A 115343-nucleotide genomic window follows, 5' to 3' on the forward strand; every position below is an offset into this window, starting at 1 on the left:
GCCGGTAGAAGGCATGACCCGGGTGGAGCAGCTGATGATGGAGTTCATCCGGTTCGGGCTAGACCATCCGTATCAGTATGAGATTATGTTCATGATCCGTGACGAAGAGCTGCTGGCGTATTGCCGGGCAGAACAGGGCCGATGTTTCGAGTTATTTGCTAGTATTGTCCGCCGCCATATGAAGGAAGAGGGATATGTGTCCGAGGATTGGCAGAGTGTGCCACTGACCTTGTTCCTGTCCGCTCACGGCTTTATTTCTTATTATATTCAGGATAAGGTGCATTTTGAGGATGTGAAGCAAGCGGCGATTACCCATGTCAAGGTATTAAGCCGCAGCCTGTAGGAAGCCGTTTTTTTATTGCTTTGCACTTTAGAGCGTTGCATTGGTATAACATTGCCTGGTGAAAGTGTTATAGAAGCTATAAATAATATAGAGAGCAGCCCCGCCGGTAACGCCGGGGCTGCTCTTCTTATATTTTGGGGTATTTTAGCCTTCCACGATTTTGAGATAATACTGGCGGTGCCTGGGGCCGTCGAATTCACAGAAATAGATCCCCTGCCAGCGGCCCAGCAGGACTGCACCTTCATGGATGATGAGGGTCTGCGAGGGACCGGCCGTAATCGACTTCAGGTGGCTGGCGGTATTGCCTTCAGCATGGCGGTATTTGGGATGCTCCCACGGAAAAACCTCGTCAAGCCGCATGATCACATCATGCTTCACATCAGGATCGGCATTCTCATTGATCGCGATTCCGGCTGTCGTGTGTGGACAGTAGACGGTGATGATACCGTTTTGCACTCCGCTTTTCTTCACATAGGCTTGGACTTCCCGCGTAATATCGCGTAATTCATCCCGTTTGCTGGTGCTAATCTCCATCGTATGCAGCTTCATGAAATCCTCTCCTTATTGGACCAAAGTGTTTGTTACTTATACTTTTACCCAAACGCTATAAAAGTAATTGACGGATTCAGGCAGTGTTTGGTAAAGTAATGATAACTTAAAACCAAGTATATTAATAGGAATAATCAAACCTTAAAGGCAAGTATGCCGACCGGACATCCGGAGGTGGGGGGCTTATCCATTGAATTCACTGATCAGGCACAAGGGCTGGACTTGGGGGTTTCGCACAACGATTCTACTGTACTTCGTAGTGCTGATTGTATTACCCATACTCGGCGTCTATTACAATTCATTCTCGCTGGGCCTTAGAAGCTTCACCGAGAGCATACTTGATCCGATTGCCTGGAAGTCGGTCCTGTTAACGCTCAAGCTGGCTGTCATTGCTGCATTTATTAATGTGGTGCTTGGAACGATGACCGCCTGGGTGCTTATCCGCTACAAATTCCCGGGAAGGGCGCTGCTGAACAGTCTGGTGGATCTCCCGTTTGCGCTGCCGACTGCGGTTGGAGGACTCATGATTCTGCTGCTGCTCGGGCCGGGAAGCCTGATTGGGGGCCTTGCGGAGTCGCTGGGCTTCGAGATTGTGTTCCATCAGCCGGCGATTGTGATTGCGATGGTGTTCGTCACGTTCCCCTTCGTAATCCGGGCGGTGCAGCCGCTGCTGGAGGAGCTGGATGCTTCTGAAGAAGAGGCGGCGTATACGATGGGGGCGCGGCCTGTCCGGGTGTTCCTGCAGGTTATCCTTCCTTCGATGCTGCCCGGTATGATTAGCGGCGGGATGCTGGCCTTCTCGCGGGCGCTGGCCGAATTCGGTGCAGTAGTTCTGGTAGCTGGCAATATTCCGGGGCGTACGCTGGTGTCGTCGGTGTTCATCTTCGGAGAGGTAGAGAGCGACAATCCGGTGGGGGCCGCTGCGGTGTCGATTCTTCTGCTGACCTTATCCTTCGCGATTCTCTGGCTGATCAGCCTGGTGCAGATGCGGGGGAGAAGAGCATGAGAAGAGTGTGGATCGGACTGACTTATCTTGTCTTTATCCTGCTGATTGCCGCCCCCTTAGGCAAAATGATTACAGGCGCCTTCAGCCAGGGCTGGAGCGGCTTCTGGAATGCGCTGACCCGGCCTGAAGCGCTGCATGCGCTGATGATGACCGGACTTGTTGTGATCGTAGTGACGCTGCTGAACACGCTGTTCGGCATTATGATGGCCTTGTATCTGGTTCGGGCGAACTGGCTGGGGCGGCGTCTGCGCGGCCTGCTGAACAGCATTGTGGATCTGCCTTATGCGGTCTCGCCGGTCATCGGCGGTCTGATGATCGTGCTGCTGCTGGGGCCGGACAGTGCGCTTGGGGGATTGTTTGAACAGATTGGCGTCAAAATTGTCTATGCGCTGCCGGGAATGGTCATTGCCACCCTGTTCGTGACCTTCCCGCTGATGGTGCGCGAGGTAATGCCGGTGCTGCAGGAGATCGGCTCCCAGCAGGAAGAGGCGGCGTCCACACTTGGCGCCTATGGCTGGACCACCTTCTGGAAGGTGACCTGGCCGTCTATCCGCTGGGCCGTCATCTACGGGGTGATTCTGACCGTTGCCCGCTCGCTGGGTGAATTCGGTGCGGTGCTTGTCGTATCCGGCAACATTATGAACCGGACCCAGACGGCTACCACGCTGGTGTATCAGGATGTTGAGAATTTCAATGTTACGGCTGCAGGCGGCATAGCGCTGGTGCTGGCCGCATTCTCCGCAGGACTGCTGCTGCTTATGGAATGGAGCAAGAGAAGAAAGGGAGGGCACTAATTATGCATGTAGAGGTCCGGGGACTCGATAAGCATTTTGGAGATTTCCATGCCGTGAAGGACGTTCATTTCGGAATTACCAAAGGCCATCTGATCGGGCTGCTCGGCCCGAGCGGCGGCGGCAAAACCTCCATTCTGCGCATGCTGGCGGGCCTGGAGACGCCGGACAGCGGGGAGATTATTTTTCATGGCCAGGCGGTGAACCATCTTCCGCCGCAGGAGCGCGGGATCGGCTTCGTGTTCCAGAACTATGCGCTGTTCAAGCACATGACAGTGTTCGAGAACATCGCCTTCGGGCTGAAGGTGAAGAAGGCGAACAAGGCGTTCATCCGTGACCGCGTCGCCGAGCTGGTCGAGCTGACCGGGCTGAAGGGCTTCGAGAAGCGCTATCCGCATCAGCTCTCGGGCGGACAGCGCCAGCGGGTGGCCTTCGCCCGGGCGCTGGCTCCGGAGCCGCAGCTGCTGCTGCTGGATGAGCCGTTCGCGGCGATTGATGCGAAGATCCGTCAGGAGCTGCGTTCCTGGCTGAGGGAGCTGATCGAACGGGTTGGCATTACCTCGATCTTCGTCACCCATGACCAGGATGAGGCGATTGAAGTGGCGGATGAGATCATGATTATCAATCAAGGCCGTCTGGAGCAGAAGGGGACACCTTGGGATATTTACAAGGAGCCGAAGACGCCGTTCGTGGCGACCTTTATTGGTGAGTCTACGCTGATTGAGAGTGCCTCCGAGCTGAAGGGCTTCAAGGGAGCGGGCGGCGGCAAGCCGACGAAGGCGCTGATCCGGCCTGAGTATATCGAGGTAGGCCAGTTGCATGAATTCAAAATGGCTTCGGCGACGGAGCGGGGCATCGTGAAGCATCTGCATTTCCGCGGCAGCGAATGGCTGGTGGAGGTGGAAGTGAACGGGCATAAGCTGGTCACCTACCGTTCGCTGGAGAAGGAGACCCTGACGCCGGGACAGGAAATCTCAGTGCTCGTGCACCGCGCTTACCTGTTCAATGAAGAGCGGAGCTGGATTCAGGAGAATGGGCTGAAGGAAGACCCGATGCCGGTATTTATCTAAAAATAACAGGTAGGATGTGTCGCCGCTATGAGGCTTATCAGAGGGAGCAGACAACTGCACACATGGCTGGCCGTCCTGATGCTGACGGTATTCACGCTGACCGCCGCCGGCTGCACGGATGAGCGGGCAGACTCAGCCGCCCCTGCGGCGCAGAAGGGGGACCTGACCCTGGTCATTGGCGCTTACAGCGTAGCCAAGGATGCCATGGGCGAGATTCTGCCATTATTCGCGGAGAAATGGCGGGCGGAGACTGGTCAGACCCTCGTCTTCCAGCAGTCGTATGAGGCCTCCGGCACCCAGGCGCGGGCGATCGCGGGCGGCTTCGAGGCCGATGTGACCCTGCTGGCGATGGAGGGAGATGTGGAGAAGCTGGTCAAGGCCGGGCTGGTCGGGAAGGACTGGAAGCAGCACGGCGAGGCCGGAATGGTTACACGGTCGGTCGTGGCGCTGGGCACCCGGGAGGGCAATCCGAAGGGGATTCATGATTTCGCCGATCTGGCGAAGCCTGGCGTGAAGGTGCTCTATCCTAATCCGAAGACCTCCGGCGGAGCCCAGTGGGACATTAATGCCATCTACGGGGCCGGTCTGAAGCGGTCCGAGGAGCAGGAGGGGAAGAAGGACCCTGCGGCAGCTAAGGCTTTTCTGGAGAGCATCCATGCTAATATCGAATCTCTGGACAAAAGCGGGCGCGCCTCCATGGCCGCCTTCGAGTACGGGGTGGGCGATGTCATCGTTACGTATGAGAACGAGCTGCTGGCGCGGATTGCCCAGGGCGTGAAGTACGAGGTGGTCATCCCCCGGGATACCATTCTCATTGAGAATCCGGCGGCGGTGGTGGACAAATATGCGGATGAGCATGGCACCCGGGCGGCAGCGGAGGCGCTGGTGGATTATCTGACGACGCCTGAGGCGCAGGAGATTTTCGCCAAATTCGGCTTCCGTCCGGTGAACCAGCAGGTCTATGCGGAGCATAAGGACCGGTATCCGGTGCCTGCGGGATTGTTCGATATCGGCTACCTTGGCGGCTGGGAGGAGGTCCGGACGACGCTCTATGCCAAGCGCGGCATCTGGTATCAGGTGCTGGCCGGAATCTGAGCGGGATTTGCGTCAAAACAGGAGAGCTGTTCTGCGGCCGGGTGGGGCTGGAGGGCGGCTCTTTATTCTTGTGCGGCCTTAGGATGCAATGGTGCGGCTGCTGTACTATAATATACGGGTTGAACGATTCTGGCCAAGTGGAAACGGCTATGTCGTCCTTTTAAGGACGGCACCCGTTTCAGCGAGAAATATAAGGATAAGTTATCGTGTGGAACATATAAATTCTTATATTTAAAATAGACGGTGCTTGGAGGGCAGGCTTATGGATACATTAGTGTTTCTGGGGACGGGGGATGCCATGGGTGTACCCCGTGTGTACTGTGACTGTGAGACCTGTACGGAAGCGAGAACGACCGGGCGCAATAACCGCCTGCGTTCCTCGGTGCTGATCGATAACGGCAGCGGATTCCTGGCGGTTGACTGCGGGCCGGACTGGCGGCGGCAGATGGAGCTGCTGGGGCTGCGTAAGATGCAGCGTCTGCTGGTCACCCATGCCCACTTCGACCATATCGGCGGGCTGCCGGAATGGGCCGACAGCTGCCGCTGGATGGGCTTCCGGGGCGAGCTGTATGCTCCGGCGGAGGTCATCCCGGTCATTCAGCGGCAATACCCGTGGCTGACCGGACATATCGACATGATTCCCTGCGATGACGGGGTCACACTGGACGGCTGGCAGATTACAACGTGGCGGGTGAACCACGGCAAAAACGGGTATTCCTATGCCTACCGGCTGGATAAGGAGGACTATGCCTGGGTGTATTGCCCGGACTCGATCTCGCTGACGCCGGAGGAGCTTAAGCCGATGCACGGGGCGGACCTGCTGGTGCTGGGGACCAGCTTTTATTACGAAGCCGCTGAACTGTCCACCCGCTCTGTGTACGATATGACCGAAGCCGCCGACGTCCTGGAGACCGTCCAGCCGCACCGGGCCATCTACACGCATATGTCGCATGATGTAAATCTGGCGAAGGATTATATTCTGCCGGAGAAGGTTACGCTTGCCGTTACCGGCATGAAGGTTCCACTGTGCCGGGAGGAATCCTGAACAGGGGACGGGCAGCATCAGGGACAACAAACAGGAGCTTTCTGAAGAGTCAGGTTGTACTGACTTTTTGGAAAGCTCCTTCTCGTTGTTTAGGTAATTATGAATTTCTTTTGTTGGGATGGGCTCCATGCTTCACAGCCAGTAACAGTTATAGAGAAATCCTGCAAGAAGTACAACAATTCTGTCCCGTAGAAGCGGTCTATGCTGAAATCCTGCACAAACTGCAACAAAACACAGGCTAACTTGCTCTCCGCGCCGGAATTTGTGCAATTAATGCAACAATGTACTTGCATCCAGTCATAGATGTGGAGGAATCCTGCAAAAAGTGCAACAATTCTCTCTACAAGCGACCGGTGAGAGAAGACATTCTCTTTAATGATTCGCAGAGTGACTTTGTTGCTGAATGTATGTGAAAAACAGTATACATTGAGTTCGCAAGCACGCATCCGGCCTGAATGTATGTGAAAAACAGCATACGTTGTGCTCGCAAGCAGGCATCCGGCCTGAATGCATGTGGAAAACAGTATACATTGTGCTCGCAAGCAGGCACCCGGCCTGAATGTATGTGAAAAACAGCATACGTTGTGTTAGCGCAAATTCGCTTATCGCAGCGAGTTGCCCACAAAATAATCACCCCGCTCGATTTCAGCCAGCAGACCGCGCTCCTGCGGGTTCCAGCCGTAACGTTCACGGGTCAACGCTGAAGACACAGGATTGTCGGTTGCAGCAAACGGGCCCAGCCAGCCGAAATATTTGCCCGCTTCTCCGTGAACGATCTGCTTAGAGGGAATGTTCGCCTGCCGGGCAATCGCTTCCGCAATCTGCCTGAAAGGTATTCCTTCTTCCCCGACCGCATGAAGCCGCGAACCTGAAGGGGCCTGCTCTACGGCCAGCCTGAACAGACGCGCTGCGTCCAGCCGGTGCACGGCAGGCCAACGATTGGTGCCTTGCCCGATATAGGCGGCGGCTCCCTTGGACCTTGCGGCCCGGATCAGGCTGGGCAACAGGCCGCCCCGGTCACCTGTGCCGTATACGATCGGCGGCAGGCGCACCAGCGATGCCCGGACGCCGGAACCGGCAAGCGCGAGCACAGCCTTCTCCGACGCCACGCGTCCTCCTCCGATGGACGAGGCGTCTCCCGCATCCTCCTCAGTCGCCAGCCTTCCGGGAGTGAGCGTCATGGTGGGGATCGCAATTACAAGCGCACCAGACCGCTCTGACAGCCCGGCTCCCAAAGCCTGAATGGCGCGGCAATCCGTGCCGACCGCCGCCGCCATGAAACGGGCCGCCGCCCGGGCCGGACTTCCGCCCAGCATAATCCGCAGTTTCGCTGGCAAGCCGGCATGGGAAAACTTATGATAAAAAGCTGTATGCACAACAGCATCGGCCCCTGCCGCTTCCCGGCGTAAAAGCTCCGTATTCTCAATAGAGCCGCGAACGGCTCTCGTTCCGTTAGCTTCCAGCCGCCCCGCCGCTTCCTTCGAGCGTACCAGCCCGGAGACTTGGTGTCCGCCCTCAAGCAGTTCCCGAACCACTGCCGACCCGATAAAGCCGCTTGCTCCTGTTACAAAAATCCGCATTCCGGTGTCCTCCTCAAGAAATCAAGCCTTTATTCAGCAGCTTGTTCCGGCAATCATTTCCGATTCGCCAGCCTGCGGCTTCGGATACGATTCAGTATAGACGGATCGCTGCCGGAACGTTTGACCGTTCCGCTTGATTTTTTGCCCGATTCAACGGAAAAACACCCGTATTCCCACTGCTGTTATTTCCATTTGGCAATATCACGGCTTGGCGGATTGCCGAAAAACCGGCTGTAATCCCGACTGAACTGTGAGTCGCTAATATACCCGACCAGGCGGCAGGCCGTGGTGATATCCCGCCCGCCGGACAGCATCAGCCGCCGCGCCTCCTGAAGCCGGAGCGCCTTCTGATACTGCAGCGGACTCATTGAGGTCACCGCCTTGAAATATTCGCGGAACGAGGATTCACTGAGATGAACCATGGCGGCCAGCTCGGCAATAGTCAGTGATTCCGCGAAGTGGCTCCGCAGCCAATCGATCGCTTTGGCGACGCGCTGGACATCCGACCCGGCCAGCACGGTCTCGGCTACATATACGCCGATTGGACTGCGCAGCAGCCGGACAAAAATTTCATCCATCGCAAGCGAGGCCAGCAGGCCGTTATCTCCGGGCTCGTCCAGGCAGGCCACCAGCCGGGCCACCGCGCCGATTAAGGCAGGCTCGCCTTCGAGTACATAGCTTGCGCTGCGCTGGCCGGTTTTTGGCAGACCGTTCGGATAGATCTTCGGGATCAGCGCAGCGATTTTGTGCGGATCGAGATAGACGCCTACTCCAAGGAAAGGCTCTGAGGTGCTCGCTTGAATCGTTTGCATGCTGATCGGCACTGCTACGGGCGCAACCAGGATACGTGAGCCGCTGTATTCGGAGGTCTGTCCGCCGATCTTGAGGATTTTGGTCCCCTGCGCGGCAATGCCTACGGTTGGCCACTGCATGGTATGCATGTAATCGGACGGCTCCGTTCTGGAGTAGCGGTTGAAATACAATCCTGGTATCGCTGTCTCGGCTGTCCCGTCGCGTGTAACATGAGCCTCAATCAGCCGGGCCAGCCGGAGCGTTTCCAGCCGTGTCTGCTCTTCTGCTAATACCTCCACATGTGTTTTGGCCATGACCATTCATTCATCCTCTCTCCATCAGCCATCCATGCTTTGTGCAAGTATACAATATTCAGATTGACGAAGCATAAGAATTCAGCTATCCGCAGTGTCTTATGAAGCTACAGCGTTCATTTCCATCAGGAATCCTTCCAAATTTTTCAGCCCCGAGACTGATTCCGAAATCAGCCCCCCGCCGCTGGGTCCCTTGCCTGGGGTCTAGTAAACTAATGGCATTGGAGCCGAAGAGAGTGGGCCCACGACGGGCTTACCTTCCAGTTTTATGAATATGCTGCGTATATTTCTTTATTTTCAAAATTAGGAGGTGGCCCTATACTATAACGATATTAGAATAATGGAGGTCAATGGATATGAGTGAACAATTGGTTCCGATTCTGCTGGATATCCCGGAGAGCTTTGAAACGGAGCGGCTGCTTGTCCGTGCTTTGCGGCCTGGAGATGGTAAGGAAATGAATGAAGCCATCCGTGAGAGTCTGAACGAGCTGAAGCCGTGGATGCCCTTTGCCCGGAGTATGCCGACTGTGGAGGAAACTGAGCAATACGTCCGTGAATCGCAAGTAGCCTATCTGAAACGTACCACCTTGAATATGGAGATTTTCCGCAAGGAGGATGGCAAATTTGTGGGCAACATAGGCCTGCACCATGTGGATTGGGATTGCCGACGGTTTGAGATGGGCTACTGGATCAGAAGCTCCTGCTCGGGCAATGGATACATGACGGAGGCGGTGAACGGGCTAACGGATTTTGCCATCCAAGTGCTTGAAGCCAACCGGATAGAAATCCGCTGCAGTGCACTTAACGGGAGAAGTGCCGCAGTTGCTGAGCGCGCAGGCTATACACTCGATGGCATTCTACGCAAAAGTACCCGTGAGACGGACGGGGAACTCCATGACAGCAAGGTATATGCGAAGGTGCGGGGGGCCGAATTCTAAAGAGGAGCTGATGATGTGAAGAAGCAAAGCGCTTTTGCCAGATTACGTACATATATGCTTAGGCATAAGCTGATCTATACTGTATTGCTGCTGACGACATTGATTAATATTGCGAGCGATCTTATGATGGCCTGGTACCTGGCCCGGATTACCGATGCGGCTGTCCGGCTGGATGTGGAAGTGTTCCGCGAGCTGGCCTGGTTCGGCGTAATCTTCCTGACGGTTGCGGGGATCAATAACTTCGTGCTGGCCTACTTCAAGACGAATATTTCAGCCAAAATCAGAAATGAGCTGCGCCAGGATATGATGAGGCATACGCTGGCGCTGCCGCAGTCTTATTTCGACCGCAATCATTCCGGTGACCTGCTGTCCCGGTTCACGAACGATAACCAGTCGGTGGGCGATGCCTGCGGACATGTCATTCTGGACCTGCTGCGCAATCCGCTGCTGGCGCTGGCCTCCTTCATCTACCTGGTCTATATCAATTGGCTGCTGGCGCTGATCTGCCTGTCGATGGGACCGCTGCTGTTCCTGACCGGGAAAATCTTCGGCAACGCGATGCGCCGCAACAGCGTGCGGGTGCAGGAGAGCATGAGCAAGGCGACGGCTTTTCTGAACGATGTGCTGGGCAGCAGCATGGTATTCAAAGCGTTCTCTATTGAGCGCAGACTCCAAAAGCAATATGTGGGCTACAGCGAGGACATTGCGTCCGGTGAGAAGAAGAAGGCCGGAATTGAAGGGGCTACCGGCGCAATATCCTCTACCTTGGGAGCGTTCACCTTCCTGCTGGCGCTGGTGATTGCCGGATGGTTCGTAGCGAACGGGAAGCTTGAGGTCGGGGCGATGATTGCCTTCATTCAATTGATGAACTACCTGGTTGGACCGTTCTCGTCGCTGCCGGGTCTGGTGGCTTCGATGCAGCAGTCACTGGGCGCGGCGGAGCGGATCTTCGAGGTGATGGATGCTCCGGTGGAGGTGGAGAAGCTGCCGGAGGCTCAACTGAAGCAGCCGGAGTTCACGCAGCTTTCACTCACCGGGCTGTCCTTCAGCTACCCGGACAGTGACAAGCAAAGTCTGAACGAGATTAGTCTGGAGCTACCGCGCGGCAAGCAGATGGCTGTGGTCGGACCAAGCGGCGGCGGGAAATCGACCCTGTTCAAGCTGCTGCTGGGCTACTATAGGCCGGCTGCCGGGGAGATCACCATCAATGGCCGTCCGACCAGCGGGATGCCGCTTGCCGAGCTGCGAAGCTACTTCTCCTATGTGCCTCAGGAATCCGGCCTGTATTCCGGGAGCATCCGCGATAATATTGAGAGCGGCAGGCCGGGAGCATCGGAGGAAGAGATTATTGAGGCACTTCGGCAGGCGAACGCTTATGAGTTCGTAATGGAGCTGCCGGAAGGCCTGGACGCGGAGATCGGCGAGCATGGCTCCAGACTGTCCGGGGGACAGCGGCAGCGCCTGTCCATCGCCCGGGCCATGCTCAAGGATGCGCCGATCCTGCTGCTGGATGAAGCTACGGCGGCGCTGGATAATGAGTCGGAGCGGATGGTCCAGCAGGCAATCCGCAAGCTGATGAAGGACAAAACCACACTCGTCATCGCCCACCGTCTCTCGACCATCCAGAATGCCGATGTCATTCTAGTGATGGAGAACGGAGAGATTGCCGAGCGGGGCAGACATGAGGAGCTGCTGGCCTCGGGCGGGCGTTATGCCGAGCTGTACAACTCCCAGCTGGAGGAAGAGGCTGCGGAGGATGTGGTCTTGAGCCTGGCCTGATATCACCATAAAATCATAGAATGACCACCCGGGAAGGCTAGTTGTCTTCCTGGTGCAAACACGGGTCTCCGGCATTCGGAGGTCCGTGTTTGGCGTTGACGCAACATTCGCAGAATGTACACAAAAAGCATGGATTAGGCTGTTTCGCACCGTCATGGAACCTTCGGGCTCTGCATAATTTAGAGTAATTCATTAAGCACAAGCGGAATCATTGGGCAGATGATCAGGGATGGAGGATACATCAGAATGGAAGCGTTGCTGGACCAATTAGTTGAACGCAATGAGCTGGATCAGGAGGAGCTGGTCTGCCTGCTGCAGCAGCTGAAGACCGGAAGCAGGGACCGGTTATTCCATCTGGCCGTTCAGACCCGGAAGCTGCATTATAGTGAAACCGTTTACTTACGCGGCTTAATCGAATTCTCCAGCTTCTGCAGGCAGGATTGTCTCTATTGCGGCCTGCGCAGATCGAACACTGAGGCAGAGCGTTACCGGCTGACCGAGGCGGAGATTATGGAGTGTGCGGAAGAGGGCTACCGCCTCGGGTACCGTTCGTTTGTGCTGCAGAGCGGAGAGGATGCCTACTACACCGAGGCCAGGCTGATCCGCATCGTCACCGGCATCAGGCGCCGTTGCCCCGGAGCGGCAATTACCTTATCTGTCGGGGAACGGAGCGAGGGCTTCTACAGGGCGCTGTTCGAAGCGGGGGCGGACCGCTATCTGCTCCGGCATGAGACCGCTTCGCGTCCGCTGTACCAGTCCCTGCACCCCGGGATGTCCTATGATAACCGGATGGAGTGCCTCCGGGTGCTCAAGAGCATCGGCTATCAGGTGGGAACGGGCTTCATGGTCGGCCTTCCCGGGCAGACGCTCTCCCATCTGGCGGAGGACCTGCTGCTGCTGAAGAAGCTGCAGCCCCACATGATCGGCATCGGTCCGTTCATTCCCCATAGCAGAACTCCGCTCGGGGAGATGCAGGGAGGAACAGTGGATGACACGCTTGTGATGCTTGCCCTGGCGAGGCTGCTCGTGCCCGATGCGCTGATGCCGGCCACGACCGCCATGGGGACGCTTGATCCGCTCGGGCGGGAGAAGGCGCTGCAGGCAGGCTGCAATGTGGTGATGCCGATTCTGTCTCCGCTGCGGGTGCGCAGGAAATACGCGCTGTACGAGAACAAGATCTGTATGGGGGATGAGGCCGCCCTGTGCAGAGACTGTATTGAAATGCGGATTGCGGCTTCGGGTTACAGGATTGAACTCAGCAGAGGGGATCATTGCAGCTATAAGGAAAGACCCCGGAAGTATCAGAGCTGAGGGGCTTGCTATGCCTTAATTAGTGAATTAATTCACGTAATGCACATTAAGGAGGAGATTTCATGTCAACACTCCCGCATAAGAATGCGCTGGGCTTCTATGAAATCCGGCTGGAATCCATCGGCGGTCTGGGGGCCAACCTGGCCGGCAAAATGCTGGCCGAGACCGGCGCGCTGGAGCTGGGCTTCAACGCTGCCAACTTCTCGTCGTACGGCTCGGAGAAAAAAGGAACCCCGATCAAGACCTTCGTCCGCTTCTGCGACCCCGAGGTGGAGATTCGGGATCATAGCCCGATTGAGGAGCCCCATCTGGTGGCGGTCTTTCATGAGGCCCTGTACGGGACGGTTAATGTCGTCAGCGGCCTGCAGCCGGATGGCGTGGTTCTGGTCAATACCCCGCGGGATTTCGATGAGGTCCGGGCCGACCTGAAGCTGGAATACGGAACGATTGCCGTGGTAGACGCCATGGGTATTGCCGTTGAGGAGCAGACGAAGGTGAACACCTCCATGCTCGGCGCGATGTTCCGCATCTGTGACTTCCTGGACCCCGAGGCGATGCGCAAGGTGATCCGCCGAACGTTCGAGAAGAAATATCCGCATCTGGTGGAGCCGAATATCCGCACCTTCGACCGGGGATACAATGAGGTCAAGTTCAAGACCTATGAGGTGCCGGAGGGCACAGTGACCTCCCCCTTCAAGCGCGCGCAATCCCTGCTCGGCTATGAGACCCAGACCCCCGGCGGCGTCATTCTGGCTCAGGGCAACAGTGTGCTGAAGGACTTAAGCGGCTCGCGCTCCGGCGTTCTGCCTGTGCTGGATCTGGATTCCTGTATCAGCTGTGCGGCCTGCGACAATGTGTGCCCGGATAACTGCTTCGTCTGGGAGGAAGGCGAGGATAAGCGCGGCCGGCCGGTGCAGACCCTGCTCGGTATCGATTACCACTACTGCAAGGGCTGCCTGAAATGTATCGAGGTCTGCCCGACCGAGGCCCTGACCAGCATCCGCGAGGAGCTCGGGTTCGCCGAGGAGCACCGCGTTCCCCAGGTATTCAAGTGATTAGACAAGGAGGCGATAACAATGGCTGTCAGTGAAAATACAGAAACACAGGCTGTGCCTGCCGAGCAGGTCACCTGCTTCGAATCCGGGAATGAAATGGCGGCAACGGCGGCGGCGCAGATTAACTATCATATTATGGGCTATTTTCCGATTACCCCTTCAACGGAGGTGGCCCAGTATCTCGATCAGATGAAGGCCCGCGGCCAGCATGACATTGAGCTGATTGCCGCAGACGGTGAGCATGGCTCGGCAGGCATCTGCTACGGGGCGGCGATGGCCGGTGCGCGTGTCATTAACGCTACCAGCTCCCAGGGCTTCCTCTACATGCTGGAGCAGCTCCCGACCCAGTCCGGGACCCGCTTCCCGATGGTGCTGAACCTCGTCACCCGCGCGGTCAGCGGACCGCTCGATATCCGCGGCGATCACTCGGATCTCTACTACGGTCTTAATGCAGGCTGGGTCATTCTGACGGCCAGCACGCCGCAGGCGGTGTATGACATGAACATTATGGCGCTGCGGATTGCCGAGCATGCTGAGGTGCGCCTGCCTGTCATTGTCGCCTATGACGGCTTCTTCACCTCCCACCAGAAGCGCAAGGTTCAATACTTCAAGGACAATGAAGTGGTGCAGAGCTTTGTTGGCCCCAACCCGAACCATGAGTATCCGAACGTCTCTGACCCGTCCCGGCCGGTGACTATCGGGGCGCATATGGGCGGAGATGATCTGCTCAATAATCACTACCAGCTGTCGCTGGCGCTGGAGAAGGCCGGCGAGGTCTATGCTGAAGTGGCTGCCGAATATGCCGCTTTGTCCGGCCGCGAGCATCAGGTGCTTGACCTGTACCGGATGGACGATGCCGAGGTCGCCGTATTCCTGCTGAACTCCGCCGGAGAATCGGCCAAGGATACTGTGGATGCCCTGCGGAATAGAGGCATCAAGGCCGGTCTGGTCCGTCCGAACCTGATCCGGCCGTTCCCGGCAGAGCAGCTGCGCCAGGCACTTAAGCAGGTTAAGGCGCTGCTGGTTGGGGAACGGGCAGATTCCTACGGCGCCCAGGGCGGCAATCTGACCCATGAGATCCGTTCTGCACTCCAGGTTGATCCGGATAATCATACAGTGATACTCTCCCGCATCTTCGGTCTGGGCGGCAAGGATTTCTATGCAGATGATGCCGCGGCCTTCTTCGAGCTGGCGATCGACGCAGCCAGTAAAGGGTATGCCGAGAAGCCGTTCGATTATCATGGCTATTACCCCGGAGACCCGAAGCATGCGCTGGCTCCGGTCCGTGAACCGCTGCACGGTGATGATTACCGAAGCGGCCTGATTGAGGTGACTCCGGGCGAGGACGGACGGCTGAAGGTGAAGCTTCCCCCGCTGCGGCAGCTGACTGCCAAGCCGCACCGGCTGGCCCCCGGCCATGGCGCGTGTCCCGGCTGCGGCGCATTGTCAGCGCTGGAGCTGTTCTTCAAGGGCATCGAGGGCGATATGGTCGTCCTGTTCCAGACGGGCTGCGCGTACGTGGTAACGGCCAGCTATCCGTATTCCTCCCATAACCAGACCTTCGTGCACAACCTGTTCCAGAACGGTGCAGCGACGCTTGCGGGTATGGTGGATGCCTTCTATGAGCTGAAGCGGCGCGGCGAGATCCAGATCAGCGATGATATCACCTTCATCATGGTCTCCGGGGACGGCGGCATGGATATCGGGATGGGCGCAACCGTAGGGGCGGCCCTGCGCAATCATAAGATGATTATTCTCGAATACGACAATGAGGGCTACATGAATACCGGCTCCCAGCTCTCCTACTCCACACCGGTGGGTCACATCACCAGCACCTCGGGTCTAGGGAAGACGCAGAAGGGAAAGAAGGGCCACCACAAGGATACAGCGCAGATTCTGGCCGCCTGCAACATCCCGTATGTCTTCACTGCCGCAGAGTCGAACCCCCAGGATATGATTCAAAAAGCCGCCAAGGCCCAGTGGTACGCCAACCATGCCGGTACAGCCTACGGCAAGCTGCTCTGCGCCTGCCCGCTCAACTGGAAGACACCTGACCATAGCGGCCATGACCTGGTTAAGGCAGCGGTGGATTCCTGCTTCTTCCCGCTGTATGAGATTGAGCAGGGGGTTACCAATATTACCTACAACCCTGAGCTGAAGAACAAGCGTATCCCGGCCGCAGACTGGCTGAAGGGCATGGGCAAAACGAAGCATCTGCTGAAGGATGAGGAACTGCTGCATAGCTTTGAAGCCGAAATTGAACGCCGCTGGAGCAGGCTGAAGCTGAAGCATGAGAGCGATTTACTCTAATTGAAAACCATTCTCAATATAGTATATCGGGAATCCGGCAAAAGATGATGGATTTCTGGCGGCTTTGCACAACTTTTTAGCAGGAGCGGAGGGGGTAGGGTTATGGAAACACACCAAGCAGGCAGCTGCGGCAGCACCGCTGAGGCGGATGAGAAGCTGATGAAGGTACAGTCGGCGATATCGCAGTTCCGGATGGTTAAGGGGGCGCTGATTCCTGTCCTGCATGAGATTCAGGATATCTACGGGTATTTGCCGGAGCCGGTACTGGAGGTGGTCTCGGCGGAGCTGGGGCTGACGATGAGCGAAATCTACGGGGTGGCCTCGTTCTATCATTTTTTCTCGCTGACCCCCAAGGGGGAGCATGTGGTCCATCTGTGTATGGGGACGGCTTGCTATATCAAGGGTGCCCAGGGCATCCTTGACCGTCTCAGCACAGAGCTTCATGTGCCTGTCCAGGGCACTACGGAGGACAACAAATTCACGCTGGAGGCGACACGCTGCCTGGGGGCCTGCGGCCTTGCGCCGGTGATGACGATTGGCGAGAAGGTCCATGGACGGCTTGTGCCGGGCAATATTCCCAAGATTCTGAAGGAGTACAAGTGATGATTCTGCGCCCCGTGCGCAGCAGACAGGAGGGATGAATATGAAGCTCTTAACGGATCTTGAGGCGATCAAGACGCTGACGCAAGCCCGGCTGGATAACCGGAAGGTCACAGGCGCCTTGCCGGAGGCCATCACATTCAGGTCCGTGATGGTGTGCGGAGGGACGGGATGCACCTCGTCGGACTCCAGCCAGATCATAGATAAGCTGAACCAGGAAATCGCCGCCCGCGGCATTCAGGTGCAGGTGGAGGTTGTACGTACCGGCTGCTTCGGGCTGTGCGAGCTGGGGCCGGTCGTCATTGTCTACCCGGAGGGCATCTTCTACAGCCGGGTGGAGGTGCAGGATATTCCGAAGCTGGTGGAGGCGCATCTGCTCCAGGGCAAGCCTTATGAGAAGAAAATCTACGAAAAGACCCGGCAGGACAACGGGCATATTCTCAATTTTGAGGAAACGGAATTCTACAAGAAGCAGGTGCGGATTGCCCTGCACAACTGCGGAGTCATTGACCCCGAGAATATCGATGAGTATATCGGCAGCGATGGCTACCAGGCGCTCGGCAAGGTGCTGAAGACGATGAGCCGCCAGGAGGTCATTGAGACGGTGAAGCAGTCCGGGCTGCGGGGACGCGGCGGCGGCGGCTTCAATACAGGCTTGAAGTGGGAGTTCGCCGCAAAACAGGATAAGGCGCAGAAATACGTGATCTGCAATGCGGATGAAGGGGACCCGGGGGCGTTCATGGACCGTTCCATCCTTGAAGGCAACCCCCATTCAGTCATTGAGGCGATGGCGATTGCCGGGTATGCCATCGGCGCAGACCAAGGCTTCATCTATGTCCGTGCGGAATATCCCATCGCTGTCCAGCGGTTTATGAAAGCGCTTGAACAGGCCCGTGAATACGGTCTGCTGGGCAGTGATATTCTGGGCACAGGCTTCAGCTTCAGCATTGAGGTACGGCTGGGTGCCGGAGCCTTCGTCTGCGGGGAAGAGACGGCGCTGATCCATTCGATTGAAGGCCACCGGGGGATGCCCACGCCTAAGCCGCCTTTTCCGGCGGTGGAGGGGCTGTGGGGGCAGCCGACGATCATCAACAATGTGGAGACGCTGGCGAATGTGGCCCAGATTATTATGCATGGAGCGGCCTGGTATGCAGGCTTCGGAACGGAGAAGTCGAAGGGCACGAAGGTGTTCGCGCTCGGCGGCAAGGTGGTGAATACCGGCCTGGTCGAGGTGCCGATGGGCATCACGCTGCGTGAGGTCATCTTCGAGATAGGCGGCGGCATTCCCGGCGGCAAGAAGTTCAAGGCGGTACAGACCGGCGGGCCTTCCGGCGGCTGTCTGACCGAGGAGCATCTGGACTGCACGATTGACTTCGATACCCTGACCAGCCTGGGGTCCATGATGGGCTCGGGCGGGATGATCGTCATGGATGAAGACACCTGTATGGTCGATGTGGCCCGGTTCTATCTTGATTTCACCCGCGATGAGTCCTGCGGGAAATGCACCCTCTGCCGCATAGGCACGAAGCGCCTGCTGGAGCTGCTGGATAAGATCACGGAGGGCAAAGGCACAATGGAGGATCTGGAGAAGTTGGAGAGCCTCTCCAACCAGATTAGGAATGCTTCCCTGTGTGCGCTGGGCCAGACCGCACCGAATCCGGTATTGTCCACGCTGAAGTATTTTCGCGAAGAATATCTGGCCCATGTTGTGGACCATAAATGTCCGGCCGGCGTGTGCAAGTCGCTGATTGCCTACCAGATTGATGAGGAGCTGTGCCGGGGCTGCAGCCTCTGCGCCAAGAAGTGCCCGGTCGATGCGATCACAGGCGAGCTGAAGGAGCCGTTCGTGATCGACACGGCGGTCTGCATCAAGTGCGGGGTCTGTTTCGATGTATGCAAGTTCAAAGCGGTAGCGATAGTCTGACGGAGAGGAGGGGATACACTTGGATACGATAAAAATTACGATTGACGGCATAGAGACCGAGGTCATCAAAGGGATGACGGTGCTTGAAGCTGCGCGCCAGCAAGGCGTGGAGATCCCGTCGCTGTGTTATCTGAAGGGACTGAACCACTCGTCCAGCTGCCGGGTCTGTGTCGTGGAGGTGGGGCCGAGGCTGATTGCCTCCTGTACGCTGATCGCGGAGGAAGGCATGAAGATTCTGACGAACACCCGCAAGGTGCGCGAGGCCCGCAGAGCCTCGGTGGAGCTGCTGCTGTCCGACCATAACCAGGAATGCCTCAGCTGCTCGCGCAGCGGCGGCTGTGAGCTGCAGACCGTCTCCAGCACGCTGAATATCCGCAAGGTGAGCTACACCGGCGAGAAATCGAGCCAGGAGAAGGATTATACCTCTCCCGCAGTCGTCCGGGATGCCTCCAAATGCATTCTCTGCGGCCGCTGTGTCGGGGCCTGCGGTACGATGCAGACAGTCGGGGCCATCGGCTTCGCGAAGCGCGGCTTCGATACCGTCATCTCCACCGCGTTCGGCCGTCCGCTGGCCGAGTCAACGTGCATCGATTGCGGCCAGTGCATCATGGCCTGTCCGGTAGGGGCGCTCAGCGAGCATGAGAACATCGACGATGTATGGCGGGAACTGTCAGACCCCGGCAGATATGTGGTGGTCCAGGCCGCACCGGCGGTGCGGGTAGCGCTGGGCGAGGCCTTCGGCCTGCCGCCGGGCAACCGGGTGACCGGCAGAATGGTCGCCGCCCTCCGCAGGCTGGGCTTCGATAAGGTGTTCGATACGAACTTCGGCGCGGATCTGACCATTATGGAGGAGGGGACCGAGCTGCTCTCCCGCCTCGGCAGCGGGGAGAATCTGCCGCTGATGACCTCCTGCTGCCCGGGCTGGGTGAAATTCATGGAGAATAATTTCCCGGACCGCCTGAATCATCTGTCCACCTGCAAGTCGCCGCATGAGATGGAGGGGGCGATGGTGAAATCTTTTTTTGCCAAGCAGGCAGGGGTGGACCCGAAGAGTATCACCGTTGTCTCGATCATGCCTTGCACGGCTAAGAAGTTCGAGGGCCAGCGGGAAGAGCTGGGCAGCGGCGGCTTGCAGGATGTGGACTGGGTGCTCACCACCCGCGAGCTGGCGGCGATGATCAAGGAGGCCGGGATCGACTTCCTGAACCTGCCCGATGAAGACTTCGATAATCCGATCGGCCGGGGCTCAGGGGCCGGCGTGATCTTCGGGGCCAGCGGCGGGGTGGCTGAAGCGGCCCTGCGCACGGTGTTTGAGATCACCTCCGGCAAGGAGCTGGAGACGGTTGAATATACAGCAGTCCGGGGCATGGACGGCCTGAAGGAGAATGTGATTGACCTGCCGGACGGCCGGAAGATCCGCACAGCAGTGGTGCATGGGCTGGGCAATGCCCGCAAGCTGATGGAGGCGATGGAGCGCGGGGAACACAGCTACGATTTCATCGAGGTTATGGCCTGTCCCGGAGGCTGTATCGCCGGCGGCGGCCAGCCGATTCTGGATGCGGTTACCGCTGCACGTACCGATATCCGGGCTGAGCGGGCCAAGGCGATCTACTCGGAGGATGAAGCGCAGACGGTGCGCAAATCGCATAAGAATCCTTACATCCAGGCGCTCTACGAGGAATTCCTGGGTGAGCCGAACAGCCATCTGGCCCATGAACTGCTGCATACGCATTATATTGCGCGGAGGTGAGAGGAATGCGTAACGGCTGGGAAGCAGCGGAGTTCATTGATGATGAGGAAATCAGAATCAGTCTGGAAGAAGCGCAGGCGAAGGCCGGCGATCAGGCTTATGTGCAGTCCATTCTGGAGAAGGCGCGGACGTGCAAGGGGCTGACTCACCGCGAAGCGGCGGTGCTGCTGGAGGTGACGGACCCGGAGGTGCTGGGGGACATCAACCGTTCGGCCAAGGTCATTAAGGAGAAAATCTACGGCAACCGCATCGTTCTATTTGCTCCTTTATATATAAGCAACTACTGCGTCAACAATTGCGACTACTGCGGATACAAGCACAGCAACAGCGATTTTCTGCGCCGGAAGCTGAGCCTTGCCGAGCTGGCGGATGAAGTCCGCGTGCTTCAGGAGCTGGGGCATAAGCGGCTGGTGCTGGAGGCGGGGGAAGATCCCGTGAACTGTAACATTGATTATGTGGTAGAGGCCATCCGTACCATCTACTCCGTCAAAGTGGATAACGGCAGCATCCGCCGGGTGAACATCAACATTGCCGCCACCACTGTAGAAGATTACACCCGGCTGAAGGATGCGGAGATCGGAACGTATATTCTGTTCCAGGAGACCTATCACAGACCAACCTATGCGCGGCTGCATCCCCAAGGCCCGAAGAGCGACTATGACTGGCATACAACCGCAATGGACCGCGCGCAGCTTGGAGGCATTGATGATGTCGGGATAGGTGTGCTATACGGCCTATATGACCATAAGTACGATACCGTGGCTATGCTGATGCACGCGGAGCATCTGGAGGAGCGGTTCGGCGTCGGGCCGCATACGGTCTCTGTCCCCAGGCTGCGTGAGGCGGAGAATGTCAATCTGGAGGTCTACCCGCATCTGGTGAATGACGATGATTTCAAAAAGCTGGTTGCGGTGCTGCGCCTGGCCGTTCCTTATGCCGGAATGATTCTCTCCACCCGTGAGGAGCCGTCCTTCCGGGACGAGGTGATCACGCTGGGAATCTCGCAGGTGAGCGCAGGCTCCTGTACCGGAGTCGGCGGTTATATGGAGAGCAGACAGGGGGCTGAAGGGTGCCCCGGCGAGAAGCCGCAGTTCGAGGTCAGCGACCACCGTTCCCCCGAGGAGATTATCCGCGGACTGTGCCGTGACGGTTATGTTCCGAGCTATTGCACGGCCTGCTACCGGGAAGGACGGACGGGAGACCGGTTCATGCGGCTGGCCAAATCCGGGCAGATCCATAACATCTGCCAGCCCAACTCGCTGCTGACCTTCAAGGAATACCTGCTGGATTATGCGGATGAGGAGACGAGGGCGCTAGGCGAAGAGATTATCCGCAAGGGGCTGGAGGACATTCCGAAGGAGGCGGCGCGGCGGGCGGCGGTAGACCGGCTCCGGCGCATTGAGAACGGTGAACGGGATCTGTACTTCTAAAAATCGCAAGCCAAGGAGAGAGATGTTATGCAATTCACCCCACAATCCAACAAGATGCATATTGCCGTGTTCGGGAGACGGAATTCGGGGAAGTCCAGCCTGGTCAACGCGCTCACCGGCAAGTCCTCCCTGCTGGTCAGTGATGAGCCGGGAACCACAATCGAGCCGATCTACCAGTATCTCACGCTGAAAAACTTAAGCACCTCCATCATCGTCGATACCGCCGGGATTGATGATCCAGATCTGTTCCGCGTCCAGAAGACGCGGGAGGTGATGGACCTGACCGATCTCGGGATTATGATCTTCTCCGATGAGGAGGGGGATTATAAGCTGGAGAAGGAATGGGTGCGGGAGATGGAATCACGCAATATCCCCGTCATCGGGGTAATCGCCAAGACCGACGACCATTATACCGACATTGATTCCCTGAAAATGGCGCTGACCATTCCGTTCGTGAAGCTCAGCGTGAAGCGGAACACCAATCTGGGCAGCCTGCGCTTCGCGATGGGCGAATATGCCCCTGCCGAATTCGAGCGGAGCAGCATTATAGGCGATCTGGTCAACCAGGGCGACCTGGTGGTGCTGGTGCTGCCGGAGCTGATCCCTGCACCCAAATACCGGCTCGTAGCCTCGCAGCAGCAGATTCTCCGCGACCTGCTGGATCATCACGCGATGGCCGTCTCGGTGACGGAGGAGGAGCTGCCGGTGCTGCTCGCCGGTCTGAAACGGCAGCCGAATCTGGTGATTACGGATTCCCAGGTGTACGACAGAGTGAACGAGACGATCCCGGCGGAGGTGCCGTTAACGACCTTTGCCATTCTGATGGCCCGGTTCAAGGGCGATCTGAATACCTTCGTGGCCGGAGCCGGCATGATCTCCACCCTGAAGCCCGGAGACAAGGTGCTGCTGTCCGAGGCCTGCATTCATCATCAACATAACGGGGAGATTGACCGGATGCTGGTGAAGGCGAAGCTGGAGGAGAGCGCCGGCGGCAGGCTGGAGATTACGACCAGTGTAGGACCGGAGTTCCCCGAAGACATCTCAGCCTATAAGCTGATCGTCCACTGCGGCGGCTGTATTTTCAACCGGAAGCAGCTGATGCTGCGGCTGCAGCGCTCGGGTGTGCAGAATGTGCCGATTACGAACTACGGCATCGCTTTTGCCTACTTCCGCGGGATTCTGCCCCGGGTGCTGGAAGTTCTCGAAGTGAAGGCGTAAGGACGGGAGACTGATGATGGAGAATCGGCAATCCGTCCGGATGGAGCAGGATGCCCTGGGAGCCCGGGAGATTCCGAAGGCTGCTTATTACGGGATTCACACTGCGCGGGCGATGGAGAATTTCGCAGTCAGCGGCAGAACGGTCAACCCCCGCTTGCTTCAGGGCATCGTAACGGTAAAAAAAGCGGCAGCGCTGACCCATCTGAAGCTGAACACCTATCCGGGGGCGGTTGCCCAGGCGGTTGTGCAGGCCTGCGATGAGATTCTGGAAGGCGCTTACCGTGAGGAGTTCACGGTAGATGCCTTCCAGGGCGGAGCCGGGACGTCCACGAATATGAATGTGAACGAGGTGATTGCCAGCCGCGCGGCTGAGCTGCTCGGCGGTGAGCGGGGAGATTACTCCTTGGTCCATCCGCTGGACCATGTGAACTGCGGCCAGTCCACCAATGATGTCTATCCCACGGCGCTGAGAATCGCCGCGATCGGGCAGGTCCGGGCGCTGAGCAAGGCTTGCGCGGTCTTGCAGGAGGCGCTCCAGGAGAAGGAGGCGGAATTCGCCGATGTGCTGAAGCTGGGGCGGACGGAGCTGATGGATGCCCTGCCGATGATGGCCGGGCAGGGCTTCGGCGCTTATGCCAAGGCGGTGGCCCGCGACCGCTGGCGTCTGTACAAGGTGGAGGAGCGGCTGAGGGAAATGAACATCGGCGGCACAGCGATTGGCACCGGACTTAACGCACCGGTGAAGTATTCCTTCCTGATCACCGAGGTGCTGCAGGAGCTGACCGGCTACGGGCTGGCCCGCAGCGAATATCCGATGGACCCTACGCAGAATATGGACGTATTCGTGGAGGTCTCCGGGCTGCTGAAGGCGGCGGCGGTGAATCTCCTGAAGATCTCGGGAGACCTGCGGCTGCTGGCCAGCGGCCCGGCCGGGGGCTTCGGAGAGCTGGAGCTTCCGGCGGTACAGGCAGGCTCATCCATTATGCCGGGCAAGGTCAATCCGGTCATCGCCGAGCTGGCCGGGCTGGTGGCGATGCGCGTCATTGCGAATGATACAGCGGTGACGCTGGCGGCTGCGGGCGGACAGCTGGAGCTGAACGCCTTCATGCCGCTGATCGCCGATGCGCTGCTGGAATCGCTGGAGATGCTGACAAATGCGGTAACGCTGTTTGCCGAGCGATGCGTCCAGGGGATTGTCATCTGCGCGGATCGCTGCCGGGAGCATGTGCTGAATTCCCAAGTGCTGGCCGCCGCGCTGATTCATCACCTCGGTTACGAGACCAGCGCGGAGATTGCCAAGCAGGCCAGCCGGGAGGGCAAAACCGTACAGCAGGTGGTGCTTGAAGCGAAGCTGCTTCCTGCGGAGGAGCTGGAGCGAATCCTGAATCCGTATCAGGTGACGAGGCCGGGTGTGCCCGGACAAGGAGCCGCTATTCAGCGGGAGAAGGAGGGAAGGCTGTGAGCATGAATCAGACGCCGCGTTCTGGCCGCCTGCATATCGCCATCTTCGGCCGGAGCAACGCAGGCAAATCCAGCCTGATTAACGCGATCACGAAGCAGGAGGCTGCTGTGGTCTCCCCGGTGAAGGGCACAACAACAGATCCGGTGTACAAGGCAATGGAGCTGCTGCCGCTTGGACCGGTTGTATTCATTGACACCGCCGGGCTGGATGAGGCGGGGGAGCTGGGCGAGCTGCGTAAACAGCGGACGCTTGCGGTGCTGCATTCCGCCGACATCGCCCTGATTGTCGTCGATGCGCTCAGCGATGTGCTGCCGCTGGACCTTGAGGTCGCCGGGATGATCCGGGACAAGGGGATTCCGGCGATCGGGATATTGAATAAGACAGATTTGGTTGCTGAAGGTGAAGCAGGCGATTCGTCGAGGGCCGGGGAGCTTGCGGCGCTGGCCCGCAGGACGGGGCAGGAGCTGGGCGGCTTGAAGGTGCTGCCCGTCTCGGCACTGAAGAGGCAGGGCATCCCTGCGCTGATGCAGGCTCTGAGCGCTGCGCTGCCGGAGGAAGAGGAGAAGTTCCGCATTGTCGGGGATCTGGTCTCGCCCGGCGACCTGGTAGTGCTGGTCGTTCCTGTGGACCAGGCTGCGCCCAAGGGTAGGCTGATTCTCCCGCAGCAGCAGACGATCCGCGATCTGCTGGAGAGTGATGCGATTGCGGTCGTGACCAAGGAATACGAGCTGAAGGAGACGCTGGAGAGCCTCGGGAAGCAGCCGCGGCTGGTGGTGACGGATTCCCAGGTGTTCCTGAAGGCCGCGGCCGATACGCCGCGGGAGATTCCGCTGACCTCGTTCTCCATCCTGTTTGCCCGGCAGAAGGGCCGGCTGGAAGAGCTGGTGCGCGGCGCGCGCGCGATTGACCGGCTGCAGGACGGGGATAAGGTGCTAATCGCCGAGGCCTGTACCCACCACCGCCAGGGCGATGATATCGGCACGGTCAAACTTCCCCGATGGATACGCCAGGCCACCGGCAAGCAGCTCGAATTCGTCTACGCCAGCGGCATCAATTTCCCGGAGCCGCTGGAGGACTTCGCGCTGATCGTTCACTGCGGGAGCTGTATGCTCAGCCGCAGACAGATGCTTCGCCGCATGGATGAGGCGCGGGCGGCCGGGGTGCCTATCGTCAATTACGGCGTGGCGATTGCTTATGTGCAGGGCATTCTGGAGCGGGCTATATCCCCGTTTCCGCTGGCACGCATGGCCTGGGAGGAACACAGGCCTTAACAGGGCAGGGAACATAAAGGGTGCCTGACCGCCGGATGTGGTCGAAAAACCGACCACATTTAGCGCGGCGGAGGTAAGCAGGCCGGATGTGATCGAAAAACCGACCACATTTGGCGCGGCGGAGGTAAGCAGGCCGGATGTGATCGAAAAACCGACCACATTTGGCGCGGCGGAGGTAAGCAGGCCGGATGTGGTCGAAAAACCGACCACATTTGGCGCGGCGGAGGAGCGAGGGCGGGATGTGGTCGAAAAACCGACCACATTTGGCTCGGCGGAGGAGCGAGGGCGGGATGTGGTCGAAAAACCGACCACATTTAGCGCGGCGGAGGTAAGCAGGCCGGATGTGATCGAAAAACCGACCACATTTGGCGTGGCGGAGGAGCGAGGGCCGGATGTGGTCGAAAAACCGACCACATTTGGCGCGGCGGAGGAGCGAGGGCGGGATGTGGTCGAAAAACCGACCACATTTGGCTCGGCGGAGGTACGCAGGCCGGATGTGATCAAAAAATTGACCACATCCGGTTCTGCCAGTACAGAGCGGCAGCAAGCAGCAGAGGAAGGCTGAGCTTATTCAGCCGTCTTCAGAATGAATTTGTCGATGGCGTACTTCACGCCGTCCTCATTGTTGCTGAGGGTAACGAAATCAGCGATTTCCTTCAAGGCAGGGATGGCGTTCGCCATAGCCACGCCCAGACCGGCGGCTTCGAGCATCTCGTGGTCATTCCAGGAATCGCCCACTGCAATGGTCTCGGACAGCTCGCAGCCGAAGTGCTTGGCGAGGAATTCCAGGGCCAGGCCCTTGGTGCCCTCACGGTGCATGATCTCCAGGAAATGCGGCTTGGACTTCGTGATGTGAACGGCATCGCCCAGCAGCTCGCGGAGAATCGGGGACAGCTCGTCGAGGAAGGCCGGATCGTCGATGATCAGCATTTTGGGTGTTTTTTGCGGGACAAGCTTCTCTTCCCAATTGGGTTCAATGAAATACTTCGTTCCATTCAGGGTGGCGTAATCGATCAGCTTCTGGTTCTCTTCACGGGCGTACAGCTTGTCGTCGATGTAGGTCTGCAGGTGCAGGTTATGCTCCACGCAGTACTCGAACAGCTTGCGCACCGCATCCTGCGGCACATAACGCTCATAGAGCACCGCTTCATCGAGCAGGTTCTTCACCAGCGCCCCCTGATAGGTGATGATCGGCACATTCAGTCCGGTCTGGCGGGCAATGGCCTGGGCGGAGGCGTAAGCGCGTCCGGTGGCGAGGGTAACCACAACGCCTGCGGCTACCGCCTGCTCCAGCGCGGTCTGGGTGGCGGGAGTCACTTCCTTCTCGTCATTAATCAGCGTGTCGTCAATATCGATGGCAATCAGTTTGTACATTCGGGTTCTCTCCTAAGTAGGTTGTAGTCCGGCTCTCCGCCAGCGGAGGCGCGGCTGTCTGTCTGAAGCAATTGGCACAAGGGATGCTGAGGCGTACAGATTACCGGGTCAAAATCAGCTCTCCGCCCCCGCCGCCTCCGGCGCAGGGCTTAGCTCTGCGAGCAGCATGGCAGCCAGGATGCAGCCGCAGCCCAGCACGGCGGACAGGCCGAGAGTCTCTCCGCCGAAGAGCAGGCCGGTGGCAGCGGCGAATACCGGCTCCATGGCATAGATAATCGCCACCCGGGACGGGGTGGTGTACTTCTGGCAGGCCGTCTGAATCCAGAAGGCAAAAGCGCTGGTCGGGCCGATGGAGATCAGCATCGCGGTAAGCACCTCCGGCTGGCGGAGCAGCTCCCCGCTATGCAGCAACGGGCCGCTGCCGTCCACCAGCAGGGAGGCGGCGATGCTGAGCAGGCCGACGAAGCCGAGCTGCAGCGCCGCCAGCGGCAGGGCGGGATAACGCGGCGCGTATATGCCGGTATACACAATCTGCAGGGCGAAGGCGACGGCGCAGAGCAGAATCAGGCCATCGCCCTTATTCAGGGAGAGCGCCGAGCCGGTAAAGGTCAGCAGGTACAGCCCTGCCGCTGCAAGTCCGGCGCTCAGCCAGGTATACCGGGAGATGGCATGCTTAAGCAGCGCCAGTGACAGAAAGGGCACCAGCACTACCGACAATCCGGTAATGAATCCGGTATTCGAGGTGGTGGTATACAGCAGTCCCATCGTCTGGAAGCCGTAGCCGAGGAACAGCAGGAGTCCCAGCAGCAGCGCATGAACCACCATACGCCCGCTCAGCTTCCGCCATTCCCGGCGGTAAAACACAGCGGTAATCAGGGCCAGCAGCACAGCCGCGCCTGTAAACCGGATGCTGTTGAAGGCAAGCGGGGGCAACACCCGGACTGCGGACTGCACCATCAGGAACGTGCATCCCCACATCATCGCCACCAGCAGCAGACTAAGATCGGCGATCCGGGAGCGGTTCACGGAAGTGTCATCCTTTCTGACCGTTGAGTTGTCCAAATTGTATCCTAAATCGGTAGGTACGACAAGCCGGAACTGTGCTGTTTATATAAGGAAGCAAGCGGACTGAGCCCGGCCGGTGATTATGTTCTGGACAAAAAAGGAAAGCCTTGGTATACTTCGGTAACCGTACACCTGTTCCTATTTGTGGCATCCAGAATCATTATACTCTCATATGAAGGAGCGGATTCACCATGATGGGCAAGTCCCATTTAGTTATCAGTACCGGGGTCACCCTGTCCGCGATGAGTCTGCTGGGCCTGCAGATCACCATTCCGGCCGTGGCTGTAGCTGTGGTCAGCTCGCTGCTGCCCGACATCGATGAGCCGAATTCCATGCTGGTGCGCAAGGCTGTGCCCGAGTTCCTGCTGCGTATCCTCCAGGTATCGCTGATCGGAGCGGCCATCTATCTCTATTTCGCCGGGATTGCGGAGCCGCCGTGGAATATCGCACTGGCGCTGCTGGTCGGCAGCGTATCCTTCCTGCCCAGCCGCAGGCTGCGGCATCTGGTGATGCTGCTGATTGCGCTGGCGCTGTTTGCCTTCGCGGATGCCTATGATCCGTGGAACTACATAGCTGCCTGCGTGCTGGTGGTGGCCTCGGTGGTCCCGCACCGGGGGATCACACATACGCTCTACGCGGTAGCCGGATGGGGAGCGCTGCTGTACTTCGTCTCCCCCGGCATGGAGGACGGCGGCAGCCTCTGGATTGCCGGGAGTCTGTCTTATGGCCTGCATCTACTGGCCGATTCCCTGACCCAGCGGGGCATCACTCCGCTGCCTCCAATCCCCCTCAAGCTGCGCCTGAAGCTGATGAGCACCGGCACGAAGAAGGGCAGCGCGGTGGAGAAGGTCTGCGTGATGCTTACGCTGGCGCTGGCCGTGTATGTGTTTGTGCTTGTCTAACAGAAAGCCCCCGCCAACGCTGCGCAGGATGCAGAGTGGCGGGGGTCTTTTGGCAGCGGATCAGTCAGTTATTCTTCAAGCAAGCTATATCACAAGAAACTATTCCTCAAGAAACACAAGTCCGATGAAATCCTCCGGCTCGATCCGGCCGAAGTAATGCTTCAGATCGAGATCAGCCAGCGCCTGGCGCACCTCCACCTGCTCATAACGCTTGCCGCGCAGTGCGTCCTCGACATCCGCCACATCGCCGACGCCGAAGAAGTCCCCGTAGATTTTGATCTCCCGGATGACCGAATCTTCAATATCCATGCGGATATCCACGAGGCCAGCCGGGAATTTGCGGGTGTGCTTCACGTTACTTTTTGGCGAGAGTCCGTAGTTCCAGTCCCAATTCTGATAATGCTCCTTGGAAATCTCGTTAATCCGCACCCAGTCGTCCATCGTCAGCTTGTACTGCGGAACCTCGGAGGGCTCCATGCCGAAGATCGAACGCAGCAGCCCCTCGCGGAATTGCTCAATCGTCATATCCGGATTGCCCAGCAGCTCCTTGATATTGGCGACCCGGCTGCGGACCGACTTGGTGCTCTTCGACTTGAATTTCTCGGGATTCACGTTCAGGGAAGCCTGCACATCATCCAGATTCAGATCGAACATCAGGGTGCCGTGGCTGAACATGCGTCCGCGTGTGGAGAATTGGGCGTTGCCGGAGATTTTTTGCTCCCCGACCTGAAGGTCATTGCGTCCGCTCAGCTCGGCGTTCACGCCCATGGCCTGCAGATAGTCGATGACCGGCTGGGTGAATTTCAGGAAGTTATGGAAGGACTGGCCGTCATCCTTGGTAATGAAGCTGAAGTTGAGGTTCCCGAGATCATGATACACCGCACCGCCGCCGGACAGCCGCCGCACGACCTGAATGTTATGCTCCTTCACATACTCCTGGTTGATCTCCTCAATCGTATTCTGGTGCTTGCCGATAATGATCGACGGGCTGTTGATATAGAAGAGCAGGTAGCTCTCGTCCATCGGGAGGTTTTTGAGCGCAAATTCCTCAATGGCCAGATTGATTGATGCGTCTGTAATACCGGTGTTATCAATAAAAAGCATCCGTAATTCCTCCGTTAACCATAGTAAACTGCTGTACTTATTCTAAACCAAAAGAGAGATTTCTACAAAGTGAATGGGAGTGGCGGGGGGAGGAGCTAAAGCAAGCATAAGGGGGGCGGGGGAGGGAGTAGAGTGGATGGGGGAAGGGCTATGGAGGGAGTGGATAGGTTGACGGGTGAGAGTGGCAGAGGAGGTGCGTACAGCAGCTGGAATTAGCGACATTAACAGTTAATTGTATTCCGTGCAGTTAAAAAACCGGGAACCGCCCGGCAGCGCAGGATAAGTGTATTTTGTACAACTGGATGTGTGGTGGATGGCTGATTTTCGCAAAAAGGCGGTTTTTAGCTGCAATAATGCAATTAAAACATCTGAATGGTTCGTTTCGGTCACTTTAGTTGTACAAAGTGCAGGTAGGGTTACGCGCGGGGCTGTGCTGCAGGAGGTGAGTGATAATCTTGAAGATTAGTAGTCTCCGGCGGGTGCATAGGCGATATAGCATTGACGGATTTCCGGAAATCGGCCAATAATTGGGAGAATGGCGATAGCGCAATGGATTGCTGATGCGGGACTTATATAGATGTGAATGACCGGATGGAGCATGGATCGACGATGAATAGCGTGGACAGGGAGGATGTATGATGGGGAGATATGGACACGGAGGATATATAGGATGGGGAATATATAGAACGGGGAAAGATGGACATGGAGGCTACACATATGCTTGAAAAATATGGACATGGCGGTGATCTGCTGACCGCAGCCGAATTATACGGGGACAGCGGCGGCGGATTCCTGGATTTCAGCGCCAACATTAATCCGCTGGGGCCTCCGCCGGGCGTGCTGGAACTGCTGCGGGATGCGGGCTCAGCGGTCACCGCGTACCCCGATCCGGGCCACCGCAGACTGAAGGCGCTGCTGGCGGAGGACCTGGGCGTTGGCATGGAGTGGATTACCGTGGCGAACGGGGCGGCCGAGTCGATGGCACTGCTGCTGCTGGCGGTTGCGCCGCGCCGGGTAGGCATCGTCGAGCCGTGTTTCTCTGAGTACCGCCAGCTCGCGGAGCAGTTCGGCGCGGAGGTCTTGTCTGTTCAGGGGACAGCCAAGGAGGACTACCGGGCGTCCGTGGACGCTATCTCCGGCCTGCTGGAGCAGGTTGATCTGCTGTTCCTCGGCCAGCCGAATAACCCTAACGGCGTCCAGTATCCGCTGGACGCGCTGCGGCAGCTCGCGCAGCAGGCGGAGGCCTGCGGGACGGTGCTGGCGGTGGATGAAGCGTTCATCGACTTCATCCCGGAGGCGGACCGGCAATCCCTGCTGCCGGAGCTGGGGGCTTACCGTCATACGGTGCTGGTGCGCTCGATGACGAAGTTCTTTGCCATTCCGGGGCTGCGGCTGGGCTTCACTGCCGCGCATCCGGCGCTTGCCGCGGCTATGACCGGCAAGCAGGTGACCTGGAGCGTGAACGGCCTGGCGCTGCTGGCCGGGGAAGCTTGCCTGCGCAGCGGCGACGGCTACGGGCAGGAGACGCGCGCGCTGATCGCAGCCGAGCGGCAGCGGCTGCGCCAGGGTCTGCTTGAGCTCGGCTGCGCGGTGCCGCCGGGCGAAGCGAACTTCCTGCTGTTGAGGCTGCCCGCTCCGTGGAGCGCGTCCGATATGCAGCAGCGGCTGGGTGCGGGCGGGATTCTCGTCCGCAGCTGTGCGATGTACCCCGGCCTGACAGCGGGGCACATCCGGGTTGCGGTCAAAGGCCGCGCGGACAATGACCGGCTGCTGCGGCAGATGGGAGAGCTGCTGCGGGCGGGATTGTGAGCAAGAACGGCGGCAGTGCAGGCTGCGAGCGCGCGAAGAGGTGCTAATTGGAGCAAACGGAGAGGAGCGAAGGCTGTGAAGGAAGTACAGGAAGCGAAGGAAGTGCAGGTAAAGCTGCCCTTTAAGGCCGAAGGCGGGGAGAAGACGTTCCGCAGTAAGATGTGGCCCGGGCTGGTGCTGGAATGGCGGGAGGAACACCTCCTGCTGGAGTTGCCGTCCGAATCGGACAGTATATCAAGCGCGGTATATGGCGGAGGAGCGGGCCGGCTGAAGCGGGCAGTGAATCAGTTCGTCAGCCGGGATTATGAATGCAGCAATCCGGTACAGGATATGCAGAATAAGCTGCTGGAATGGGGCTACCCGCTGGAGGGCTGCGCCGGGCTGATGACGGCCGTTCCGCTGGAGCACGCGGCTGTCGCGGAGGCGGATATAGGCTCAGCAGGAATTGTCTGCTGCGTGACGGCGGCTGCGGGCAATGCTGCGCGGGCCGGGTCGGAGCGCAGCGTGCTGGCGGCTTACCGGCCGGGCACGATTAACATCATGCTCGGCATCGACGGCTGGCTGTCCCAGTCGGCCATGGTCAATGCTGTAATGACAGCAACGGAAGCGAAGGCGGCAGCGCTGGCCGATCTTGGCGTCACGGATGCCGAGAATGGCCTGATTGCTACCGGAACCACTACAGATGCCATTGTGCTGGCGGTCAGCGGAAGCCGACGCTATGCTGCCGAGCATGTATATGCCGGAACCGCAACCGATCTGGGTGGAGCGGTCGGGAGACTGGTGTACAGCGCGGTGACAGAAAGCCTGCGCTCGGTAATGGCAGCAAAATCCGTGAGCAGGGCGCAAGAGGAAGCATTGCAGGCTACGCACAGAGTACACGCTGAAGCCTCACAGACTACACCATCTGCGCTGCCCCGTGACGCTGAGAACGGCGGCCGGAAATGACGGATATGGACGGCTATGCAGAGCAGCAGGGTGAACCAAGTTGAAGCTCGCTATCATCCTGTTAGCCGCGTATATTGTGGACCGGATTGTCGGCGATCCGCGCAGCCTGCCTCATCCGGTTATTTATATGGGGAAGGCGATTACTGCGGTTGAGCGGCTGATCCGCCGCTTTGCCGGAACCCCCCGCGCGCTGAAGCGGGCGGGAATTCTCCTCCCGCTATTGGTCGCTGGCGGTGCATGGACGCTGACCGCCTTGCTTGTCATGCTGCTCGCCCGACTGTCTCCCTGGCTGGCCGGGATTGCCGAAGTCTGGCTGATCTCGACCACCATCGCCGCCAAAGGCCTGAAGGATGCAGGCATAGCGGTATACGCCGAGCTGCGTAAGGGAGATATTCCTGGGGCCCGCCGGGCGCTGGGGATGATCGTCGGCCGGGATACGGCACACCTGAACAGCCCGGAGATTGTGCGCGGAACGGTCGAGACGGTCGCAGAGAATATCGTCGATGCGATCATCTCGCCGCTGTTCTTCGCCCTGCTGGGCGGAGCGCCGCTGGCCATGGCCTATCGTGCGGTGAACACGCTGGATTCCATGGTTGGCTACAAGAATGATAAATACCGCGATCTCGGCTGGGCTTCCGCCCGGCTGGATGATGCCGCCAACTACATACCGGCGCGGATGACCGCGCTGCTCTTAACCTTATGTGCTGCGCTTCTGCGGCTGGACTGGCGCAGATGCTGGCGCACTGTGCGCCGGGATGCCCGTTTGCATCCCAGCCCGAACAGCGGCTACCCGGAATCGGCAGTGGCCGGCGCACTCGGCATCCGGCTGGGCGGGGAGAATGTATACCATGGAGTCGCCTCCTTCCGCGCGTACATGGGTGATCCGCTGCGGACGATGGAGCCGGAGGATATTATCGTGACCTCGCGGATGATGATGTGGTCCTCTGCTATTTTTGTCTGCATCTGTGCAGCGGCTGCCTTGCTGTGGCAAGGGATCGGGGGCTGAGCGGAATGGGGAATACTGGCACACAGTCACCTCAGACCCAGCCTGCGCAGCCGGAACTAGAGCTGGTGCTAGTCCGGCACGGCTACACGCAGTGGAATCAGGAACGGCGTTATCTGGGCAGTACGGATATGCCGCTTGTGGCAGGGGAGGCGGAGCGGCTGAAGGGATTGCAAGCACAGCCGCCGCTTGGCGGGGAATTTCAGCGCGTCTATTGCAGTGATCTGCGCAGATGCCGGGAGACCCTGGCGGCCTTGGTTCCGCACCTGGAACCGCAGGCAGTCTATGATCTCAGGCTGCGGGAGATGGACTTCGGGGCATGGGAAGGCTGCACCTATGAGCAATTGAAGGAGAATCCGCTTTACCGGAGCTGGATTGACAGCCCGGAGGCGGCAACACCACCGGGAGGGGAGGCGTGGGGAGACTTCGCAGCCCGGGTGGACCTTTTCTGGGCACAGCTTCAGCTGGAGGCGGAGGCTCCCGCAGTAACCGGTATATTACTGGTAACCCACGGCGGTGTAATACGTCAGCTGCTGGCGCGGATTATCGAAGGGCTGACCTTCTATACCGCAGCGTCACCGGCCCCAGGCGAGGTTATGGTCCTGCATTTGCGGAAGGATGAAGGAAGCTGGCGGGTGGCAGAGAAGGAATGCTGACGGGTGACTGTTGGCGCAATCGCTGACGGGTGATGATTTCGCTAACGAATAGGCTATGGCTAAAGCAAATACTGATGATTACGCGGACGATAACGCAAATGCTGATGCTTACCCTGACGAATACGCTAATGAACACGCGAACCTTAACTCAAATGCTATTGTAACGTGCAAACTCTGGTGTGTGATTGCACTTTGTACATCAGATTGGTCTAAAAAACGCGCGAAAACCCATTCTGCTGTATTTCCTGCAATAGAATTTCATCAACTGGCCCCATAACGTGCGAAATCCAAATTTCTAATGTACATAATGCAACAGAACGCAAAAAGAGGCCAATCTAAGCTAATCTGAATGTACAAAATACAATAGAACACCCTGTGATCGTCTGAATGGTGTCTAGAGTCAACTCGTATAATCACATCATGTGGGTGTCCCGCCGCAGCCGTCATTTAGGTCCCGCGCGGATACTCGTGGCAACACATCAGCACTCCAGTCCCATGCGGGAGCTCGCGAAATTATATCCGGTAAGTCTGGTCCCGGCAGTATTGGCAGCCTCTCATCAGACATTCCAATCCCAACAGGCGGGGATGCGCACCAGCACTACAGGCGGCTCATTCCCCACCCTCATCTCCCTCAGAACCACACCCGGCAGAAAATCCCGGGGCTGTGGTTCTTTTTTTACGGCGGCGTCTGTGCCATGATAGCTATGGAGGCGATCACAGGATGTTCAAGGATTTCAAGCTCATTGCCGGACGTCCGGTCTATATCCAGGTGAAGGATTACATGAAGCATCTCATCATCAAAAGCGCGCTCCAGGGTGGCCAGAAGCTTCCCTCGACACGCGAGCTCAGCAGCCTGCTGAAGGTCAGCCGCAACTCGGTGATCTCAGCCTATGAAGGGCTTGAGGATGACGGCTTCGCCTACACGGTACAGGGCCAGGGCAGCTATGTCTCCCCCGGTGCCGCAGCCCGCAGCGGCGAGGAAGCCGCGCCATGGACGATAGACTGGAAGGAACGGCTCAGCGGGCAGGCGCTGCTTGCGGAGGAGCTGGACATTATGAAGCGGGGCATCCGTGCGGAGAAGGGAACGATTTCTTTTACCAGTATCGCCCCGGATGAGCGTCTCTTCGAGCTGGATCAGGTCCGCCGGGCGTTCATGGAACGGATGGCTGTAGAGGGCAACGTTCTGCTGAACTATGGATATGCAAAGGGCTATAAGCCATTAATAGACTATCTCAAACAATATATGGAGCATAAAGGCGTCGATCTGCGCGGTAAAGATCTGCTGATCACGAACGGGTTCACGGAGGGCTTCGACCTGGTGCTGTCGGCTCTCGGCAAGCGGCACGGCGCGGTCCTCTGCGAGAATCCGACGCATCATACGGCGATTAAGAATCTGAAGCTGCACGGCTTCGGGATTCACGGCATCACAATGGAACGGGACGGCATCCACCTGGGCGAGCTGGAGCAGGCGCTGAAGGAGCGGGAATATGACTGTGCGTATCTCGTCCCTTCCTACCACAATCCCACCGGCATCGTCATGTCCCCCGAGAAAAGACACAGCCTCATGAAGCTGATGCAGCACTATGGCGTGCCGGTCATTGAGGACGGGTTCAACGAGGAGCTGCGCTATTCAGGCGCTCATGTGGCACCGCTGATTGCGGCGGGGGGGAGCGGGAATAGTGTGGTGTATCTCGGGAGCTTTTCCAAGGTGCTGTTCCCGGGACTGCGGGTCGGCTGGGTGCTGGCGGATCAGGAGCTGATCTATTATCTGGAGAGCGTCAAGCGGGCGCGGACGATTCATACCTCAACGCTTGACCAGTCGGTGCTGTACCAATATCTGCTGGGCGGCAATCTGGAGAAGTATCTCAAAAAAGCCAGGCTGGAGTACAAACGCAAATACGAGCTGACCCTGGCCTGCTGCAAGGAGCATATTCCTTATGCCGCATTGTCGGGAGACGGCGGGCTGCATCTGTTCGTTACGTTCGTGGAAGGCTTCAATACAAGGGAGCTGCTGGCGGCTTGTCATGGGCAGGGGGTTATTTTTACGGCGGGAGATATCTTCTTCACTAATGGTGCGGGGCAGAACACGCTGCGGCTGGGCTTCTCCAGGGTGGCGGATGAGGATATCGTCAAGGGCATTGCAATTATCGGCAAGACAGCACGGACATTAATGGGAGAATGAGGTGCGGATATGTTAAAAGTAGGTGTGATTATGGGCGGGGTATCGTCCGAATATGAGGTGTCGCTGAAGACCGGCAGTGAGATGCTGAAGGCGCTTGATCCGGCAAAATATACAGGAATCCCGGTCCCTATCACCTCGCGGAAGGAGCTGCTGGAGGGAGCCGCAGGCCTGGACTTCGCGCTGCTCGCCCTGCATGGGGCCTATGGTGAGGATGGCACGGTGCAAGGCACCCTGGAGACGCTGGGTATTCCGTATTCAGGGAGCGGGGTGCTCGCCAGCAGTCTGTGCATGGATAAGGCGCTGTCCAAGACGGTCATCCGCAGCCGCGGAATCGCCACCCCCGACTGGGTGTGCTGGGACCGTATCGGGGAGTATAATCCGGAGGCCGTGGCACGGTTGGGATATCCGGTGATGGTAAAACCGAACAGCGGCGGATCCAGCATCGGGATGAGCAAGGTGAGAGGGCCGGAGGAGCTGCGGGCGGCGGTGGAGCGGGCTTTTGCCAGTGCGGATGGAGGCGCAGTGCTGATTGAGTCCTATACGTCCGGGCAGGAGATCACCTGCTCCATCCTGGAGGGCGAGCTGCTGCCGGTTATCGGGATTCAGTCGCTGGGCGCAGACTGGTTCGATTACACCGCCAAATATGAGCAGGGCGGGGCAGAGGAGCGGATTATCCGGCTGCCGGAGCCAGTGGAGGCCCGGGTGCGGGCGGCGGCGCTGACCTGTTACCGGGCGTTCAAATGCGCCGTCTATGCAAGGGTGGATATGCTGCTGAAGGACGGGATTCCGGTTGTGCTGGAGGTTAACACGCTGCCCGGCATGACGGCCACCAGCCTGCTGCCGCAGAGTGCCCTGGCGGCTGGGATTTCTTTTGACCAATTGCTGGATAGGATTATTACCGGGTCGATGCAGGAGCGCGGACGGATGGACGGGGCAGAAGTGCAGGTACAGCAGTTCGATTATGTAGAGCAGGGGGGCGGCAGGTGATGAGCAATATGAATTCCGGGCGGCTGCCCTACGGCAGCTCCTGGCAGGAAGACGCAGTGACTCCGCGTTTACGGGAGATTCCGCCTTCGGGTATACGAGCTTTTTTTGATCTGGCTGCGGGTAACAATGAGATTATATCACTTGGCGTCGGGGAGCCGGACTTCGCTACGCCTAAGCAGGTAAGGGCCGCCTGCATCCGTGCGCTGGACCGCGGGGAGACGGGGTATACCTCGAACAGGGGTCTGCCGGAGCTGCGGGAGGAGATTGCCGGCTATCTGGAAAAGGGCTTCAGCCTAAGTTATGACCCTGCGGACGAAATATTGGTTACGATGGGCAGCAGTGAAGCGGTGGACTTAGCGCTGCGGGCCTTCATTGCTCCGGGTGACGAGGTGCTGATTCCTGATCCGGGGTATGTCGCCTATGCGCCGATTGCCCATCTGAACGGCGGGACGCTGGCACCGGTGGAGACGAAGGCGGAAGAAGGCTTTAAGCTGACCGCTGAAGCGCTGCGCCGGGCGATCACGCCGCGCTCCAAGCTGCTGATTGTGAATTTTCCAAGTAATCCAACCGGGGCGGTGATGACGTATGAGGATTGGCTGCCGGTGGCTGAGGTGGTGAAGGAGCATGGTCTGATTGTTATTTCCGATGAGATCTATGCCGAGCTGACCTATGACAGGAAGCATGTCAGCATCGCCTCGTTGCCCGGGATGATGGAGCGGACGGTGGTGATTAGCGGGTTCTCGAAGGCTTTTGCGATGACGGGCTGGCGGGTGGGTTATGCCTGCGGCAACCGCGGCCTGCTCTCGGCCATGCTGAAGATTCATCAGTATACCGCCATGTGTGCGCCGCTGCCGGGGCAGATTGCTGCGGTTGAAGCGCTGCGCAGTGCACTGCCGGATAAGGACCATATGAAGGAATGCTTCCGGGAACGCCGGACCCTGTTCGTGGAGGGGCTGCGGGCGGCCGGACTGCCGTGCCATATGCCGCATGGAGCGTTCTACGCCTTCGCTTCGATCAGCCGTACCGGCATGGGATCAGAGGAGTTCGCTCTCAGACTGCTGAAGGAGGCGGGCGTGGCCGTGGTTCCGGGCCATGTGTTCGGAGCTGGCGGGGAAGGCTATATCCGCTGCTCTTATGCGGCCTCTACAGCGAAGCTGACCGAAGCGCTGGAGCGGCTGGACAGCTTCATGAAGGTGAAAAATCTAATTGTAAGTTGATTTCATATCCCCTATAATCCTAGCAGGAAGAAATAGGGAGATTATAGCAGCATTCCGGCCTTAGCCGGATCAGGAAGCCCCCTTCTTCGTGAAGGGGGTTTTTGGGCTGGATTAATCAGCAGACACAGATGTAATCATGCAGCGGAAGACCGCTTCCGCACTATCTAATAGGAGGCATTATTAATGATCTCAGCCATTCAAGAAGTAACCGGACAGATTGCTCCGCCTGACGAAAAAGCCACACTGCGCGCCGTACTCCGCCTGAATAGTCTGACCAAGCCCCCAGGCAGCCTGGGGCGGCTGGAGGCGCTGGCTGTCCGGCTCGCCGGAATCTCCAAGGTGGAGCAGCCCTGTTACGGCAAGCGTACCGTCGTGGTGATGGCTGCGGACCATGGGGTCTGCTGCGAGGGGGTCAGCGCTTTTCCGCAGGAGGTTACGATGCAGATGGCGTATAACTTCCTGAACGGCGGCGCGGCAGTGAACGTGCTGGCCCGCCAGGGCGGGGCAGACGTCCAGTTCGTGGATATCGGCATCCAGGGCGACATCAGTCACCCGCAGCTGATGAACCGCAAGGTACGCCGGGGCACGGATAACATGGCGGTTGGTCCGGCCATGAGCCGCGAGGAGGCCATGCAAGCAATCCTGATCGGGATAGAGACGGCCCGCGAAGCGGTGGAGAACGGAACGGAGCTCCTGATCACCGGCGAGATGGGCATCGGGAACACTACGGCAAGTGCTGCCGTGTTATGTGCGCTAGAAGGAATCCCGGCAGAGGCGGCAGTCGGGCGGGGGACCGGGATTGGCGATGAACAGCTGCTCCGCAAAATCTCGGTGGTTGAACGTGCGGTTCAAGTAAATGCCCCCGATCCCGCAGACCCGATTGATGTGCTGGCCAAGGTTGGCGGGCTGGAGATTGCCGGTCTGGCCGGCCTGATTCTCGGAGCGGCCTCGCTGCGGGTTCCGGTCATTCTGGACGGCTTCATCTCCGGGGCAGCGGCCTTAATTGCGAAGGCCATGGCCCCGGAATCAACTGCGTATATGATTGCCTCACATGTATCCGGCGAGCAGGGCCACAAGCTGATGCTGGACCGCCTTGGTCTGGAGGCGCTGCTTGATATGGGCCTGCGTCTGGGTGAGGGGACAGGCGGCGCGCTGTGCCTGCATTTCATAGACGCGGTCTGCCGGATCATGCGGGAGATGGCGACCTTCGAGAGTGCAGGCGTCTCGGGAGCGGAGAGCGTATGAGCATTCTTGTAACCGGCGGTGCACGCAGCGGCAAAAGCGGCTTCGCCGAGCGCCTGACCGCGAAGCTGGCCCCGGCACAGCAGGCTGTCTATGTGGCGACCGGACAAGCCTTCGATGAGGAGATGAAGGCGCGGATTGCTCTGCACCGCCAGCAGCGCGAGGCGGGAAGCTTCCGCTGGGAGACGCTGGAGGAGCCGCTGGAGCTGGCGGCGCTGCTGGAGCGGCTCTCCGGCAGCGGGAAGCCTGTGCTGGTGGACTGCCTGACGCTCTGGCTGTCGAACCGGCTGCTGGCGGTGGAAGACCGTAGTGACAGACAGCAACGGGTAGAGGCTGAAATTGCTGTGCTGGAGCGAAGTGTTGAGGGCTTCGAGGGAATTCTTATTCTTGTGACCAATGAAGTCGGCGATAGCATTGTGCCGGAATATGCCTTGGGCCGGCTGTACCGCGATCTGGCCGGACGGATGAATGCGCGGCTCGCGGCCCGGTGCGGGCAGGTCTTTCTGGTGACGGCCGGGATACCGGTGGAGCTGAAGAGCCGGGAGTATCTGCTGTGAGCGCGCGGAGGGAAGCCGCTGCCGCTTTTCAGTTCTTGTCCCGGTTTCCGGTGCGGGCCAGCACCGACTTCTCCCCGGAGCTGATGCGGGCCAGCGTGGTCTATTATCCGCTGGTCGGCGCGGCCATCGGCCTGTGCGCCGCACTCGGTGCAGCAGCGGCGGCGTGGCTGCTGCCGCCTTGGCCTGCGGCTGTGATCACCCTTATCCTGTGGGTGGGGCTGACCGGCGGGCTGCATCTGGACGGCTGGATGGACAGCGCCGATGCGCTGCTCAGCTACCGATCCAGGGAGCGGATGCTGGAGATTATGAAGGACAGCCGGGTCGGCGCTATGGGAGTGCTGGCCTGCGTGCTGCTCCTGCTGCTGAAGGCCGCGCTGCTGGCGGCATTGATTGAAGGCGGCAGCTACAGCCTGCTGCCGCTGCTCCTGTTGCCGCCGGTCTGGGGCCGCTGGTACATGGTGCGGGCCATGGCCCGCTATCCGCTGGCCCGCGGCAGCGAGGGCTTGGCAGCCGTCTTCGGCGGGCTGCCTGCCCGGCAGGAGCAGCGCGCGCTGCTATGCGCCGCGCTGCTGACGCTGGCCGCAGCCGCAGCGCCTCTGGCGCTCGGCGCGGGCAGCGGGGTCTGGCCGCAGCTGGCCGCAGCGGCCATCCTGGCACCGCTGGCGGCGGCTGCCTGCGGCACGCTCGCCGCGCGGCGGACCCTGAGCCGGCTCGGCGGGCTCACCGGCGACGTCTACGGCGCGCTGGGCGAGCTGCTCGAGACGGTGGTGCTGCTGGTGCTGGTGCTCATCCAGCACAACCTGCCTTAGCGGGCCACGCGGAAATTCGATAACGTGAGATAACCCGGCCCAATGTATGCGAAAAACCGAACACAATTCGGTAGCGTGAGGTGATCCGGCCTGATGTATGCGAAAAACCGAACACAATTCGGTAGCGTGAGGCGATCCGGCCAAATGTATGCGGAAAACCGAATACAATTCGGTAGCGTGAGGTAATCCGGCCCAATGTATGCCAAAAACCGAATACAATTCGGTAGCGTGAGGTGATCCGGCCCAATGTATACGAAAAACCGAACACATTCGGTAGCGCGAAGGTAATCCGGCCAAATGTATGCGGAAAACCGAACACATTCGGTAGCGCGAAGGTAATCCGGCCCAATGTATGCGGAAAACTGAATACAATTCGGTAGCGCGAAGGTGATCCGGCCAAATGTATGCGGAAAACTGAACACAATAGCAGGTGGATTCGTTTAACTGATCCAATTAGATTTAGACCTGCCGCTGTACCAACGGTTCTCGGTGCGCCGGCCTGCGCTTGTGCGCCGCTTCACCCGGCATATGATCCGGCTGCGCCTACCCTACGCCTATACGCCGTACCACCAAGCGCTCAATACCTGACCGCCACTGTGCACCCTACAGCTATACGCCGCACCGCACGGGGACCAACATCTGCGCCGCCGCCAAGCGCCGGCAGCAGCAAGAAAGCGAGGAGGATCAACATGAAAGATACATATGCAGACCAAGCTGCCGCCGGGCCAGCAGCGAGCCGGGGCGCGGTGCTCATGATTCAGGGCACCGCCTCCGATGTCGGTAAGAGCCTGGTCACTGCTGCCATCGGGCGGATTATGACCCGGGACGGCTACCGCACCGCGCCGTTCAAATCGCAGAATATGGCGCTGAATTCCTATGTGACGGCGGACGGTCTGGAGATTGGCCGCGCCCAGGGGATGCAGGCGGAGGCCTTCGGCATTACCGCGACCAGTGACATGAATCCGATTCTGCTGAAGCCCTCCGGCGAGATGAGCGCGCAGATTGTGGTGCACGGAGTGCCTCATGCCGCGCTCAGCGCGAGGGAGTACCGGGAGAAGTTCCTCCCGGAGGCCAAAGCCACTGTCATGGATGCCCTGGAGCGCCTGCGGGAGACATACGATATCGTGCTGATGGAAGGCGCAGGCAGCCCGGCGGAGATCAACCTCAAGAGCCGGGATATCGTCAATATGAATCTGGCAGGCTGGGCTGATGCCCCGGTGCTGCTGGTGGCTGACATTGACCGGGGCGGCGTCTTCGCCTTCATTGTCGGGACGCTGGAGCTGCTGGAGCCGCACGAGCGTGCCCGGGTCAAGGGCTTCATTATCAATAAATTCCGCGGGGATGTCTCCCTGCTCCAGCCCGGACTGGATTGGCTGGAGGAGCGGACAGGCATTCCTGTGCTGGGAGTACTGCCGTTCCTGCCGCAGCTGCGGATTGAGGCGGAGGACTCGGTGGTTCTGGAGCGGACATCAGGCAAGCAGCGCGAGGGGGCAGAGGAGGTAATAGATATCGCGGTGATCCGCTATCCCCGGATATCCAACTTCACCGACTTCGATCCGCTGGAGGATGAACCGGATACAACGGTGCGTTATGTGCAGTCCGCAGACGAGCTGGGAACCCCGGATGTGATCCTGCTGCCGGGCACGAAGAACACAGCGGCAGACCTTCGTTATCTGCGGGAGCAGGGAATCCCTCAGGCGATAGAACAGGCGCTGGGCCTGGGCACACAGCAGCTGGCCGGCATCTGCGGCGGATATCAGATGCTGGGGGGCAGGCTGCTGGACCCCCATGCCGTCGAGAGTGCCGAGCCGGGGGAGACCGAAGGTCTCGGGTATCTGCCGCTGTCCACGTCGTTCCTCCAGCAGAAGACAACCGTCCGGGTCAGCGGCGGGCTGGCAGCAGACCATCCGCTGCGGCTAAACACAGCAGCTCCCGGAGCACCGGAGGAGCTGCCTGTCACCGGCTACGAGATTCATATGGGAACAACCATGAATCACGACCCCTCTTCCGTCCGCAGCCTGTTCACTCTAACCGGACCGGACGGGCAGGCGGTGCCGGAGGGCTGGGGAACACCGGACGGCCGTGTCTGGGGCAGCTACCTGCACGGGCTGTTCCATAATGATGAGCTGCGCCGGAGCTGGCTGGACGGGCTGCGCATAGCCAAAGGACTGGCCCCGCTGACCGCCACCTTCTCAGCGGCTGCTCTGCGGGAGCAGGAATTCGACCGGCTGGCGGATGCTGTGCAGGCACATCTGGATATGGCTGCGGTCTACAGGATCTTGGGCCTGCCTGCGGGAGGGGAATAGATGGTATCCGCAGTGCTGTTGTTCATTGCCGCCGGGCTGGCCGAGATCGGCGGCGGTTACCTCGTCTGGCTCTGGCTGCGGGAATCGCGCCCGTTATGGTACGGACTGGCAGGCTCCATCATTCTGATTGCCTACGGGGTGATCCCGACACTGCAGAAGTTCCCTTCCTTCGGCCGGGTGTACGCCGCGTACGGCGGGGTGTTCATCGTGCTCGCCGTGCTGTGGGGCTGGCTGGTGGACCGGAAGACACCGGACTTATATGACTGGATCGGGGCCGGTATCTGCGTGATCGGGGTATCCGTCATTCTATGGGCGCCAAGGCACTAATCAAGCCCGCCTCATACCAAAAAGCAGTTCCATAAGGCCGCATATGCGCGTCCCCAGGAACTGCTTTTTTATATTGCTGCTCTATCAAACGTTAAATCTTAAACTGCTCAACCGCCTGCTGCAGCTTCACGGCCTGCTGGTAGAGATGCTCGACGGTCCGGGCATGGCCTTCCAGCTCCTCGTGCTGGCGGGCGGAGTTGCCGGCCAGGGTGTCGGCGTTCTGCCGGGACTTGGCTGTAATCTGTGCAGTCTCCTCAACAGATGCGCTGACCTCCTCGGTGCCTGCCGAGATCTGCTGGGTGGCGGCCGATACGGACTGGATGCTGTTATTGATGCTCTGGATGAGGATCAGCAGGTGATTGAAGGCATTGCCCGCCTCGACCACCTTGTTCAGCCCGGAGGACACCTCTGCGTTGACATGGTTCATCTCGGACACGGAACGGTTCATATCCTCCTGCAGGCTGAGCAGGAATTCACGGATCTGCTCGTTGGATTCCTTGGATTGCTCAGACAGCTTGCGGACCTCTCCGGCCACGACAGCGAAGCCCCGGCCATGCTCCCCGGCGCGGGCGGCTTCAATGGAAGCGTTGAGCGACAGCATCTGAATCTGCTTTGTAATTTCGGTGATGCCCTGCACGACCTCGCCAATCATCAGCGAGCGTTCATTCATCAGCCGGAATTGCTCCAGCGACTGCTCAGAGGCCTGTCCCACCTGGCGCATCTGCTCCACTGCCGTCTGGGCAATCTCATTGCCGCTCTGGGCTTCTGAAGAAGCTTCGTTGATCTGCTCGGTAACCTCCCCGGCAGCGGAGGCGATATGCTGGATACCCATATTAATCTCATCCATGGCCCGCGAATTGTCCATTGCACTGCTGGCGATCATGGCGCTGCCCTTGCCGATCTCCTCGACTGAGGCTGTGGAATGCTCAGCCATCGTATTCAGAACCTGAACGCGCGCCTTGAGATCATTGGAATCCGCGACGACGGTGCCGGAGGTGTCCAGCACATGCCCGATCATCTCCTTCAGCCGTTCGCTCATGATCCGGAAGCTCTCCGAGAGCTGGCCGACTTCGTCACTGCCTTTGATCGTAAGCGCTTCGGTGAAGTCCCCTTCGGCCAGCTTGTTGCTGTAGGCAGCCAGCTTACTGATCGGGCGGGTAATTCTGCGGCTCATGAAGCCTGCGGCAGTAACTCCTACCACCAGGGCAAGAAGGGTAATTCCGGCACTGGTCCACAGAATGCTGCTCATCTTGTCTTTGATGAAGTCCATATCTGCGCTTGCGGCTACAATCATGGTCGTTCCGGGAACTCCGACATAGGCAGTCTTATGTATACCATGGCTATCTTCATAGAGGTCACTAAGTCCGGCTTTGCCCTTGGCAGCCTGTTCCATAGCGGGGGTTACTTTGATAGCTTCATCCGGCTTCAGCTTGGCGCCATGGTCCGCGATCAGGACAGTGGCCTTCCCATCCTGCAGATTGATGAGGAAGATAGTATCCACATCCAGATTCTTACGCTTGTCCTCGAAATAGAATTCGACATTGGTCCGGGCCTGTTCATTCTTGTTCAGCGTCTGCTGCGCATTGGTGGCATTCAGGTTCTTATATGTATCCTGGGCAGCGGCGGTCAGAGACTTATCGATCTGCGGCATCACATAGCTGTTAATGATTCCAATCGATATCGTGTAGAAGCTGATACTTAACGTTAGGGAAGTGAGCAGCAATACGGCAAACAGCAATAGCGTAAACTTGCGGCTTATTGATTTTTTGAGGCCAAACACGGCGATCTCTCCTTTTTCCGTACATCTTGGGGGGGACAATAGTAATTGATAACTATTCTATAGAATTAACCTCCGGTTGAATAGTGAAAATTTGCTATATCCCGCACAATTTTCAGAAAAAAATGAATATTTAACGGGACGATCACCATTTTGCCAAAAAGAATGAACTAAAAGGCGCTTTGTGCAAATTTGAAATTTTCATAGCATGTTAGCTTTAGATGTGATAGAGTAGTAATGTTTTGTTTCCGTAAGCTGCAAGCCGCGGTTCGTAACCATCCCGCGTAACCAAAACTAGGAGGAATTAAAAAGCATTATGTTTAACCTGTTGTGGGGTATTTTATTTGTTGTTGTTAATTTCGGGTTTTTTCTGCTCTGCTACCGGTTATTCGGCAAAAAAGGGCTCTACGCCTGGGTAGGTATGGCCACTGTGGTCGCTAATATCCAGGTCGCCAAGACGATTGCGATGCCGTTCGATATTGTCATGACGCTGGGGAATACGATGTATGTCACCCTGTATATGACCAGTGACCTGCTGAACGAGCGATATGGCCGCAAAGAAGCGCGAAGCGCCGTGTGGTTCGGCTTCTTCACCCTGCTGATGACGACCGTCATTATGCAGATGGTGCTTGTGTTTGAGCCGCAGGAGACGGATATTGCCCAATCCTCGCTGCAGACGATCTTCGGCCTGATGCCGCGGCTGGCGCTGGGCAGCCTGAGTGCTTATTTTATCAGCCAGTTCCTGGATGTACGGCTCTACTCGTGGATACGGAAGTACTACGGGAGCTCGCGGCAGCTATGGATCCGCTCGAACGGCAGCACGATGGTCAGCTCTTTTGTTGATACGCTGATCTTCTGTACCATTGCCTTCGCGGGGACGTATGATCTGAGGGTCTGGACCGAGATTCTGCTGACCACCTATGTATCGAAGTTCCTGCTCACAGCAGCAGGCACACCGGTGCTGTACATTGGCCGTTCCTTCAAGTTTGCCGAAGAGGAACAGACATCATCACCGCAAGAGCCTGGAAACCGTATTGCCTGATACAAAAATAAACCCCCAGCCCTCCCGGAGATCCGGTGGAGCTGGGGGTTTCTTGTGCTCTGCTACAGGCTCAGCACGGTCCATTCCTTGGGGAAGCTGGTCAGGGTCTGCGGACCTTCGGCGGTCACCAGCACATCATCCTCAATGCGCACCCCGCCCAGATTCGGCACATAGATTCCCGGCTCTACGGTGAACACATTGCCGTTCTCGATCACATCGGTGTTCAGTCCGTGCAATGAAGGATACTCATGGGTATCCATGCCCAGCCCGTGTCCGACACGGTGCATGAAGTATTCCCCGTAGCCGGCGGCTTCAATGACAGCGCGCGCCGCCTGATCCACCGAACCGAAGGTTGCTCCGGCCACGGAGGCAGCAATCCCTGCTTCGTTGGCGGCCAGCACGGTATTGTAGATGTCCCGCAGCTTGCTGTCCACTTCGCCTACGGCAAAGGTGCGGGTAATGTCGGAGGCGTAGCCCCCGGTGTATACCCCCAGATCGAACATGAGCAGATCGCCCGGCTGAATCTGACGTTCGCCCGGAACGCCATGCGGCAGCGCAGTCTTCGGACCGGACAGGACCATGGTGTCGAAGGAAGGGCCGGATGCGCCAACCTTCTTCATCAGATATTCCAGCTCGGCCACCAGCTCAATCTCACTGATCCCGGCCTTGACATGCGCCAGGCCGCGGCGGAGCACCTCCTCTACCTGCTCGGCGGCCTGCTTCATAATGGCCACTTCCTCCGGTGTCTTGACCGCACGCATCGCCCGGAGCAGATGGCCGATATCCGTGTAAGAGCCCGCGCCCACAGCTTCGGCCAGCTGCTCATACCGGCTGACGGAGAAGTGCTCCTTCTCGATGCCGAAGCTGCCAAGGCCAGTGTTACCGAGGCGTGACTTCAGCAGCGCGTACGGGTTGTCCGTATCGCTGTGTGTCAGGATCGTCTGCACCGAGGAGGCGGCATGGGCCGCTTCGGCATCCAGCGCAGGTACGATCAGCACCGGCTCTTCGCCGCGGATCAGCAGCAGGCCCAGGAAGCGTTCATGCGGGTTGCTGGCGAAGCCCGTCAGGTAGTATACATGCTTGGGATCAGTGACGAGCAGGGCATCCAGGCATTCGCCTGCCATGTCCTGCTCCAGTTTTTGCAGAGCCAGATTCATTTCGAGTGTTCCCCTTTCGTCTACACGCTTTAACAGCAATGCTCCCATTATAATTCATTAATATGGATGCTGCACCTCCCGTTATCACTGCAGCCTCAGTCGTTTGAGGAAGAGAAGCACAGGGTAATAGTTGCCACAATCAGGATCTTCATTAATAATTTTAACGAATACCTGAAGGAGGTTAGGAACATGGCTATAACCAAAATTAGGCTGCATTCCCGTACCTGTCTGCTGCGTGTAACACTGGTCCTGCTGCTGACGCTGCTGTCCGCCTGCACTTCTGCTGCGAAGGAGGATAAGCTGCAGGAGAACGGGGCAGAGGGCAGTCCGCCGGTTAACGCTCAGCCTGACGAAGCTCCGGGTGTATCGCCGGGTTTTCCCTATACTGCTGAGACTTTAGCCAGCGGACTGGAGGTTCCCTGGGAGATGGCGTTTGCACCGGACGGCCGGATTTTTATTACCGAGCGTTCCGGCAGCCTGCGTGTCATAGAGAACGGGAAGCTGCGCGATGCTCCGCTGCTGAAGCTCTCTGATCCTTTTGTCAGCAAGGGAGAAGGCGGGCTCTTGGGCCTCGCGCTGGATGCTGATTTTGGGCAGAACGGACGGGCTTATGTCTATCACACTTACCGCACCGAAGAGGGCGAAACGGCGAACCGGGTGCTGCAGATTCAGATTGGAAGCGCGTCAGCAGAGATCAGCCGGGTACTGCTGGATCATATACCAGGGGACACCAATCATAACGGCGGACGAATCAAGCTCGGGCCGGACGGGAATTTGTACATCACGACAGGTGACCGCTATGAGCCGGAGCTGGCGCAGGACAAGAATAATCTGGGCGGCAAAATCCTGCGGATTACGGCCAGCGGCTCCATCCCCGGGGACAACCCGTGGCCCGGATCGCCGGTCTACAGTATGGGTCACCGCAATGCCCAGGGGCTGGCCTGGCAGCCGGAAAGCGGGGCGCTCTACAGCTCCGAGCATGGCCAGTCCAGTCACGATGAGCTCAACCGCATTGAGGCCGGAGCCAATTATGGCTGGCCGCTGATCGAAGGCGATGAGACCGGTGACGGCCAGCCGGAGCTGGCAGCTCCGCTGGTTCACAGCGGGAAGGAGACCTGGGCTCCATCAGGCATGACCTTCGTTACGCAGGGGCCCTGGGCTGGTGAGCTGCTGGTTGCAAATCTGGCCGGGCAGCAGCTCCTGAGGGTATCGCTGCCGCCAGCGGGCGGAGCACCTTCAATGACCAGCCTGTTCAAGGAAAAGTACGGGCGAATCCGTAATGTGGCGGAAGGGCCGGATGGTACCCTGTACCTTATGACCAACAACCGCGACGGCAGAGGCAATCCGCAGGCGCAGGATGACCGGCTGATTGCGCTGCGTCCGGACTGGAAGTGAAGAATGGCGGATCTTGGACTATTTTAACCCTCCAAAATGATGTAACATAACCTTAACTAGCATATACTTACTCGGATAAGGCCGGGCCGCTGCAATTGCCGCCAGGCCCTATATGCAGGAGAGGGGAAGATGTCCATGCAAGGAAAAACAGTGCTGGTCACCGGAGCGAACTCCGGTATGGGGCTGGCTACTACCGTAGAGATGGCCCGCCGGGGCGCCACGGTCATCATGGCCTGCCGCAGCCGCAAGCGGGGGGAGGAGGCTCTGGCGGAAGCGGTGCGGCAGAGCGGATCAGACAACATCCGGCTGATGCTGTGCGATCTCGCTTCGTTCGCCAGTATCCGCGAGTTTGCCGCGGAATTCACCGCCGCATACCCTGTGCTTGATGTGCTGATCAACAACGCCGGAGTAATGGTCTTTCGGCGGGAGCTGACGGCGGATGGTTACGAGCTGGATCTGGGTGTCAATCATCTGGGCCATTTCCTGCTTACTCTGCTGCTGCTGGACCGGCTCAAGGCAGCTGCACAGGGGCGGATTGTAGTTGTCGCTTCGGGAGCGTACAAGATCGGCAAGCTCTATCTGGACGATCATACCTTATCCCGCGGCTTCACTGCCGCGAAGGCGTATGGCCGTTCCAAGCTGGCGAATATTTTGTTCACCCGCGAGCTGGCGGAACGCTTGAAGGGGACGGGCGTCACGGTGAATTGTCTGCATCCGGGAGCGGTGGGGACGAGCATCGGCGTCAGCCGGGAGACAGGCTTCGGGCACAGGCTGATGAAGCTGGTGGGTGTCTTGTTCCAGACATCGGAGCAGGGTGCAGATACGGCCATTTATCTGGCAACTGCACCTGAGCTGAGGGAAGTAAGCGGCCAATATTATTACCGCCGCAAGATTAAGGAGCTGAGCCCGAGGGCGAAGGACCCGGAAGCGGCTGCACGGCTATGGCAGTGGAGTCTGGAGCAGACCGGGCTTGCCTGAACGGGTACGGTATGAAGTATAATCATTGCAATGAACGCCTAGACCACTTACGGGAGGAACAACAGAATGGATTGGCAGGGTTATAGCATAGAGGATGCTACAATAGAGGATTTGGGGGCGATTGTGGACATCTACAATTCCACCGTGGCCGGGCGGATGGTGACTGCGGATCTTGAGCCGGTAAGTGTGGAGGACCGGGTGAGATGGTTCCATGAGCATAACAGCCATCACCGGCCGCTCTGGGTGCTGCGGCATGGCGGAGAGATTGTCGCCTGGTTCAGCTTCCAGTCCTTCTACGGCCGTCCTGCCTATAGCGGCACTGCGGAGATTAGTGTCTACGTTAACGAGAAGTTCCGCGGCAGCGGCGCCGGAAGTATTCTGCTGGCCAAAGCGGTGGAGGAGTGCCCGCGCCTTGGCCTGCAGAACCTTGTCGGCTTCGTGTTCGGCCATAATGAGCCAAGCCTGGGTCTGCTGCGGAAGTTCGGATTCCAGGAGTGGGGCCTGCTGCCCGGCGTCGCCGTATTGGACGGTATTCCGCGCGATCTGGTGATCATCGGGCGCAAGCTGTGAATGTATATAAAGTATGGTCTTATTAGGTTGAAGCAGAGGGTGCGGGGCGGCATTCCTCTTCCGTGATCCAGGCTTCCGACCACACCTGCAGATCATGGATGACGGATTCCAGTGCCCGGCCCTTGCCGGTCAGCGAATATTGAATCCGCACAGGCGTCTCCGGGAAAACCTCGCGCAGCACGATGCCCTCCTGCTCCAGCTCCTTCAGCCGTTCAGACAGCAGGCGGCCGCTGACCGGCAGCGCGGCTTCAATCTCGCCGAAACGCTGGGGACCCTGGAGCAGCTGATAGATGATTAAGCCCGTCCAGCGTCTGCCGATAAGATCCATGCTTTTTTGTAACCTTGGACATAGCTCTGTGGATTTCATTAGGCTCACCTCTTACTGTACATTATAAACGAATTACCCTGTAACTAAAACAAATTTGAAGTATTTCAACCGCATGAAAGGATGATCCCCATGGCTAAAAAGAAGAAGAATCCCCCGGCTCCGCGCCCTGCGGCAACGGATGCTCCTACAACCCTTAAGGATATGCTGAGCGGCGAGGTGCTGGAGAAGCTGAAGGCGCAGTCCGATGCGCTTAAGGCCGAAGAACGGGACAAGAAGGAGGCTGCCCTGAAGGCGGCGGAGGACAAGCGGAAGGCCGAGCAGAAGCGGCTGGAGAACGATTTCGGGCACCTGCTGGAGAACAGCAGCCAGGACTGGTCCAAATTTAAATAAAATAAACTTTACCAGAAATAGGGTTGACAACCGGCAGCGATGCCATTTAATATTGGGTTTATCATTTAGCGAAGGGAGGCCGATGGGTCATGATTGGAATGAATGCCAGAAGAACACACCGCAGTCACATGACAACCGCATATCAACGATCTGATCTCATCGCCTTCGTCCGGAAGACATAATCTGCGGTTTTGCCGCTATGGTCACAATTGGATACAGGTGTGCTTTGAACATGCGCATGCTTCATCGGGAAGCTGTGCACAGCACTCCGGGAGCCGTGGATCGGAATGGATCTGCGGCTCTTTTTGTTGTACCTGGAAAAATCGATATTCAACACTTACAAACGAAAACTGAGAGGAAATGAACCCATATATGAATAGCATGAAGCAACAAGCGGGAGAGATGTCCCGTTATAAACATGAGGTAGCCCTTCCGGGCGGCGACCTCAAGGTATACGCCAGTGAGCAATTGTTCGGCTCGCTGGATTATAAGGTCCTGGAAATGGCTAACAACAATCTGCAGATTCCCGGCATCGAATATATGAGCTACACGCCGGATGTGCATGTAGGCGTCGGAACCTGCATCGGTACAACGGCAGTCTGGGACGCAGATTCAGGTTATGTGTCGCCGTCCATTGTCGGCAGCGACATCGGCTGCGGGATGCGGGTGCATCTGACCAATCTGCATGTGGACGATCTGCGCGAGGTGAAGCTGCGCCGCAAGCTGGTCCGCGCCATCGAGCGGTATCTCCCGATGGAGGCCCAGGAGCGCGGCTATTACAGCGACATCCGGCTGGAGAATGTGGTGCGCAAGGGACTGCACGGCCTGCCGAACAAATATGTTCCTGACAGCTACACTCCGAAGAAGTCCAGTGCGCTGTCCCATGTGGAGATTGCCAGACTCGGCTTCGACGAAGAGATTCTGAATGAGCTGCCGGACATGGCCTGGCACCGGGGGCACCGCCAGCTTGGAACCCTTGGCGGCGGCAACCACTTCGTGGAGATCCAGGCGATTGAGATTGCGGAGGACCAGCGGAAGGTGGCGGAAGCCTGGGGGCTTCAGGACGGGCAGATTGCTGTGATGATCCACTCCGGCTCCCGGGCCTGGGGAGGACTGGTCAACCAGTTCTGCACCCCGGCCTTTGCCAAGGTCATGGGCCAGCTTGGGCTGGGCAGCGCCGACCCGCGCCTGATCTATGCGCCGCTGGCGCATCCGCAGGCACAGCGTTACGTTAATCTGATGTACTCGGCGCTGAATTATGCGGTGGTGAACCGCCATCTGATCGCTTATGGTGTCCGTGAAGGCTTCCGTGACGTCTTCGGCCCGAAATGCGAGCTGCGCACCCTCTACGATCTGATGCACAATTATGCCTGGGAAGAGAACACCTCCGCAGGCACCAAGTTCGTGCACCGCAAGGGGGCGACCCGCGCGCTGCCCGCTGACCATGCGGACAATCCGCGTGTGTACGCGGCAACCGGACATCCGGCGCTGATTCCCGGCTCGATGGGCACCGCCTCCTATATCATGGTCGGCCAGCCCGGCGGGGAAGAGAATTATTATTCCATTTGCCATGGTGCCGGCCGTATCCGCTCCCGTTCAGCCACGAAGAAGCTGGTGACTGTCCAGGAATTCTCGCGGTCGATGAAGGTGGGGACGAGTGAAGAGATTGTGGTGAACCAGCGTTCCCTGGAATCTATCATTGACGAATCTCCCCAAGCCTATAAGAATGTAGATGAGATCATAGAAAGCGTTACGGGCGCCGGCCTGGCTGCCGTGGTGGCCAAGTGCAAGCCGCTCGCAGCGATAAAGGGGACGAAATAAGGATGGAGCAGGAGAACAAGAAACCGGCTGTGATCTATGCATATGATGAAGACAGAACCGGAATTATCAAAGGCTATGATGTATACGCCCGTCTGGTCGACGGCATTCTGGAGGCCCTCTACGCCCGTTACGGTGTCCGTTATGAGCTGTACGCCAGCGATGACCCGAACAGTGAATACTGGAAGCTGCTGGAGAATGATGTGCAGAGCGGGAATGCCGGGGTGGAGCATGTGGCGCGGATTTTTGACCGGCTGGAGGACCGGACCTTCGTGTTCGACGATGAGAAGGAGCAGCCGGAGTACCACATTCATCTGTCGGTCCGCAACAATGTGCTGGCCTATCCGGCCATGGGCGTTGCCCTGGCGCGGGTTCCGGTGTTCCAGGAGAACGGGATTAACTTCCAGGATTATGTGTTTGCCGCATCGGATGAGCAGCTGCAGTGCTTCCTCGGCAATGTGCGCAAGCGTCAGCGGGAGCAGAATATCAACAAGGTGACGGTGTTCACTGACCGGCGCAACGGCATTTTCCGTGAGGATGAGCCCATTACGCGCGCGGTCAAGCGGGATGAGGTCGTGATGGATGCTGCGATCAAAAAAGAAATTTACCGCTCGCTCGACCAGTTTTTTGACAGCGACCGCAGCTTCTACGCCACCTATGACATCCCGTACAAGCGGGGGATTCTGCTCTACGGGCATCCGGGCAACGGCAAGACCACACTGGTCAAATCCATTGCCGGGAGCGTGCCGGGACCTGTGCTCTATTGGCAGATTACCGAATATACCAGCAGCGAATCGGTGAATGAGGTGTTCGAGGCGGCGGCGCGGCTGGCGCCGATGGTGCTGGTGATCGAGGATATTGATTCCATGCCGCAGGAGGTCCGCTCCTTCTTCCTCAACACACTGGACGGGGCCACCTCCAAGGAGGGCATCTTCCTGATCGGCACCACCAATTACCCGGACAAAATCGACCCGGGCCTCATGAACCGCGCCGGGCGCTTCGACCGGGCCTATGAGATCAAGATGCCGAGCGAAGCGCTGCGGCTCGAATACCTGCAGCTCCGCGGCTTCTCCACCTTCGCGGGGGATGAAGGCACGGCCACGGCGGCGCGTCTGACGGGAGACTTCTCACTGACGCAGCTAGGTGAGCTGTATGTCAGCGCTGCCCTGGAGTGGCATGAGAGCGGCACCGCCGATGTGGAGCTTCTGGTGCGCGGGATGCGCGGCGAGCTGGACAAGGGCCGCAAACGGGAATGGATGAAGGATGCTTCGGCCAGCATCGGCTTTTATTGAACCGCCGGGGAACGGGGCGGAATAGCAGTTACTTGAGGGAGCCGCGAGGCTCCCTTTTGTTGCTGAATGCGGCTGAAGGCTTGCACGCAGGCATATGGCCCGAATGTATGCGGAAAACAACATACATTCGGTGCTAAGATAATTACATATGGTTCACACGTTAGGACAAACTTGTTTAGGCTTCCAAAGTATAAAGGAAATTTCGTGCAGAAGTGTAACTTTTCGCGTGCTCATCCGTGGATGGAGTAAGGGGGAAGGAGATGGAGAAGAATTCGCTGGATGAACTATATAAGTTATATGTGGCCGATATCTACCGTTATCTGCGCTCCCTCTGCCAGAACCATCACGCGGCTGAAGATTTGATGCAGGAGACCTTTTACCGCGCTTATCTGTATCTGGAGGATTGCCGGGAGGAGCGGATCAAGCCGTGGCTGTTCCGGGTGGCCTACAATGCCTTCATTGATTACACGCGCAAGGAGAAGCGGAGTGTGGCGAAGGAAGGCGCTTATTTCAGCAGCCTGCCCCATCCGGAGACGACGGAGGGCACCCTGCTGAGGCAGGAACGCTGGGAGGAAGCCGCGCGGGCGCTCAGTCTGTTGCCGGAGCGGCAGCGTCATGCGCTGCTGCTGCATGACGTTCACGGGCTGAGCTATAAGGAAGCCGCTGACATTATGGAGGTGGGCTTGTCCCAATACAAGATACTCGTATTCCGCGCCAGGCAGAAGCTGCGTGAGGCGGATCGGAGGAGGAATGAGCATGAATGACGACATCAAAGAGAAGCTGCGCCGGTACAATGAGGGCACCCTGCCGGAGGAAGAGCGTGAGGAAGTGGAGCGCGAGCTTGCTAAGCTTGAGGCCTATCAGGAGGCGCTGGATGAGCTGATGGAGGGAGAGGATCAGGCAGACGGGCGCTGGACCCGGACGGACCGGACGGAGGACGCGGCTTCGGGATCACAGAAGAAAAACAGAAAAAAGAATGAGAAGCAGATCATCCGCCGGGGCAAATGGAGAGCACGGATCACTAACACCTGGACGGTATTGTCGGCGGTCCTGATCTTTACGGTCATCAGCGGCATTATTACAACAGTCTTCTACAACACCGGCGACCGCATCGATACCTACCGTGATGTGGTGTCATCAGCGATTGCCGTTACCCGCCCTAACACCACGGTGCATCTGTCAGCGGATGTGCATAATTTTTTCCGGATGGAGTTATCCGGCAATGTGCTGAAGCAGGTGGGCAGCGAGAGAATACAGGTCGGAAATTATACCCAGAAATTTCTTCTGGGGCTGGCCAATATAGGTAAGTATAACTGGATGGATGAGCGAAGCGGTTCCGGAAAATTATTCTATTATCCATCTGCGGAGGGCACTGATGGGGGAGGAGATGACAGCAATCAGTGGAAGAGGCTGACGAAGCTGCCTGAAGGCACAGTTGCCGAGGCTTATCTGTCGCTGGACCGTCTGTATACGACTGATGAGCTGCTGAAGCAGCTGGAGCCGTTGAATCTTCAGCCGGTCTGGTTCGGGGCCGATACCGGGGCCGAAGTCCGTGAAGGTGTAATTTTGTATCCATTGGGCTTTCCCTATGATCCCATCTGGCACGCAGATGATATGAAGAGATCAGAGGTCACCAAGGAAAAAACAGGCTGGTTCAGCTCCGTATCCACCTACAGCAGCGTGTCGCCTTCCGTTGAGGCATACGGGAGCGGCGAACTGCGGGATGCCAATTTCATCAAGACGCTTAAGCTGCTGCAAGAGCATCCCAGGATAACCCGGTCAGCGGCGCATATCAATCAGCTCGATGATTCCGTGGCTTATCTGGAGCGGAACGGCGTGAAGCTCTACGGAGCCGTTGTCACCGGACCGGTCAAAGAGCTGCTGAAGCTGCGCGAAGCTTCGTGGGCCCGCCATTTGCAGGTAGGCGAAGTCCGGCTGTGGAACTGGCAGGAGTGAGGACTGTACTATAAAGGATGGCCGGGAGCTGCTGTTTACAGCGCTCCCGGCCATTTTTTGAGTTACCCGGGTGAAGCTTGCGTCTTACCGGAATGATGCAATTAATCTCTTGATCCGCTAAATATCCCTGTACGGGGTTCTAGTATAATTGTAGCTCAAGTAAGGCTTTACGGATGCTGCGGCCGTGCGTTCATGCGGGTGTGCTCGTTTCCTGTCGTTTTTTGTTGAAGTTTGTGCCCGGATGAATGATACTAAATGTATTTAAGCCGTCTACAGGAGGTGGCAGGTGGTGGGCGCTGAAGTTACCAGACGTACCTTGCGTTCCAAGTTGATTCTGATGCTGCTGCTGCTCGGCGTGCTTCCCATGCTGGTAATCGGCTGGGCCGGATATGATGCCTCGAAGCGTTCGATTACTCATCAGGCTGTAGAGATCCAGTCCCGGATGCTGGAGCAGACGGTGGCCTCCGTGGACAGCGAGCTGGCCATGTATCAGCTTCTGGCCGGGTCGTTCGTGCAGGAGGAGCCTCTGCGCCAGATGCTTGATCCGCTGTCCAGGCCGGATGATCTGAAGCGCTATATCCATGAATGGGACCTGTTCAACCAGTTAGTGAGCAAGCTGGTCTTCTCCCGGTTCGAGGAGACACCGTCCGTTGTGATCTACGGGTATAACCGTAAAGTGTTCACCAGTTGGGGGGCAGACGGTACGAGACTGGCCGATTATCTGGAGGGCAACGCGGAATTCATGAAAGTGCTGAAGGCGGGAGGAGCCGGCCGGTTTGTATGGGCAGCCCCGCATCTTCCTTTTGATCCGTCAAGCGCACCGGAGCCTATGCTGTCCTATGAGGCCGGATATATTGACCCTGCGACCGGTATAGAATGGGGCAAAATAATAATCACCGGCTCCTTGAACTCATTGGTGGGCGACATGGCGATAAATAACCGGTTTATTATTATGAGGCCGGATGGTACGAGAGTCTACGCGTCCCCGGGTCCGGCTGTGCCTGAAGCCATTCTTGAGGAAGCGCTCAGGGCATCCTACAGCAAGGGCGCCGGAACCTTGAACGGCGGGGAGAGCATGAACAAGTCGATCTATATTTCCGCCAGGCTGCTGAACGATTGGATTGTCGTCGAAGAGGTTCCTTACCGCAGTCTCCTGTCAGAGCTTGGCCAGATCCGCAACCTTATGCTGCTGGTCATCGGGCTGTGTGTCGCCCTTTCGGTGCTGCTCGGGCATCTGTTCACCGGGCGGATTCTGCGGCCGATCAAGCATATGGTCCGGGTGATGAGGAAGATCGGTTCCGGGGAGTGGACGCATCTTCCGCTGATCCGCACCGATCCGGAGCTGGACCTGCTCCAGCGCTCCTTTCAGAGCATGACCTCGGATCTGAAGGAGCTGCAGGAACGCATGGAGGTGGAGCAGCAGCAGAAGCTGCAGGCTGAGCTGGACGCGCTGCTGTCGCAGATTCATCCCCATATGATCAAGAATACGCTGGCGGTCGTCAGCGGGCTGGCGCTGCGCGGCCAGACGGAGCAGATCCGCGAGGTTGTTCATGCGTTAGGTTATTTCCTGTCATCCAAAATCTATCCCGAGCATCCGCTTGTCACCATTGAGGAAGAGCTGGACGCGCTGCAGCATTACCTGACCATCATGCAGATCCGTTATCCGGACCGGATCCATGTAATGATTGATGTCCCGGATGCCCTGCTTGGGCAGCATATTCCCCGCTTCACCCTGCAGCCGCTGGTAGAGAACAGCATCTATCACGGGATGAGCGGCGAGGAAGCGATTCATATCTGGATTCAGGCCTACGATGTGTCCGCTATGTTTACCATTTCAGTAACCGACAACGGAAGCGGTACAGCCAGCCGGCCGCTTGATGCAGACCTGGACCGGGAGAGTGCAGGCCATCCGCGTGCATATTCCGGGATCGGGCTGTCCAATATCCGGCAGCGCATTGCCCTGTACTTCGGCGGTGCCGGGACTTTACACTTCGAGAGCCGTCCGGGTGCCGGGGCACAGGTGGAGATTACACTGCCCAAACGGCAGTAAACGGGCGGAGGCAGTCAATTGAAGGAGGAGGAACATGGCAATACGAACGATGCTGGTGGAGGATGAATGGCTGATCCGGGAAGCGCTGCTGAGGACGGTGCCCTGGACGGAATACGGGTTCGAAATTGTGGGGGAGGCGGGCAATGGAAGCGATGCGCTCGACATGTTCATCCGGCTCCGTCCGGATGTAGTCATAACTGATATCCGCATGCCGGGGATCGACGGGCTGGAGCTGATTGCCGGCATCCGCAAGATATCGCAGACTGTCCTGATATGTATTCTGAGCAGCCATACTGATTTTGAACTGGCTAAGCAGGGTATCCGGTACGGCGTATTTGAGTATCTGGACAAGCTGAATCTGTCGTCCGGCGAGATTGAGCACTGTCTGGAGCGGCTTCATAACACATTCTATGGGTCAACCGGGCAATACGGCGGCACAAGCTTAAGGTCTGGCGGTGCCCTTCAGCCGGAGCTGCGGATACTGGAGATGCAGTCACCCTCGGCCTGGCTGAAGCAGTTCAAGCCGGGTGCGCAGGAAGGCGGCGGCTGGCGGTGGGTCATCATGCTGATTAACCGGGATGCCTGGGAACAGACGGATATTCACGCCTGGCTGGAGGGATTCCCTTACCCGGACATCATCGCCGAGCGGCGGTTATTCGTCGATGCGGAGCAACGGGTGCATCTCATCATCGCGGATGAGATAGAAGTGCCGCATCTTCTGCTGGAGCGTTACGAGGATACGGGCATTCTGATCAGCTCCAGAGTGGCTGGAACGGGGGAGTGGGAGCGGGCGTACCGGGAGGCCGAGGAATTGCAGGCCGACCTGTTCTACACGGGCTGGAATCATGCGGTGGAATATGAGCATAAGCGTGTCTATCAGCTGGCTGCACCGGCGCTTACTGGCAGCCAGACGGATCAGCTGATTGCACTGCTGGCCGTGGGGAACGTAAATGCGATCATGGAGTGTCTGGATGAGCTGCTCCAGGACGCACAACGGCGCAGCATTCATCCGAAGCGGCTGATCCAGGCGCTTACCCTGCTGCTGATGCGGAATCTTCCGGGCAAATATCTGGAGCGTGAGCATACCGCTGTATGGGCAGAGGCTATCGGCCGCATTCCTTCCTGCGCCACCGCCGGGGAATTCCTGGAGCGGATATCGGCTGCCCTGAGAACGGTAATGCCGGACAAGGACCGCCCGGTAACGGTGGATGTGGAAGCTGCCCTCCGGTACGCACAGGAGCATTATGCCGGGAAGCTGACACTGGGACGCCTGGCCGATGCCGCACATTTGAATCCGAATTATTTCGCTACGGTCTTCAAGGAGCAGACGGGGGAGACGCCCATGGCCTACGTAGCCCGTCTGCGGGTAGAGAAGGCCAAGGAGCTGCTTATGCGCCGGGAAGGCAGTGTCCAGGAGATTGCCGAGAAGGTGGGACTGCATAACCTCAGCCACTTCTCGAAGGTTTTCAAAAAAATGACCGGACAGACTCCGTCCGAATATCGCGGATAATCTGTGAATCAGAATACAAAACTGAACATTGGAACAGTCGCAGGGGAGCTATTGGATAGCTTCTCTTCTTTTCTATGCATATGTTATAGTTATGTTATGAAAATGAACATGTAACTTACAGAAAGCGCATTCATCATTTATTTTATATGAGGATAACAACAATTCTACTGAATCAGGTGCAAAGACAACGGCCGCAAACTCCATTATATTTACATCAAGTGAGAAACACTTACACAAACGATCTTGGGGGGACGACAAGCATGAGGAATTGGATAAAGCCTTTGATGGGAATGACGGCAGGCGCGGTGCTTCTGGCAGGCTGCGGCTCGGACAACACGGATAACACCACGGCGGGGACTTCAGCACCCAAACAGGATGTTGCGGTTAAATTTATGCTCTGGAATGACAGCGCCTCGGAGCGGATGTACGATGAGCTGGCCCAGGCCTTTGAAGCGAAGAACCCGGGCATTACCGTGGATTTCACCAAAAGCGATGCCAATACCTACAGTGAACGGTTGACGGTTACGCTGACCGGCGGCGGTGAGGTTGACGCTTTCGCCTTCAAGAGTCTGGATGAGTATTACAAGCTGGCCTCCTCGGGACGCGCGCTGGCGCTCGATGAACTGGCCGCTGCTGACAGCACGGCGCTTGCGGGTGTTGAGGCTTCCCTAGACGGCCTGAAAATTAACGATAAGCTGTATGGCTTGCCTTTCCGTTCAGACGGCTGGGCGCTCTATTATAACAAGGATCTGTTCGACCGTGCAGGAGTGGCTTATCCCGGAGATGATCTGACCTGGGAGCAATATGTGGAGCTGGCGAAGCAGATGACAAGCGGGAGCGGACAGGACAAGATCTACGGCTCCTTCATGCCGGACTGGCCGCAGACCTGGTACGTCTATGGTCAGCAGCTCGGCGCTTCGCTCTATAGTGATGATCTGACCCCTTACGTGCAGGGCCTCAAGCTGCGCAAGGAGCTGTCGGACAGCGGGGCCCAGCCTTCCATTGCCGAGAATAAGGCGACGAATGCCCATTACAGAACTGCTTTTCTCACCGGAAAATATGCGATGGTGGTGACCGGCACATGGTTCCCGGGAATGCTGGAGCAGGACAAGAAGGACAACAAGCTGACGTTCAACTGGGGAATGACCTATGTTCCGCACCCGCCTGAGGTGAAGAAGGGCACCACGATGACCGCAGTGGTTGTGCACGCTGTAAGCTCTGATGCCAAGCATCCGGAGGAAGCCAAGAAGTGGATCAGCTTCATCTCCAGTGAGGAAGGGCAGCAGATTGTAGCGAAGTATCAGACGCCTGCATCCACCGCCGACAGTGTGAAGAAGCAGTACCAGGACAATTTCACTAACGATGCGGTCAACCTCGACGCCATCTTCAATATTACCTCTGTGCCGGAACGCGAATTGCGCAAGGGCATTACCCAAATGAACACGATTGTGACCGAGGAAGGGGAATTGGCGCTGCTGGGTGAGATTACACCGGAGCAGGCGGTTCAGGACATTAAGAAGAGAAGAGATCAAGAGATTCAATAGATACCAGGGGGAGGATGGTGAGATGTCTACTTTGAATAAAAGCTCGCTTAGCAAGCAGCAGGCCTTGCGGCCTGCTGCAGGCGGGGATGCGTCTTTATGGCGGCGGATGATGCATCCGCAGGCCAGGACGGCCTATCTGTTCCTTCTGCCGAATCTGCTGGGGTTCCTGCTGTTCATCGGCATCCCGAGCGTGATGGCGCTTGGGCTCGGCTTCACGGAATGGGACGGCTATAATGCGCTGAAATGGAACGGGCTGGACAATTATGTCCGGCTGATGCGGGACGATAACTTCAGGATCGCCTTGCAGAATACGCTGGTCTACACGTTCGGCTCCTGCCTGCTTGTGATCATTGCCTCCCTGTCCCTGGCCTTGCTGGTCAACCGGAAGCTGAAGGGGATCTCGCTCTACAGAGCGGCCTTCTTCTTCCCGCATATCGCCTCATTCATTGCCGTAGCGGTAGTCTGGCAGGCGATCTTCAATCCGACGCTCGGTCCGCTGAACATGTTCCTCGGGAATTTCATGGACCAGCCGCCCGGATGGCTCGTCAGCTCAAAGTGGGCCTTGTTCAGTATTATCCTGGTTTCCGCCTGGAAGATGGCCGGATACTATATGCTGCTGTTCCTGGCCGGCCTGCAGGGCATATCCAAGGAGCTGTATGAGGCGGCCAACATTGACGGGGCCAACATTCTGCAGCGCTTCCGCAACATCACATTGCCGATGCTGTCTCCGGTCACCTTTTTCGTGATTATCACCTGCATTATTAATTTGTTCAAATCCTTCGATCTTGTGTACGTCATGACGGGCGGCGGTCCGGGCCGGTCCACGAAGCTGCTCGTCTACGATATCTTCGTCCAGTCGTTCCGCAATTCCGCCTTCGGCTATGCTTCCGCTGAAGCCATTGTGCTGTTCCTGATCGTACTGGTAATCACTTATGTTCAATTCAAGGGGGAGAAACGATGGGTCAACTACTAGGCCGGGCAGTGCCGAAATCGCTGTCGCATCTGCTCATGATTGTCATATCCCTGATCATGGTCGTGCCCTTCCTGTGGATGCTCTCCACCTCTTTTAAGATGCAGGAGGAAGTGTTTCAGTATCCGATCCAGTGGATTCCGCAGAATTTCCATTTCGAGAATTATGCTGAGGTGTGGACCAGCATTCCCTTTCCGCTGTATTACTTCAACTCCCTGAAGGTCTCCATTCTGGTCACCCTGGGGCAGCTGATTACCTGCTCCCTCGCCGGGTATGCCTTCGCCAGACTGGACTTCCCCGGGAAGAACCGGCTGTTCATCATGTACTTCGCGGCCTTCATGATCCCTTATCAGGTCATTATGATTCCGCAGTATTTCGTCATTAAGAAGCTGGGCCTGGTGGACAGCCACTGGGCGCTGATCGTGCTGGAAATCTTCAGCCCCTATGGCGTGTTCCTGATGCGCCAGTTCCTCTCCGGCATCTCCAAGGAGCTGTCTGAGGCGGCGCGGATTGACGGCTGCAATGAATTCGGCATCTTCGCCCGGGTCATTCTGCCGCTGGCCAAGCCGGCGCTGGCCACCCTTGGCATCTTCGCCTTCTCCTGGGTATGGAATGACTTCCAGGCTCCGCTGATCTATCTGACCAGCGACCGGCTGAAGACCCTGCCGCTGGGCTTAGCCAGTCTGAACGGCGAGTTCACCTCACAGACCCAACTGGTGATGGCGGGCACCGTATTGTCGCTTATTCCTGTCGTGACGGTCTTCCTGTTCTTCCAGCGGTACTTTATCTCGGGCATTACAGCCGGTTCAGTGAAAGGATGAGACTTGTGAAAGAAGCAACGGCAACAGGCGTGAAGTGGCAGGAGGCTATTGCCTCCGCTCTGCTCAAAACCAAACGCAATCTGGAGCAGCACCCTACAGATTTTCCCCATATCTCCAATGGCAAGCACTATGAATGGGGCAGCAACGAAGACTGGATTGAAGGCTTCTGGACCGGAATCGTCTGGCTCTGTTACGAGTACAGCGGCGATGAATCGCTGCGCCAGCACGCCCATGCCCAAGTGGAGAGCTTTGACCGCCGGCTCAGTGACAAGCTTGCACTGGACCATCACGACATCGGCTTCCTGTACGGCTTATCTGCAATGGCGGGCTGGATTGTGGAAGGAAATGAGCAGCACAAGGCGCTGGCGCTGCGTGCCGCCGACCATCTGCTGGGCCGCTGGCGTGAATCCGCCGGGCTTATCCAGGCCTGGGGGCCGGAGGATGATCCGGAGAACGGCGGGCGGATTATCATTGATTGCCTGATGAATCTGCCTCTGCTGTACTGGGCCGCCCAGATAACCGGTGATGAACGGTATGCCCGGATTGCAGCCGCCCAAGCCAGGCTGTCGCGCAAATTCCTGGTGCGGGGGGATGATTCCTCCTATCATACCTTCTACTTCGACGGGAGCGGCAATGCGCTAAGGGGAGGAACGCATCAGGGCTTCCGCGACGGGTCCACCTGGACGCGCGGACAGGCATGGGGCATCTATGGATTTGCTCTATCATACCGCTTCACGGGCGATCCTGAGTTTCTTGAGACCTCGAAGCGCCTGGCCGCCTATTTCATCGAACGGATACCGGAGAGCGGCATTGTCTATTGGGACTTCGATGCTCCGGCCGCCGGTTCTGTGAACCCGGACAGCTCTGCGTCCGCCATTGCGGCTTGCGGTATGCTTGAGCTGCTTGAGCATCTCGCGCCTGACGACCTGCTCCGTCCGCGTCTGGAGCAGGCTGTGAAGCGGACGATGAATGCGCTGGCTGAACTTTCACTGGGCATGGCACAGGAGGCGGAAGGTCTCCTGGATCACGGCTCCTATCATGTCAGAGGCGACTATGGACCGGACGGCTATATGATCTGGGGGGACTATTATTATCTTGAAGCTTTGATGCGCCTGGAGAAGGGGATTCCCGGGTATTGGTATGAGCGTGAGCGGAATTAGGGCTTAAACACTATCATTCTTGGAGGGATTGCCATGCAATTGTTCATGAGGCCAGGCATCAAGCCGTTTATCTTCCGTCCTTTCCTGAAATATAAGAATTTATGTGTTTCACGCTATAAATTATCCTTATATTTCTCGCTGAAACGGTGTCGTCCTTTAAAAGGACGGCACAGCCGTTTCTACTTGGTACTGCTGATTCTGTCGCTCATCCTGCCTGCTGCACCATGGCCGGCGGCCTCCGCCGCCGGCACTGTCCATGTCAATGTGAGCTATGACGAGAGCGGCAATGCCAGGAATACGAAGCTGTATAACGGCTCTACCTATAAAGGCTCCGTCGGGGGAGGCTGGGGCATCTATAATTCTGCGCCGGATACCGATTATGTCATCATTGAGAATGCTCCCCAGCGTGAGGATTATAGCCTTAGCATTGTTTCGAACACCAAGAATGTGAGTACCGGAAGGAATCATCTGGGCGGAACGGCGAACGGCGATACCGGCCTTACCGGGAAGCTGGTTTTTGAAGCCTCGGTCTATATGAACAGCACCTCGCACCGCCGGGAGATTCAATTCCGCAGCTTGAATGCCCCTTATCCTTCTACAAGCACTACGAATGTCGCCGCTCTAACCTTCAATACCGCAGGTGAAATCCGGGGAGCGGGCAATGAGCTGCTGGGCAGCTACGGGCAGAACACATGGGTCCGGTTGAAAATGTTCGTGGACAGCCCGGCGCGCACCGTCACCTATTTCATCAACGACCAGTACGCGGGACAAGCTGCGCTGCCGTCCGCCTGGTCTAATATCAGACATGTCTACCTTCATCAGTATTATCAGAGCGGCCAGCAGGGCGAGTGGCGGGTCGATGACCTGAAGCTCGCGGATTATGTGCCGCTTACCGGAATCACCTCCTCCGTGACAGCACTTGAACTGCCGGAGACAGCCAGCGCCGATATTGCAGTTACGGTCATGCCGCAGGACGCCTCCGACCAGCGCCTGGTCTGGAGTACGGCGGACCCTTCCGTGGCATCGGTGACCTATGGCACGGTCCATGCTCTCAGCGAGGGGAGCACTACTGTAACAGTAAGCACCTATGAGGGCAATTATTCGCTGACCGTTCCTGTAACGGTGACCCGGCAGGTGCTGCCGCAGTCCATGGCCTTGCCGGATGAAGTGAACCTGGCCGTAACCGGCAAGCGGACACTTCAGCCCGTATTCGGGCCTGCGGATACAACGAATCAGGCGGTGAGCTGGAGCTCCGCTGATCCTGCGGTGGCTGCGGTCAATGCTGCCGGCGAGCTCACGGGCATAGCGGCTGGCTCTACAGTCATTACAGCGGTATCCCAAGCCGATCCGGCAGTGTCAGCGTCGGTAACGGTAGTTGTGACTCCGTATATTCCGGTTACAGCGGTTACGGTTACGTATTCACCCGTTCCCATCCAGCTTCCCAAGTACAGCAGCCTGCAGCTGAGCGCGGTTGTCACACCCGCAGATGCGACCAATGCAGGGCTGACCTGGGTATCCGATCACCCGGACATCGTAAGCGTGGCGGCAGACGGAACCCTGCAGGCGCTTGCCGTCGGGACGGCTGCGGTGTCCGTAAGCGCAGCAGACGGAGCGGCGGATACGGTGACGGTTGAAGTCCTTGCGCCTCAGCCGGATAATCCCGGAGAATATGACGAGATCAGGCTGCGGTGGCTGGAGACGCTTACCGGCAAGGCTTCCCTGGATGTGAATGATCCGGCGGTCCGGCCGATTCTTGAGGCGGGTGCGGATGCTGCCCAAGGCTATTGGGATTCGATGCAGCTCACCCCCTCCAGTACTGTGCTGTGGGCTGATCTGCCTGCTTCGGCCAGCGACTCGGTATATATTAACAGTCATTATACCCGGCTGAAGACCATGGCCCTTGCCTATCAGACCAAAGGAACCCCGCTCTACCATGATTCCGCGCTGCGGGATGATCTGCTGGAGGCGCTGGATTGGATGCTGGATCACCTGTATACGGACTCCGGTACGGAATACGGCAACTGGTGGAATTGGGATATCGGCGTTCCCCACCGGCTGGCCGATATCCTGGTCCTGATGTACGACGAGCTGACGCCGCAGCAGATTCTGCGGAATACGGCAAGCATCGACCATTACATCGGCGACATCACCGCTCCTTCGTTCAACCAGACCGGGGCGAACCGCTCCGACATCATGCTGATTCAGATCCGGCTGGGACTGGTCGAGCATAATTATGACCGGCTGATTCAGGCCCGGAACGGGATGAGCGAGCTGTTCCAGTACACTGCAGCCGGTGACGGGTTCTATGAGGACGGCTCGTATGTGCAGCACAGCACGATTGCCTACACGGGGAGCTACGGCGAGGTGCTGATTCAGGGAATGGGCAATCTGCTGTTCCTGCTGAACGGAAGCACCTGGGAGCCGGTTGTTCCTGAATTAAGCAATGTGTACCGCTGGATCGATGAAGGCTTCGCTCCTGTGATGTACCAAGGGCAGGCCATCGATATGACGCGGGGACGCGCAATTGTCAGGCCGGGTGCGGATGCCTATTACTCAGGCAGGAACATTCTCGCGGGCATCGCCCGGATTGCCCAGACCGCACCTGCAGAATTATCCGCTCCACTCAAAAGCCTGGTGAAATATCATGTGCAGTACCAGCTCAGCCAGGGGGCATCCTACTACCTGTTCCCGCTGGATCTGGCGGATACGATTAAGGGGTGGGTGGAAGATCCGGCAATTGCGCCCGCAGCCAGCCTTCCGGCGCACTATGAGCTGAACGGCATGGCGCGCAGCGTGCACCGGGGCGGAGATTATCTGTTTGGTGTCAGCAAAAGCTCCAAGCGCATTGCCACCTATGAGCTTACCAACGGAGAGAATCCCAAGGGCTGGTACACCGGCGACGGAATGACGTACCTCTACAATGGTGATCTGTCGCAGTATACCGGCAGCTTCTGGGCAACTGTGAACTGGAACCGTCTGCCCGGAACAACCGTGGTCTCCCGCCCGAGGGATGCCAGCAATTATCAGAACGGCGACGGCGAGTCTGTCGCGGCCAATGCCTGGGCAGGCGGAACCACACTGGATACCTTCGGGGCCACGGGCATGGAGCTGATGCAGAACGGCACGCAAATGCAGGCGCGCAGATCCTGGTTTGCTTTTGACAATGAGATCGTTGCACTGGGCGCAGGCATCACAAGCACCGATAACCTGCCGGTCGAGACGGTCATTGAGCAGCGGAAGCTGAAGGAAGACAATACGAACAGCTTCGTGCTGGATGGCGTGGCCTTGGGCGGAAATGTAACGGAGCAGGAGTCACCAAGTCCTTCCTGGGCGCATCTGGAGGGCAATACGGCAGGCTCCGATATCGGGTATATTTTCCCGGAGCACTCGCCGGTGCGGGTGACCCGGGGCATCCAGCAGGGAAGATGGTCTGATATCAATCTGGCCAATCCGCCTTCCTCTACTGTACCCACCGCGCTGCTGCAGAATTATTTCCTGACGATGTGGATGGACCATGGCAGTAATCCGGCAGACCGGGGGTATGAATACATCATTCTGCCGAATGCCAGCCGGCAGGCTACAGAAGCCTATTCCGCTTCGCCCGATGTCACGGTGCTGGCCAATACCCGGACCGTTCAGGCGGTGCAGGAGAACACGCTTAACGTTACGGGGTACAATTTCTGGACGGATGCCCTTACTTCAGCAGGAGGCTTAACCTCGAATAAGAAAGCCTCTGTAATGATTAGCAAAAATACGGAGGACGGAATACTGAAGCTGGCCATCTCCGATCCGACGCTGGAGAACCAGGGGTACATTGAACTGGAGCTGGACGAAGCGGCGGCGGGAATCATCAGCAAAGACGGGCGGATCGAGGTTACCCGGCTGTCGCCTACCGTGAAGCTGCGGGTCAATACCGCAGATACACTGGGACAGACGCTGCTGATTACGCTGCAGACGGCAGCAAGCAACGAGTGAACCGGACAAGCATCCGGAAGGCGGGCCATTGGTCCGCCTTTTTATATTTTTACATCCGGCTACAAAATGCGCGAAAGCTTGCGGTAGGCACGCGGTGAAATGCCCTCATTCGCTGTGAATACCCGGCTGAAGTAATGGATGTCCGGATAGCCGACCCGTCCGCCCACGGCTTCAACCGACTCATCCGTCTCGCGCAGCAGCTTGCGGGCTTCCCGGTGACGGATGGCCCGGAGATATTCGCCCGGAGGCATCCCGGCAAGCTCGCGGAATAGCTTGGAGAAATGGTCCTCATGCATATTCATCGCGGCAGCCATCGACCGGTTAGTCCAGCGGCTGGCCGGATGCAGCTCTATTTCGTCAATCAGCGCCCTGATCCGTTCTTCATGCACCGAAGCCTTGGCCAGCCGCCGGGAGCTCTGGGAGCGCAGCAGCGAAGCCAGGATGTTCAGCATCAAGCCGCGGCAGACCCATTCGTAACCGGCATGACGCATCGTAAATTCATGGACAAGCTGCTCCATGGCAAGGACACATTCGGGGGAGGGCGTGTATACAGGGTCTTCAGACAGCGGCATGAACGGGGCGGTCACTGCCTCCACTGCGAACTTCCCGGCAGATACGTCATCCTCGTTGACCAGCATATCCTCTTCCCGGGCAATGACGGATTCGCCAAAAAAGTCGAAGTGAATCCCCAGCAGCCTCGTCTCGGCTTCCGAGACAATGATGTTCTGATGATACACCCCGGAGGAGAGGAAGATGAGCTGGCCTGAGCTTAAGCGGAACTCCTGATGATCCATTCGGGTTACAAGATTCCCGTGCCGGATGTAGAGCAGCTCGAAATCATACAGTCTTCTTCTAGGAAAAGTACAGGGGGCAAGGGTCTGCAGCTGAGCGTAATGAATTCCAGGCGACCATTCCCTGGAGGGCACCTGTCGTCTTAAAGGATAAGAAGGTTGGGGTGTAGCCATCGCTGATCCTCCTATACGAAAAGTTAACCGGAATAATCCAAAAGTTATCAGTATCTCCTAAATCAATCACGATGTATAGCTATTATAATCTAAATATAACAAGGGAAACAGAGTGTTATAATCTAAATTCCTGAAAAACGGAAAATAACAAAAAGAGGATGATTCATATGAAGAAAGGTATTAATATCTGGTCGTTTCCTGAAGGTATGGAAATTGCGGAATGCGCCCGCATCGCGAAAGCGGCAGGGTTCGACGGCATCGAGCTGTCTCTGAATGAGACCGGGGAGCTGGGGCTGCAAACCAGTGAGAAAGAGGCCATCAAGCTGAAGACTCTCATCCACGATACCGGCCTTGAGATTGCAGGGTTAGCCACTGGTCTGTACTGGTCGTACGCGATGACCAGCGAGTCCGCAGCCAACCGGACGAAGGCCGTGGACATCTGCAAAAAGCAGCTGGAGCTTGCCGCTATCCTGGGCGCAGATACGATTCTGGTAATTCCGGGTGCAGTGGGCGTGGATTTCATTCCCGGCTGTGAGGTGGTCTCCTACGACAAGGCATACGATCGGGCGCTGGAGGCGGTATCCGCTCTGGGGGCGGAGGCGGAGCAGGCGGGGGTTGCTATCGGGATCGAGAATGTGTGGAACAAATTCCTGCTGTCGCCGCTTGAAATGCGTACGTTCATTGATGCCGCCGGCTCAGACTATGTAGGCTCATATCTGGATGTGGGCAATGTGGTTCATTCCGGCTACCCGGAGCAGTGGATAAGCATTCTGGGCCACCGGATCAAGAAGGTCCACTTCAAGGATTACCGCCGCGATGCCGGAGGGCTGCATGGCTTTGTTGATCTGCTTGCCGGAGATGTGAATTATCCGGCCGTGGCGGAGGCGCTCGGGGAGATTGGATACGACAGTTATGTGACGGGTGAGATGATTCCGGCGTACAAGCATCATCCGGAGCAGATTATTTTCAATACATCTGCATCTATGGATGCCATTCTGGGACGCTCCGGTTCCAGAGGATAAGCGGGATGGCGGCAATGCTCAAGGTGGGGCTGGCTGGCTTTGGTTTCATGGGACGGATGAACTTCGATCAGCTCGTCCGGCTCGGCGAAGAGGGGTATGGAGTGACCTTAACCGCCATATGCGACCCGCAGATCGGGACGCTGAAGGACGCAGCATCCGGCGGGAATATGAGTACAGCGCGTGAGACCTACGATCTGTCCGCGTATAACCTGTATGGGAGACTGGAGGATATGCTCGCGGGTGAGGAGCTGGATGCCGTCTGTCTGGCGGTGCCTACCTTCCTTCATGCCGATATGGCCTGTTATCTGCTGGAGCGCGGCTGCCATGTGTTCTGCGAGAAGCCGATGGCCCGGTATTCTGCTGAAGCCTGGAGGATGGCGGACGCGGCGCGGCGCAGCGGCAAGACGCTGATGGTCGGCCATTGCCTGCGGTTCTGGCCGGCTTATGAGTATCTGAAGGGGCTGGTCGCCAGCGGCGGATTCGGCCGGGTGACCGGCGGCTTCTTCTACCGGGGGTCAGGCGCGCCGAAGGGCTGGCTTGTCAATCGCGAGCTGAGCGGGGGCTGTATGCTGGATATGCACATCCATGATACCGATATGATCCAGTATTTGTTCGGGAGACCGGAGAAGGTCTCGGCGCTCGGACGGAATGTGGTGCCGGGCAGCGGCTATGACATCGTGTCGTCCCATTATTATTATCAGGGCGGCAAGGTTATCAATGCCCAGGCGGATTGGACGCTGGAGGGGGACTTTGGCTTCAGCATGGGCTACCGGGTCAATTTTGAACAAGGCAATTTGGTGTTTGACGGTAGTGTGGTCCGGGTGAATCCGAACGACAGGCCGGGCTACGTTGCACAGCTCCCGGAGCATACCGGCTACTATAGAGAATGGATCTATTTCCTGAATGCGGTCCGTTCCGGCAATCCGGTGTCAACCTGCCTGCCTGAGAGCACGGCAGCCTCGCTGGAGATCATTGAGGCTGAGATGGAATCCGCCGGCCGGGAAGGTGCCTGGGTAAGGGTGGAATAATCTGCACAAGAACAGTATGGGCCTTGGAGCCCGGGAGGGGTGTCAGTATGCTGAATATAGGATTAGTCGGCTTCGGCTTCATGGGCCGGATGCATTTCGATAATTATGCACGGCTGAGGGAAGAGGGTTATCCGGTTGTCCTGAAAGCCATTTGTGACCTGCGGATTGCAGAGCTTAAGGATGGCAAAGCGGACGGCAATATGAGCACGGCCCGCGAAGTATACGATTTGACGGCTTACCGTCTCTATGAGGAGCTTGAGACGATGCTGGCAGAGAATGAGCTGGATGCCATTGATCTCTGCGTTCCCACGTATCTTCATGCTGAAATGGCCTGCTCCCTGCTGGAGCGCGGCTACCACGTCTTCTGCGAGAAGCCGATGGGCCGAACCTCGGCAGAAGCCCGGAGAATGGCGGAGACGGCAGAACGCAGCGGGCGGAAGCTGATGATCGGGCAGTGCCTACGCTTTTGGCCGGGATATGAGTATTTGAAAGAGACGGTGGAATCCGGCCGGTTCGGCCAGGTGACCGAGGGGTACTTCTACCGCGGCTCCGGAGCGCCCAAGGATTGGTTCCTGGATGAGAAGCTCAGCGGCGGCAGTATTCTGGACATGCATATTCACGATACGGATATGATCAGCTACCTGTTCGGCAGACCGGAGAAGGTATCGACGCTTGGGCGGAACGTGCTGCCCGGCAGCGGCTATGATCTCTGCTCCACCCATTACTATTATGAGGATGGCAAAGTGATTAATGCCCAGGTCGATTGGACGCTGGAGGGGGATTTCGGCTTCTACATGGGGTACCGGGTCAATTTTGAACAGGGTAATCTGGTGTTTGACGGTGCGCAGCTTCAGGTGAATCCCAATCATAGGCCGGGATACACGGCAGAGCTCTCCCCGGATGCCGGATACTACCGGGAGCTGGTCTATTTTCTGGATGCGGTAATTCATGACAAGCCTATTGTGGTGTGCACCCCCGAGAGTGCGGCGGAGTCGCTGGAGATCGTCGAAGCGGAGGTGCGCTCGGCGGATGCCCAAGGGGAATGGGTTGCGCTGAAGTAGAGGAAGCCGTCTCGCGTTACCCGCTCTCTTGCTTGCTTATCCTCTGTGCACATCGTACAATTAGCAGAACATTAGTAACGTTTAACTGTGGCTAAGGGCATGATTACACGGAGTAGGAGTTGAAGCAGATGAAGATTGGAGTAGTCTCGGATACCCATTTGTCACGTTCGGCAGCCAGCCTGCCCCGCGCGCTTACGGAAGAATTCAGCCAGGTGGACATCATCCTGCATTTGGGCGACTGGGTGGCGATGGAGATCTACGATATGTTGTCCCAGCTTGCTCCGGTGGAGGGGATCGCCGGCAACAATGACGGATATGACATCATCCAGCGCTTCGGGGAGCGCAAGATTGTGACCCTGGAAGGCATGCGCATCGGGATGGTGCACGGACATGCCCCCTATTCCCGCAAAGGGACGGATGGCAATGCGCTGCTGGCTTTTGAAGGCCAGGATGTGGACTGCATCCTCTTCGGCCATTCCCACCAGCCGCTGATGCGCCGGGAGAACGGGATTCTGCTGTTCAACCCCGGCTCCCCTACGGACAAGCGGCGGGAGAAGCAATATTCGTTCGGCCTGATGGACATAACGGACGGGAAGATTACGGCCCGTCATGTCTTTTATGATTCCAAGGCGTAAGGGGATAATTATCCATACAATATGCTGTTTTCTCTATGGGCTATGGCTGAAGCCACGTCTTAGAATAGTCCTATAGTACATGGCGCATGCCGCAAAAAGGGGGAGCAGCATTGTTGAACTTTCGTTTTGAACGGGCAGGGCTTGAGGATGTAGAGGAGCTTGCACCTCTATTTGACGAATACCGCAGCTTCTACGGCCAGCAGCCGGACAGGGAAGCTGCCAGGGAATTTCTGCAGGCCAGGCTGGAGAATGGGGAATCCGTTGTCTTCATGGCGGTTGCCGGCGAGGGGGAAGACAGGCGCATCTACGGGATCGCGCAGCTGTACCCCTCATTCTCTTCCGTTACGGTTCAGCCTGTATGGATTCTGAACGATCTGTTCGTGACGCAGGAGCAGCGCGGGCAGGGACTGGGCTCTCTGCTGCTTGAAGGCGTGAAGGGCTTCGCGCAGGGGACAGGGGCCAAGGGTCTTACTCTGTCCACCATGATGGACAATACCGGGGCCCAGCGTCTGTATGAAGCCCACGGGTATGTGCGGGATGAGAGCTTCTTCAATTATTACTTATATTTCTAAGGCAGGGTTAGGAGAGTTCGTGTGACGGAGACAAGCAATAAGCTGGCTGTATTTTTTGATCTGGACGATACGCTGTACGACCATCTGGTCCCGTTCCGGGAAGCCGTGCGGGAGGTGCTGGCCCCTGCAGAGGACAAGCTGGATTATGCGGAGCTGTTCTACACGGTAAGGCATCACAGCGATCTGCTGTGGCCGAAGTACTTAAGCGGGGAGCTGGAGCTGGAGGACACGCGGGTGATGCGGCTGGAGCTGGCTTTTGCCGAGTATGGTCTGCCGCTCTCCAGGGAGCAGGCAGCGCAGATCCAGGCCTCCTACATCAGCCGCCAGTATACGATTGAGCTGATTGAGGGCGTGGCGGAGCAGCTTCAGCGCTTCATCAGCCGGGGCCATCCGGTAGGCATTATTACCAATGGCCCGCAGGCGCACCAGATGGCCAAGCTGCGCGGCCTGGGGATTGACCGGATCATCCCGCCGGAGATGATCTTCATCTCGGATGCCGTCGGCCTGGCCAAGCCGGACCCGGCGATCTTCAGGCATGTCAACAAGGTGACGGGAACCCGGCCGGAGAACAGCCTCTATGTCGGTGACACCTGGGCCAATGATGTGGTCGGGGCGCTTGCGGCAGGCTGGCGGGTCTGCTGGTACAATCCGCGCGGGCGTAAGCCGGGGACGGACCATACGCCGAGCCATATTTTCAGCAATTACAAAGAGTTCAGTGAGCTGCCGCTGGTATGAGAGCTGAGTGATTACAAAGGCGTATCCAATTCTACAAATAAAGGTGCCCTCCATTAATGGAAGGCACCTTTTAATTTAGGAATTATGCTATAACCGAATACAATGGTTACTGCTACTCTGAGAGATAGGCCCCGGGCTTCACAGCCAGTAACATTTTCACTGAAATCCTGCAAGAATTGCAACAATTCTGCCCCATAGAAGCGATTAATGCTGAAATCCTGCACAAAAGGCAACAAATCCGGCGCTAATTTGCTCTAACTACTGAAATTTGTGCAAATTATGCAACATTGTACCTCAGCCGGTAACCGGTAAAGAGGAATTCTGCAATATGTGCAACAATTCTCTATACAAGCGGCTGGTGAGAGAAGGCATCAGCATCCTAGTCCGCAAATTGGTAGGTCGAATCGGTCAGATTCAGCCGCTTTTTCAGCTCAGAGGTGGCGTAAATCTTGTTGTCGTCTGTGATGAAGAACGCCTCAACCTTCTCGGGCAGTGCTTCAAGGTATTTCATGCCGTCTTCGAGGCCCATGAGGAACACCCCGGTGGACAGAGCATCCGCATCGGTGGCGTTCGGGCTCATAATGGTAATGCTCTTCAGCCCGTTCTGGGAAGGGAAGCCGGTGCGCGGGTCAAGAATATGGTGGTAACGCACCCCGTCCTGCATGAAGTAACGCTCATACACCCCGGAGGCGTCGATAACCTCGTCAGTAATCTTAATCGTGCCGAGCTGGGTGCCCCGGCTCTGATCCGGGTCCTGCAGGCCGATATTCCACGGCGAGCCATTCGGCTTGTTGCCCAGGGCAATGATGCTGCTGCCGCCGAGATTGATCATTGCGCTGTTCAGTCCCTGCTCCTTCAGGTAGTCGGCGATCCGGTCAGCCGCATATCCTTTGCCGATCCCGCCCATGTCCAGCACCATGCCTTCCCGGGCCAGCTTGACCGTCTTCGCAGCGTCATCGACGATTACATCCTTATAATTGACCAGACTCCGCGCCTTGTCGATCGCCGCCTGATCCGGCACACGCTCGCCGCCTTCGCCGATCGCCCAGAGGTCTACCAGCGGCCCGATGGTCGGGTCATACAGCCCGTCCATTTCCTCGGCATATTTGAGCGAGAGCTTCACAATATCCAGCGTCTCATCAGACACGGCAACGGCTTCCTTGCCCGCCGCCTGATTCACCGCGTATAACTCCCCGTTCGTCTTGGTCCGGCTGAATTCAATGTCCATCCGCTCCAGCATGGCCTGAATATCATCCATATTCTTCTGCTCTACCGTATTGCCGAACACCTTGATATTGACGACCGTATCATAAATATAGAACGTCTGCTCCAGAGATTTCGTATCACCGTCTTTGGAGGCCGTAGCGCCGCCGGAGGTCTCAGTAGCAGCCGGGCTGTCCCCGCTCTTATTGCCCACGGTAAGCCAGATCACCACAGCAGCAGCGATAATCAGGACGAGAGCGGCCAGAATGACACCGGTTTTTTTGTTCTTAGACATATTCCACCATCCATACAATTAGTTTCGTGGTTGCATCTTTACTATCATACCCCAGAACGAACGGGGAAGGATACTGATTTGGTGACATTTTGCGGGAGAAGCGCCGCGTGACGGGGAGGACGGTGTGATATTTTGATATAAAAAGTTGTCTTCTGCCTGCCGCCATGGTAAATTGAGGGGGTTATGTGACCGGAACTTAATTATAGTCATTATGGGATATTCATTCCCGAAGAAAGGAGCTGTATCTATGTCCATTGACCGCAAAGCGCTGATCCTGCAGGCCGCAACCTTGTCCTTCGTGCAATTCGGCTATAAGGCTACAACGATGGATCAGGTATCCAGAATCGCCAATGTGGGCAAAGGCACGATCTATACATTTTTCAAAACCAAGGAAGAGCTGTTCGAGGAAATTCTGGACAAGGCTACATCGGAGCTAACGTCTGTGATGAACAGTGTGGCGGCGGAGCATTCGACCTTCGTCACTAAGCTGCTGCATCTGCTCGATTCCATTCTGGAATTCCGCCAGGACCATGAGCTGTTCGCGAAGCTGGCCCAGGAGGTGCGGGATATCGGAACCGTTCAGGCGCTGGAAGGTGTCAAACGGATGGAAGCGTATGCGCTGGACTTCCTGAGACAGCAGATCGAGGAGGCCATCAGCCAAGGAGAGGTGAAGCCCTGCGATTCCAGTGTGGCGGCATTCATGATTCTGCGGATGTACCTGGCCCTCACGATGGAGTGGAATAAAGCCCATGAGCCGCTGGACCAGGAGCGGATCAAAGAGCATATGCTGCTGTTCATCTCTACAGGAATTCTGCAATAACGGGCTTGGGGAAGGAAGACAATCCGGGCGCAGCACGGAATCAGGCACAGTACATAGAAAGGCAGGGTACTGCTGTCTATTCCTGTAGTTGAGAGCGCCTTCATGGAAGAGAGGCTGATGGTAATGAATGAGTATAACAGCAGCGAGGAGCTTGGGGAAAAGGGAGGACCGGCAGCACCCAAAGATCCGGTGGAGCGGCGGGAGGGCTTCTTCGTCATGTTCGAGACGGCGATTGAGGCCACGGCGCGGCCTGACGGTAAGCCCTCGCAGGAGGAATATCTGGAGGGCAACTATCTGATTGACAAGGCCAGATACATAGGCGGGGTTACAGATGAAGCGATGCTGGCGATGCTTACAAGCTGGGAGGGCTTCCGCAAGCTGGTTCACAGCATCGGCGTGTCGGTGAAGACGGCGAAGGAAAATAAAGCGGTCACCTTCCTGATGCAGAACTGGGGCCGGACCAGCAAATATGAGACAGGGACGCAGCACCGCGTAGCCTGCCCCGGGGATGGAACAGAAACTTTGCTTACGCTGGAGGACATCGGGTGGTCGGTGGATGATGTGGCACCGGGCAAATTCGCCTTCGAGTTCGAGGAGGAAGGTGAACTGGCAACAGCCAGCATTGTCCTCTATCTGCATGACGGGTATCATGCTCCTGAGCTTACAGCGGAGCCTCCGGTTGACTTCGGCGCACCGGCCTACCGCGAGATGGTTGCCGGATCGCTGCTGCACCGCGGCAACAACCGGCGGCTGAAGACAGCGATTGACAAGGCAGTGCGCGGTGAGGATGTGACCATGGCCTATATCGGCGGGTCCATTACGCAGGGGGCGGGAGCCAAGCCGATTCATACCGGGTGTTATGCCTATCAGTCGTATCTGCGGTTCAAGGAGCTGTATGGCAAGGATGGCGGTGAGAACATTCACTTTATCAAGGCCGGGGTGGGCGGAACGCCGTCCGAGCTGGGCATGATCCGTTATGAGCGGGATGTGCTGAAGGATGGGGCGGCCGCCCCGGACATTGTGATTGTGGAATTTGCCGTGAATGATGAAGGGGACGAGACGAAGGGCAACTGCTACGAAAGCCTGTGCCGCAAAATCCTCTCTGCTCTAAACCAGCCTGCGGTTATCCTGCTGTTCAGTGTGTTCGTCAATGACTGGAATCTGCAGGAGCGGCTCTCGCCTGTGGGCAGACGCTATAATCTGCCTATGGTCAGCGTCAAGGACGCGGTGACAGCGCAGTTCCGGCTCAGCAAGGCTGAAGGGAATCTCATCTCCAAAAGACAATTCTTCTACGATATCTACCATCCTACGAACGACGGGCATCAGGTTATGGCAGACTGCCTGGCTCATCTGTTCGCCGAAGCCGGACAGTCCGGGATGGACGAGGAGGAGGATACGCTGGCGGGACCGCCTGTGATTGGCAATGACTTCGTAGGTGTCCGGCTGCTCGACCGCAAAAGCGAACTGAGCCAAGCCGGTACTCCGGTTACTATCGAAGCTGGCGGCTTCGGGGGAACAGATGAGGATGTGCAGATGGTGGAGATGGATGACAGTCCGTCCGGCACCCCGCAATTTCCGTACAACTGGCAGCATACCGCCTCCTCTGGCGGCGAGAGCTTCAGGCTGAAGATCACAAGCCGGAATCTGATCCTGGTCTTCAAGGATTCAGGCAGCGCAGAAGCCGGCAAGGCGGAGGTGCTCGTTGACGGCAGGCTGGTCCTGACCGCCGATCCGCATGTGAACAACTGGACGCATTGCAACGCAGTTATTCTATATCAGGAGCAGCAGAGCCGGGAGCATACCGTAGAGATTTGTATGGCAGAAGGAGATCAGGACAAGAGCTTCACGATCCTGGGCTTCGGGTATACTGTATAAAAGCAATATAAGGGTGCCTCAGAGCTGCGTTGAAGCGGCTGTCTGCGGCACCCTTTTTTGCGATTAGTTGGGGAATACGAAAAACCGAACACAATGGGCGGGAACGTGGGTGCGCGGACCGGATATAAGGGGCACAAGGCCGCAGCATCCTTGAACTGTTTGGTTCTGTACCCCTTATCTGTTCTTTCCGGAATGTTGCGCTTAATCCAGCATAAACTCCCTATATTTATTCTTGCGGGGGTTGAGGACAAACAGGATGCCGCTGGCGTAGCCGGAGACAGCATTGAAGTTCCGCTTGAGCGTAGACTTGACGGCGAGGTAAGACAAGGTCCAGAGCAGAGCGGCATAATTCTTCACCGGGGCCTTGCGCAGATTCAGCAGATAGTAGTGGTTGACGGCAGTGGCCCGGGCCACCCGGCCTGCCTTGTCGCGCGAGCTGGGCGATTCATGGTGCATGATTTTCAGCTCCGGGTTAATCACCAGCTTGCCGTATCTGCTGGCCAGATGGCACATGTAGATATCGTCCGCCACCGCGTAGCTGGTCATCCAGGGGTAGGGCTTCATATCGCGCAGCGCCGAGCTGCGGAAGGACATATTGCAGCCGTGAAAAAAGTCCGTCTCAAACGTCTGCTCCGTCTCGCCCCACAGCAGCAGGGAACCGGCCAGTGTGCTGGCCGACAACCGGCCCGGTGAAGCCGACATTTGGCAGGTCAGCCGGCCGAGCAGCTTGCCGGATCTGCTGCTGGAGAGACCTTTGGCGATGCCGCCGACACCGGCAATGGTCGGGTCAGACGCGTAGGTATCCAGCAGCTTGCGGATATATAACGGGTCGTCCAGCTCTGCGTCATCGTCGAAGCTGAGCATGATCCTGCCGTCGATCAGCCCAAGCGCTTCGTAGCGGGAGAGCCAGACGCCGGGTCTGGTTTTGCGGTAATACCGCAGCTCTGCATCCGGCAGACGCCCGAGCACCTGGCGGAAATAATCCAGCACCTGCTCCTCCATTTCGCCGTCATCCACAATCAGCAGCTCTATAGAGACGTCCTCCAGTCCCGTCTGCCTGCCGATGGACTCTATGCAGAGCGTAAGGTCGCTGATCCGGTTGCGTGTAGGAATGACTATCGACAAGTCATGCATTGCCATTGACTCCTTCCGGGACGCCATAGACCGTCCGTTGGTATTAGGGGCGCAGGGCCCCTTCGCTGCTTTTATTTTACCTGCCGCGGCTGCCAGGCGTATATACCTCTTTGGTTTACTTTTGTTCGGGACCGGCAGATTTATATTCAGAAAGTTTGTTTGTAATTTTCGGTTTATAACTATATAATAGTAAGTGAAATTAACAAACTTCAGGAGGAATTCCGATGAGAATTGATATATGGTCTGACTACGCCTGCCCCTTCTGCTATATCGGCAAAAGACGGCTGGAGCACGCGTTGAGCCAATTCCCCGGCCGGGATCAGGTAGAGGTCGTCTTCCGCAGCTTCCAGCTCGATCCTAATGCCCGCACCGATGAGACGCGGGATATCCACGAGCTGCTGGCCGCCAAATACGGAATGACCCGCGACAAGGCCAAGGCGATGAACGCCCAGCTTGCCGAGCAAGCCCAGGGAGTGGGGCTGGACTTCCATTTCGATACGATCCAGTCTACGAACACATTCGACGCTCACCGCCTGAGCCATTATGCTGCAACCCAAGGCAAGGCTCCGCAGTTGACCGAACGGCTGCTCCGCGCTTACTTCACCGATTCGCTGAATGTGGGTGACCGCAAGGTGCTGGCTGAGCTGGCCGCCGAAGTTGGACTTGATCAGGCTGGAGTAGCAGAGGTTCTTGACAGTGAGGCGTATGGCGACCGGGTGGAGGCCGACATTGAAGCGGCCCGGCAGCTGAACATCACCGGCGTTCCGTTCTTTGTCTTCAACAATAAGTACGCCGTATCCGGCGCGCAGCCGGGTCCGGTATTCACTGAAGTGCTGGACACCGTATGGGCGGAGGAACAGAAGGGTCCGGAGCTTCAGGTGGTCGGCCAGCCGAAGTCCGGGGCTGCACCGTCTGCTGACGGCTGCGATGACGGTTCCTGCAGTATTTAATTGAATTTTGGAAGGGAGCTGACCGTGACAGCTCCCTTTCGTTTTAATGGGAACTGTAGGGATTGGTGCGGAAGAATGAAAAGTTAGGCAGGAGGAATGACTATGCTGCTGCAAGATACGGATCAGCTTGACGATCTGCAGGGTTTTCTAACCAGTTGGTACGGAAGGAGCGACAGCTCTTATGGTGTACCGGTGGACGTGATTCCAGCGTATCTGCCAAAGGCGTTGCATGAATTATATGCTTTTGCAGGACGCTGGAAAGAGGGGGCGGACGATCGCCCCGGGAACTCTCCAGAGATATTTCAACAGCAGGACTGCCTGTATCCAGTGGAGCGGCTGAAGAAGGATCAGGGTATGGTTACGTTCCTGGAGGAGAATCAGGCGAACTGGACTTGTCAGGTGGAGGCAGGCAACAACGATTCTCCGGTCTACTGCGACGCGCACTTGCTTTGGGATGACAGGGCAGAGGGACATAGCATCGTAAACGGCTCTTTATACCATTTTCTGAAAAGCTTCTGCTTACAGGAGGTTGTTTTCGGCTGCAAATATCTTTACAGGATGGAAGGAAAATTAGATTCTATAGAGATGTTGTTTGATAAGCCGGTTGAAGAGGTGTGGCTAAACGGGTACTATACGGGTCCTAAAGAAGAGGGACCTACCCATAGCTTTTACCGATGCGGGGACGTACTGCTCATGGAGCGGTATGGTGATTTCTGGTTAGGATCTAACTCTGATTTGCCTTCAGCTTTGAATGACGATGTCCTGTCTTTAATGAAACTGAGAAAGATTAAACCTGATTGAGTACAGGGAACCTCGGGCCTTGAGCGGAGAACCGAACACAATGTGCACCCAAGTATACATGTGTGAAGCCTTCTGCCAGTTCATGTTCAACCCGCCGTCCTCAGACTGGCGGGTTGAACGACCAGGCAGACAACATCGCGTCAGCCGGATTCGCCCGTTAGCGGAACGAAGTAATCACACTGGAGAACAGCGTGCGCACATCATGCGGGTAATCGCTGATCCGCTCTACCGGGCGGTTTACGCCAAACAGTGTATAGACTGCGATCCGGGCGGCCCGTACGGAATATTCCTCCGTGAAGACAACATCGTCCGGGATTTCGCAGAATTGCCCGATGAAGGCCAGGTTGGTGGAGCCTTCCGGCACAACCGGCGGACGGTCGCTGTTCAGTCTCGGCATGAATTGCGCGGTGATATACGGCATCATGCAAGGAATACAATTGGCAGTCGCCATGATCTCATCCTTGTGGGCCGTGAAATGCAGATGCCCGAGCAGCTCCTCCATAATCTCTTCACCGGTACAATCGCACATCTTTTTGTGTACATAATCGCCGACCTTGTCCGGGAACAGCCCATAGCCCCAGAATACTCTGACATGCTCGGGCTGGTTGCGGAAATGCGGCTGGAACGCCAGCACGACCGACATCAGCCAGCTGGAATCCTTGAACGTTACGAGTGCGCCGGTACCGGCCCGGTTGCGGGTGAAGTTCTCCATCAGATCGAAGAATTTCGAGTCCTGGAAGGTGACGGTGAAGGATTCCCATTTGGACTCATTCACATGATCGGCGAAGGAAGACGGGTTGCCCAACCCCGGCTTTTTCGCAGCGATGTTCTCCCACAGCTTCCATGAGCTGCCCTTGCTGCCGTTTATGCCGGGGGCGGAGGTCATGGACCCGAGGCTGGAGCCCTCGGTCATCGAACCGTTCGTAATAATTACACGGTCGTGTTCATGAATCTGAATGGTGTCCTCCACGCCATCACGGACGACCTTCATTGCAGTCACAGTGATGCCGTCGCCATCCTTGAATTCCAGATCGGTGACCGTGCATTTCAAGGTGAAGTCTACCCCCAGCGGCTCCAGGTACTGCTGAAGCGGTACAATAATCGAGTCATATTGGTTATAAGGGGTGCGGGTGACACCTTCGAGCGTCTGGATTCTCGGGAACTCGTGCATGAAGCGGAGCATATACCGTTTAAATTCCACCGCGCTGTGCCAAGGCTGGAAGGCGAAGGTGGTGGCCCACATGAACCAGAAGTTCGTGGTGAAGAAATGGGGCGCGAACCATTCGTTAATGCGCATTTTGCCTAAAGCAGGCTCCGGTGTGATCAACAGCTTGCCCAGCGCCAGCCGGTCCGCCATATCGAAGCCCATGGAGCTGACATCCTGAATCTCGCCCGTGCTGTCGATCAGGCGTGCTCTGGAGCGGGTGGGATTGGCATTGTCGAACTGTGTAATTTCCTCCCGCAGTGTCAGGCCCGGCTGATCCACGGAGGGAATCGTGCTGAGCAGCTCCCACAGATTCTCATAGGTCTCATCGTTCAGCATCCGCCCGCCGCGGATCACATAGCCGTGCTCCGCATCGCCTGCCCCGTCATTGCTGCCCCCAAGGATCTTCATTTCCTCCAGAATGTGAATATTTTGGCCGGGGAAACCGCAATCCCGCACCAGATAGACCGCACCTGCAAGCGATGCAAGACCGCCGCCGACAAAATACACCTGCTCCTTGCCATACTCTCTTTTCACTGCTTACCGCCTCCATAGAATTGCTTGATTACTGAACCTGAACCGAGTGTAATCCAGCCGCGGTGTGGAAGGTATTGGCAAAAGTCAGCAGGTGTACAGAATTTGCCCAAAGCGCCCAAAGTGTGTAGCAATACGACAAAAAAGCCGCAAAACAATCCCACAATGTGGGGCTTAGTAAAAAAACCGCAACCCCAAAGGTTACGGCATTCACAGCTAAGATCAGCGCCTGCGCATATATAGTACCAGCAGTCTTACTCCTTCTGCGATCAGACCCAGCGCCAGTCCGCCTGCTGAGTATACCCAAAAGGTAAGAAAGCCGGCTAGATCCTCCCAGCCCGACATGTTCTGGTACGTACTGAGGTACATCAGGCAGAGGCCCAGCACAATTCCGGCTGTGGTGATCACCCATAGGAGCCGGGCCCCCAGCCAGCCGAAGCCGTTGACAATACCGGAGAAGACAAGTGATAGGATAGCCCAGCGCCCGCACAGGGTAAGATTAAATTCATCCCCAAGCAGCACGAACCGGTGCAGAATCAGCAGCAGCCATAAGATTATTGCATAACCGGCAGCCCAGGCCAGCCAGCGTCCCGAACGGGCGGAAGGCAGGAAGCTCATGTGCAGTTCACCCCGCTTACAGATTGAATAGCTTTTCCAGTTCCTCTGTACTTTGCAGCAGATAATTCAGCAGCCCGGGAAGATCCTCCATCTGGTCCTCCGTGAGCAGGCGGCGGAAATGAAGCTCTACGCCATTCTGATAGACAGGTTCAACCGCCCCGTAGCGGAAGCGGAGCGTCTGCACAGGACGTAGCTCAGGTCCCCAGATCGTGGTCAGAATCTCCTCCACCGCCGCACATTGCACCTTCACATCGCTAATCTCCATATCAAAACGCAGGGTCAGCGTGCAGCCGGGCTGCCCGCCCGGAGTCTCCAGAATCTCATCGCCCAGCTCCTTCACGGTAGAGCGGAGCACAATTCCGGCGGTGACATGTCTGCCTCCGGTCAGCTTGAAGGCGAGACTGAACTCCCGGGACATCAGGGCGAGGTCAAGCAGATCCGAACGGTCTGTAATCACAAGGAGTCCGTCCAGATTATCATAATCGTAGAGCTGATTCTCCAGTGTTACCTTGATATTGTCAAAAACAGTGGGATGAAACACAGCAGCACCTGCCTTTTGTACCCTCCGCGAGTCCATCAGTTCGTCAGCGCCGGTGCGGTGTATTTCAGGAACGTCTTCGGAATCGGGCTTTCGAAGGTCAGGAGTTCCCCTGTAGTAGGATGAACGAACGAGAGGACACGCGCGTGCAGTCCGAGACGGCCGACGGCCTTGGTCTCTGCGCCGTATTTCTTGTCGCCTGCGATCGGATGCCCGATGTCTGACATGTGGACCCGGATCTGATTCTTCCGTCCGGTCTCCAGGTGCACCTCCAGCAGCGAGAAGTGGCGGTTACCCTGAAGCAGCTTGTAGCGGGTGACCGCGTGCAGTCCGTCGCCCTGATGCGGGCTGGAGTACATCTTCAGCGTGGAGGTCTCCTTCAGCCAGGAGCTGATCGTGCCTTCGGGCTTCTTGACGGCGCCCTCGACGAGCGCAATGTAGGACCGTTCCTTGACGACCTCCTTCCAGTTATTCTGGAGCGCCTGCTGCACCGCCTCGCTGCGGGCAAACATCATGACACCGGAGGTGTCGCGGTCGAGCCGGTGTACTACGTAGACGCGGTTCTTCGGATTCGACTGCCGGACATGCTCCATTAATTGCCGGTAAGCTGTAAGCTCGTTGTCTTCTCCGGTGGCAATGGACAGCAGGCCGGCATCCTTCTGAATCACGATGATATCATCATCCTCATGAACGATGGTCAGGCCCAGCAGCTCCTTGGCTTCGGCACGCTTCTCCTGGTCAACCGTCACCGTCTGGCCGGGCTGAAGCGGATGGTCATGGCGGGTCACGGTCTTCCCGTTCACCGCAATCTGTCCGCGCGAGAGCATTGATTTGATGGCGTTGCGCCCCTTGCCTGTAATCGTCTTCAGCAGAAAAGCAAGCAATTCCGCAGGCTCAGCTACCGTATAGGATTTGAGTGCAGCAGGTTTGGCAGAGGCTGCGGATCTGGCTGACGGTCTATGGCTCACGGGTTTGCTTCCCCGGCTGCTGCCTGCGGCCTTGCTCTGGGGCCTGGCCCCGGAAGCGGGCTTGGCGCCGCGTCTGGCGCCTTCTTTGGGATTTCTTCTTGTATTCATGCCGGCATTCTCCGTCCTGTAATATTGTATTCTCCAATATACCATGGGCCGGGAAGAAATACTACGCAGAGCGGCGGGATGTCTAGTTATAAATGAACAGCCCGGTGAGCAGCAGCAGGGAGAGGAGGACATAGCCCCAGGCGAGCAGCCGGGCGGATTTCTGCTCCCGTATCCAGCCTCTGTTGCTATAGATCCGGTAATCTACAGCCAGGAGCAGCAGGGCAGAGAACATGAGCAGCCCGGCAGCGGTTCCTATGACTCGAATCATTACGCATTCCTCCTTATTTCTCCTTGAGTCCCACTCTGCGGATATGCAGGGTCAGCCTAATATCTACACCGACGCTGCTGTATAGGCTCTCCCAGTCGTCCTTACTGTGAATATGCTCCTTCCAGTAGGCCGGATGATGGCTTCTGATCATTTCACCCATCCCAAAAATATCCGAATGATCCCGCTGGGTCTGCTTCACCAGCCCCTTCAGTACAGTCTGGATCTGCTGCTCGAAATTCCGTTCAATCGTGTGCAGCTTGCCGGGGGAATCAATAGGGTTACTGCTGTCGTAATGCTCATCCAGATCCCCCTCCAGGAAGATTTCATAGGACAAATGCGGCTTGCCATCCTTGATGTAGCTGCGGGTCCGGGTGAAGCGTTCATTAGTCTTGGTCATAACGATCCCCAGTTCCTGGATATGCAGCAGGGTGGAGTAGCCCCCGGGGTCCATGCCCTGCATCGCCATAAAGGCGCCAATTTCAATCGGGTCGGTCTTGCCAACCATGATTCCCCCGCTGAAATAAGCCAGCCCCTTGATCAGGATATTATCCTTGTTGCGCAGGGCGACATAGGGCAGATAAGGGCTCTGTCCCCATTTGGAATCCGCTGACCAGAAGGGGCCGATATAATCACGGGGGAACTTGCCTGAGGCGACCGATTTCTCCATCATCGACAAAATATAGAGTGTGGGCACACGCTGCAGCGGCGGATTCACGTCCATGAAGTCTGATGCGCGGCCCTCCGCGACCAGCAGCCAGGTCCGGCGGCGGATTTCCGGGTTGCGCCGCAGATAATCATTCAGCTCCTGCAGGCTGTCCCGGGCTACCTCCTCGCTGATGATGATCACCCGCAGATGGACCAGGTAACGCGGGTCCGCAATCTGCTGCTGAAGGTTGTTCATAGCATCGTCAAGCGAAATCCCCTCCACACTGACCACCCAGACGGGACTGGTGTTACCGTCTCCTGTACCCCCGCCGCCGGTGCCGGGGCCGAGCGGCACTCTGCCCGGAACGGCAATCTGCGCAGTGACACTGATCATCTCGGACGGCAGATGGTCATCGCGGATGTGTGTGACCTGATCCTTCTGACTGGCTTGCTCTGCAGGAATCTTGTCGATGGACAAGCCAAGAACCAGCGCGCGGTCCTCAATCTCAACCTGGTCCCAGCATCCGCTTAGCAGGGGAGCGGCAAACGACAGTATGATGAGCAGGGCAAGCATTCTCGGTAACCTTGTATTCATGAAGATTCCTTCTTCCTATAACCTCTGACCAGATGGACTCCCCATAAAAGCAGGCTGTAGCCGGGGATCAGAATCATTCCGGCCTGGCCCAGATGAAGAGACCAGCGGTAGGTCTCGAAGACATTGGAGGGCAGCATGGACACGATGAACATTACGGGCAGCAGCGCGCTGGAGGCCATCCGCCGGTCGCGCAGACGCAGGAGCTTCTGCAGCAGATAAGCCGAGAGATAGCCGGTGGTGTAAATGGTCGTGAAGACCGAAATGACCCAGATAATAATGAAGAGAGCATCCAGCCGCTCCAGGAATCCCTCGCCGAATGCCGACGAGCGGGCCATCTCCAGCGTGGGATAGATCAGCAGCTTGGTCTCCTCTGCCCCGAACATTCCGACCGAGGCAATTACAATCAGCATATAGATCACCCCCGACATGAATATAGCCAGCGCTCCTGCCCGCACGGCATGACCCGGCTTCTCCATGAACGGAATCAGCAGCACAATGATGAAGGAGCTCTGGAACAGATAGCTGGCCTGCCGCGCGCCGTTCCAGAATCGGGGGGAAGGCGGCATCAGGACAGGCTGCAGATTGAGCAGCTCCACATTTTTGAGCGAGATTAGAACCGTTACCAGAATCGAGCCGACAATCAGTGGCAGGTAGAAAAAATGAATATAGGAGAACTTCACCACACTGCGCCTGGTGGAGAGCATTCCTATGAGCAGCATCAGGATAATCGTTGCTTCAATCGGTGTTTTCTTATACAGCACTGTCGTCGCCACATCCCCGAATTGGCGGACAGTAAGGCCGGTCAGGGCAATGAACATCAGCAGGATCAGTATGGTGAACAGCGTGGCAAGCGGCGCCCCGAGCAGCCGGCGGCTGAATCCAAACAGGGTCTCACCGGGGAAACGCTGGCACAGGGAGGCCAGCAGCCAGTAGCTTATGAAGGAGATCAGCACGCCGGTTAATGCGATTAAGGGAGCACTGCTGCCGCCGGCTTCTGCCATGTAACGGGGAAAGCTCAGGATGCCCACGCCGATAATCGTGCTGCTGATCACCGCAGCCGCGCGCAGGGTTGTGATCTGACGCGGTTTAGTCATCGGTTCCATCCCCCTGTCTGAGAATTCCGTCCACCTTACGGGAAGGGACACCGGCGGACAGCCTGTCCGGGTCCCGGGGATGAAGAAAGCTTGGGCGGCGGCGCATCCACCATAGCGGCGCACGCACCAGAGTGTCCCTTAAGTCCCGCCAGTTGCCCGGAATATAAGGGGTCATATACGGCACCCCGAAGGATTCCAGATACAGCAGATGGTTCAGGATTAGAATGGTGCCGATCATGACTCCGTACAGGCCGAACATTCCGGCCAGGATAATCAGCGGAAAGCGCAGCATCCGCAGGGCAATGGCGGCATTATAGGCCGGAGTGGCGAATGAGCCGATCGTCGTCAGCGCCACGATGACCACAGTGATCGGGCTGGCCAGCCCTGCACCTACGGCCGCCTGTCCGATTACAAGCACGCCCACGATGGACAAGGCCCCGCCGATCATCTGCGGGAGGCGGATCGTTGCTTCCCGGAGCACCTCCATAGAGACCTCCATGATCAGCACCTCCAGAACTGCGGGGAACGGCACGCCGGCTCTTCCCCCGGAGATGGCTACAGCAAAGTCCGTGGGCAGCAGCTCCGGATTAAATGAGATGACAGACACATATAACGCCGGGAAAAACAGCGAGAACGCCAGGGCAATCAGCCGGATCATGCGGATCAGGCTGCCCATAATGAACCGCTCCGTGTAATCGTCCACGGTCTGGAAGAACTGGTTGAAGAGGGCGGGAACAATCAGGGCGAAGGGCGAGCCGTCTACGAGAACCGCGACCCGCCCTTCCAGCAGGGCAGCCGCCGTCTTATCCGGCCGTTCCGTACTCTGAACCTGCGGGAACGGAGACAGCGGCTGGTCCTCGATGAATTGCTCAATGTATCCGGCATCGAGGATGCCGTCGGTATGAATCAGCGAAATGCGGCGCATGGCTTCGGCGACCAGGCTGCTGTCGGCAATGCCGTCGATATAACATAGAGCTACCCTGGATTGGGTGCGGGTCCCCAGCGGACTGGTCTCGATCCGCAGGTCGGTGCTCTGCAGCCTGTAGCGCAGCAGGGAGAGGTTATTCTCCAGCTTCTCCACATAGCCCTCGCGCGGCCCCCGGATGACCTGCTCCGTCTGCGGCTGCTCGACGCCGCGCATCTCGATCTGGCGCATCTCCATGCGCAGCGCTTCGGGAACGCCGTCAATCAGCAGAATCAGTTCGCCCTTCACAGCGGCTGGAGGAAGCTCGGCCAGATCTGCACACGCTGTGCCTTGGGTAACCTCGACCACCGTGCTCCAGAGATAATGAATGATGCTGCCGGAGTCTCCGGGTAGCTCGGGCTGTACCGGGTACGGGGCTATTAAGGGCTTAAGTACATGCTCGCGCACCTGCTCCAGGTTAACGAGGGAAGAGAAGAACACCATTGCAGCCGGATGGGTTCCGCGAAGCCTGAATTCCCGTACCACCAGGTCACCGTTCTCCCCAAGCCGGGCCAGCAGCTCCTGCAGATCCTGCTTCAATTCTCCTGTGAGCTTTGTGCTGCTGCCGGGCTTCCTGGGAGAGGCCTGCTGCCTTTTTATATAGGAGGTGTATATATTGTTCCAGTCTTGCAAGCGGGTGGCCTCCTTAATAGAAAGAATGGATTGAATATATATAGAGTGTTGCTTGATCGGGCGGTTTTTATGTAATCTAATAGGTAGACATGCCCTAAGGAGTTAGAAGACATATGGAGATGCAAGGAACAATCATGGAACAGGCACAGGCTGCCCTGCAAAAATATTACGGCTATCCCGATTTCCGGGAAGGCCAGAAGCGAATTGTGAAGAATCTGCTGGAGGGCCGCGACACGCTGGGCATTCTGCCCACCGGAGGCGGCAAATCCATCTGTTATCAGGTTCCGGCGCTGCTGCAGCCGGGATTGACCCTGGTGGTCTCCCCGCTGATCTCGCTGATGAAGGATCAGGTGGATGCCTTGACTACGGCAGGCATTCAGGCCGCTTACATCAACAGTACTTTGAGCGGCAAGGAAGTGAACGAGCGTATCCGCGCTGCCCGCCGGGGGGAGCTGAAGCTGCTCTATGTCGCCCCTGAGCGGCTGGAGCTGGACTGGTTCCGCCTGGAAATGGCGGACCTGAATATCTCCTGCGTGGCGGTGGATGAGGCGCACTGCGTCTCGCAGTGGGGCCATGACTTCCGCACCAGCTATCTGGCGGTTGCCCCGTTCGTCGAGCAGCTGCCGGAGCGCCCGATTCTGGCTGCATTCACAGCAACAGCTACGCCGGAGGTCATGGAGGATATGGTCCGGCTGCTGCGCCTGCGCGAGCCGGGCGTGTTCATGACCGGACTGGGCCGCGATAATCTGGCGATGTCGGTGCTGCGCGGCGAGAACAAACGCGAATTCGTGCTAGATTATGCGGCGCAGCATGCCCATCAGCCGGGGATTGTCTATGCCGCCACCCGTAAGGAGGTGGACGACCTCTACCAGCGGCTTCAGGCGGCAGGCATCGCCGCCGGACGTTACCATGCCGGGATGAACGACCAGGAGCGCGCGGACAGCCAGGAGGGCTTCCTCTATGACGATATCCGCGTTATGGTGGCCACGAATGCCTTCGGGATGGGGATCGACAAGTCCAATGTCCGGTACGTTATTCATTACAATATGCCGAAGAATATGGAGGCCTATGTCCAGGAGGCCGGCCGCGCCGGGCGTGACGGCGAGCCGAGCGAGTGCATCCTGCTGTTCAGCGCGCAGGATATCATGACCCAGAAGTTCCTGATCGAGCAGAACCCGCAGGACCCGGAGCGCAAGGCGAACGAATACCGCAAGCTCCAGCAGATGATCGATTACTGCTATACGACCCGCTGCCTGCGCAGTGCGCAGCTGGACTATTTCGGCGAGGAGCACGGGGATGAGCCGTGCGGCATCTGCAGCTCCTGCACCGATGAGCGCGAGCTGGTGGATATGACGGTGGATGCGCAGAAGATCTTCTCCTGCATCCACCGGATGCGGGAGCGCTTCGGCGTGGCCCTGGTCTCCTCGGTGCTGAAGGGCTCGCGCAACCAGAAGGTGCTGCAGTACGGCTTCGAGAAGCTGCCGACCCACGGCGCGATGTCCGGCCGCAGCGAGAAGGAGATCACCGAGAGCATCAATGTGCTGATCTCGGAGGGGTATCTGGCCCTGTCCGAGGGCCAGTATCCGGTCGTCCGGCTGCAGCCGCTTGCGGCCGAGGTGCTGCGCGGCCAGCGCCAGGTGCAGCAGCGCGTGGCCCGGACGCTGGTGACCTCCGGCACGCGGGACCGCAGCCGCAGCCGCCGGGATCATTCCCCGTCGGCGGTCAACGAGACGGTGTTCGAGCAGCTGCGCCTGATCCGCCGCGAGCTGGCGGGGCGGGAGCATGTGCCGTCGTACATCATTTTCAATGATGCAACGCTGCGCGAGATGAGTGTGGCTTGTCCGCAGACAGAAAGCGAGATGCTGAGAGTGAAGGGTGTCGGGGAAGTGAAGTACCGGAAGTACGGCAAGGCGTTCCTGGAGTTTTTTCAAAATGAAATGTAAAGAAGGTTATGCAGCATGAGAATCGTCCTGGCCACCTTAAACGCCAAGTATATTCATACCTCACTGGCCATCCGGCTGCTGAAGGCATATAGCGAGCATGAGTTCCAAGACATCCTGCTGGCGGAATATACGATCAAAGACCCTGCGATGAATATCGTATCCGACCTGTACCAGAAGCGGCCCGATGTGATCGGCTTCTCCTGTTATATCTGGAATATTGAGGAGACGATCAAGCTGGTCGGTATTCTCAAGCAGGTACTGCCTGACGTGAAGATTGTGCTGGGCGGGCCGGAGGTGTCCTATGAGCCGCTGTACTGGATGAAGCGCGAGCCTGGAGTGGACTTCATCGTCAACGGTGACGGGGAGGAGACCTTCCACCATCTGCTGCAGGAGATCCGGGATGATCACAAGTATCATTTCGTCTATGGCGCGGCCTACCGCAAGGGAGACGAGCTGATCGTTAACCCGCCCCGGCCCAAAAGCGATCTGAACACCCTGCCTTCCCCGCACCGCTTCCCGGAGGATCTGCCGGAGCTGAGCAAGCGGATTGTGTATTTTGAGACCAGCCGGGGTTGTCCGTTCAACTGCCAGTTCTGCCTGTCCAGCATTGAGGTGGGCGTGCGTTATTATGATATCGAGCGGGTGAAGTCTGATCTGCTCTACCTGATTGAAGGCGGGGCGAAGGTCATTAAGTTCCTGGACCGTACCTTCAATATCAACCGCAATTATGCAATGGAGATGTTCCGCTTCCTGATCGACAATCATCAGGGCTGCGTGTTCCAGTTCGAGATTACCGCCGATATTATGCGCCCCGAGGTGCTGGACTTCCTGGCCGAGAATGCTCCTCCGGGCGTTTTCCGCTTCGAGATCGGCGTTCAGTCTACTAACGATGAGACCAACGAGCTGGTCAAGCGCCGCCAGAACTTCGCCAAGCTGTCGCGTACCGTGATGAAGATCAAGGCGAGCGGCAACATCGACCAGCATCTCGATCTGATCGCAGGCCTGCCGATGGAGGATTATCCCACCTTCCGCAAGACGTTCAATGATGTATTCGCGATGGAGCCGGAGGAGCTGCAACTGGGCTTTCTCAAAATGCTCCGCGGCACCGGGCTCCGCGCCCAGGCTGCCAAATACGACTATACGTACATGGAGCATGCGCCGTATGAGATTCTCAGCAGCCATGTGATGCCGTTTGGCGATATTATCCGGCTCAAGCGGCTGGAGGATGTGCTGGAGAAGTACTGGAACAGCCACCGGCTGGACCATTCGGTCAAGTATCTGATCCGCCATGTGTTCCCGTCCCCGTTCGATTTCTTCCAGGAGTTCGGCGACTACTGGGAGGCGCGGGGCTGGCAGAAGATCGGGCATCAGCTGGAGGATCTGTTCACGCGCTTGCAGGAGTTTCTGACCGACCGGGGCACGCCATCGATGGAGATTGTAACGGGGCTGATGAAGCTGGACTACTTCCTGGGCCACAAGTACAAGCCGCGCAAAATCTGGTGGGACGGCGGCCTTGAGAAGTCGGATTGGGCCAAGTATCTGAAGCGGATTGCCGGACAGCCGGAGCTGATCTCGGCCAAGCTGGCCGGAGCAGGCCTAAGCGAGCGGGAGCTGCAAAAGTTCATCGCGCTCGATGTGCTGCCGTTCCGGCTCGATCCGGTGCTGGAATCCATCAGCGGGCTGCGCTATGACGGGGAGCCTGGCGGTGAGGCGGAGGCGCAGGCTGAATGGGCTGCCGGGGTGGGCAACACCGAAGGCAATTCAGTGGCTGCTGCCGTCCTTCCGGCTGTAACGTCGGTGGCCGCCGGGAGCGGAGCGGCTCTGCCGGGTCCGCACCCGGGAGCAGGTGAGGGCCGCACGCTGCTGATTGTCCTGTATCAGCAGGACGAGAGCCAGCGGGCGCAGTATTATACGCTGCCTTTGTAGGGAAGAGCGCTGCTTGGGCGCGTGGGCTTAATAATGTAATCGAAAAACCGATCACAATTGGCGTGGCGTGGGCGGGAGTCCATTACCTATGGGGGGCATACAGTTGAGCCAAGAGCAGCACATAACATTGTTTAGGTACGATGAGGAGCACGGGGAACGATTCAAGGACCAGTTACTGGGCTTTCAGCTTCCGGCGGAGCAGTTGCAGTTCACCGGACTGCCGGAGGAGACGCTTCAGGATATCGAGGAGGATGCCGGTAAGGAGGGAGTGGTCATTGCCTGCGGAGAACGGGCGGTGGGCTTCTTCATCCTTCATACCGGTGAAGGCATCTCCAATTTCTTTCCCGACTATACCGGTGCAGTTCTGCTGCGCGCCTTCCTGATGGACTACGCCAGCCAAGGCCGCGGGTTCGCTAAAGCAGCGATGTTGCTGCTGCCGGATTTTGTCCGCCGCCACTACCCGGAAGCCCGTCAGATTGTGTTGGCTGTGAATGAACGCAATACCGCTGCCGGTCAGCTATATCTCCGCGCCGGATTTCAGGATCACGGCCTGCGGCGCAGCGGGAGTAAGGGACCACAGCTTATTTTGCAGCATGCACTGTCTAGCGGAAGTGTGGGGGATTCGGGCGATGAATAGTTGCGATGAAATGTATAACCGTCTCACGGAGCTGTTCGCCCGCGATACACTGCTAATGGATATTTTCAAGCGTGCCCAAGGCTTGGCCCCGTTATCTTATTACATTGGCGCAGGATGCCTGGTGCAAACGGTGTGGAACGAGCTTACCGGGCAGGCGCCGGGGTACGGAATCAGTGACATCGATATTATTTACTATGATGCGGCCGATTTGAGTTATGCTGCTGAGGATGCGATGGTTGCTAAGGGCAGGGAGCTTTTTAAGGATATTGCCATCCCGGTCGATCTCAAAAATCAGGCTCGGGTTCATCTGTGGTATCCGCAGAAATTTGGTTTGGAGATCAAGCCTTACACATCGCTGGAAGCTGCAATCGACAGCTGGCCGACTACTGTGACCTCGCTGGGAGCAAGGCTTGAGCTGAACGGTGACTGGCAGATTTACGCTCCATTTGGATTGAACGATCTATTTGACCTGATCCTGCGTCCGAATAAGGCACTGATCCGCGAGGAGATCTATGCAGCTAAGACACTCAAATGGAAATCGAAGTGGCCGGAGCTTAAGGTGGTTCCTTGGTAGATGCCCCATTCGTAATTGTATTTATCCATGCCAGGTGTTACGATCAGTAAAGAGATGCGAACAAAGGAGCCTTTACCCTATCATGTGGATTACTCTGTAAGGACAAATTGACGGGAAGCTTGCCGGCCATAGTGAGAATCACTAGGTTATTAGGCATGACTTGCGTTAGTCTTACAGGGTATGCAGGGCGAAGGGTTCATACACCGGCTGCGTGCGGATACCTGGGGGTATCCTTTTTTGTTGCCACCGGAAACAGCATCTCTATGTCCCTAATCTGCTATCCTCCAAAACATGAACGGGGGAATGACAGATGAAACAACAACTACAGCCAAAATTGATCTTAATCGAGGGCTTGCCCGGCTTCGGGAAGTCAACAACAGCGCAGCTGGTATATGAGATTCTTACGGAGATGGGGATTGAAACTCGACTTTTCCTTGAAGGGAATCTGGCGCATCCGGCGGATTACGAGGGAGTAGCCTGCCTTACACAAGCGGAATATGATGAGCTGTCTAGAACCTGCGGCGGGAATCCAGGGGAAGTATTAAGCGCGTACACTGCCAGTCAAAGCAACAATTATCTGCTCGAATACCGCAAACTAATGAACGAACAGGGGCCGTGTCTTTCCAAGGAATGGACCGATGCTCTGGCCCGGAAGGATATCTATGAATTGCCGCTGGATCAGCATAGAGAACTGATTACAGCCAAATGGCAGCAGTTTGCGGAGAAGGCGCTACGGGGGCCGGATACGTATGTGTTTGACTGCGCTTTTCTCCAGAATCCTGTAACCATGGGGATGATCAAGCACGGTGCAGCAGAAGAATACATGACAAGCTACATTCTGGAGCTGGAGGCCATCATCAAACGGTTGAATCCACTGCTGATTGTGGTCGAACAGGACGATCTGGAGTATGCTTTCCGCAAAGCGGTCCAGGAAAGAGCCCAAGAGTGGTCGGAAGGGTTCATCCAGTATTACACCACCCAAGGATATGGCTTAAGACAGGGGCACCAGGGCTTAGAAGGAACTGTGCAGGTTCTTAGGGGCAGAAGTAAACTGGAGGAACGTATCTACAACCTGCTAAGTATGCATAAAACTAAAGTAAACAACTCTGCGTATGACCTTCCAGCTTATAAGCGAGTTTTAGCGGAGAGGCTTAAGGCATACTTTTAGACACTAATGTCCCATTTGCTGCAAAATAAAAAAGGGGCTGTCCCGAAAGTGACAGCCCCTTTATTGTGGGGAATTATGTATGCGAAAAACAGCATACATTTTGCTGGCGCGCAGGTAATATCATCGATGGGAACAACGTTCTGTTGTGGAGCGTCTCCCTCTCCCAGGTGCTAACGCTAAATCTACTTCAGCATAAAGAGCTATCCCAAGCAGCCGTTTCATGGCTTCTGGGACAGCTCCTTTGCTAATCACCCGCAGGCTCAAGCCGCATGGATTCCGCAGGCAGGTGGCGGGCGAGCCAGTCCAGCACATCGGCGGTGACCTCATCCCGGTTGACCTCGTTCAGCATCTCATGCCGGCCGCCGGGGTACAGCTTAAGCTCCACGTCCTGCAGCCCCTGCTCCCGGTACAGATCAGCCAGGCGCTTCACCCCTTGGCCGTTCATCCCCACGGGGTCCTTCTCTCCGGCGAACAGATAGACCGGCTTGTCGCTGCACAGGCTCCGCAGGGTGGACTTGGTATGAAGCTCCCGCAGCATATGGAAGAAATCTCGGAAGAAGCGGGTGGTGCAGATCGCTCCGCAGAACGGATCGGCAATGAACCGGTCAACCTCGTCCGGGTCGCTGCTCAGCCAGTCAAACGCTGTCCGCACGGGGGAGAAGGCACGGTTATAGGTACTGAAGACCATGCCGTTGAGCAGCACACTGCGGTGGCGGTCCCCCTGGAGCCTCAGCTGCAGGGCCGAGAGGGACTCCGCCATACGCAGCATGCTCCGGGGTCCGTTGGTGCCGCTGAGGATGAAGCCGCTGTACATCTCATGGCCTTCCTCACACATCAGCTTCTGGGCCAGGAAGGAGCCCATGCTGTGGGCGAACAGGAAGACCGGTACGCCCTCATGCCGGGAGCGGGCTATGCCCGCCAATTGCAGCAGATTGCGCCGCATCCAGGTGAAGCCGTTCTCGCCGCAGTCGCCGAGCAGGTTCACCTTGCCGGCCGTAAGGCCATGGCCCCTGTGGTCATTGGCATAGACTGCATACCCCGCCTGGGTGAGCGCCGAAGCGAACCGGGCGTAACGGGCAGCCGTCTCGCACATGCCGTGCGAGATTTGCACGATCCCCCGGACACCGTTCCCCGCCTCAGGAAGCCATTCATAGACGTGAATCCGCACCCCTACCGGATCGGTCATCGTGAAGGTGTTCTCGGTCATCGCCTGTCCTCCTGCTTACGGCAGATAAGAGCGCAGTACGGTAGATTGTCCTTCAATGCTGTAAGCGCCCAGGCTGGACGGGAGCAGATAGCATTCCCCGGCAGCATAAGGCTGGGAGCCGCCCTCCCAGATCAGATGGCCGCTGCCCTCACAGATTACGAGAATGGTGAAGCTGTCGTCCGTGGTGGCCAGCTGCCATTCGCCGGAGACAATTCCTTTTTCTACAATGAAATATGGAGAGGCGGCCAGCTGCAGCCATTCACCTGCGACCGCACCGTCAGTCTTCATCGAAGTTGCGCCTGCCCCTTCATAGGCGGTAACGTTCAGGGAATCCTCGATATGCAGCTCGCGCGGCTTGCCGTCAAGCCCCGGGCGGTCATAATCATAGATCCGGTATGTAGTATCCGAATTCTGCTGGATTTCGGCAACAACGACTCCTGCGCACAAGGCATGTACAGTACCGGCAGGAATGTAGAAGGAATCTCCGGCAGATACCGGAACCTCCTGAAGGCTGTCCATCACCGTTCCGTTCTCCAGCGCTTCCTTCAGCACCTCGCGGGTTACGCCTTCCTTCAGGCCGTAGATGATTTTGGCGCCGGGTTTGGCATCCAGCACGTACCACATTTCGGTTTTGCCCAGCTCGCCCTTGGGCAGTCCGGCATAATCATCCGTAGGGTGCACCTGCACGGAGAGGTTATCATTGCAATCCAGCAGCTTGATGAGCAGCGGGAATCTACCGCCTTCTTCCGTGATGCCCTTGCTGCCGAACCATTCACGGCCGAACTGCTCACGGATGGCATCCAGGCCTTGTCCGGCCAGCTCGCCGTTGACTACCGAGGAGGTGCCGTTCGGATGGTCGGCAATCATCCAGCCTTCACCGATATGGCCTTCCGGCAGCGCGAGGCCGAATTTCTCCAGCGCCCGGCCTCCCCAGACACGTTCTTTGAACTCCGGCTGAAATTTCAGAGGATATGGCTTTGTCATAATTACATCTTCCTTCCTGATCATATGATGAGTTTATTTGCGGGAAAAGCCGGCCTGTTCCGCGCCCTGCCGCTTCTCAACGGCCACCACATAAGGGGCGGATGCACGCTGGAGCTGGCGGTACACGATAGACTGCGCATCCTGCTGGGCCAGTCCGGCGGCCCAGGCTTCGACAGCGGCGGCTTCCTGGCCGCCGCCTTCATGGCCGGGATACAGCACGGCCGTGATGATCCCGCCGGGGCGCAGCAGCGCAAGCGCCGCCTGAAGCGCGGCCAGCGTGCTCTCCGGCTCGGTGATGATGGTCTTGTCGGCATCGCCCGCAGGCAGATAGCCGAGGTTGAACATCACCGCCGAGACCGTTCCGCGATAGTCCGGCGGAACGGCTTCAAGCATTGCTGCATGGCTCTGCTGCAGCAGGGTTACGGGAGCGAGCGCGGCCGGCGCTGCCTCCCGGGCCAGCCGCAGGCGCTCTCCGGCAAGAGCCAGCGCCGCGTGCTGGATGTCGAAGCCGTATACCCCGCCGCGCGGCCCGGCCGCCTTGGCGAGGAACAGGGTGTCGGCGCCGGTACCCACGGTGGCGTCGATGGCCCGCCCGCCGGCAGCGAGGCGCTCTGCGGTGAGCTTATGGGCGAAGCTGAGCACAGAGAGGAAGCCCATCAGCGCTTCCTCCAGTATTTACCCTGCCAGGTGTCCCGGGCAACCAACTCCTGGTCAATGGCATTCAGCACTTCCCATTTCTTGAGGCTCCATAGCGGGCCGATCAGCGCTTCGCGCGGGGCATCGCCGGTCAGGCGGTGGACAATCATGTCCGGCGGCAGGATCTCCAGCGAGTCGGCAATGAGTCTTACATACTCGTCCTGCTCCAGGAACCGAAGCAGGCCGGCTTCGTACTGCTTGACCATCGGCGTTTTGCGCATGAGGTGCAGCAGGTGGATCTTGATGCCCTGTACGCCCATACCCGCTACAGCCGATACCGTCTCCAGCATCATCTCATGCGTCTCCTGCGGGAGGCCGTGAATGATGTGGGTGCAGACCCGGATGCCGTGGCGGCGGAGCTTGGCGACAGCTTCCGTATAACAGGCGGTATCATGCGCCCGGTTGATCAGGTCCGAAGTGGACTGATGGATCGTCTGCAGTCCCATCTCCACCCACAGGTAGGTGCGCTGGTTCAGCTCTGCCAGATACTCGACGACATCATCCGGCAGGCAGTCCGGGCGGGTGGCAATGGAAAGTCCCACAACCCCTGGCTGCTGAAGGATGACTTCATAATATTCACGCAGTTCCTCGACCGGGGCATATGTGTTGGTGTAGGCCTGGAAATAGCCGATATATTTGGCGTTCGGCCATTTCAGATGCTGGCGGTCACGCACATGGTTGAATTGGGTCACCAGATCGTCCCTGCGGCTTCCGGCGAAGTCGCCGGACCCCCGGGCACTGCAGAAGGTACAGCCGCCCTTGGCAATCGAACCGTCCCGGTTCGGGCAGGTGAAGCCCGCATCAAGCATGACCTTGAACACTTTGGCGTCCATCTGGCTGCGCATTTCATAATTCCAGGTATGGAAACGTTTATCCCCCCACAGGAGCGGAGAGGAGGTCTGTAAAAGATTGGACATTTGCAGCTCCTTTCATTAACCTTTCCATTGTATCAAAAAACCGGGTTGAACGTAACAATCCCTCCCGGCAATCCCGCCAAAGAAAACGAAAAATAGGCCGGAATTAAGCGGGATTCCGCTTGAAAATGCTTACACCTTATGTTATATTTAAAGTGTAAAAAAGCCGCTGCAGCAACCACAATTCCATTCCTGAATTCATAATTTCGTGTCGTCTGGTCCATACTAAACCACAGAGGTGATAACGATGAATTCTCCAACGGTATATCCTGATAACAAAGGTTCGATTGATGTGCAGCTGACTCCTGACGAGGCGCTTGCTCTGACAGGCGTAGAATTTAACGGCAACCACAAGATTAAGACAGAGGCGCAGCGCAAGATCCGCAATGCGTTCGAGAAGACCTTCGAGTTCGATAAATAAATAACAGTCCGCTGAAGCAGCGGGATGGGATTACGGATACAACACGCACGGAACTTTCGATCAGTCCGACAGGGGCTGGATGGAGGTTCCTTTTCTTTTGGCTGTATTGTCTGAAATCCCTTTACATTTGTCTTCAAGTTCGGCACAATATTGCAAGTGGCAGTTATCCAATTGACAGCAGATAGCAAGTAAGAGACAGCGGAGGAATACCTATGCGTTTACGCGGAAGAAAAGGAATACGTGAAAGTCTTGAGCAGCAGACCGATCTGGTCATCCTCGAACCACGCAATCTGAAGGGCCGGTGGTCAGAGCTGTTCGGCAACGACCATCCGATCCATGTGGAGTTCGGAATGGGCAAGGGCCAATTTATTAGCCAGATGAGCTTCAAATATCCGGAGATTAATTTCATCGGCGTCGATATGTATGATGAGCTGGTCCGGCGCGCCGCCGAGAAGGCCCGGAATGTATGGGAGCCTGCCGGGGAAGAGACGCCCCCGAATGTCCGGGTTGCGCTGGCGAATATCGATTATGCGGAAGAGGTCTTTGCCCCGGGGGAGCTGGGCCGGATCTACCTGAATTTCAGTGATCCCTGGCCCAAGAGCAAGCATGCCCGCCGCCGCCTGACCCATCCGAGATTCCTGGACAAGTACCGGGGGCTGCTCGGACCGGAGGGCGAGATCCATCTGAAGACTGATTCCCGCAGCCTGTTCGAGTTCTCGCTTAACGCTTTTGCCGACTTCGGCCTGCAGATGAAGAATATCTCGCTCGATCTGCATGAGGGCGGCGTGATTAATGAAGCTCATGTGATGACCGAATACGAGACGAAGTTCTACAACCGCGGTGTGAATATACACCGCTGTGAGGCCATAGTGGGGGAAGAGGCGCTGAAGCAATATCAGGCCACCCGGCTGGACAAGTACCGCCTGTAGGCAGGGCTATTCTTGCCCCGGGTCTGATCCATAAGTCATACCTGCACACAGTAAAGGCAGTCCGGGGGTTCCCCCGGGCTGCCTTTACTGCTGCCGTATGTGTCCGTATCCTCCAATATTTAAGACCTGCGTATAAATTAGGCGGTCCAGGGCAAATGTGGTAAGATGGCTGCCGTTCTCCGGGTCCGGGGCACACTCCCCTAAGCCCGGCTGCTCCAGGGAGTCAGAACCACAGGGCAAGCGTGCCTGCGGCGACACCCGAGCCGATAACCGCGCCGGCCATGACGTCGGACGGATAATGCAGCCCGATGTAAATCCGCGAGAAGCCGACGATGCAGGCCAAGGGGAGCAGGACTGCGGTCAGGGCCGGGTAGGCTATCATATAAGGAACCGTTGAGGCGAAGATAGCGGTCGTATGGCCGGAAGGAAAGGAATGATCCTTCAGCGGATTGCGGAAAGTATTGATATCCGGCAGCGCAAGATACGGGCGCAGGCGCGGATAGAGCTTCTTGGCTATGGCCACAGGAATATGGCTTACCGCGAGTGCAACCAGCGCCTGAAGTCCTGTAGTGCTCCAGGGCTGCGGGCACAGTGCCCAGATCAGAAGATTGATTCCAATGGTACTTGTCGCACCTCCGAGATGCGTGAGATACACGAGCCAGAAGTTCAGAAACGGGTTGTGAAGGCGTCCGTTGATAAACAGAAAAATGCGCTGCTCCAGGAGATGCAGTTTCTTGAATATAGGTCTCATATCTTGTCCCTCCGATGGTCCGGCTATAAGAGATCTGGCGCAGTCTGAGCTGCAGATTTTGCAATCTGAAGCTGTCTTTATCATACTTTTTTAAGGAAGTCCGTTCAAGAAAAAGCTCGGGTCCGCTCGAATAATGTCTCTTTTGACTTGTGTACCCTAAAGCGTCTACAATGATTCAAGCAGGGATATCCCGTTTATAAGGTAACAGAGAAATAAGGAGCCGGGCATGCTGCCGGAATCCGAAATCATACCTTCTGAAACGGAACACAAACCATTCGGAAACCTGCCCGAAAAAAGGGATAAATCTTGTCTACTGTAAGGATTGTAACAAAGGGTCATGAAACGTTAACAAGCCTGAGAGAAAAAGAGAACATCTAGACTTGGAAAAAGGGGGCATCAAAAGATCATGATAGACGCACTGTTTGTTACACTGCAGGTGATCTTGGCAGCAATTGCAGTTTATCAGTTTGGCTTCTCGCTGTTTGGACTGCGCAAGAAGAAGAAAAGGGCGGTTCACGCGCCGCAAAAATCATTTGCCGTACTGGTCGCCGCTCACAACGAAGAAGAAGTGGTCGGTGCGCTGATGGAGAACCTGAAGCAGCTTAATTATCCCCGGGAGCTGTACGATGTATTTGTTATCTGCGATAACTGCACGGATAATACAGCGGCGATTGTACGGGAGCACGGCATGAACGCCTGTGTGCGCACCAACGCCAACCTGCGCGGCAAAGGCTACGCCATCGAGTGGATGCTGAAGGAGCTGTGGGCGCTGCCCCGCCAGTATGATGCGGTCGTCATGTTCGATGCCGACAACCTCGCGCATACGGAATTCCTGATGGAAATGAACCATGATCTGTGCACAGGCGCCCGGGTGATCCAGGGCTATATCGATACCAAGAATCCTGAAGACTCCTGGATTACCGCCGCTTACGGCGTATCCTACTGGTACATCAACCGACTCTGGCAGCTGTCCCGTCATAACCTGAAGATGGCCAACTTCCTCGGCGGAACCGGCATGTGCTTCGAGACGAATCTGCTGAAGGAAATGGGCTGGGGCGCAACCAGCCTGGTAGAGGACCTGGAGTTCACCATGCGCAGCGCCTCCAAGGGTGTATATCCGCGCTTCAACTATGACGCCAAGGTGTTCGATGAGAAGCCGCTTACGTTCAAGGCCTCGTCCAGACAGCGTCTGCGCTGGATGCAGGGGCACTTCACCGTGGCCCGCCGTTACTTCTTCCCGCTCCTGTGGCAGGGAATCAAGGAACGCAGCCTGACGAAGTTTGACCTGGCGCTGTATGGAGCGAATGTGTATATTGTGCTGTTGACCTTCCTGATGACAGCCGTCATGTGGATCGACAATGCCCTGTTCGACGGGCCGCACATCGCCAACATATACGGCCATCTGCCGCTCTGGCTGGGCTATCTGGCTGTCGGCGCCAACATTCTGACCTTCCTGCTGGCGATGGTACTGGAGAAGGTGAAGTTCAAGAAGGTCTATCTGTACCTGCTGGCCTTCCCGGTCTACCTGCTCTCGTGGTATCCCATCACGTTCTATGCGTTCTTCACGCAGAACAACAAGCAGTGGAGCCATACCAAGCATACGCGCGTAGTGCGGCTTGAAGAGGTTCAGAGCAAACAAGTTTCTTAGTGTTGACATTATCGTCCTGATGCTGTATAGTATTCAAGTGTGCAAAACATAGGGATTGCAAGCAGAAGCACCGGCTTCTCACCTGACTGGCTTATGGCCGGCTGGTTTTGATCTCAATGCTTTATGAATGCTAATAATTCATGAACGTTGATCAAACGGGGTGTCGGGGAATTACCGGCATCCCTTTTTTATGGAGAACCGAAATATATTACCTAACAACATGCGGAGGTGGAGGATTATCAGTAAGGAACATATGATCAATGATGAAATTCGTGCCAAAGAGGTTCGGCTGGTTGGAGCAGAGGGTGAACAAATCGGGATCAAGCCGATCCGCGAGGCGTTACAGATGGCGATCGATCTGAACCTGGATTTAGTCAACGTAGCACCGCAGGCGAAGCCGCCGGTATGCCGCATCATGGATTACGGCAAGTTCCGTTATGAAACACAGAAGAAAGAGAAGGAAGCGCGCAAGAACCAGAAGATTGTGGATATCAAGGAAGTCTGGTTCCGTGCGAACATTGAGGAGCATGATTATCAGACCAAGTTCCGCAATGTTATCAAGTTCCTGAACGAAGGCGATAAGGTGAAATGCTCTGTCCGTTTCCGCGGACGCGAGATCACCCATGCGAACATCGGCCAGAAGATTCTGGAGCGCGTGAAGAACGAAGTGGAAGACATTTCGATTGTGGAGCGCCAGCCTAAGCTGGAGGGCCGCAGTATGATTATGATTCTGGCTCCGAAGCCCCAATAATCTGGAGCCACTTGCTCAGCAATTTGGCGCCGCATAATATTCAAGGAGGAAACACCATGTCTAAAATGAAAACACATAGCAGCCTGAAAGGCCGCTTTAAGATCACTGGTACTGGCAAGGTACTGCGTTACAAGGCTCACAAGAACCACCTGCTGTCCCACAAGTCCAAACGCGCAAAACGCGTATTGAACGGCAATCCGGTAATGGCTCCCGGGGATGTAAGACGTTTGAAGCAAGGGCTTGCTAACTTGAAATAGTTAATCACACATTTTTGGGAGGTTTATTAATATGGCAAGAGTTAAAGGCGGATTTGTAGTTCGTCGTAGACATAAAAAAGTATTGAAGCTGGCAAAGGGTTACTTCGGTTCCAAACACCGCATTTTCAGAACTGCTAAAGAACAAGTAATGAAATCGATGGTTTACGCTTACCGTGACCGTCGTCAGACTAAGCGTAACTTCCGCAGACTGTGGATCGTGCGTATCAATGCAGCAGCCCGCCTGAACGGACTTTCTTACAGCAAGCTTGTATACGGCCTGAAGCTGGCTGGAGTACAAGTGAACCGTAAGATGCTGGCTGATCTGGCCGTTAATGATTTGAACGCATTCAACTCCCTGGCTGTTGTAGCCAAAGAGAAGATCAACGCGTAAGATCGATATGAACCGAAAAGCACCGCCTGCGGGAGTTCCCGTGTGACGGTGCTTTTTTTGATGGATAAGAATTTATATGTTTTGGGGTCCCCGCAAAGTACCTGAGTCATCACCTACGCTAATGCCTCACTTTGTGGGGTTGTTTTGTGCGGTGAGAACGCGGGGAAGCGGGGCAGACGCCCCTACTCCCAGTATTTCGTGGTTCCCAGCATTGAAGCCAGCTTCTTGCTGCTGGCCCGTCTAAGCTTGCGCAGCGAGGCGCGCTCATCGGCAGACTGGCAGATCAGCTTCTCTTCCTCGGTCTGGGCTACAACAGCCGGTACCGGGCATGGAGTGCCGTCTTCATGAACGGCGACGAAGGTCAGGAAGGATGTAGCGGCTACGGCGCGTTCGCCGGTGTAGAGGTTCTCGGAAATGATCTTGACGAACACCTCGATGCTGGTGCGTCCCGTCCAGGAGACAAAGGATTCGAAGCAGACGGAATCCGTCGGCCGGATCGGCAGCAGAAAGTCTACTGAATCGGCGGAGGCGGTGACTACATTGACACGGCAGTGGCGCATGGCTGAGATGGAGGCAACTTCGTCCACCGTGCTCATCAGCTTGCCGCCGAACAGTGTCTTGTGGTTGTTGACATCATTCGGGAAGACGCGCCCGGTTTTGAAGACGCGGGATTCGTGACAGTATTTGAATTCTGGTACAGGCTGGGCTGTGTGTTCTTGTTCCATGTTCAGACTCCCTTTGCGGACAATATGTAATCATACATGATAATAGAAAAGATGAAGCTGTGCAATAATAATGTTAATGCATTGGAGCCATAAACGTCATTTTGAGCTTTACTGACATAGAGCAGACATGGAGATTACGGGACTGTGTCATAGTAAGCGATTTCTTGCTGAAAAATGCAAATTATTATTGACCTGAGGTCATTAATAGACTGGATTTTAGCTTTTTTTGCAGGTATAATTTGTACTAATGGTATGTCCAAGCAGAACACAGAAGACATCCAATTCATTAAGGGGGATCACTTTCGATGAAGAAGTTTTACCAACTATCCTTAGTTATGGTTATGGCGTTCACTGTCATTCTGGCAGGCTGCGGTAACAATAACAGCGCTAACTCCGGCTCTAATTCCGGAGCAGCAACAGCTGCACCAACGGATGCAGCAGCAGCAACTGAAGCACCGGCGCCAACTGAAGCCCCTAAGGCTGTCAAGCTGGGTCTTGTAACTGACGTAGGCGGTGTTAATGACAAGTCCTTCAACCAGTCTTCCTGGGAAGCCCTGCAGGCTATGGAGAAGGAATACGGCGCAGAGATCAAGTATCTGCAGAGTAAGTCCAGCGCAGACTATGAGCCGAACCTTAACCAGTTCGTTAAGGGCGGTTATGATCTGACTTGGGGGATCGGCTTCGACCTGGGCGACGCACTGCTGAAGGTTGCCAAAGAGAATCCGGATGCCAAGCTGGCGATCATCGACAGCGTAGTGGATGCCCCTAACGTTGAATCTGTAACTTTTGCTGAGAATGAAGGTTCGTTCCTGGTTGGTGTAGTTGCAGGTCTTACTACTAAGACTAACAAAGTCGGCTTCATCGGCGGTATGGAAAGCCCGGTTATCAAGCGTTTTGAAGTTGGCTTCAAAGCCGGTGTAGAAGCAGTTAACCCTCAGGCGAAGGTAACAATCACTTATGCCGGTGCATACGACAAGCCGGATACCGGTAAGTCCCTCGCTGCTACCCTGTACGATGCCGGCAACGACATCATCTTCCCTGCTGCAGGCGCAACAGGCAACGGCGTATTTAACGAAGCGAAATCCCGCAACAAAGCCGGCGGCTCCAAAGTATGGGTTATCGGCGTAGACAAAGACCAATCCCTGGAATTCGGTGACGATGTTACCCTGACTTCCATGATCAAGCGTGTAGATGAAGCGGTTAAGAAAGTGTCCCAGCAGGTTGTTGACGGAACATTCAAAGGCGGCACTACTACCGTACTTAGTCTGAAGGACAACGGTGTAGGTCTTCCTGAGACCTCCAAAGCCAATGTGACTCCTGAAATTCTGGCTAAGGTTGACGAGTACAGCAAACAGATCATTGACGGAACGATCACTGTTCCTTCCGAGTAATTGTCAGCATCACCTTGTACTGTGTAACACAACAAATGGCAAGGCCGGTTGAAGTACCGGCCTTGTTCTCTGTACAGCATTGGCTATAATCAATCACAACTGTACCGTCCTGTCTGGGGCGGTACAGCCGTGTCTTTAAGGCTAACTTATATATTCTGTGATGAGGGTGATTCCATGAGTGCTGCGGCTCCTGTCGTAGAGTTGAAGCAAATCACAAAACGCTTTCCCGGTATTGTTGCGAACGACTCGATAAGTCTGACGCTGGAAAAGGGGGAGATTCATGCACTGCTTGGTGAGAACGGGGCAGGCAAATCTACCTTAATGAATATCGTATTCGGACTGTACCAGCCCGATGAAGGCAGCATCGAAATCGACGGGAAACCGGTTATTATTGATAACCCCAACAAGGCTATTGAGCTGGGCATTGGTATGGTTCACCAACATTTCAAGCTTGTTGAGCCTTTTACGGTTACCGAGAACATTGTTCTTGGCATGGAGCCGAAGAAGGGTCTTAAAATCGACTATAAATCCGCTGCGGAACAGGTTCGTAAGCTATCGGAGCAGTACGGTCTTCAGGTCAATCCGAATGCTAAGATACACGATATTTCGGTAGGCATGCAGCAACGGGTAGAGATTATGAAAACCCTGTACCGCGGAGCGGATATACTTATATTCGACGAGCCTACCGCTGTGCTTACGCCACAGGAGATTACCGAGCTGATGGCGATTATGAAGCGGCTCGTTGCGGAAGGCAAGTCCATTATTCTTATTACTCATAAGCTGAAGGAAATTATGCAGATCTCCGACCGGGTAACCATTATCCGGCGCGGGAAGGTCATTGATACGGTGAAGACCTCTGAGACCAACCCGAATGAGCTGGCTGAGAAAATGGTCGGACGCGGGGTCACCTTCAAGGTGGACAAGCAGCAGGCCCATATCGGCGACAGTATTCTGAAGCTGTCCAATGTAAGCAGCAAGAGCAAGGACGGTGTCCCGGTTCTGAACGGCCTAAGCTTTGAGGTGAAGGCTGGCGAGATTCTCGGGATAGCCGGGGTAGACGGCAACGGCCAGAGTGAGCTGATTCAGGCCATTACCGGCCTGCGTAAGATTGATTCCGGTTCGATCACGGTCTCCGGTAAGGAGATCGCCAATCTGTCGCCGCGCAAGGTATCGGAAATGAATGTCTCCCATATCCCGGAGGACCGTCATAAGCATGGCCTGGTGCTGGATTTCACGGTCAGTGAGAACATGGTGCTGGAGACATATTATAAGAGTCCTTATAATCAGAACGGCTTCCTGAACAAAGAGGTTATTGACCAGCATGCCGAGGATCTTGTAAGGCAGTTCGACGTGCGTACGCCTTCCATTGACAACAAAGCGCGCTCATTATCCGGCGGTAATCAACAGAAAGCGATTATTGCGCGGGAAATAGACAAAAATCCGACGCTGCTCATTGCCGCACAGCCTACCCGCGGTCTTGATGTCGGTGCGATTGAGTTCGTTCAGAAGCAGCTGATTGCCCAGCGTGACCAGGGCAAGGCCGTGCTGCTGATTTCTTTTGAGCTGGATGAGATTATGAATGTATCCGACCGGATTGCCGTTATCTACGAAGGGCAGATTGTCGGAGAGGTATTCCCGCAGGATACGAATGACCAGGAGCTGGGTCTGATGATGGCGGGCAGTCTGAAGCGGGGAGGTCATGCAGATGTCTAAGTTCAAAAAAATATTCGCCACAGACAGCTATATTGTCCCGCTTGTCGCCATTCTGATGGGCTTTCTTGTCGGCGCGGTGGTCATGCTGATCGGCGGATATGATCCAATAGCCGCATATTCTGCGCTGTTCAAGCGCGTGTTCGGCAGCCCGTACGATTTCGGCGAGGCGATACGTGAGATGACTCCGCTGATGCTGACAGGTCTGGCCGTGGCTTTTGCCTTCCGTTCGGGGATGTTCAACATCGGTGCAGACGGGCAAGTCATGATCGGTATGACGGCTGCGTCTGTTGTCGGAATTAAGCTGGCCGGCACGCTGCCTTCCTTCGTGCTGGTTCCGCTTGCGGTCATTGCAGCCGGGGTATGCGGCGGGCTCTGGGCCGGAATTGCCGGCTTCCTGAAGGCTAAGCGTGGGATCAATGAAGTTATCACCACAATCATGCTGAACTGGATCGCCTTATTCCTGTCCAATTATATCGTCCGGACATTCCTGCTGTTACAAGGACAGAACCGGTCGGAGGATATTCCGGCCTCCCTGTCCATGAGCTTCCTGTTCTCGACCTTTGATAACGCCCGCCTGCACTGGGGGACTGTCATCGCTCTGGCCGCAGCTACCTTCTTCTATATCTACCTGTGGAAGACCAAGCAGGGGTATGAGATGCGTGCGGTCGGCCTCAATCCGCATGCTGCGGAATATGCAGGGATGAACGTTGGACGCAATGTGGTCAAGGCTATGTTCATCAGCGGCGTGTTCGCCGGATTGGCGGGCGCGGGTGAAGTACTGGGGGTATTCCATTATCAATCTGTCTTCGCCGCATCACCGGGGTACGGGTTTGACGGCATCGCCGTGGCGCTGCTCGGGCTGACCCATCCGCTGGGTGTTATTCTGGCGGCCATTCTGTACGGTACGCTGACCTACGGATCTGCGGGAATGAGCTTTGGAGCAGATGTACCGCCGGAGCTGATCCGTATCGTTATCGGTTCAATTATATTCTTCATTGCTGCGCAAGGCATTGTACGCTGGGTGCTCAAACCGTTCTACTTCAAGCGCAAGAAAGAGAAGGTGTTATAGATGGATTTCGTAATCCTAGGCCAATTGCTCAATACGACGCTTGTTTTCTCGACAGCGCTGATCTTCGCCTCCCTTGGCGGCATCTTCTCTGAACGCTCCGGCGTGGTCAACATCGGACTGGAAGGCTTGATGATGTTCGGTGCATTTGCAGCAGCGGTAGGGGGATATTATGCCCAGGAAGCCGGCATGGGCGCATGGGCTCCTTGGGTAGGCGTACTGAGTGCCATGGCTGTCGGCGTGATCGGTTCCCTGATTCATGCGGTCGCTTCAATCACCTTCAAGGCGGACCAGACGATCAGCGGTACGGTGATCAACTTCCTGGCTGCGGGCAGTACGCTGTATATGGTTAAGCTGATCTTTGAGGGGTCCGGCGAGACTCCGCTGCTGGACGGCTTCAATAAGGTGGCTATTCCCGGACTGTCCAAGATTCCGGTGATCGGAGAAGGGATATTCAATTCCTATCCTACCACGTACCTGGCGATTATCTTAGTCATTGTCATCTATTTCATACTGTTCAAAACTCCGTTTGGACTCCGTCTGCGCGCTGTGGGTGAGCATCCAAGCGCTGCAGACACGCTGGGGGTTAACGTCAACAGAATGAGATATATCGGCGTTATGCTGAGCGGGCTTCTGGCCGGTATCGGCGGAGCGACCATTACCCTGACGACTACCGGTACATTTGCCCACAACACCATCTCGGGACAAGGCTTCATTGCCATTGCCGCGATGATCTTCGGGAAGTGGAATCCGCTGGGCGCCTTCGGGGCGGCGGTCTTCTTCGGCCTGTCCCAGGCGATCCGCAACTATGTACAACTGTTTGAATGGTCCAAGAACATCCCGCAGGAATTCATCTTCATGATTCCTTACGTGCTGACGATTATCGTACTGGTGAGTGCAGTCGGGCGTTCCTCGGCGCCTAAGGCTCTGGGCGAGCCGTACGATCCAAGCAAACGCTAGAGCTGCAGCTCAGATGATCTGGCCATGAATTTAAGCGCATTTCCGGTTATTACGGGAATGCGCTTTTTTGGCGTGCTGCTTCTATCGGTACATTACCGCCTTGAGCCGGGCAGATGTACAGGCAAATACCGGGTGAGGCGAATAGACTGCTTAAGAAACATTAAGAAGGAGGGATATCATGGTACAGCCGGTTACAAAAAAACAGGTAACAAAGCTGATCGGTAAACATATTGTGGCGGTCAAAAAGGACGGCAGCAGGGTAACGGGGAAATTGGTCCGCATCTCGGGCAACCGATTGATCCTGCAGCGTATCAGTGGTAAAAAAGTACAAACCAAGGCGTTGATTCCGCTCGTATTGTTCGATCTGCTGGCCGTCGGCACGGCTCCTTACGCTTACGGCGGCGGCTACGGTTATGGCGGCGGCGTTCCCTACGGAGGCGGTTATGGCTACGGTTATGGCCCCGGCCCTTACGGCGGCTACGGCCCCCGCCCGGGCTACGGCGTTCCGCCCATCGGCTTCTTCTAAGAATTAGTTCCGGCTGGAGGTGAGGGATCAGCGGAACTGCTTCTCCAGCTCATAGCAATAATTCTGCGGTTGATAACGGGCTACGCTGTAGCCCAGTTTCTCATAGAAGGCAAGGGCGGCGGTATTCCCGGTATCCACGGAGACCTTCGCTCTGTGGCATGCGCGGGATAGTGCAAACCGCTCCGCCCGGTCCATCAGCATGTTCCCGTATCGTCTGCGGCGGGCGGCCGGGGCAATGGCGAGCATATCAATGTAGAGCAGGTCTCCATGCAGCATGAAGTGCACGAATCCCAGCGGATCGCTTTCGTAGTCAGGACAGGCGACCAGGGTAACCCCCTGGCCCAGGCGGCGGGGCAGATCCTTCCGGACCTGATTAATAATGGCCGGCGGGAGATGGGACAGCGGGACAAGCTGTTTCTCAATTAAGTCATAAATTACGGCGTCATCCTGCCGGGGTCTCCGGTAACGAATCATATCAAATGCCCCTTTCCACGCATTGTCGTACATCATATGCCTGGCGGGGTGTGGGCGTTCCGGCAGGAATAGGCGAATATTTTGTGAAGAATTTAAGTTTTATCCCGCAGATGGGTATTGACTAACCGTGTGAGGAATCATATAATGTGTCTAAACATTTAACGAACATACATGTATCGGCAATGATGAGGACGAAGTTTTAAGGGCTCTTTTGCTCAGAGAGTGAGAGGAATTGCTGCAACCTCCACCAGAATCCCTTATATACGAGCTCACCTCGGAGCTGTTTCCCTGAAAGGTCTGCCAGCAGGAGCGGCAGAATTATTAGGGGGAATCGTCTGGTCCGCGTTAGGGACTTCAGGTTACGAAGATTTGGGCCCTGCCTACATCGATGGATTTTTGTATCCTGATAAGGCATTGCATCGTGAGATGTAATGCAAACATGGGTGGTACCACGGAAGCTAAACCTTTCGTCCCTCACGCGCTTATTCTGCGCGTGGGAGGCGGAAGGTTTTTTTGTTGAAATGCGGAAGGATATGGCCGTGTTCGCTAATATTAAAGGTTGGATATGACGTTCTGTCATTGGGATAATGCATGTGAATGATTGAAGGGAGGAATACTGATGAGCGCGCAATTACCTGAAGAGGTGCGGTCAATAGAGCAGTTACGTGAGAAGTGGAAGAATCCCGAGGTGATTTCAGGGTCCGAGGTCCTGCTGCGCAGTCTGGTGCTGGAAGGGGTAGACACCGTATTCGGCTATCCGGGCGGGGCTGTACTTTATATCTATGATGCGTTATATGGATTCGATGATTTCCAGCATATACTGACACGCCATGAGCAGGGAGCAATCCATGCGGCGGACGGATATGCCAGAGCTAGCGGCAAGGTAGGCGTATGTATCGCTACTTCAGGCCCGGGAGCAACCAATCTGGTGACGGGAATCGCCACCGCATATATGGATTCTGTTCCGCTTGTAGTAATCACCGGCAACGTATTCTCCAGCCTGATCGGCACAGATGCTTTTCAGGAAGCGGATATTACCGGCATTACGATGCCGATCACGAAGCACAGCTATCTGGTACGGGATGTTGAAGATCTGCCGCGGATTATCCATGAGGCCTTCCATATTGCGGGTACTGGACGTAAGGGTCCGGTGCTGATCGATATTCCGAAGGATGTATCGGCTGCAATGACCTTGTTCACGCCGGCCCAGCAGCAGGGCGTTAACCTCCGCGGCTACAACCCGCGTACGGTTCCTAACAAGCTCCAGCTTGATAAGCTGGTGAAGGCAATCGCTGCTGCGGAGCGTCCGATTATTATTGCAGGCGGCGGAGTTATCTACTCCGGTGCGCATGAGGCAATGTATGAATTCGTGAAGCGTACAGAGATTCCGATCACCACTACACTGCTGGGCCTGGGCTGTTATCCAAGTGCCGAAGAGCTGTGGATGGGCATGCCGGGAATGCACGGTACGTACACCGCGAATAATGCCATTCAGCAATGCGACCTGCTGATTAATATCGGCGCCCGGTTCGATGACCGCGTAACCGGCAAGCTCAACGGCTTCGCGCCGCAGGCGAAGATCGTGCATATCGACATCGATCCAGCCGAGATCGGCAAGAATGTAGCAACGGACATTCCAATTGTCGGCGATGTGAAGACGGTGCTGGAAATGCTCATTCCGGATGTGCAGCGTGCGGCCCGGGCGGATGCCTGGAGAACACAGATTGCGCAGTGGAAGCTGGATTATCCGCTCCGGTACACGGATTCGGACAGCGAGTTGAAGCCGCAATGGGTTATCCAGATGATCAATGATACAACTAAGGGTGAAGCGATTGTTACTACTGACGTAGGCCAGCATCAGATGTGGGCTGCCCAGTATTACAAGTTCAATCATCCGCGTTCCTGGATCACTTCAGGGGGGCTCGGCACGATGGGCTTCGGCTTCCCTTCAGCCATCGGAGCGCAGATGGCGCATCCGCAGCGGCTGGTAGTCTCCATTAACGGGGACGGGGGAATGCAGATGTGTTCCCAGGAGCTTGCGATCTGTGCGATTCATAACATTCCGGTCAAGATTGTGGTTATCAACAATCAGGTGCTCGGAATGGTCCGCCAGTGGCAGAATCTGATCTATGAGAAGCGCTACAGTTATACCGATCTGGCCGGAAGCCCGGATTTCGTGAAGCTGGCTGAAGCTTACGGAGTGAAAGGGCTGCGGGCGACGAACAAAGAAGAAGCCGGCGCGGTCTGGAAAGAAGCGATGGAAACCCCTGGACCTGTCCTGGTAGAATTCGTTGTTCCCAAAGACGAGAATGTCTACCCGATGGTTACGCAAGGCTCGACCATTGATCAAATGCTGATGGGGGATGAATAGCAGTGATGAAACATACGATTGCGGTGCTGGTGAATGACCAGCCGGGCGTGCTGCAGCGGGTATCCGGTTTATTCGGCCGCCGGGGCTTCAATATTGAGAGTATCACGGTGGGGCAATCCGAAGAAGCCGGATTGTCCCGGATGGTAATTGTTACCTTGGGCGACCAGCATACCCTGGAGCAGATTGAGAAGCAGCTCTACAAGCTGATTGATGTCATCAAGGTGGTCGACCTTGGCTCCAAGCCTATGGTTGCCCGGGAGCTGGCCTTGATCAAGGTCAAGGCAGAGCCATCCGAGCGGCCCGAGATCATGGGTGTTGTCGAGACCTTCCGGGCCTCGGTCGTAGATATCGGCTCGACCAGCCTGCTGGTGCAGGTGGTTGGCGAGACCACGAAGATCGACGCTATGATCGAGCTGCTGAAGCCTTACGGGATTAAGGAACTGTCCCGGACGGGAGTAACGGCAATGATCCGCGGGAATGCCTGATCGTCACATTTTACAGCTTTAACGGATTGCTGCTTGCGTGCATTAATTTATTGAGATGAAGATAGAGTCTGCCCGCCGGAAGAGCGGGGGCTTGAGGAACACTCCATTATATAGTAAGACTAATAAGAAGTGTGTTTTTGAAGCACCCGCTCTTTACGATGGGTCCCAAATTAAAGGAGGATTTTGACAATGGCAGTTACAACGTACTATGAAAAGGATGCAGAGCTTAGCGTATTGAAGGGAAAGACAATTGCGGTAATCGGGTACGGTAGCCAGGGACATGCCCAGGCACAGAACCTGCGTGACAGCGGTCTTCAGG

At 56.9% G+C, this 115343-nt stretch carries 105 protein-coding genes and 1 other annotated feature (2 of these 106 running past the window's edge); of the genes, 78 read left to right on the forward strand and 27 right to left on the reverse strand.

Annotated features, from left to right (window positions below; translation table 11 throughout):
- Positions 1–343: the 3' portion of a TetR/AcrR family transcriptional regulator gene (locus tag MHI24_RS22800; RefSeq protein WP_340021804.1), read on the forward strand. It extends 239 nt beyond the left edge of the window; the window shows 343 of its 582 coding nt (coding positions 240–582); its start codon lies beyond the left edge, outside the window; its stop codon occupies positions 341–343.
- A gap of 144 nt (positions 344–487) precedes the next feature.
- Here MHI24_RS22800 and MHI24_RS22805 read toward each other — a convergent pair whose 3' ends face one another.
- Positions 488–892 carry a secondary thiamine-phosphate synthase enzyme YjbQ gene (locus MHI24_RS22805; protein WP_340021805.1) on the reverse strand — a complete coding sequence of 135 codons (405 nt, stop codon included), beginning with the start codon at positions 890–892 and terminating at the stop codon, positions 488–490.
- Between the two features lie 190 nt (positions 893–1082).
- Between MHI24_RS22805 and cysT the strand changes: the two genes are divergently transcribed.
- From cysT to MHI24_RS22830, 5 genes are all read left to right on the forward strand, one after another.
- Complete coding sequence (gene cysT / locus MHI24_RS22810) at positions 1083–1898, forward strand: sulfate ABC transporter permease subunit CysT (protein WP_340021806.1); 816 nt, start codon at positions 1083–1085, stop codon at positions 1896–1898.
- The gene (locus MHI24_RS22815) at positions 1895–2692 is read left to right on the forward strand and encodes a sulfate ABC transporter permease subunit (protein WP_340021807.1); all 798 of its coding nucleotides are present in this window, start codon (positions 1895–1897) and stop codon (positions 2690–2692) included. The genes cysT and MHI24_RS22815 overlap by 4 nt, the downstream gene beginning before the upstream one ends.
- 2 nt (positions 2693–2694) lie before the next feature.
- Complete coding sequence (gene cysA / locus MHI24_RS22820) at positions 2695–3759, forward strand: sulfate ABC transporter ATP-binding protein (RefSeq protein WP_340021808.1); 1065 nt, start codon at positions 2695–2697, stop codon at positions 3757–3759.
- Between the two features lie 27 nt (positions 3760–3786).
- Entirely contained in the window at positions 3787–4854 is a 1068-nt protein-coding gene (locus MHI24_RS22825) for a sulfate ABC transporter substrate-binding protein (protein ID WP_340021809.1), read from the forward strand.
- A 262-nt stretch (positions 4855–5116) separates the two neighbouring features.
- A complete protein-coding gene (locus tag MHI24_RS22830) occupies positions 5117–5899 on the forward strand; it encodes an MBL fold metallo-hydrolase (protein ID WP_340021810.1) in 783 nt (260 codons plus the stop codon).
- 602 nt (positions 5900–6501) lie between these two features.
- Here the strand turns inward: MHI24_RS22830 and MHI24_RS22835 are convergent.
- Together MHI24_RS22835 and MHI24_RS22840 are read right to left on the reverse strand one after the other, a co-directional pair.
- The gene (locus MHI24_RS22835; RefSeq protein WP_340021811.1) at positions 6502–7479 is read right to left on the reverse strand and encodes an SDR family oxidoreductase; all 978 of its coding nucleotides are present in this window, start codon (positions 7477–7479) and stop codon (positions 6502–6504) included.
- A gap of 182 nt (positions 7480–7661) precedes the next feature.
- Positions 7662–8585 carry an AraC family transcriptional regulator gene (locus MHI24_RS22840; RefSeq protein ID WP_340021812.1) on the reverse strand — a complete coding sequence of 308 codons (924 nt, stop codon included), beginning with the start codon at positions 8583–8585 and terminating at the stop codon, positions 7662–7664.
- Positions 8586–8941: 356 nt separating this feature from the next.
- Here MHI24_RS22840 and MHI24_RS22845 point away from each other — a divergent pair, with 356 nt between their 5' ends.
- From MHI24_RS22845 to MHI24_RS22905, 13 genes are all read left to right on the forward strand, one after another.
- Positions 8942–9523: a GNAT family protein gene (locus MHI24_RS22845; RefSeq protein ID WP_340021813.1), complete on the forward strand. Its 582-nt coding sequence runs from the start codon at positions 8942–8944 to the stop codon at positions 9521–9523.
- Between the two features lie 15 nt (positions 9524–9538).
- On the forward strand, positions 9539–11302 hold the full coding sequence (locus MHI24_RS22850) for an ABC transporter ATP-binding protein (RefSeq protein ID WP_340021814.1): 1764 nt from the start codon (positions 9539–9541) through the stop codon (positions 11300–11302).
- Between the two features lie 246 nt (positions 11303–11548).
- Positions 11549–12613: a [FeFe] hydrogenase H-cluster radical SAM maturase HydE gene (gene hydE, locus MHI24_RS22855; RefSeq protein WP_340021815.1), complete on the forward strand. Its 1065-nt coding sequence runs from the start codon at positions 11549–11551 to the stop codon at positions 12611–12613.
- 62 nt (positions 12614–12675) lie between these two features.
- Positions 12676–13668, forward strand: a complete 993-nt coding sequence (locus tag MHI24_RS22860) for a 2-oxoacid:acceptor oxidoreductase family protein (RefSeq protein WP_340021816.1) — start codon at positions 12676–12678, stop codon at positions 13666–13668.
- Positions 13669–13689: 21 nt separating this feature from the next.
- Positions 13690–15978, forward strand: coding sequence for a thiamine pyrophosphate-dependent enzyme (locus MHI24_RS22865; protein WP_340021817.1), 2289 nt, complete (start codon positions 13690–13692; stop codon positions 15976–15978).
- Positions 15979–16080: 102 nt separating this feature from the next.
- Entirely contained in the window at positions 16081–16581 is a 501-nt protein-coding gene (gene nuoE / locus MHI24_RS22870) for an NADH-quinone oxidoreductase subunit NuoE (RefSeq protein WP_340021818.1), read from the forward strand.
- Positions 16582–16621: 40 nt separating this feature from the next.
- Entirely contained in the window at positions 16622–18502 is a 1881-nt protein-coding gene (gene nuoF / locus MHI24_RS22875; protein ID WP_340021819.1) for an NADH-quinone oxidoreductase subunit NuoF, read from the forward strand.
- 19 nt (positions 18503–18521) lie between these two features.
- On the forward strand, positions 18522–20252 hold the full coding sequence (locus MHI24_RS22880; RefSeq protein WP_340021820.1) for an NADH-dependent [FeFe] hydrogenase, group A6: 1731 nt from the start codon (positions 18522–18524) through the stop codon (positions 20250–20252).
- Positions 20253–20257: 5 nt separating this feature from the next.
- Complete coding sequence (hydG, locus tag MHI24_RS22885; RefSeq protein WP_340021821.1) at positions 20258–21682, forward strand: [FeFe] hydrogenase H-cluster radical SAM maturase HydG; 1425 nt, start codon at positions 20258–20260, stop codon at positions 21680–21682.
- Positions 21683–21709: 27 nt separating this feature from the next.
- Positions 21710–22900 (forward strand): [FeFe] hydrogenase H-cluster maturation GTPase HydF, encoded by a 1191-nt coding sequence (hydF, locus tag MHI24_RS22890; protein WP_340021822.1) that lies wholly within the window; start codon positions 21710–21712, stop codon positions 22898–22900.
- A gap of 13 nt (positions 22901–22913) precedes the next feature.
- Positions 22914–24362: an aspartate ammonia-lyase gene (locus tag MHI24_RS22895; RefSeq protein WP_340021823.1), complete on the forward strand. Its 1449-nt coding sequence runs from the start codon at positions 22914–22916 to the stop codon at positions 24360–24362.
- Positions 24359–25633, forward strand: coding sequence for a [FeFe] hydrogenase H-cluster maturation GTPase HydF (gene hydF, locus MHI24_RS22900; RefSeq protein WP_340021824.1), 1275 nt, complete (start codon positions 24359–24361; stop codon positions 25631–25633). The genes MHI24_RS22895 and hydF (MHI24_RS22900) overlap by 4 nt, the downstream gene beginning before the upstream one ends.
- A gap of 88 nt (positions 25634–25721) precedes the next feature.
- Complete coding sequence (locus MHI24_RS22905) at positions 25722–26198, forward strand: hypothetical protein (RefSeq protein WP_340021825.1); 477 nt, start codon at positions 25722–25724, stop codon at positions 26196–26198.
- 2 nt (positions 26199–26200) lie between these two features.
- Here the strand turns inward: MHI24_RS22905 and MHI24_RS22910 are convergent, their stop codons facing one another.
- A complete protein-coding gene (locus tag MHI24_RS22910) occupies positions 26201–27007 on the reverse strand; it encodes a Cof-type HAD-IIB family hydrolase (protein ID WP_340021826.1) in 807 nt (268 codons plus the stop codon).
- Between the two features lie 114 nt (positions 27008–27121).
- A complete protein-coding gene (locus MHI24_RS22915; protein ID WP_340021827.1) occupies positions 27122–28033 on the reverse strand; it encodes a DMT family transporter in 912 nt (303 codons plus the stop codon).
- Positions 28034–28263: 230 nt separating this feature from the next.
- Here MHI24_RS22915 and MHI24_RS22920 point away from each other — a divergent pair, with 230 nt between their 5' ends.
- On the forward strand, positions 28264–28974 hold the full coding sequence (locus tag MHI24_RS22920; protein ID WP_340021828.1) for a metal-dependent hydrolase: 711 nt from the start codon (positions 28264–28266) through the stop codon (positions 28972–28974).
- A gap of 99 nt (positions 28975–29073) precedes the next feature.
- Here MHI24_RS22920 and MHI24_RS22925 read toward each other — a convergent pair whose 3' ends face one another.
- The gene (locus tag MHI24_RS22925; RefSeq protein WP_340021829.1) at positions 29074–30078 is read right to left on the reverse strand and encodes a lipoate--protein ligase; all 1005 of its coding nucleotides are present in this window, start codon (positions 30076–30078) and stop codon (positions 29074–29076) included.
- Between the two features lie 313 nt (positions 30079–30391).
- On the opposite strand from MHI24_RS22925, the gene MHI24_RS22930 reads away from it, so the two are divergent.
- The 13 genes from MHI24_RS22930 (at position 30392) to MHI24_RS22990 (ending at position 44118) form a co-directional block, all read left to right on the forward strand.
- Complete coding sequence (locus MHI24_RS22930; protein ID WP_340021830.1) at positions 30392–30544, forward strand: hypothetical protein; 153 nt, start codon at positions 30392–30394, stop codon at positions 30542–30544.
- A gap of 251 nt (positions 30545–30795) precedes the next feature.
- Positions 30796–31887 carry a threonine-phosphate decarboxylase CobD gene (gene cobD, locus MHI24_RS22935; protein ID WP_340021831.1) on the forward strand — a complete coding sequence of 364 codons (1092 nt, stop codon included), beginning with the start codon at positions 30796–30798 and terminating at the stop codon, positions 31885–31887.
- 75 nt (positions 31888–31962) lie between these two features.
- Entirely contained in the window at positions 31963–32832 is an 870-nt protein-coding gene (locus MHI24_RS22940; protein WP_340021832.1) for an adenosylcobinamide amidohydrolase, read from the forward strand.
- A gap of 40 nt (positions 32833–32872) precedes the next feature.
- Positions 32873–33838, forward strand: coding sequence for an adenosylcobinamide-phosphate synthase CbiB (cbiB, locus tag MHI24_RS22945; RefSeq protein WP_340021833.1), 966 nt, complete (start codon positions 32873–32875; stop codon positions 33836–33838).
- Positions 33839–33843: 5 nt separating this feature from the next.
- On the forward strand, positions 33844–34491 hold the full coding sequence (locus tag MHI24_RS22950) for a histidine phosphatase family protein (protein ID WP_340021834.1): 648 nt from the start codon (positions 33844–33846) through the stop codon (positions 34489–34491).
- A 721-nt stretch (positions 34492–35212) separates the two neighbouring features.
- Positions 35213–36673 (forward strand): PLP-dependent aminotransferase family protein, encoded by a 1461-nt coding sequence (locus MHI24_RS22955; RefSeq protein WP_340021836.1) that lies wholly within the window; start codon positions 35213–35215, stop codon positions 36671–36673.
- 9 nt (positions 36674–36682) lie between these two features.
- A complete protein-coding gene (locus MHI24_RS22960; protein WP_340021837.1) occupies positions 36683–37660 on the forward strand; it encodes a D-alanine--D-alanine ligase in 978 nt (325 codons plus the stop codon).
- 8 nt (positions 37661–37668) lie between these two features.
- Entirely contained in the window at positions 37669–38877 is a 1209-nt protein-coding gene (locus MHI24_RS22965; protein WP_340026763.1) for an aminotransferase class I/II-fold pyridoxal phosphate-dependent enzyme, read from the forward strand.
- A gap of 183 nt (positions 38878–39060) precedes the next feature.
- Complete coding sequence (gene cobT, locus MHI24_RS22970; RefSeq protein WP_340021838.1) at positions 39061–40122, forward strand: nicotinate-nucleotide--dimethylbenzimidazole phosphoribosyltransferase; 1062 nt, start codon at positions 39061–39063, stop codon at positions 40120–40122.
- Complete coding sequence (gene cobU, locus MHI24_RS22975) at positions 40119–40676, forward strand: bifunctional adenosylcobinamide kinase/adenosylcobinamide-phosphate guanylyltransferase (protein WP_340021839.1); 558 nt, start codon at positions 40119–40121, stop codon at positions 40674–40676. Before cobT ends, cobU begins: the two co-directional genes overlap by 4 nt.
- Entirely contained in the window at positions 40673–41485 is an 813-nt protein-coding gene (cobS, locus tag MHI24_RS22980) for an adenosylcobinamide-GDP ribazoletransferase (RefSeq protein WP_340026764.1), read from the forward strand. The genes cobU and cobS overlap by 4 nt, the downstream gene beginning before the upstream one ends.
- A gap of 689 nt (positions 41486–42174) precedes the next feature.
- Complete coding sequence (locus tag MHI24_RS22985; RefSeq protein WP_340021840.1) at positions 42175–43791, forward strand: cobyric acid synthase; 1617 nt, start codon at positions 42175–42177, stop codon at positions 43789–43791.
- Positions 43792–44118: a YnfA family protein gene (locus MHI24_RS22990; protein ID WP_340021841.1), complete on the forward strand. Its 327-nt coding sequence runs from the start codon at positions 43792–43794 to the stop codon at positions 44116–44118. It abuts the gene before it with no gap.
- A 91-nt stretch (positions 44119–44209) separates the two neighbouring features.
- Here MHI24_RS22990 and MHI24_RS22995 read toward each other — a convergent pair whose 3' ends face one another.
- A complete protein-coding gene (locus MHI24_RS22995; RefSeq protein ID WP_340021842.1) occupies positions 44210–45898 on the reverse strand; it encodes a methyl-accepting chemotaxis protein in 1689 nt (562 codons plus the stop codon).
- Between the two features lie 313 nt (positions 45899–46211).
- Here MHI24_RS22995 and MHI24_RS23000 point away from each other — a divergent pair, with 313 nt between their 5' ends.
- Positions 46212–46937, forward strand: coding sequence for a queuosine precursor transporter (locus tag MHI24_RS23000; RefSeq protein WP_340021843.1), 726 nt, complete (start codon positions 46212–46214; stop codon positions 46935–46937).
- A 62-nt stretch (positions 46938–46999) separates the two neighbouring features.
- Here the strand turns inward: MHI24_RS23000 and MHI24_RS23005 are convergent, their stop codons facing one another.
- A complete protein-coding gene (locus MHI24_RS23005; RefSeq protein ID WP_340021844.1) occupies positions 47000–48094 on the reverse strand; it encodes a Xaa-Pro peptidase family protein in 1095 nt (364 codons plus the stop codon).
- A gap of 189 nt (positions 48095–48283) precedes the next feature.
- Here MHI24_RS23005 and MHI24_RS23010 point away from each other — a divergent pair, with 189 nt between their 5' ends.
- The 3 genes from MHI24_RS23010 (at position 48284) to MHI24_RS23020 (ending at position 51037) form a co-directional block, all read left to right on the forward strand.
- Entirely contained in the window at positions 48284–49489 is a 1206-nt protein-coding gene (locus tag MHI24_RS23010) for a PQQ-dependent sugar dehydrogenase (protein ID WP_340021845.1), read from the forward strand.
- 135 nt (positions 49490–49624) lie between these two features.
- On the forward strand, positions 49625–50467 hold the full coding sequence (locus MHI24_RS23015) for an SDR family oxidoreductase (RefSeq protein ID WP_340026765.1): 843 nt from the start codon (positions 49625–49627) through the stop codon (positions 50465–50467).
- 66 nt (positions 50468–50533) lie between these two features.
- Positions 50534–51037: an N-acetyltransferase family protein gene (locus MHI24_RS23020; RefSeq protein WP_340021846.1), complete on the forward strand. Its 504-nt coding sequence runs from the start codon at positions 50534–50536 to the stop codon at positions 51035–51037.
- A 22-nt stretch (positions 51038–51059) separates the two neighbouring features.
- Here the strand turns inward: MHI24_RS23020 and MHI24_RS23025 are convergent, their stop codons facing one another.
- Positions 51060–51404 carry a helix-turn-helix domain-containing protein gene (locus tag MHI24_RS23025; RefSeq protein ID WP_340021847.1) on the reverse strand — a complete coding sequence of 115 codons (345 nt, stop codon included), beginning with the start codon at positions 51402–51404 and terminating at the stop codon, positions 51060–51062.
- Positions 51405–51494: 90 nt separating this feature from the next.
- Here MHI24_RS23025 and MHI24_RS23030 point away from each other — a divergent pair, with 90 nt between their 5' ends.
- From MHI24_RS23030 to MHI24_RS23085, 12 genes are all read left to right on the forward strand, one after another.
- A complete protein-coding gene (locus tag MHI24_RS23030; protein WP_340021848.1) occupies positions 51495–51755 on the forward strand; it encodes a YqkE family protein in 261 nt (86 codons plus the stop codon).
- Between the two features lie 372 nt (positions 51756–52127).
- Positions 52128–53576, forward strand: coding sequence for an RtcB family protein (locus tag MHI24_RS23035; protein ID WP_340021849.1), 1449 nt, complete (start codon positions 52128–52130; stop codon positions 53574–53576).
- A gap of 2 nt (positions 53577–53578) precedes the next feature.
- Positions 53579–54865, forward strand: coding sequence for an AAA family ATPase (locus MHI24_RS23040; RefSeq protein ID WP_340021850.1), 1287 nt, complete (start codon positions 53579–53581; stop codon positions 54863–54865).
- A gap of 260 nt (positions 54866–55125) precedes the next feature.
- Entirely contained in the window at positions 55126–55629 is a 504-nt protein-coding gene (locus MHI24_RS23045; protein ID WP_340021851.1) for a sigma-70 family RNA polymerase sigma factor, read from the forward strand.
- Positions 55622–56821: an anti-sigma factor gene (locus tag MHI24_RS23050; protein WP_340021852.1), complete on the forward strand. Its 1200-nt coding sequence runs from the start codon at positions 55622–55624 to the stop codon at positions 56819–56821. The genes MHI24_RS23045 and MHI24_RS23050 overlap by 8 nt, the downstream gene beginning before the upstream one ends.
- A gap of 289 nt (positions 56822–57110) precedes the next feature.
- Positions 57111–58871 (forward strand): sensor histidine kinase, encoded by a 1761-nt coding sequence (locus MHI24_RS23055; RefSeq protein ID WP_340021853.1) that lies wholly within the window; start codon positions 57111–57113, stop codon positions 58869–58871.
- Positions 58872–58905: 34 nt separating this feature from the next.
- Positions 58906–60381, forward strand: coding sequence for a helix-turn-helix domain-containing protein (locus tag MHI24_RS23060; protein WP_340021854.1), 1476 nt, complete (start codon positions 58906–58908; stop codon positions 60379–60381).
- A 260-nt stretch (positions 60382–60641) separates the two neighbouring features.
- Positions 60642–61925 carry a sugar ABC transporter substrate-binding protein gene (locus MHI24_RS23065; RefSeq protein ID WP_340021855.1) on the forward strand — a complete coding sequence of 428 codons (1284 nt, stop codon included), beginning with the start codon at positions 60642–60644 and terminating at the stop codon, positions 61923–61925.
- A 22-nt stretch (positions 61926–61947) separates the two neighbouring features.
- Complete coding sequence (locus MHI24_RS23070; protein WP_340021856.1) at positions 61948–62898, forward strand: sugar ABC transporter permease; 951 nt, start codon at positions 61948–61950, stop codon at positions 62896–62898.
- Complete coding sequence (locus tag MHI24_RS23075; protein WP_340021857.1) at positions 62883–63716, forward strand: carbohydrate ABC transporter permease; 834 nt, start codon at positions 62883–62885, stop codon at positions 63714–63716. The genes MHI24_RS23070 and MHI24_RS23075 overlap by 16 nt, the downstream gene beginning before the upstream one ends.
- A gap of 5 nt (positions 63717–63721) precedes the next feature.
- Complete coding sequence (locus MHI24_RS23080) at positions 63722–64876, forward strand: glycoside hydrolase family 88 protein (RefSeq protein ID WP_340021858.1); 1155 nt, start codon at positions 63722–63724, stop codon at positions 64874–64876.
- A gap of 183 nt (positions 64877–65059) precedes the next feature.
- The gene (locus tag MHI24_RS23085) at positions 65060–68851 is read left to right on the forward strand and encodes a polysaccharide lyase family 8 super-sandwich domain-containing protein (protein ID WP_340021859.1); all 3792 of its coding nucleotides are present in this window, start codon (positions 65060–65062) and stop codon (positions 68849–68851) included.
- A 59-nt stretch (positions 68852–68910) separates the two neighbouring features.
- On the opposite strand, the gene MHI24_RS23090 is transcribed toward MHI24_RS23085, so the two are convergent.
- Positions 68911–69816: an AraC family transcriptional regulator gene (locus MHI24_RS23090; protein WP_340021860.1), complete on the reverse strand. Its 906-nt coding sequence runs from the start codon at positions 69814–69816 to the stop codon at positions 68911–68913.
- A gap of 167 nt (positions 69817–69983) precedes the next feature.
- Between MHI24_RS23090 and MHI24_RS23095 the strand changes: the two genes are divergently transcribed.
- From MHI24_RS23095 to MHI24_RS23120, 6 genes are all read left to right on the forward strand, one after another.
- Positions 69984–70838: a sugar phosphate isomerase/epimerase family protein gene (locus MHI24_RS23095; RefSeq protein WP_340021861.1), complete on the forward strand. Its 855-nt coding sequence runs from the start codon at positions 69984–69986 to the stop codon at positions 70836–70838.
- A 5-nt stretch (positions 70839–70843) separates the two neighbouring features.
- Positions 70844–71866, forward strand: coding sequence for a Gfo/Idh/MocA family oxidoreductase (locus MHI24_RS23100; protein ID WP_340021862.1), 1023 nt, complete (start codon positions 70844–70846; stop codon positions 71864–71866).
- A gap of 47 nt (positions 71867–71913) precedes the next feature.
- Entirely contained in the window at positions 71914–72927 is a 1014-nt protein-coding gene (locus MHI24_RS23105; protein WP_340021863.1) for a Gfo/Idh/MocA family oxidoreductase, read from the forward strand.
- Between the two features lie 128 nt (positions 72928–73055).
- Positions 73056–73562 carry a metallophosphoesterase gene (locus MHI24_RS23110; protein WP_340021864.1) on the forward strand — a complete coding sequence of 169 codons (507 nt, stop codon included), beginning with the start codon at positions 73056–73058 and terminating at the stop codon, positions 73560–73562.
- Between the two features lie 110 nt (positions 73563–73672).
- A complete protein-coding gene (locus MHI24_RS23115; RefSeq protein ID WP_340021865.1) occupies positions 73673–74134 on the forward strand; it encodes a GNAT family N-acetyltransferase in 462 nt (153 codons plus the stop codon).
- A 21-nt stretch (positions 74135–74155) separates the two neighbouring features.
- The gene (locus tag MHI24_RS23120) at positions 74156–74869 is read left to right on the forward strand and encodes an HAD family hydrolase (protein WP_340021866.1); all 714 of its coding nucleotides are present in this window, start codon (positions 74156–74158) and stop codon (positions 74867–74869) included.
- 379 nt (positions 74870–75248) lie between these two features.
- Here MHI24_RS23120 and MHI24_RS23125 read toward each other — a convergent pair whose 3' ends face one another.
- Positions 75249–76367 carry an FAD:protein FMN transferase gene (locus MHI24_RS23125; RefSeq protein ID WP_340021867.1) on the reverse strand — a complete coding sequence of 373 codons (1119 nt, stop codon included), beginning with the start codon at positions 76365–76367 and terminating at the stop codon, positions 75249–75251.
- Between the two features lie 247 nt (positions 76368–76614).
- Here MHI24_RS23125 and MHI24_RS23130 point away from each other — a divergent pair, with 247 nt between their 5' ends.
- A complete protein-coding gene (locus MHI24_RS23130; protein ID WP_340021868.1) occupies positions 76615–77187 on the forward strand; it encodes a TetR/AcrR family transcriptional regulator in 573 nt (190 codons plus the stop codon).
- Between the two features lie 123 nt (positions 77188–77310).
- Entirely contained in the window at positions 77311–79062 is a 1752-nt protein-coding gene (locus MHI24_RS23135; protein WP_340021869.1) for an SGNH/GDSL hydrolase family protein, read from the forward strand.
- A 201-nt stretch (positions 79063–79263) separates the two neighbouring features.
- Here MHI24_RS23135 and MHI24_RS23140 read toward each other — a convergent pair whose 3' ends face one another.
- Positions 79264–80196 carry a glycosyltransferase gene (locus tag MHI24_RS23140; protein WP_340021870.1) on the reverse strand — a complete coding sequence of 311 codons (933 nt, stop codon included), beginning with the start codon at positions 80194–80196 and terminating at the stop codon, positions 79264–79266.
- Between the two features lie 224 nt (positions 80197–80420).
- Between MHI24_RS23140 and MHI24_RS23145 the strand changes: the two genes are divergently transcribed.
- On the forward strand, positions 80421–81146 hold the full coding sequence (locus tag MHI24_RS23145) for a DsbA family oxidoreductase (RefSeq protein ID WP_340021871.1): 726 nt from the start codon (positions 80421–80423) through the stop codon (positions 81144–81146).
- 102 nt (positions 81147–81248) lie between these two features.
- Positions 81249–81947, forward strand: a complete 699-nt coding sequence (locus MHI24_RS23150) for a hypothetical protein (RefSeq protein ID WP_340021872.1) — start codon at positions 81249–81251, stop codon at positions 81945–81947.
- Between the two features lie 157 nt (positions 81948–82104).
- On the opposite strand, the gene MHI24_RS23155 is transcribed toward MHI24_RS23150, so the two are convergent.
- From MHI24_RS23155 to MHI24_RS23190, 8 genes are all read right to left on the reverse strand, one after another.
- Positions 82105–83688 (reverse strand): oleate hydratase, encoded by a 1584-nt coding sequence (locus MHI24_RS23155; protein ID WP_340021873.1) that lies wholly within the window; start codon positions 83686–83688, stop codon positions 82105–82107.
- Between the two features lie 219 nt (positions 83689–83907).
- Positions 83908–84303, reverse strand: coding sequence for a hypothetical protein (locus tag MHI24_RS23160; protein WP_340021874.1), 396 nt, complete (start codon positions 84301–84303; stop codon positions 83908–83910).
- Between the two features lie 16 nt (positions 84304–84319).
- Positions 84320–84844, reverse strand: coding sequence for a hypothetical protein (locus MHI24_RS23165; RefSeq protein WP_340021875.1), 525 nt, complete (start codon positions 84842–84844; stop codon positions 84320–84322).
- A 35-nt stretch (positions 84845–84879) separates the two neighbouring features.
- Positions 84880–85917 (reverse strand): RluA family pseudouridine synthase, encoded by a 1038-nt coding sequence (locus tag MHI24_RS23170; RefSeq protein WP_340021876.1) that lies wholly within the window; start codon positions 85915–85917, stop codon positions 84880–84882.
- Positions 85918–85999: 82 nt separating this feature from the next.
- Positions 86000–86185: a CLC_0170 family protein gene (locus tag MHI24_RS23175; protein ID WP_340021877.1), complete on the reverse strand. Its 186-nt coding sequence runs from the start codon at positions 86183–86185 to the stop codon at positions 86000–86002.
- Between the two features lie 13 nt (positions 86186–86198).
- Positions 86199–87425: a Ger(x)C family spore germination protein gene (locus tag MHI24_RS23180; RefSeq protein ID WP_340021878.1), complete on the reverse strand. Its 1227-nt coding sequence runs from the start codon at positions 87423–87425 to the stop codon at positions 86199–86201.
- The gene (locus MHI24_RS23185; protein ID WP_340021879.1) at positions 87422–88519 is read right to left on the reverse strand and encodes an endospore germination permease; all 1098 of its coding nucleotides are present in this window, start codon (positions 88517–88519) and stop codon (positions 87422–87424) included. Before MHI24_RS23185 ends, MHI24_RS23180 begins: the two co-directional genes overlap by 4 nt.
- Entirely contained in the window at positions 88512–90023 is a 1512-nt protein-coding gene (locus MHI24_RS23190) for a spore germination protein (RefSeq protein ID WP_340021880.1), read from the reverse strand. The genes MHI24_RS23185 and MHI24_RS23190 overlap by 8 nt, the downstream gene beginning before the upstream one ends.
- A gap of 206 nt (positions 90024–90229) precedes the next feature.
- Here MHI24_RS23190 and recQ point away from each other — a divergent pair, with 206 nt between their 5' ends.
- The 5 genes from recQ to MHI24_RS23215 all read left to right on the forward strand — a co-directional run bounded on the left by recQ (position 90230) and on the right by MHI24_RS23215 (position 96364).
- Positions 90230–92059: a DNA helicase RecQ gene (gene recQ, locus MHI24_RS23195; RefSeq protein WP_340021881.1), complete on the forward strand. Its 1830-nt coding sequence runs from the start codon at positions 90230–90232 to the stop codon at positions 92057–92059.
- Positions 92060–92074: 15 nt separating this feature from the next.
- On the forward strand, positions 92075–93985 hold the full coding sequence (locus tag MHI24_RS23200) for a B12-binding domain-containing radical SAM protein (RefSeq protein ID WP_340021882.1): 1911 nt from the start codon (positions 92075–92077) through the stop codon (positions 93983–93985).
- Between the two features lie 103 nt (positions 93986–94088).
- Positions 94089–94622 (forward strand): GNAT family protein, encoded by a 534-nt coding sequence (locus MHI24_RS23205; RefSeq protein ID WP_340021883.1) that lies wholly within the window; start codon positions 94089–94091, stop codon positions 94620–94622.
- On the forward strand, positions 94615–95196 hold the full coding sequence (locus tag MHI24_RS23210) for a nucleotidyltransferase family protein (protein ID WP_340021884.1): 582 nt from the start codon (positions 94615–94617) through the stop codon (positions 95194–95196). The genes MHI24_RS23205 and MHI24_RS23210 overlap by 8 nt, the downstream gene beginning before the upstream one ends.
- A gap of 310 nt (positions 95197–95506) precedes the next feature.
- Positions 95507–96364: a hypothetical protein gene (locus tag MHI24_RS23215; protein ID WP_340021885.1), complete on the forward strand. Its 858-nt coding sequence runs from the start codon at positions 95507–95509 to the stop codon at positions 96362–96364.
- Positions 96365–96608: 244 nt separating this feature from the next.
- Here MHI24_RS23215 and MHI24_RS23220 read toward each other — a convergent pair whose 3' ends face one another.
- From MHI24_RS23220 to MHI24_RS23235, 4 genes are read right to left on the reverse strand one after another with little or no spacing between them, the layout of a single operon-like run.
- A complete protein-coding gene (locus tag MHI24_RS23220) occupies positions 96609–97571 on the reverse strand; it encodes an alpha/beta hydrolase (protein ID WP_340021886.1) in 963 nt (320 codons plus the stop codon).
- A 15-nt stretch (positions 97572–97586) separates the two neighbouring features.
- The gene (locus MHI24_RS23225) at positions 97587–98555 is read right to left on the reverse strand and encodes a type I phosphomannose isomerase catalytic subunit (protein WP_340021887.1); all 969 of its coding nucleotides are present in this window, start codon (positions 98553–98555) and stop codon (positions 97587–97589) included.
- A 33-nt stretch (positions 98556–98588) separates the two neighbouring features.
- Positions 98589–99212, reverse strand: coding sequence for a class I SAM-dependent methyltransferase (locus tag MHI24_RS23230; RefSeq protein WP_340021888.1), 624 nt, complete (start codon positions 99210–99212; stop codon positions 98589–98591).
- Positions 99212–100168, reverse strand: a complete 957-nt coding sequence (locus tag MHI24_RS23235; RefSeq protein WP_340021889.1) for a TIGR01212 family radical SAM protein — start codon at positions 100166–100168, stop codon at positions 99212–99214. The genes MHI24_RS23230 and MHI24_RS23235 overlap by 1 nt, the downstream gene beginning before the upstream one ends.
- A gap of 244 nt (positions 100169–100412) precedes the next feature.
- Here MHI24_RS23235 and MHI24_RS23240 point away from each other — a divergent pair, with 244 nt between their 5' ends.
- Both MHI24_RS23240 and trmB read left to right on the forward strand, forming a co-directional pair.
- Complete coding sequence (locus MHI24_RS23240) at positions 100413–100586, forward strand: hypothetical protein (RefSeq protein WP_238655070.1); 174 nt, start codon at positions 100413–100415, stop codon at positions 100584–100586.
- 212 nt (positions 100587–100798) lie between these two features.
- Positions 100799–101515: a tRNA (guanosine(46)-N7)-methyltransferase TrmB gene (gene trmB / locus MHI24_RS23245; RefSeq protein WP_340021890.1), complete on the forward strand. Its 717-nt coding sequence runs from the start codon at positions 100799–100801 to the stop codon at positions 101513–101515.
- Positions 101516–101738: 223 nt separating this feature from the next.
- Here the strand turns inward: trmB and MHI24_RS23250 are convergent, their stop codons facing one another.
- A complete protein-coding gene (locus MHI24_RS23250) occupies positions 101739–102266 on the reverse strand; it encodes a phosphatase PAP2 family protein (RefSeq protein ID WP_340021891.1) in 528 nt (175 codons plus the stop codon).
- 406 nt (positions 102267–102672) lie between these two features.
- Between MHI24_RS23250 and MHI24_RS23255 the strand changes: the two genes are divergently transcribed.
- The 4 genes from MHI24_RS23255 (at position 102673) to rplT (ending at position 105313) form a co-directional block, all read left to right on the forward strand.
- Positions 102673–103914, forward strand: a complete 1242-nt coding sequence (locus MHI24_RS23255) for a glycosyltransferase family 2 protein (RefSeq protein ID WP_340021892.1) — start codon at positions 102673–102675, stop codon at positions 103912–103914.
- 53 nt (positions 103915–103967) lie between these two features.
- Positions 103968–104111 (forward strand) — a sequence feature (ribosomal protein L20 leader region).
- Positions 104112–104167: 56 nt separating this feature from the next.
- Positions 104168–104665 (forward strand): translation initiation factor IF-3, encoded by a 498-nt coding sequence (infC, locus tag MHI24_RS23260; RefSeq protein ID WP_340021893.1) that lies wholly within the window; start codon positions 104168–104170, stop codon positions 104663–104665.
- Between the two features lie 56 nt (positions 104666–104721).
- Positions 104722–104922 (forward strand): 50S ribosomal protein L35, encoded by a 201-nt coding sequence (gene rpmI / locus MHI24_RS23265; RefSeq protein WP_238655065.1) that lies wholly within the window; start codon positions 104722–104724, stop codon positions 104920–104922.
- Positions 104923–104953: 31 nt separating this feature from the next.
- Positions 104954–105313: a 50S ribosomal protein L20 gene (rplT, locus tag MHI24_RS23270; protein ID WP_238655064.1), complete on the forward strand. Its 360-nt coding sequence runs from the start codon at positions 104954–104956 to the stop codon at positions 105311–105313.
- A 182-nt stretch (positions 105314–105495) separates the two neighbouring features.
- Here rplT and MHI24_RS23275 read toward each other — a convergent pair whose 3' ends face one another.
- Positions 105496–106038 (reverse strand): acyl-CoA thioesterase, encoded by a 543-nt coding sequence (locus MHI24_RS23275; protein WP_340021894.1) that lies wholly within the window; start codon positions 106036–106038, stop codon positions 105496–105498.
- A gap of 305 nt (positions 106039–106343) precedes the next feature.
- On the opposite strand from MHI24_RS23275, the gene MHI24_RS23280 reads away from it, so the two are divergent.
- From MHI24_RS23280 to MHI24_RS23300, 5 genes are all read left to right on the forward strand, one after another.
- Positions 106344–107429 carry a BMP family ABC transporter substrate-binding protein gene (locus tag MHI24_RS23280; RefSeq protein ID WP_340021895.1) on the forward strand — a complete coding sequence of 362 codons (1086 nt, stop codon included), beginning with the start codon at positions 106344–106346 and terminating at the stop codon, positions 107427–107429.
- Between the two features lie 174 nt (positions 107430–107603).
- Positions 107604–109142, forward strand: coding sequence for an ABC transporter ATP-binding protein (locus MHI24_RS23285; RefSeq protein ID WP_340021896.1), 1539 nt, complete (start codon positions 107604–107606; stop codon positions 109140–109142).
- The gene (locus MHI24_RS23290; protein WP_340021897.1) at positions 109135–110211 is read left to right on the forward strand and encodes an ABC transporter permease; all 1077 of its coding nucleotides are present in this window, start codon (positions 109135–109137) and stop codon (positions 110209–110211) included. Before MHI24_RS23285 ends, MHI24_RS23290 begins: the two co-directional genes overlap by 8 nt.
- Positions 110212–111168, forward strand: a complete 957-nt coding sequence (locus MHI24_RS23295; protein WP_340021898.1) for an ABC transporter permease — start codon at positions 110212–110214, stop codon at positions 111166–111168. It begins immediately after the preceding gene.
- Positions 111169–111346: 178 nt separating this feature from the next.
- Positions 111347–111694, forward strand: coding sequence for a hypothetical protein (locus MHI24_RS23300; RefSeq protein ID WP_340021899.1), 348 nt, complete (start codon positions 111347–111349; stop codon positions 111692–111694).
- A 27-nt stretch (positions 111695–111721) separates the two neighbouring features.
- Here MHI24_RS23300 and MHI24_RS23305 read toward each other — a convergent pair whose 3' ends face one another.
- Positions 111722–112168, reverse strand: a complete 447-nt coding sequence (locus MHI24_RS23305) for a GNAT family N-acetyltransferase (RefSeq protein WP_340021900.1) — start codon at positions 112166–112168, stop codon at positions 111722–111724.
- A 619-nt stretch (positions 112169–112787) separates the two neighbouring features.
- Between MHI24_RS23305 and ilvB the strand changes: the two genes are divergently transcribed.
- The 3 genes from ilvB to ilvC all read left to right on the forward strand — a co-directional run.
- Entirely contained in the window at positions 112788–114539 is a 1752-nt protein-coding gene (gene ilvB, locus MHI24_RS23310; RefSeq protein WP_340021901.1) for a biosynthetic-type acetolactate synthase large subunit, read from the forward strand.
- Positions 114540–114544: 5 nt separating this feature from the next.
- The gene (gene ilvN / locus MHI24_RS23315) at positions 114545–115024 is read left to right on the forward strand and encodes an acetolactate synthase small subunit (protein ID WP_340021902.1); all 480 of its coding nucleotides are present in this window, start codon (positions 114545–114547) and stop codon (positions 115022–115024) included.
- A gap of 189 nt (positions 115025–115213) precedes the next feature.
- Positions 115214–115343, forward strand: the beginning of a protein-coding gene (ilvC, locus tag MHI24_RS23320; protein ID WP_340021903.1) for a ketol-acid reductoisomerase. The gene runs 863 nt beyond the window's last position; only the first 130 of its 993 coding nucleotides appear in the window; its start codon is at positions 115214–115216; its stop codon lies beyond the right edge, outside the window.

The sequence above is a fragment of the Paenibacillus sp. FSL K6-1096 genome (genome assembly GCF_037977055.1).
Classification (GTDB): Bacteria; Bacillota; Bacilli; order Paenibacillales; family Paenibacillaceae; genus Paenibacillus_AQ.

What these genes read in the sequence shown, in the direction of transcription:
- cysA (WP_340021808.1), top strand. Translation starts at nt 2,695, where the DNA reads ATGCATGTAGAGGTCCGGGGACTCGATAAGCATTTTGGAGATTTCCAT.
- MHI24_RS22840 (WP_340021812.1), bottom strand. Translation starts at nt 8,585, where the DNA reads ATGGCCAAAACACATGTGGAGGTATTAGCAGAAGAGCAGACACGGCTG.
- hydG (WP_340021821.1), top strand. Translation starts at nt 20,258, where the DNA reads ATGCGTAACGGCTGGGAAGCAGCGGAGTTCATTGATGATGAGGAAATC.
- MHI24_RS22930 (WP_340021830.1), top strand. Translation starts at nt 30,392, where the DNA reads ATGGCTGATTTTCGCAAAAAGGCGGTTTTTAGCTGCAATAATGCAATT.
- MHI24_RS23060 (WP_340021854.1), top strand. Translation starts at nt 58,906, where the DNA reads ATGGCAATACGAACGATGCTGGTGGAGGATGAATGGCTGATCCGGGAA.
- MHI24_RS23285 (WP_340021896.1), top strand. Translation starts at nt 107,604, where the DNA reads ATGAGTGCTGCGGCTCCTGTCGTAGAGTTGAAGCAAATCACAAAACGC.
- MHI24_RS22845 (WP_340021813.1), top strand. Translation starts at nt 8,942, where the DNA reads ATGAGTGAACAATTGGTTCCGATTCTGCTGGATATCCCGGAGAGCTTT.
- cobU (WP_340021839.1), top strand. Translation starts at nt 40,119, where the DNA reads ATGAGCATTCTTGTAACCGGCGGTGCACGCAGCGGCAAAAGCGGCTTC.
- MHI24_RS22865 (WP_340021817.1), top strand. Translation starts at nt 13,690, where the DNA reads ATGGCTGTCAGTGAAAATACAGAAACACAGGCTGTGCCTGCCGAGCAG.
- MHI24_RS23150 (WP_340021872.1), top strand. Translation starts at nt 81,249, where the DNA reads ATGCTGCTGCAAGATACGGATCAGCTTGACGATCTGCAGGGTTTTCTA.
- MHI24_RS23275 (WP_340021894.1), bottom strand. Translation starts at nt 106,038, where the DNA reads ATGGAACAAGAACACACAGCCCAGCCTGTACCAGAATTCAAATACTGT.
- trmB (WP_340021890.1), top strand. Translation starts at nt 100,799, where the DNA reads ATGCGTTTACGCGGAAGAAAAGGAATACGTGAAAGTCTTGAGCAGCAG.
- MHI24_RS22950 (WP_340021834.1), top strand. Translation starts at nt 33,844, where the DNA reads ATGGGGAATACTGGCACACAGTCACCTCAGACCCAGCCTGCGCAGCCG.
- MHI24_RS23005 (WP_340021844.1), bottom strand. Translation starts at nt 48,094, where the DNA reads ATGAATCTGGCTCTGCAAAAACTGGAGCAGGACATGGCAGGCGAATGC.
- MHI24_RS23135 (WP_340021869.1), top strand. Translation starts at nt 77,311, where the DNA reads ATGAATGAGTATAACAGCAGCGAGGAGCTTGGGGAAAAGGGAGGACCG.
- MHI24_RS23160 (WP_340021874.1), bottom strand. Translation starts at nt 84,303, where the DNA reads ATGAGCTTCCTGCCTTCCGCCCGTTCGGGACGCTGGCTGGCCTGGGCT.
- MHI24_RS23140 (WP_340021870.1), bottom strand. Translation starts at nt 80,196, where the DNA reads ATGCATGACTTGTCGATAGTCATTCCTACACGCAACCGGATCAGCGAC.
- MHI24_RS23010 (WP_340021845.1), top strand. Translation starts at nt 48,284, where the DNA reads ATGGCTATAACCAAAATTAGGCTGCATTCCCGTACCTGTCTGCTGCGT.
- MHI24_RS22895 (WP_340021823.1), top strand. Translation starts at nt 22,914, where the DNA reads ATGATGGAGAATCGGCAATCCGTCCGGATGGAGCAGGATGCCCTGGGA.
- rpmI (WP_238655065.1), top strand. Translation starts at nt 104,722, where the DNA reads ATGTCTAAAATGAAAACACATAGCAGCCTGAAAGGCCGCTTTAAGATC.
- MHI24_RS22860 (WP_340021816.1), top strand. Translation starts at nt 12,676, where the DNA reads ATGTCAACACTCCCGCATAAGAATGCGCTGGGCTTCTATGAAATCCGG.
- MHI24_RS23030 (WP_340021848.1), top strand. Translation starts at nt 51,495, where the DNA reads ATGGCTAAAAAGAAGAAGAATCCCCCGGCTCCGCGCCCTGCGGCAACG.
- MHI24_RS22965 (WP_340026763.1), top strand. Translation starts at nt 37,669, where the DNA reads ATGAATTCCGGGCGGCTGCCCTACGGCAGCTCCTGGCAGGAAGACGCA.
- ilvB (WP_340021901.1), top strand. Translation starts at nt 112,788, where the DNA reads ATGAGCGCGCAATTACCTGAAGAGGTGCGGTCAATAGAGCAGTTACGT.
- MHI24_RS23290 (WP_340021897.1), top strand. Translation starts at nt 109,135, where the DNA reads ATGTCTAAGTTCAAAAAAATATTCGCCACAGACAGCTATATTGTCCCG.
- MHI24_RS22835 (WP_340021811.1), bottom strand. Translation starts at nt 7,479, where the DNA reads ATGCGGATTTTTGTAACAGGAGCAAGCGGCTTTATCGGGTCGGCAGTG.
- MHI24_RS23170 (WP_340021876.1), bottom strand. Translation starts at nt 85,917, where the DNA reads ATGAATACAAGAAGAAATCCCAAAGAAGGCGCCAGACGCGGCGCCAAG.
- MHI24_RS23300 (WP_340021899.1), top strand. Translation starts at nt 111,347, where the DNA reads ATGGTACAGCCGGTTACAAAAAAACAGGTAACAAAGCTGATCGGTAAA.
- MHI24_RS23235 (WP_340021889.1), bottom strand. Translation starts at nt 100,168, where the DNA reads ATGTCCAATCTTTTACAGACCTCCTCTCCGCTCCTGTGGGGGGATAAA.
- MHI24_RS22830 (WP_340021810.1), top strand. Translation starts at nt 5,117, where the DNA reads ATGGATACATTAGTGTTTCTGGGGACGGGGGATGCCATGGGTGTACCC.
- cobT (WP_340021838.1), top strand. Translation starts at nt 39,061, where the DNA reads ATGATCTCAGCCATTCAAGAAGTAACCGGACAGATTGCTCCGCCTGAC.
- MHI24_RS23050 (WP_340021852.1), top strand. Translation starts at nt 55,622, where the DNA reads ATGAATGACGACATCAAAGAGAAGCTGCGCCGGTACAATGAGGGCACC.
- MHI24_RS23105 (WP_340021863.1), top strand. Translation starts at nt 71,914, where the DNA reads ATGCTGAATATAGGATTAGTCGGCTTCGGCTTCATGGGCCGGATGCAT.
- MHI24_RS23065 (WP_340021855.1), top strand. Translation starts at nt 60,642, where the DNA reads ATGAGGAATTGGATAAAGCCTTTGATGGGAATGACGGCAGGCGCGGTG.
- nuoF (WP_340021819.1), top strand. Translation starts at nt 16,622, where the DNA reads ATGAAGCTCTTAACGGATCTTGAGGCGATCAAGACGCTGACGCAAGCC.
- MHI24_RS22815 (WP_340021807.1), top strand. Translation starts at nt 1,895, where the DNA reads ATGAGAAGAGTGTGGATCGGACTGACTTATCTTGTCTTTATCCTGCTG.
- MHI24_RS22985 (WP_340021840.1), top strand. Translation starts at nt 42,175, where the DNA reads ATGAAAGATACATATGCAGACCAAGCTGCCGCCGGGCCAGCAGCGAGC.
- MHI24_RS22960 (WP_340021837.1), top strand. Translation starts at nt 36,683, where the DNA reads ATGTTAAAAGTAGGTGTGATTATGGGCGGGGTATCGTCCGAATATGAG.
- MHI24_RS23035 (WP_340021849.1), top strand. Translation starts at nt 52,128, where the DNA reads ATGAATAGCATGAAGCAACAAGCGGGAGAGATGTCCCGTTATAAACAT.
- MHI24_RS23220 (WP_340021886.1), bottom strand. Translation starts at nt 97,571, where the DNA reads ATGACCGAGAACACCTTCACGATGACCGATCCGGTAGGGGTGCGGATT.
- hydE (WP_340021815.1), top strand. Translation starts at nt 11,549, where the DNA reads ATGGAAGCGTTGCTGGACCAATTAGTTGAACGCAATGAGCTGGATCAG.
- MHI24_RS23280 (WP_340021895.1), top strand. Translation starts at nt 106,344, where the DNA reads ATGAAGAAGTTTTACCAACTATCCTTAGTTATGGTTATGGCGTTCACT.
- MHI24_RS23225 (WP_340021887.1), bottom strand. Translation starts at nt 98,555, where the DNA reads ATGACAAAGCCATATCCTCTGAAATTTCAGCCGGAGTTCAAAGAACGT.
- MHI24_RS23110 (WP_340021864.1), top strand. Translation starts at nt 73,056, where the DNA reads ATGAAGATTGGAGTAGTCTCGGATACCCATTTGTCACGTTCGGCAGCC.
- MHI24_RS23095 (WP_340021861.1), top strand. Translation starts at nt 69,984, where the DNA reads ATGAAGAAAGGTATTAATATCTGGTCGTTTCCTGAAGGTATGGAAATT.
- ilvN (WP_340021902.1), top strand. Translation starts at nt 114,545, where the DNA reads ATGAAACATACGATTGCGGTGCTGGTGAATGACCAGCCGGGCGTGCTG.
- recQ (WP_340021881.1), top strand. Translation starts at nt 90,230, where the DNA reads ATGGAGATGCAAGGAACAATCATGGAACAGGCACAGGCTGCCCTGCAA.
- MHI24_RS22955 (WP_340021836.1), top strand. Translation starts at nt 35,213, where the DNA reads ATGTTCAAGGATTTCAAGCTCATTGCCGGACGTCCGGTCTATATCCAG.
- MHI24_RS23075 (WP_340021857.1), top strand. Translation starts at nt 62,883, where the DNA reads ATGGGTCAACTACTAGGCCGGGCAGTGCCGAAATCGCTGTCGCATCTG.
- MHI24_RS22805 (WP_340021805.1), bottom strand. Translation starts at nt 892, where the DNA reads ATGAAGCTGCATACGATGGAGATTAGCACCAGCAAACGGGATGAATTA.
- MHI24_RS23130 (WP_340021868.1), top strand. Translation starts at nt 76,615, where the DNA reads ATGTCCATTGACCGCAAAGCGCTGATCCTGCAGGCCGCAACCTTGTCC.
- MHI24_RS22990 (WP_340021841.1), top strand. Translation starts at nt 43,792, where the DNA reads ATGGTATCCGCAGTGCTGTTGTTCATTGCCGCCGGGCTGGCCGAGATC.
- MHI24_RS23020 (WP_340021846.1), top strand. Translation starts at nt 50,534, where the DNA reads ATGGATTGGCAGGGTTATAGCATAGAGGATGCTACAATAGAGGATTTG.
- MHI24_RS22920 (WP_340021828.1), top strand. Translation starts at nt 28,264, where the DNA reads ATGATGGGCAAGTCCCATTTAGTTATCAGTACCGGGGTCACCCTGTCC.
- MHI24_RS22825 (WP_340021809.1), top strand. Translation starts at nt 3,787, where the DNA reads ATGAGGCTTATCAGAGGGAGCAGACAACTGCACACATGGCTGGCCGTC.
- MHI24_RS23240 (WP_238655070.1), top strand. Translation starts at nt 100,413, where the DNA reads ATGAATTCTCCAACGGTATATCCTGATAACAAAGGTTCGATTGATGTG.
- MHI24_RS23175 (WP_340021877.1), bottom strand. Translation starts at nt 86,185, where the DNA reads ATGATTCGAGTCATAGGAACCGCTGCCGGGCTGCTCATGTTCTCTGCC.
- MHI24_RS23145 (WP_340021871.1), top strand. Translation starts at nt 80,421, where the DNA reads ATGAGAATTGATATATGGTCTGACTACGCCTGCCCCTTCTGCTATATC.
- MHI24_RS23255 (WP_340021892.1), top strand. Translation starts at nt 102,673, where the DNA reads ATGATAGACGCACTGTTTGTTACACTGCAGGTGATCTTGGCAGCAATT.
- MHI24_RS23125 (WP_340021867.1), bottom strand. Translation starts at nt 76,367, where the DNA reads ATGTCTAAGAACAAAAAAACCGGTGTCATTCTGGCCGCTCTCGTCCTG.
- rplT (WP_238655064.1), top strand. Translation starts at nt 104,954, where the DNA reads ATGGCAAGAGTTAAAGGCGGATTTGTAGTTCGTCGTAGACATAAAAAA.
- MHI24_RS23295 (WP_340021898.1), top strand. Translation starts at nt 110,212, where the DNA reads ATGGATTTCGTAATCCTAGGCCAATTGCTCAATACGACGCTTGTTTTC.
- infC (WP_340021893.1), top strand. Translation starts at nt 104,168, where the DNA reads ATGATCAATGATGAAATTCGTGCCAAAGAGGTTCGGCTGGTTGGAGCA.
- MHI24_RS22910 (WP_340021826.1), bottom strand. Translation starts at nt 27,007, where the DNA reads ATGTACAAACTGATTGCCATCGATATTGACGACACGCTGATTAATGAC.
- MHI24_RS23250 (WP_340021891.1), bottom strand. Translation starts at nt 102,266, where the DNA reads ATGAGACCTATATTCAAGAAACTGCATCTCCTGGAGCAGCGCATTTTT.
- MHI24_RS23025 (WP_340021847.1), bottom strand. Translation starts at nt 51,404, where the DNA reads ATGAAATCCACAGAGCTATGTCCAAGGTTACAAAAAAGCATGGATCTT.
- nuoE (WP_340021818.1), top strand. Translation starts at nt 16,081, where the DNA reads ATGGAAACACACCAAGCAGGCAGCTGCGGCAGCACCGCTGAGGCGGAT.
- hydF (WP_340021822.1), top strand. Translation starts at nt 21,710, where the DNA reads ATGCAATTCACCCCACAATCCAACAAGATGCATATTGCCGTGTTCGGG.
- MHI24_RS23215 (WP_340021885.1), top strand. Translation starts at nt 95,507, where the DNA reads ATGAAACAACAACTACAGCCAAAATTGATCTTAATCGAGGGCTTGCCC.
- MHI24_RS23070 (WP_340021856.1), top strand. Translation starts at nt 61,948, where the DNA reads ATGTCTACTTTGAATAAAAGCTCGCTTAGCAAGCAGCAGGCCTTGCGG.
- MHI24_RS23185 (WP_340021879.1), bottom strand. Translation starts at nt 88,519, where the DNA reads ATGACTAAACCGCGTCAGATCACAACCCTGCGCGCGGCTGCGGTGATC.
- MHI24_RS23015 (WP_340026765.1), top strand. Translation starts at nt 49,625, where the DNA reads ATGCAAGGAAAAACAGTGCTGGTCACCGGAGCGAACTCCGGTATGGGG.
- MHI24_RS22925 (WP_340021829.1), bottom strand. Translation starts at nt 30,078, where the DNA reads ATGCTTTTTATTGATAACACCGGTATTACAGACGCATCAATCAATCTG.
- MHI24_RS23090 (WP_340021860.1), bottom strand. Translation starts at nt 69,816, where the DNA reads ATGGCTACACCCCAACCTTCTTATCCTTTAAGACGACAGGTGCCCTCC.
- MHI24_RS23000 (WP_340021843.1), top strand. Translation starts at nt 46,212, where the DNA reads ATGTTTAACCTGTTGTGGGGTATTTTATTTGTTGTTGTTAATTTCGGG.
- cobD (WP_340021831.1), top strand. Translation starts at nt 30,796, where the DNA reads ATGCTTGAAAAATATGGACATGGCGGTGATCTGCTGACCGCAGCCGAA.
- MHI24_RS23040 (WP_340021850.1), top strand. Translation starts at nt 53,579, where the DNA reads ATGGAGCAGGAGAACAAGAAACCGGCTGTGATCTATGCATATGATGAA.
- MHI24_RS23210 (WP_340021884.1), top strand. Translation starts at nt 94,615, where the DNA reads ATGAATAGTTGCGATGAAATGTATAACCGTCTCACGGAGCTGTTCGCC.
- MHI24_RS23305 (WP_340021900.1), bottom strand. Translation starts at nt 112,168, where the DNA reads ATGATTCGTTACCGGAGACCCCGGCAGGATGACGCCGTAATTTATGAC.
- MHI24_RS23045 (WP_340021851.1), top strand. Translation starts at nt 55,126, where the DNA reads ATGGAGAAGAATTCGCTGGATGAACTATATAAGTTATATGTGGCCGAT.
- MHI24_RS23100 (WP_340021862.1), top strand. Translation starts at nt 70,844, where the DNA reads ATGGCGGCAATGCTCAAGGTGGGGCTGGCTGGCTTTGGTTTCATGGGA.
- MHI24_RS23200 (WP_340021882.1), top strand. Translation starts at nt 92,075, where the DNA reads ATGAGAATCGTCCTGGCCACCTTAAACGCCAAGTATATTCATACCTCA.
- MHI24_RS23230 (WP_340021888.1), bottom strand. Translation starts at nt 99,212, where the DNA reads ATGGGCTTCCTCTCTGTGCTCAGCTTCGCCCATAAGCTCACCGCAGAG.
- MHI24_RS23180 (WP_340021878.1), bottom strand. Translation starts at nt 87,425, where the DNA reads ATGAATACAAGGTTACCGAGAATGCTTGCCCTGCTCATCATACTGTCG.